The 111,148-nt window shown below is 68.0% G+C and carries 112 protein-coding genes, 1 tRNA gene and 2 pseudogenes (1 of these 115 running past the window's edge); 56 read left to right on the forward strand and 59 right to left on the reverse strand.

All coding sequences use genetic code 11. The annotated features are described in order from the left end of the window. The first annotated feature begins 33 nt into the window (after positions 1–33). Complete coding sequence (locus QM619_RS01655; protein ID WP_415103634.1) at positions 34–690, forward strand: GOLPH3/VPS74 family protein; 657 nt, start codon at positions 34–36, stop codon at positions 688–690. Between the two features lie 168 nt (positions 691–858). Here QM619_RS01655 and argF read toward each other — a convergent pair whose 3' ends face one another. Next, positions 859–1,854, reverse strand: a complete 996-nt coding sequence (gene argF / locus QM619_RS01660) for an ornithine carbamoyltransferase (RefSeq protein ID WP_415103636.1) — start codon at positions 1,852–1,854, stop codon at positions 859–861. Positions 1,855–1,913: 59 nt separating this feature from the next. On the opposite strand from argF, the gene QM619_RS01665 reads away from it, so the two are divergent. The 4 genes from QM619_RS01665 to QM619_RS01680 are packed head-to-tail and all read left to right on the forward strand — an operon-like array spanning position 1,914 to position 4,955. Beyond that, positions 1,914–2,294, forward strand: coding sequence for a phage holin family protein (locus tag QM619_RS01665; protein ID WP_415103638.1), 381 nt, complete (start codon positions 1,914–1,916; stop codon positions 2,292–2,294). A 2-nt stretch (positions 2,295–2,296) separates the two neighbouring features. Next, positions 2,297–2,764, forward strand: coding sequence for a low molecular weight protein-tyrosine-phosphatase (locus QM619_RS01670; RefSeq protein ID WP_415103640.1), 468 nt, complete (start codon positions 2,297–2,299; stop codon positions 2,762–2,764). Between the two features lie 56 nt (positions 2,765–2,820). Continuing rightward, entirely contained in the window at positions 2,821–3,513 is a 693-nt protein-coding gene (locus QM619_RS01675) for a response regulator transcription factor (protein WP_415103642.1), read from the forward strand. Continuing rightward, complete coding sequence (locus tag QM619_RS01680; RefSeq protein ID WP_415103644.1) at positions 3,510–4,955, forward strand: ATP-binding protein; 1,446 nt, start codon at positions 3,510–3,512, stop codon at positions 4,953–4,955. Before QM619_RS01675 ends, QM619_RS01680 begins: the two co-directional genes overlap by 4 nt. 216 nt (positions 4,956–5,171) lie before the next feature. Here QM619_RS01680 and QM619_RS01685 read toward each other — a convergent pair whose 3' ends face one another. The 9 genes from QM619_RS01685 to QM619_RS01725 all read right to left on the reverse strand — a co-directional run bounded on the left by QM619_RS01685 (position 5,172) and on the right by QM619_RS01725 (position 11,518). Further along, positions 5,172–5,402, reverse strand: a complete 231-nt coding sequence (locus tag QM619_RS01685) for a hypothetical protein (protein ID WP_415103646.1) — start codon at positions 5,400–5,402, stop codon at positions 5,172–5,174. A 36-nt stretch (positions 5,403–5,438) separates the two neighbouring features. Next, positions 5,439–5,624, reverse strand: a complete 186-nt coding sequence (locus QM619_RS01690; RefSeq protein ID WP_415103648.1) for a hypothetical protein — start codon at positions 5,622–5,624, stop codon at positions 5,439–5,441. A gap of 85 nt (positions 5,625–5,709) precedes the next feature. Beyond that, complete coding sequence (locus QM619_RS01695; protein WP_415103650.1) at positions 5,710–6,150, reverse strand: TetR/AcrR family transcriptional regulator; 441 nt, start codon at positions 6,148–6,150, stop codon at positions 5,710–5,712. Between the two features lie 455 nt (positions 6,151–6,605). Further along, on the reverse strand, positions 6,606–7,259 hold the full coding sequence (locus QM619_RS01700; RefSeq protein WP_415103652.1) for a class I SAM-dependent methyltransferase: 654 nt from the start codon (positions 7,257–7,259) through the stop codon (positions 6,606–6,608). A 72-nt stretch (positions 7,260–7,331) separates the two neighbouring features. Beyond that, on the reverse strand, positions 7,332–8,507 hold the full coding sequence (locus tag QM619_RS01705) for an ABC transporter permease (protein ID WP_415103654.1): 1,176 nt from the start codon (positions 8,505–8,507) through the stop codon (positions 7,332–7,334). Continuing rightward, the gene (locus QM619_RS01710) at positions 8,504–9,163 is read right to left on the reverse strand and encodes an ABC transporter ATP-binding protein (protein ID WP_415103656.1); all 660 of its coding nucleotides are present in this window, start codon (positions 9,161–9,163) and stop codon (positions 8,504–8,506) included. Before QM619_RS01710 ends, QM619_RS01705 begins: the two co-directional genes overlap by 4 nt. Then, positions 9,163–10,209 carry a hypothetical protein gene (locus QM619_RS01715; RefSeq protein ID WP_415103658.1) on the reverse strand — a complete coding sequence of 349 codons (1,047 nt, stop codon included), beginning with the start codon at positions 10,207–10,209 and terminating at the stop codon, positions 9,163–9,165. The genes QM619_RS01710 and QM619_RS01715 overlap by 1 nt, the downstream gene beginning before the upstream one ends. Beyond that, a complete protein-coding gene (locus tag QM619_RS01720; protein WP_415103660.1) occupies positions 10,206–11,045 on the reverse strand; it encodes a hypothetical protein in 840 nt (279 codons plus the stop codon). The genes QM619_RS01715 and QM619_RS01720 overlap by 4 nt, the downstream gene beginning before the upstream one ends. A gap of 77 nt (positions 11,046–11,122) precedes the next feature. Then, positions 11,123–11,518 (reverse strand): hypothetical protein, encoded by a 396-nt coding sequence (locus tag QM619_RS01725; RefSeq protein WP_415103662.1) that lies wholly within the window; start codon positions 11,516–11,518, stop codon positions 11,123–11,125. Positions 11,519–11,873: 355 nt separating this feature from the next. Between QM619_RS01725 and QM619_RS01730 the strand changes: the two genes are divergently transcribed. Continuing rightward, positions 11,874–12,581, forward strand: coding sequence for a response regulator (locus tag QM619_RS01730; protein ID WP_415103664.1), 708 nt, complete (start codon positions 11,874–11,876; stop codon positions 12,579–12,581). Here the strand turns inward: QM619_RS01730 and QM619_RS01735 are convergent. Then, positions 12,500–13,762, reverse strand: a complete 1,263-nt coding sequence (locus tag QM619_RS01735) for a sensor histidine kinase (RefSeq protein ID WP_415103666.1) — start codon at positions 13,760–13,762, stop codon at positions 12,500–12,502. The two genes, QM619_RS01730 and QM619_RS01735, sit on opposite strands and share 82 nt — an antisense overlap. Positions 13,763–14,112: 350 nt before the next feature. Here QM619_RS01735 and QM619_RS01740 point away from each other — a divergent pair, with 350 nt between their 5' ends. Continuing rightward, positions 14,113–14,508, forward strand: coding sequence for a YchJ family protein (locus QM619_RS01740; RefSeq protein ID WP_415103668.1), 396 nt, complete (start codon positions 14,113–14,115; stop codon positions 14,506–14,508). Here the strand turns inward: QM619_RS01740 and QM619_RS01745 are convergent. Further along, on the reverse strand, positions 14,478–15,155 hold the full coding sequence (locus tag QM619_RS01745; RefSeq protein WP_415103670.1) for a DUF4386 domain-containing protein: 678 nt from the start codon (positions 15,153–15,155) through the stop codon (positions 14,478–14,480). The genes QM619_RS01740 and QM619_RS01745 overlap by 31 nt on opposite strands. A 53-nt stretch (positions 15,156–15,208) precedes the next feature. Here QM619_RS01745 and QM619_RS01750 point away from each other — a divergent pair, with 53 nt between their 5' ends. Beyond that, positions 15,209–15,898: a TetR/AcrR family transcriptional regulator gene (locus tag QM619_RS01750; RefSeq protein ID WP_415103672.1), complete on the forward strand. Its 690-nt coding sequence runs from the start codon at positions 15,209–15,211 to the stop codon at positions 15,896–15,898. Between the two features lie 65 nt (positions 15,899–15,963). Here QM619_RS01750 and QM619_RS01755 read toward each other — a convergent pair whose 3' ends face one another. Then, positions 15,964–16,566, reverse strand: coding sequence for a carbonic anhydrase family protein (locus QM619_RS01755; protein ID WP_415103674.1), 603 nt, complete (start codon positions 16,564–16,566; stop codon positions 15,964–15,966). Between QM619_RS01755 and QM619_RS01760 the strand changes: the two genes are divergently transcribed. The 4 genes from QM619_RS01760 (at position 16,565) to QM619_RS01775 (ending at position 20,050) form a co-directional block, all read left to right on the forward strand. Then, positions 16,565–16,795, forward strand: a complete 231-nt coding sequence (locus tag QM619_RS01760) for a hypothetical protein (RefSeq protein ID WP_415103676.1) — start codon at positions 16,565–16,567, stop codon at positions 16,793–16,795. The two genes, QM619_RS01755 and QM619_RS01760, sit on opposite strands and share 2 nt — an antisense overlap. A 360-nt stretch (positions 16,796–17,155) precedes the next feature. Further along, on the forward strand, positions 17,156–19,069 hold the full coding sequence (locus QM619_RS01765; protein WP_415103678.1) for a hypothetical protein: 1,914 nt from the start codon (positions 17,156–17,158) through the stop codon (positions 19,067–19,069). 134 nt (positions 19,070–19,203) lie between these two features. Further along, positions 19,204–19,614 (forward strand): hypothetical protein, encoded by a 411-nt coding sequence (locus QM619_RS01770; protein WP_415103680.1) that lies wholly within the window; start codon positions 19,204–19,206, stop codon positions 19,612–19,614. 4 nt (positions 19,615–19,618) lie between these two features. Further along, positions 19,619–20,050: a hypothetical protein gene (locus tag QM619_RS01775; protein ID WP_415103682.1), complete on the forward strand. Its 432-nt coding sequence runs from the start codon at positions 19,619–19,621 to the stop codon at positions 20,048–20,050. A 228-nt stretch (positions 20,051–20,278) separates the two neighbouring features. Here the strand turns inward: QM619_RS01775 and QM619_RS01780 are convergent, their stop codons facing one another. After that, complete coding sequence (locus tag QM619_RS01780) at positions 20,279–22,537, reverse strand: 3-hydroxyacyl-CoA dehydrogenase NAD-binding domain-containing protein (protein ID WP_415103684.1); 2,259 nt, start codon at positions 22,535–22,537, stop codon at positions 20,279–20,281. Positions 22,538–22,660: 123 nt separating this feature from the next. Here QM619_RS01780 and QM619_RS01785 point away from each other — a divergent pair, with 123 nt between their 5' ends. The 3 genes from QM619_RS01785 to QM619_RS01795 all read left to right on the forward strand — a co-directional run bounded on the left by QM619_RS01785 (position 22,661) and on the right by QM619_RS01795 (position 24,973). Next, entirely contained in the window at positions 22,661–23,614 is a 954-nt protein-coding gene (locus QM619_RS01785) for a patatin-like phospholipase family protein (protein WP_415103686.1), read from the forward strand. Positions 23,615–23,684: 70 nt separating this feature from the next. Further along, positions 23,685–24,563, forward strand: coding sequence for an HAD family hydrolase (locus QM619_RS01790; protein ID WP_415103688.1), 879 nt, complete (start codon positions 23,685–23,687; stop codon positions 24,561–24,563). Beyond that, positions 24,560–24,973 (forward strand): cupin domain-containing protein, encoded by a 414-nt coding sequence (locus QM619_RS01795; RefSeq protein WP_415103690.1) that lies wholly within the window; start codon positions 24,560–24,562, stop codon positions 24,971–24,973. The genes QM619_RS01790 and QM619_RS01795 overlap by 4 nt, the downstream gene beginning before the upstream one ends. Before the next feature lie 18 nt (positions 24,974–24,991). Here QM619_RS01795 and QM619_RS01800 read toward each other — a convergent pair whose 3' ends face one another. From QM619_RS01800 to rpsF, 7 genes are all read right to left on the reverse strand, one after another. Next, positions 24,992–26,191 carry an MFS transporter gene (locus QM619_RS01800; protein WP_415103692.1) on the reverse strand — a complete coding sequence of 400 codons (1,200 nt, stop codon included), beginning with the start codon at positions 26,189–26,191 and terminating at the stop codon, positions 24,992–24,994. Positions 26,192–26,296: 105 nt separating this feature from the next. After that, positions 26,297–27,079: a DUF3152 domain-containing protein gene (locus QM619_RS01805; protein WP_415103694.1), complete on the reverse strand. Its 783-nt coding sequence runs from the start codon at positions 27,077–27,079 to the stop codon at positions 26,297–26,299. A 60-nt stretch (positions 27,080–27,139) separates the two neighbouring features. Then, entirely contained in the window at positions 27,140–28,336 is a 1,197-nt protein-coding gene (locus QM619_RS01810) for an MFS transporter (protein WP_415103696.1), read from the reverse strand. Between the two features lie 72 nt (positions 28,337–28,408). Continuing rightward, complete coding sequence (rplI, locus tag QM619_RS01815) at positions 28,409–28,855, reverse strand: 50S ribosomal protein L9 (protein ID WP_415103698.1); 447 nt, start codon at positions 28,853–28,855, stop codon at positions 28,409–28,411. Positions 28,856–28,872: 17 nt separating this feature from the next. Continuing rightward, a complete protein-coding gene (rpsR, locus tag QM619_RS01820; RefSeq protein WP_415103700.1) occupies positions 28,873–29,112 on the reverse strand; it encodes a 30S ribosomal protein S18 in 240 nt (79 codons plus the stop codon). A gap of 95 nt (positions 29,113–29,207) precedes the next feature. Continuing rightward, positions 29,208–29,747, reverse strand: coding sequence for a single-stranded DNA-binding protein (locus QM619_RS01825; RefSeq protein ID WP_415103702.1), 540 nt, complete (start codon positions 29,745–29,747; stop codon positions 29,208–29,210). A 64-nt stretch (positions 29,748–29,811) separates the two neighbouring features. After that, positions 29,812–30,102 (reverse strand): 30S ribosomal protein S6, encoded by a 291-nt coding sequence (gene rpsF, locus QM619_RS01830; RefSeq protein ID WP_105186645.1) that lies wholly within the window; start codon positions 30,100–30,102, stop codon positions 29,812–29,814. 235 nt (positions 30,103–30,337) lie between these two features. On the opposite strand from rpsF, the gene QM619_RS01835 reads away from it, so the two are divergent. Then, positions 30,338–31,822 carry a hypothetical protein gene (locus QM619_RS01835; protein WP_415103704.1) on the forward strand — a complete coding sequence of 495 codons (1,485 nt, stop codon included), beginning with the start codon at positions 30,338–30,340 and terminating at the stop codon, positions 31,820–31,822. 52 nt (positions 31,823–31,874) lie between these two features. On the opposite strand, the gene QM619_RS01840 is transcribed toward QM619_RS01835, so the two are convergent. After that, a complete protein-coding gene (locus tag QM619_RS01840) occupies positions 31,875–33,344 on the reverse strand; it encodes a tetratricopeptide repeat protein (RefSeq protein ID WP_415103706.1) in 1,470 nt (489 codons plus the stop codon). 280 nt (positions 33,345–33,624) lie between these two features. Here QM619_RS01840 and QM619_RS01845 point away from each other — a divergent pair, with 280 nt between their 5' ends. Further along, positions 33,625–34,416: a deoxyribonuclease IV gene (locus QM619_RS01845; protein WP_415103708.1), complete on the forward strand. Its 792-nt coding sequence runs from the start codon at positions 33,625–33,627 to the stop codon at positions 34,414–34,416. Between the two features lie 6 nt (positions 34,417–34,422). Here QM619_RS01845 and QM619_RS01850 read toward each other — a convergent pair whose 3' ends face one another. Further along, entirely contained in the window at positions 34,423–35,022 is a 600-nt protein-coding gene (locus QM619_RS01850; RefSeq protein WP_415103710.1) for a TetR/AcrR family transcriptional regulator, read from the reverse strand. 90 nt (positions 35,023–35,112) lie between these two features. Between QM619_RS01850 and QM619_RS01855 the strand changes: the two genes are divergently transcribed. Genes QM619_RS01855 through QM619_RS01865 form a run of 3 tightly spaced genes read left to right on the forward strand, consistent with a single transcriptional unit; the run spans position 35,113 to position 39,438 of the window. Continuing rightward, positions 35,113–36,141, forward strand: a complete 1,029-nt coding sequence (locus QM619_RS01855) for an aldo/keto reductase (protein ID WP_415103712.1) — start codon at positions 35,113–35,115, stop codon at positions 36,139–36,141. Between the two features lie 9 nt (positions 36,142–36,150). After that, positions 36,151–38,217 carry a phosphate acetyltransferase gene (gene pta, locus QM619_RS01860; protein ID WP_415103714.1) on the forward strand — a complete coding sequence of 689 codons (2,067 nt, stop codon included), beginning with the start codon at positions 36,151–36,153 and terminating at the stop codon, positions 38,215–38,217. Positions 38,218–38,250: 33 nt separating this feature from the next. Then, positions 38,251–39,438 carry an acetate/propionate family kinase gene (locus QM619_RS01865; RefSeq protein ID WP_415103716.1) on the forward strand — a complete coding sequence of 396 codons (1,188 nt, stop codon included), beginning with the start codon at positions 38,251–38,253 and terminating at the stop codon, positions 39,436–39,438. Positions 39,439–39,817: 379 nt separating this feature from the next. On the opposite strand, the gene QM619_RS01870 is transcribed toward QM619_RS01865, so the two are convergent. Both QM619_RS01870 and QM619_RS01875 read right to left on the reverse strand, forming a co-directional pair. Further along, positions 39,818–40,852: an endonuclease/exonuclease/phosphatase family protein gene (locus QM619_RS01870; RefSeq protein WP_415103718.1), complete on the reverse strand. Its 1,035-nt coding sequence runs from the start codon at positions 40,850–40,852 to the stop codon at positions 39,818–39,820. A gap of 48 nt (positions 40,853–40,900) precedes the next feature. Further along, a complete protein-coding gene (locus QM619_RS01875) occupies positions 40,901–41,503 on the reverse strand; it encodes a maleylpyruvate isomerase family mycothiol-dependent enzyme (protein ID WP_415103720.1) in 603 nt (200 codons plus the stop codon). Positions 41,504–41,582: 79 nt separating this feature from the next. Between QM619_RS01875 and QM619_RS01880 the strand changes: the two are divergent. Together QM619_RS01880 and QM619_RS01885 are read left to right on the forward strand one after the other, a co-directional pair. Next, positions 41,583–42,382: pseudogene (locus QM619_RS01880) on the forward strand (SDR family NAD(P)-dependent oxidoreductase). Positions 42,383–42,413: 31 nt separating this feature from the next. After that, positions 42,414–43,244 carry a lysophospholipid acyltransferase family protein gene (locus tag QM619_RS01885; protein ID WP_415103722.1) on the forward strand — a complete coding sequence of 277 codons (831 nt, stop codon included), beginning with the start codon at positions 42,414–42,416 and terminating at the stop codon, positions 43,242–43,244. 77 nt (positions 43,245–43,321) lie between these two features. Here the strand turns inward: QM619_RS01885 and QM619_RS01890 are convergent, their stop codons facing one another. Next, complete coding sequence (locus QM619_RS01890; RefSeq protein WP_415103724.1) at positions 43,322–44,053, reverse strand: GntR family transcriptional regulator; 732 nt, start codon at positions 44,051–44,053, stop codon at positions 43,322–43,324. Between the two features lie 165 nt (positions 44,054–44,218). Between QM619_RS01890 and QM619_RS01895 the strand changes: the two genes are divergently transcribed. The 10 genes from QM619_RS01895 (at position 44,219) to QM619_RS01940 (ending at position 54,642) form a co-directional block, all read left to right on the forward strand. Beyond that, complete coding sequence (locus QM619_RS01895; RefSeq protein ID WP_415103726.1) at positions 44,219–46,306, forward strand: glucose PTS transporter subunit IIA; 2,088 nt, start codon at positions 44,219–44,221, stop codon at positions 46,304–46,306. A gap of 33 nt (positions 46,307–46,339) precedes the next feature. Then, the gene (gene nagB / locus QM619_RS01900) at positions 46,340–47,125 is read left to right on the forward strand and encodes a glucosamine-6-phosphate deaminase (protein ID WP_415103728.1); all 786 of its coding nucleotides are present in this window, start codon (positions 46,340–46,342) and stop codon (positions 47,123–47,125) included. Between the two features lie 28 nt (positions 47,126–47,153). Continuing rightward, positions 47,154–48,293: an N-acetylglucosamine-6-phosphate deacetylase gene (nagA, locus tag QM619_RS01905; protein ID WP_415103730.1), complete on the forward strand. Its 1,140-nt coding sequence runs from the start codon at positions 47,154–47,156 to the stop codon at positions 48,291–48,293. Between the two features lie 106 nt (positions 48,294–48,399). Beyond that, on the forward strand, positions 48,400–48,705 hold the full coding sequence (locus QM619_RS01910) for a HigA family addiction module antitoxin (RefSeq protein WP_415103732.1): 306 nt from the start codon (positions 48,400–48,402) through the stop codon (positions 48,703–48,705). Between the two features lie 143 nt (positions 48,706–48,848). Beyond that, positions 48,849–49,109 carry a hypothetical protein gene (locus tag QM619_RS01915; protein WP_415103734.1) on the forward strand — a complete coding sequence of 87 codons (261 nt, stop codon included), beginning with the start codon at positions 48,849–48,851 and terminating at the stop codon, positions 49,107–49,109. Continuing rightward, positions 49,106–49,933 (forward strand): HAD family hydrolase, encoded by an 828-nt coding sequence (locus QM619_RS01920; protein ID WP_415103736.1) that lies wholly within the window; start codon positions 49,106–49,108, stop codon positions 49,931–49,933. The genes QM619_RS01915 and QM619_RS01920 overlap by 4 nt, the downstream gene beginning before the upstream one ends. A gap of 20 nt (positions 49,934–49,953) precedes the next feature. Beyond that, entirely contained in the window at positions 49,954–51,009 is a 1,056-nt protein-coding gene (locus QM619_RS01925) for a LacI family DNA-binding transcriptional regulator (protein ID WP_415103738.1), read from the forward strand. A 205-nt stretch (positions 51,010–51,214) separates the two neighbouring features. After that, positions 51,215–52,771 carry a PTS transporter subunit EIIC gene (locus QM619_RS01930; RefSeq protein ID WP_415103740.1) on the forward strand — a complete coding sequence of 519 codons (1,557 nt, stop codon included), beginning with the start codon at positions 51,215–51,217 and terminating at the stop codon, positions 52,769–52,771. 10 nt (positions 52,772–52,781) lie between these two features. Continuing rightward, positions 52,782–54,137, forward strand: coding sequence for an adenylosuccinate lyase family protein (locus QM619_RS01935; RefSeq protein ID WP_415103742.1), 1,356 nt, complete (start codon positions 52,782–52,784; stop codon positions 54,135–54,137). A 34-nt stretch (positions 54,138–54,171) separates the two neighbouring features. Further along, positions 54,172–54,642 (forward strand): PTS sugar transporter subunit IIA, encoded by a 471-nt coding sequence (locus tag QM619_RS01940; RefSeq protein ID WP_415103744.1) that lies wholly within the window; start codon positions 54,172–54,174, stop codon positions 54,640–54,642. Here QM619_RS01940 and QM619_RS01945 read toward each other — a convergent pair. From QM619_RS01945 to QM619_RS01960, 4 genes are all read right to left on the reverse strand, one after another. Then, on the reverse strand, positions 54,635–54,865 hold the full coding sequence (locus tag QM619_RS01945; RefSeq protein ID WP_415103746.1) for an excisionase family DNA-binding protein: 231 nt from the start codon (positions 54,863–54,865) through the stop codon (positions 54,635–54,637). The genes QM619_RS01940 and QM619_RS01945 overlap by 8 nt on opposite strands. Before the next feature lie 397 nt (positions 54,866–55,262). Further along, the gene (locus QM619_RS01950; protein ID WP_415103748.1) at positions 55,263–55,811 is read right to left on the reverse strand and encodes a hypothetical protein; all 549 of its coding nucleotides are present in this window, start codon (positions 55,809–55,811) and stop codon (positions 55,263–55,265) included. A gap of 353 nt (positions 55,812–56,164) precedes the next feature. Then, positions 56,165–56,560: a TA system VapC family ribonuclease toxin gene (locus QM619_RS01955; protein WP_415103750.1), complete on the reverse strand. Its 396-nt coding sequence runs from the start codon at positions 56,558–56,560 to the stop codon at positions 56,165–56,167. Next, the gene (locus QM619_RS01960; RefSeq protein WP_415103752.1) at positions 56,557–56,787 is read right to left on the reverse strand and encodes a hypothetical protein; all 231 of its coding nucleotides are present in this window, start codon (positions 56,785–56,787) and stop codon (positions 56,557–56,559) included. The genes QM619_RS01955 and QM619_RS01960 overlap by 4 nt, the downstream gene beginning before the upstream one ends. Positions 56,788–56,923: 136 nt before the next feature. Here QM619_RS01960 and QM619_RS01965 point away from each other — a divergent pair, with 136 nt between their 5' ends. Beyond that, positions 56,924–57,589 carry a helix-turn-helix domain-containing protein gene (locus tag QM619_RS01965; RefSeq protein WP_415103754.1) on the forward strand — a complete coding sequence of 222 codons (666 nt, stop codon included), beginning with the start codon at positions 56,924–56,926 and terminating at the stop codon, positions 57,587–57,589. Positions 57,590–57,788: 199 nt separating this feature from the next. Here the strand turns inward: QM619_RS01965 and QM619_RS01970 are convergent, their stop codons facing one another. Both QM619_RS01970 and QM619_RS01975 read right to left on the reverse strand, forming a co-directional pair. Then, a complete protein-coding gene (locus QM619_RS01970; RefSeq protein WP_415103756.1) occupies positions 57,789–59,903 on the reverse strand; it encodes a YhgE/Pip family protein in 2,115 nt (704 codons plus the stop codon). After that, entirely contained in the window at positions 59,896–62,604 is a 2,709-nt protein-coding gene (locus QM619_RS01975) for an MMPL family transporter (protein ID WP_415103758.1), read from the reverse strand. The genes QM619_RS01970 and QM619_RS01975 overlap by 8 nt, the downstream gene beginning before the upstream one ends. Positions 62,605–62,713: 109 nt before the next feature. Here QM619_RS01975 and QM619_RS01980 point away from each other — a divergent pair, with 109 nt between their 5' ends. Together QM619_RS01980 and QM619_RS01985 are read left to right on the forward strand one after the other, a co-directional pair. Beyond that, entirely contained in the window at positions 62,714–63,358 is a 645-nt protein-coding gene (locus QM619_RS01980; protein WP_415103760.1) for a TetR/AcrR family transcriptional regulator, read from the forward strand. Positions 63,359–63,361: 3 nt separating this feature from the next. Beyond that, positions 63,362–64,144 (forward strand): DNA alkylation repair protein, encoded by a 783-nt coding sequence (locus tag QM619_RS01985; protein ID WP_415103762.1) that lies wholly within the window; start codon positions 63,362–63,364, stop codon positions 64,142–64,144. Here QM619_RS01985 and QM619_RS01990 read toward each other — a convergent pair. The 5 genes from QM619_RS01990 to QM619_RS02010 all read right to left on the reverse strand — a co-directional run bounded on the left by QM619_RS01990 (position 64,114) and on the right by QM619_RS02010 (position 70,391). Continuing rightward, positions 64,114–65,028, reverse strand: a complete 915-nt coding sequence (locus QM619_RS01990; RefSeq protein ID WP_415103764.1) for an endonuclease domain-containing protein — start codon at positions 65,026–65,028, stop codon at positions 64,114–64,116. The two genes, QM619_RS01985 and QM619_RS01990, sit on opposite strands and share 31 nt — an antisense overlap. Positions 65,029–65,232: 204 nt before the next feature. Beyond that, complete coding sequence (locus QM619_RS01995; protein WP_415103766.1) at positions 65,233–66,528, reverse strand: mannosyltransferase family protein; 1,296 nt, start codon at positions 66,526–66,528, stop codon at positions 65,233–65,235. Further along, positions 66,516–67,871: a glycosyltransferase family 87 protein gene (locus QM619_RS02000; protein ID WP_415103768.1), complete on the reverse strand. Its 1,356-nt coding sequence runs from the start codon at positions 67,869–67,871 to the stop codon at positions 66,516–66,518. Before QM619_RS02000 ends, QM619_RS01995 begins: the two co-directional genes overlap by 13 nt. Then, positions 67,868–69,982, reverse strand: coding sequence for a transglycosylase domain-containing protein (locus tag QM619_RS02005; protein ID WP_415103770.1), 2,115 nt, complete (start codon positions 69,980–69,982; stop codon positions 67,868–67,870). The genes QM619_RS02000 and QM619_RS02005 overlap by 4 nt, the downstream gene beginning before the upstream one ends. Next, entirely contained in the window at positions 69,975–70,391 is a 417-nt protein-coding gene (locus tag QM619_RS02010; RefSeq protein WP_415103772.1) for a DUF5318 family protein, read from the reverse strand. Before QM619_RS02010 ends, QM619_RS02005 begins: the two co-directional genes overlap by 8 nt. A gap of 321 nt (positions 70,392–70,712) precedes the next feature. Here QM619_RS02010 and QM619_RS02015 point away from each other — a divergent pair. From QM619_RS02015 to QM619_RS02025, 3 genes are all read left to right on the forward strand, one after another. Then, positions 70,713–70,785 (forward strand) — tRNA-Ala (locus tag QM619_RS02015). Between the two features lie 423 nt (positions 70,786–71,208). Continuing rightward, complete coding sequence (locus QM619_RS02020) at positions 71,209–71,634, forward strand: DUF3224 domain-containing protein (RefSeq protein WP_415103774.1); 426 nt, start codon at positions 71,209–71,211, stop codon at positions 71,632–71,634. Between the two features lie 43 nt (positions 71,635–71,677). Next, positions 71,678–72,121, forward strand: coding sequence for a GNAT family acetyltransferase (locus tag QM619_RS02025; protein WP_415103776.1), 444 nt, complete (start codon positions 71,678–71,680; stop codon positions 72,119–72,121). On the opposite strand, the gene QM619_RS02030 is transcribed toward QM619_RS02025, so the two are convergent. After that, the gene (locus tag QM619_RS02030) at positions 72,108–72,368 is read right to left on the reverse strand and encodes a helix-turn-helix domain-containing protein (protein ID WP_415103929.1); all 261 of its coding nucleotides are present in this window, start codon (positions 72,366–72,368) and stop codon (positions 72,108–72,110) included. The two genes, QM619_RS02025 and QM619_RS02030, sit on opposite strands and share 14 nt — an antisense overlap. A 310-nt stretch (positions 72,369–72,678) precedes the next feature. Between QM619_RS02030 and QM619_RS02035 the strand changes: the two are divergent. The 3 genes and pseudogenes from QM619_RS02035 to QM619_RS02045 form a co-directional block, all read left to right on the forward strand. Continuing rightward, a pseudogene (locus tag QM619_RS02035) lies at positions 72,679–72,852 on the forward strand (helix-turn-helix domain-containing protein); the annotation flags it as partial. Positions 72,853–73,117: 265 nt separating this feature from the next. Further along, the gene (locus tag QM619_RS02040) at positions 73,118–73,606 is read left to right on the forward strand and encodes a substrate-binding domain-containing protein (RefSeq protein ID WP_415103778.1); all 489 of its coding nucleotides are present in this window, start codon (positions 73,118–73,120) and stop codon (positions 73,604–73,606) included. Positions 73,607–73,781: 175 nt separating this feature from the next. Continuing rightward, positions 73,782–74,396: a type 1 glutamine amidotransferase domain-containing protein gene (locus QM619_RS02045; RefSeq protein WP_415103931.1), complete on the forward strand. Its 615-nt coding sequence runs from the start codon at positions 73,782–73,784 to the stop codon at positions 74,394–74,396. A gap of 53 nt (positions 74,397–74,449) precedes the next feature. Here the strand turns inward: QM619_RS02045 and QM619_RS02050 are convergent, their stop codons facing one another. Then, positions 74,450–75,127 (reverse strand): HAD family hydrolase, encoded by a 678-nt coding sequence (locus QM619_RS02050; RefSeq protein ID WP_415103780.1) that lies wholly within the window; start codon positions 75,125–75,127, stop codon positions 74,450–74,452. A gap of 61 nt (positions 75,128–75,188) precedes the next feature. After that, positions 75,189–75,629: an SRPBCC family protein gene (locus QM619_RS02055; RefSeq protein WP_415103782.1), complete on the reverse strand. Its 441-nt coding sequence runs from the start codon at positions 75,627–75,629 to the stop codon at positions 75,189–75,191. Between the two features lie 22 nt (positions 75,630–75,651). Between QM619_RS02055 and QM619_RS02060 the strand changes: the two genes are divergently transcribed. Then, entirely contained in the window at positions 75,652–76,089 is a 438-nt protein-coding gene (locus tag QM619_RS02060; RefSeq protein ID WP_415103786.1) for a VOC family protein, read from the forward strand. A 212-nt stretch (positions 76,090–76,301) separates the two neighbouring features. Here QM619_RS02060 and QM619_RS02065 read toward each other — a convergent pair whose 3' ends face one another. The 4 genes from QM619_RS02065 to QM619_RS02080 form a co-directional block, all read right to left on the reverse strand. After that, complete coding sequence (locus QM619_RS02065) at positions 76,302–77,096, reverse strand: hypothetical protein (protein ID WP_415103788.1); 795 nt, start codon at positions 77,094–77,096, stop codon at positions 76,302–76,304. Between the two features lies 1 nt (position 77,097). Beyond that, a complete protein-coding gene (locus QM619_RS02070) occupies positions 77,098–77,805 on the reverse strand; it encodes a hypothetical protein (RefSeq protein WP_415103790.1) in 708 nt (235 codons plus the stop codon). Positions 77,806–78,070: 265 nt separating this feature from the next. Next, positions 78,071–79,129 (reverse strand): carbohydrate kinase family protein, encoded by a 1,059-nt coding sequence (locus QM619_RS02075; RefSeq protein ID WP_415103792.1) that lies wholly within the window; start codon positions 79,127–79,129, stop codon positions 78,071–78,073. Between the two features lie 143 nt (positions 79,130–79,272). Further along, positions 79,273–80,235, reverse strand: coding sequence for an LCP family protein (locus QM619_RS02080; RefSeq protein ID WP_415103794.1), 963 nt, complete (start codon positions 80,233–80,235; stop codon positions 79,273–79,275). Between the two features lie 99 nt (positions 80,236–80,334). Here QM619_RS02080 and QM619_RS02085 point away from each other — a divergent pair, with 99 nt between their 5' ends. The 4 genes from QM619_RS02085 to QM619_RS02100 all read left to right on the forward strand — a co-directional run bounded on the left by QM619_RS02085 (position 80,335) and on the right by QM619_RS02100 (position 85,054). After that, positions 80,335–81,564, forward strand: a complete 1,230-nt coding sequence (locus QM619_RS02085; protein WP_415103795.1) for a sensor histidine kinase — start codon at positions 80,335–80,337, stop codon at positions 81,562–81,564. Next, positions 81,561–82,220, forward strand: a complete 660-nt coding sequence (locus tag QM619_RS02090) for a response regulator (protein WP_415103797.1) — start codon at positions 81,561–81,563, stop codon at positions 82,218–82,220. Before QM619_RS02085 ends, QM619_RS02090 begins: the two co-directional genes overlap by 4 nt. Before the next feature lie 26 nt (positions 82,221–82,246). Further along, the gene (gene thrC, locus QM619_RS02095; RefSeq protein ID WP_415103799.1) at positions 82,247–83,689 is read left to right on the forward strand and encodes a threonine synthase; all 1,443 of its coding nucleotides are present in this window, start codon (positions 82,247–82,249) and stop codon (positions 83,687–83,689) included. 96 nt (positions 83,690–83,785) lie between these two features. Next, positions 83,786–85,054, forward strand: a complete 1,269-nt coding sequence (locus tag QM619_RS02100; protein ID WP_415103801.1) for an ATP-binding protein — start codon at positions 83,786–83,788, stop codon at positions 85,052–85,054. Here the strand turns inward: QM619_RS02100 and QM619_RS02105 are convergent. From QM619_RS02105 to QM619_RS02125, 5 genes are all read right to left on the reverse strand, one after another. Beyond that, positions 85,008–85,454, reverse strand: coding sequence for a PIN domain nuclease (locus QM619_RS02105; protein WP_415103803.1), 447 nt, complete (start codon positions 85,452–85,454; stop codon positions 85,008–85,010). The genes QM619_RS02100 and QM619_RS02105 overlap by 47 nt on opposite strands. After that, positions 85,451–85,675 carry a type II toxin-antitoxin system VapB family antitoxin gene (locus QM619_RS02110; protein ID WP_415103805.1) on the reverse strand — a complete coding sequence of 75 codons (225 nt, stop codon included), beginning with the start codon at positions 85,673–85,675 and terminating at the stop codon, positions 85,451–85,453. Before QM619_RS02110 ends, QM619_RS02105 begins: the two co-directional genes overlap by 4 nt. Positions 85,676–85,791: 116 nt before the next feature. After that, the gene (locus tag QM619_RS02115) at positions 85,792–88,962 is read right to left on the reverse strand and encodes a tyrosinase family protein (protein ID WP_415103807.1); all 3,171 of its coding nucleotides are present in this window, start codon (positions 88,960–88,962) and stop codon (positions 85,792–85,794) included. A gap of 110 nt (positions 88,963–89,072) precedes the next feature. Then, positions 89,073–91,133 carry a M3 family metallopeptidase gene (locus QM619_RS02120; RefSeq protein WP_415103809.1) on the reverse strand — a complete coding sequence of 687 codons (2,061 nt, stop codon included), beginning with the start codon at positions 91,131–91,133 and terminating at the stop codon, positions 89,073–89,075. Positions 91,134–91,175: 42 nt separating this feature from the next. Further along, a complete protein-coding gene (locus tag QM619_RS02125; protein WP_415103811.1) occupies positions 91,176–91,499 on the reverse strand; it encodes a rhodanese-like domain-containing protein in 324 nt (107 codons plus the stop codon). Between the two features lie 110 nt (positions 91,500–91,609). On the opposite strand from QM619_RS02125, the gene QM619_RS02130 reads away from it, so the two are divergent. The 4 genes from QM619_RS02130 (at position 91,610) to QM619_RS02145 (ending at position 94,601) form a co-directional block, all read left to right on the forward strand. Beyond that, the gene (locus tag QM619_RS02130; RefSeq protein ID WP_415103813.1) at positions 91,610–92,944 is read left to right on the forward strand and encodes a dipeptidase; all 1,335 of its coding nucleotides are present in this window, start codon (positions 91,610–91,612) and stop codon (positions 92,942–92,944) included. A 21-nt stretch (positions 92,945–92,965) separates the two neighbouring features. Then, positions 92,966–94,048: an AAA family ATPase gene (locus QM619_RS02135; RefSeq protein ID WP_415103815.1), complete on the forward strand. Its 1,083-nt coding sequence runs from the start codon at positions 92,966–92,968 to the stop codon at positions 94,046–94,048. 64 nt (positions 94,049–94,112) lie between these two features. Continuing rightward, the gene (gene relB / locus QM619_RS02140; protein ID WP_415103817.1) at positions 94,113–94,337 is read left to right on the forward strand and encodes a type II toxin-antitoxin system RelB family antitoxin; all 225 of its coding nucleotides are present in this window, start codon (positions 94,113–94,115) and stop codon (positions 94,335–94,337) included. Then, a complete protein-coding gene (locus tag QM619_RS02145; protein WP_415103819.1) occupies positions 94,338–94,601 on the forward strand; it encodes a type II toxin-antitoxin system RelE family toxin in 264 nt (87 codons plus the stop codon). A gap of 64 nt (positions 94,602–94,665) precedes the next feature. Here the strand turns inward: QM619_RS02145 and QM619_RS02150 are convergent, their stop codons facing one another. Both QM619_RS02150 and QM619_RS02155 read right to left on the reverse strand, forming a co-directional pair. Next, the gene (locus QM619_RS02150; protein ID WP_415103821.1) at positions 94,666–95,694 is read right to left on the reverse strand and encodes a hypothetical protein; all 1,029 of its coding nucleotides are present in this window, start codon (positions 95,692–95,694) and stop codon (positions 94,666–94,668) included. Continuing rightward, positions 95,687–96,406 (reverse strand): hypothetical protein, encoded by a 720-nt coding sequence (locus tag QM619_RS02155; protein ID WP_415103823.1) that lies wholly within the window; start codon positions 96,404–96,406, stop codon positions 95,687–95,689. The genes QM619_RS02150 and QM619_RS02155 overlap by 8 nt, the downstream gene beginning before the upstream one ends. 441 nt (positions 96,407–96,847) lie before the next feature. On the opposite strand from QM619_RS02155, the gene QM619_RS02160 reads away from it, so the two are divergent. The 3 genes from QM619_RS02160 (at position 96,848) to QM619_RS02170 (ending at position 99,360) form a co-directional block, all read left to right on the forward strand. Continuing rightward, positions 96,848–97,489 carry a hypothetical protein gene (locus QM619_RS02160; protein WP_415103825.1) on the forward strand — a complete coding sequence of 214 codons (642 nt, stop codon included), beginning with the start codon at positions 96,848–96,850 and terminating at the stop codon, positions 97,487–97,489. 122 nt (positions 97,490–97,611) lie between these two features. Next, on the forward strand, positions 97,612–98,205 hold the full coding sequence (locus QM619_RS02165; protein WP_415103827.1) for a hypothetical protein: 594 nt from the start codon (positions 97,612–97,614) through the stop codon (positions 98,203–98,205). Between the two features lie 12 nt (positions 98,206–98,217). After that, positions 98,218–99,360: a hypothetical protein gene (locus QM619_RS02170; protein WP_415103829.1), complete on the forward strand. Its 1,143-nt coding sequence runs from the start codon at positions 98,218–98,220 to the stop codon at positions 99,358–99,360. Between the two features lie 66 nt (positions 99,361–99,426). Here QM619_RS02170 and QM619_RS02175 read toward each other — a convergent pair whose 3' ends face one another. Then, positions 99,427–100,878, reverse strand: coding sequence for a serine/threonine-protein kinase (locus QM619_RS02175; RefSeq protein ID WP_415103831.1), 1,452 nt, complete (start codon positions 100,876–100,878; stop codon positions 99,427–99,429). Then, a complete protein-coding gene (locus QM619_RS02180) occupies positions 100,879–101,529 on the reverse strand; it encodes a hypothetical protein (protein WP_415103833.1) in 651 nt (216 codons plus the stop codon). It lies immediately after the preceding gene. 62 nt (positions 101,530–101,591) lie between these two features. On the opposite strand from QM619_RS02180, the gene QM619_RS02185 reads away from it, so the two are divergent. The 3 genes from QM619_RS02185 (at position 101,592) to QM619_RS02195 (ending at position 105,969) form a co-directional block, all read left to right on the forward strand. Then, positions 101,592–103,397, forward strand: a complete 1,806-nt coding sequence (locus QM619_RS02185; RefSeq protein WP_415103835.1) for an alpha-amylase family glycosyl hydrolase — start codon at positions 101,592–101,594, stop codon at positions 103,395–103,397. 212 nt (positions 103,398–103,609) lie between these two features. Continuing rightward, the gene (locus QM619_RS02190) at positions 103,610–105,097 is read left to right on the forward strand and encodes an APC family permease (RefSeq protein ID WP_415103837.1); all 1,488 of its coding nucleotides are present in this window, start codon (positions 103,610–103,612) and stop codon (positions 105,095–105,097) included. Beyond that, positions 105,094–105,969 (forward strand): universal stress protein, encoded by an 876-nt coding sequence (locus QM619_RS02195; RefSeq protein WP_415103839.1) that lies wholly within the window; start codon positions 105,094–105,096, stop codon positions 105,967–105,969. The genes QM619_RS02190 and QM619_RS02195 overlap by 4 nt, the downstream gene beginning before the upstream one ends. Positions 105,970–106,014: 45 nt before the next feature. Here QM619_RS02195 and pdxH read toward each other — a convergent pair whose 3' ends face one another. The 6 genes in view from pdxH to QM619_RS02225 are tightly spaced (at most 44 nt apart) and all read right to left on the reverse strand, a layout consistent with a single transcriptional unit that may run on beyond the window. Then, positions 106,015–106,650 carry a pyridoxamine 5'-phosphate oxidase gene (gene pdxH / locus QM619_RS02200; RefSeq protein WP_415103841.1) on the reverse strand — a complete coding sequence of 212 codons (636 nt, stop codon included), beginning with the start codon at positions 106,648–106,650 and terminating at the stop codon, positions 106,015–106,017. A 44-nt stretch (positions 106,651–106,694) separates the two neighbouring features. Continuing rightward, positions 106,695–109,535 (reverse strand): LysM peptidoglycan-binding domain-containing protein, encoded by a 2,841-nt coding sequence (locus QM619_RS02205; RefSeq protein WP_415103843.1) that lies wholly within the window; start codon positions 109,533–109,535, stop codon positions 106,695–106,697. A 1-nt stretch (position 109,536) separates the two neighbouring features. Next, the gene (locus QM619_RS02210) at positions 109,537–109,965 is read right to left on the reverse strand and encodes a TadE/TadG family type IV pilus assembly protein (RefSeq protein WP_415103845.1); all 429 of its coding nucleotides are present in this window, start codon (positions 109,963–109,965) and stop codon (positions 109,537–109,539) included. Next, positions 109,962–110,321 carry a TadE/TadG family type IV pilus assembly protein gene (locus QM619_RS02215; protein ID WP_415103847.1) on the reverse strand — a complete coding sequence of 120 codons (360 nt, stop codon included), beginning with the start codon at positions 110,319–110,321 and terminating at the stop codon, positions 109,962–109,964. The genes QM619_RS02210 and QM619_RS02215 overlap by 4 nt, the downstream gene beginning before the upstream one ends. Further along, on the reverse strand, positions 110,318–110,503 hold the full coding sequence (locus QM619_RS02220; RefSeq protein ID WP_415103849.1) for a hypothetical protein: 186 nt from the start codon (positions 110,501–110,503) through the stop codon (positions 110,318–110,320). Before QM619_RS02220 ends, QM619_RS02215 begins: the two co-directional genes overlap by 4 nt. A 26-nt stretch (positions 110,504–110,529) precedes the next feature. Beyond that, a protein-coding gene (locus QM619_RS02225) for a hypothetical protein (protein WP_415103851.1) crosses the window boundary here: on the reverse strand, positions 110,530–111,148 show its 3' portion. 266 nt of this gene lie beyond the right edge of the window; 619 of the gene's 885 nt are visible here — the last part of the coding sequence; its start codon lies beyond the right edge, outside the window; it ends in the stop codon at positions 110,530–110,532.

The raw sequence follows: 111,148 nt of genomic DNA on the forward strand, positions 1-111,148 counted from the left end.
ATTGAACCGCACCGCTCGGACGAGGGAGGCACCATGCTGCTGGCCGAGGACATCCTGCTGCTCGCCACCGACGACGACAGCGGACGCAAACTGGCCCGCTATACCGACCTGCTGGTGGCCGGCGGCCTGCTCAGCGATCTGGCCTTGGCCGGCAACATCCGGGTCACCGAGGCGGGCGAGTCGATCCGCAAGAAACGCATGGTGAGCGTCCCGGAGGCCCCGTGGCCGGCCGATCCGTTGCTGGGCGAGGCCCTTACCGTGCTCAGCGGCAAGCCGAACTGGTTCCTGTCGATGGCGGTGGATCGGCTGAGCCGCAAGCTGATCGACCACAAACCGGTCGACGAGGTCTACGAACGACTGGCCCGTGCCGAACTTGTCAGCCGGACGACGCACCGGGTGCTCGGACTGGTGCCGACCACCCGCTGGGTCAGCGTGGACGGACGATACGAGGCCGAGTTGCGTGAGGAATTCGACGCTGTGCTTCTCTTCGGCGCCGCGCCCGACCCGCACATCGCCGCCCTGATCGCGCTGCTGTCCGGCGCCGGCCTGCTGGTGCAGGTGGTCGATCGCGGACGCGGCGTCGACCGGCGCGCATTGAGGCGGCAGGGCAAGCAACTGCTGAAGCAGTACTGGCCGGCCCAGGCGATGGAGCGAGCATTCCAGAGCCGGGACGCCGCAGCAGCCGGCTGAGGTCCGCGCCCGACACGCCTCTATGGGCCACCGGAGCACCAGCGCCACAGGGAAATCCCGAAAATCCCCGGGTCGATGCCGAAAAGGCGCCCGACACGCCGGCAAAGAGCAATCGACTTGGGGATTTTCGGGATCGCCCGCGAAACAACCCCGGCGAGGGGCGAGGGCTCAGTGACCGGCCAACGTCGCCACCAGGATCGCCTTGATGGTGTGCAGCCGGTTCTCGGCCTGATCGAAGACCAGGGACGCCGGCGACTCGAAGACCTCTTCGGTCACCTCGAACACCTCGCGTCCGGTCTCGGCCAGGATCTGCTGCGACACCGTCGTGTCCAAGTCGTGGTAGCTGGGCAGGCAGTGCATGAACTTGACGTCGGGGTTCTCGGTGCGTTCCAGCAACTCAGTGGTCACCCGGTACGGGGTGAGCAGTTCGATCCGGTCGGCCCAGACCTCTTTGGGCTCCCCCATCGACACCCAGATGTCGGTGTGCACGAAGTCGACGCCCTTCACCGCCGCCACATCGTCGGTCACGATCACCCGCGCCCCGGTGGCCGCCCCGATCCGGCGGGCGATCGTCACCAGGCCGGGTTCGGGCTGCAAGGCGACCGGGGCGACGATCCGGACGTCCATGCCCATCATGGCGCCGGCGATCAGCAGCGACCGCCCCTGGTTGAACCGGGCGTCCCCGACGTAGGCGAAGCTGATGTCGCGGTCGTCCAGCCCGGACGACTCGCGCATGGTGAACATGTCGCACAGGCTCTGGGTGGGGTGCCATTCGTCGGTCAGCCCGTTCCACACCGGGACGCTGCTGTGCTCGGCGAGGGTCTCGACGATCTGCTGCCGCGAGCCGCGGTACTGGATGCCGTCGTAGAACCGGGAGAGCACCCGCGCGGTGTCGGCGATCGACTCCTTGTGTCCCATGTGGGCGCCGGTCTCGTCGAAATAGCTGACGTTCGCGCCCTGGTGGTAGGCGGCCACCTCGAACGACGACCGGGTTCGGGTGGACGGCTTCTCGAAGATCAGCGCGAGGGTCAGGCCGTCCAACCGCTTGACCTCGCGTCGCGCCTTCCGTGCCTTCTTCAGGTCGGTGGTGAGGTCGAGCAACGCCCGCCACTCGGCGGGGGTGTAGTCAAGCTCCTTGAGGAAGTGACGCTGGCGCAGGTTCACGGCGAGCCCATCTGTCGGTCGATTCGATAGGAGAACTCTGCCATGACAGAATTGCGGTCATGCTCATGCGCTTCCTGTTCAGCGCGGCCGCGCTTGCGTTCGCCACCTGGGTGTTGCCGGGAGTCCGCATGACGGCCAGCGAACCACAGGATCAGTTTCTCGGCATCCTCGCTGTCGCGATCATCTTCGGTGTGGTGAATGCCCTGGTAAAACCCCTGTTCGCGTTCGCATCGGCGCCGCTGCTGCTGATCACCCTCGGGTTGTTCCTGCTGGTGATCAACGCCCTGATGCTCTGGCTGACCTCGTGGGTCGCCGAGCAGCTTCATCTCGGCTGGCATGTGGACGGGTTCTGGTCGGCGTTCTGGGGTGCCCTGATCGTGTCGATCGTGTCATTCATCCTGAACTCGTCGTTCACCTCGCGCAGTGAGGTCAACCGCTGACCATGGTCGAGGTCGTCTTCGTCTGCTGGGGCAACATCTGCCGCTCCCCGATGGCCGAGCGGGTTGCCCGCGGCTGGGCCGAGCGCGAGGGTCTGACCGGCGTCCGGTTCACCTCGGCCGGCACCTCCAGCGAAGAGCTGGACGAGCCCATCGACAGCCGCGCCCAGGGCGTCCTGGCCCGCGCCGGCTACAGCACCGGCGGCCACCGCGCCCACCAGATCACCGCGTCCGAGATTCGCGAGGCCGACCTGGTGATCGCCATGGAGGAGCTGCACCTGCGGATCATGCGTCGCCTCGTCCCGGACGCCGACAACCTGGCCCTGCTCACCGACTTCGACCCGGACGCCGTGCCCGGCTCGGGCATCCCCGACCCGTGGTACGGCTCGTCGGCTGGCTTCCGCGGAACCTTGGACACCATCGAGGCGGCGATGCCCGGCGTCCTCGACCGGGTGCGGGAACTCCGGGCCTGAACGCCGTCCGGCCGGTCGACCCACCCTGACCCGGCCTGGCATGGCAGGCTGATCCCATGCACATCCTCGTTGTCGATGACGATCAGGCCGTCAGGGATTCACTGGCCCGCTCGCTGCAGTACTCGGGCTACGAGGTGACCGCTGCCGGCGATGGTCTGGAGGCGCTCGCCCGACTTTCGGCGCTTCGCCCCGACGCCGTGATCATGGACGTCATGATGCCCCGGCTCGACGGGCTGGAAACCACCCGCATGCTGCGTTCCACGGGAAACGACGTCCCGATCCTGGTGCTGACCGCGCGCGACGCGGTCAACGACCGGGTCGACGGCCTGGACGCCGGCGCCGACGACTACATGGCGAAGCCGTTCGCCCTGGACGAGCTGCTGGCTCGGCTGCGCGCCCTCACCCGGCGCTCGAAGCCGACCGAGCAGGAGCATCTCGACAGCGAGGTGCTCACCTTCGGCGACCTGTCGCTCGATCCGCAGACTCGTGAGGTGCAGCGCGGCGGACGCCGGATCAGCCTGACCCGCACCGAATTCGCCCTGCTGCAGACCTTCCTGGAGCATCCCCGCAAAGTGCTTGAGCGCGGTTGGCTCCTGAACGAGGTGTGGGGTTTCGACTTCCCGACCACTGCCAACTCGCTGGAGGTCTACATCGGCTACCTGCGGCGCAAGACCGAGGGAGAGGGTGACAGCCGGCTGATCCACACCGTCCGTGGCATCGGGTATGTGCTGCGCGAGACCCCCCCGTGAGCAGTTGGCTGAACCGCGTCCTCGCGCCCCGCGAATGGACGCTACGTGACCGGCTGGCTGTTCTGGTGGCCCTGGCGGTCGCGACCGGCGTCGCGCTGACCGGCGTGGCGGCCTGGCTGATCACGCGTGTGACGGTGTTCAACCAGCTCGACAGCGAACTCGTGGACATCGCCGCGATCACCGCCAACTCGGTGGCCGTCGACATCAGCGGCATGGGTGGCCTGAACACGAACGCGCTCAGAGCCGCCAACGTGGCGGTCACCCTGGTCCGCGCCGACAACCGGATCAGCACCGTTCCCGGCGCCACGGTCAGCCTGAGCCCAGGCTCGGAGGAACTCTCGGTCGCCCGGCGCCAGCAGGGCTCGTCGGCCCGCACTGGGGCTGCCTCCAATGGTCAGCCCTACCGAATCGTGGCCGTCCCGCTGTGGGCAAACCAGCAGAGCTACGCACTGATGCTGGGGCGTCCGCTCGAAGCGACCAACAACATCCTGGGCACCTTGGCCTGGTCGTTGGCGATCTTCGGCTTCCTGGGCGTCGGCGTCTCCAGCGCGATCGGCTTCGTGATCGCCCGCTCGGCGATCCGGCCGATGCAGCGGCTGACCGAGGCGGTCACCCACGTCACCGACACCAGCGAGCTGACCCCGATCGCCATCGAAGGCAGCGGTGAACTGGCCGATCTAGGCCGTTCGTTCAACACCATGCTGAACTCGCTGCACCTCTCCCGCGAACGGCAGCGCCGGCTGATCGCCGACGCCGGTCATGAGCTGCGCACACCGCTCACCTCGCTGCGGACCAACGTGGAACTGCTGGTCGCCGACGAACGCAGCCGGATGCTGCCCGAGGGCGCCCGTGCCGACATCTTGCGCGACATCGCCGCCCAGCTCGGCGAGTTCACCACCCTGGTCGGCGACCTGGTGCAGCTGAGCCGCGAGGACATCGTCGAACCGCACCCCGAGCCGATCGACCTGCGCGACGTGGTGCACAGCGCGATCGCCCGGGCCAAACGTCGCGGCCCGTCGTTGACCTTCGACGTCGAACTCAACCCGCTGTACCTGATCGGCGAGCCCGACACCCTGGAGCGGGCGATCACGAATCTGCTCGACAACGCGGTGAAATTCTCCCCGCAGGGCGGCACCGTCCGCGTGCTGCTGGAAGGCGACCGGCTGCGGATCTCCGATCAGGGCCCCGGCATCTCCGACGAGGACCTGCCGCACGTCTTCGACCGGTTCTGGCGTTCGCCGTCCGCCCGGAACACCCCTGGCTCGGGCCTGGGCCTGTCGATCGTGGCGCAGACCGTCAAGGCGCACGGCGGCTGGGTGAAGGCGGGCCGTTCGGCCGAGGGCGGTGCCGAGTTCATCGTCCGGCTGCCCGGCAACGCCTCCCCGCCCGAGGAAGAGACCGACAACGAGTCCACCGGATCGATCCCGAAGGTCACCTCGTAGCGGTACGCGGGGACGGTTCTTTTCGGTTCACCAGCCGTACCGGTGGTGCACGGGGACAGACGGACTCGGCCCACGAAACTCGCCCCCCGGTGACCGGGAGAACCGTCCCCAGTGACCAAGAGAACCGTCCCCAGTGACCAAGAGAACCGTCCCCGGTGACCAAGAGAACCGTCCCCAGTGGTACGAGGGACCGCCCGCTCGAAGCAGTCCAGTGCTCTACTCGGCGGCCTCGGTCGGGTCGGCAGGATCAGCCGGACGCCGAGTCGCCCCGAAAGTGAAGGTGCGGACGGTGACCGCCGGCGCAGGATTCTCGGGTTCGGACTTCTCGGTCGGGGTCGGGTCGGGCCGACCACCGGGGGCGATCGGACGGACGCTCTCGCCCAGCGCCGCGCGTACCGCATCGCCGACCAGGCTGCTGGACGGTCGGTATTTGCGGGTCTCGGCCATGACCCGGATTCTAGTGCCCCAGCCCCAGCCCCAGGCCTAGGGCTGGAGCGCCCGGCGCATCATGTCGATCACCGCCGCGACCACGCCGGGCAGTTGCGCGTCATCGATGGGCCGGGCGATCAGCCAGGCGTCCAGGGCACGTCCGATGCCGAACGCGACGGCGAACAACAGGTCGTCCGGAAGATCGACGCGGACGGCACCGATGCGCTGCCCCTCAGCCATCGTACCCCGTAGCCAGGGCATGGTTGCCTGCGTCGCCTGGCGTTACGCCTCACTCGTGCCGGGGCTGCCCGCCCCAGCCAGTGAGTCACGCAAGAGCGCGGCCGTGTCCGGATCGCGCGCGAGCAAGGCTCAGCATGCGCTGGGCGTAGTCGGTGAGAGTCGCCCAGAAGTCCTCCGCATCTGACGCCTGAGGAACGGGCAGGGCGCCGGCCGAGGCGGCGAAGCGCTCCAGTTGCCGGCGGATCACGTCGGCGTACAGGTCGCCCTTGCCGTCGAAGTAGTAGTACATGGTGCCTTTGGAGACGCCCGCGGCCTGGATGATCCGGTTCAGCGAGGCTCCGGCGAAACCGTGCGTCGCGAACTCCCGCTGCGCGGCATCGAGCACGGCGTCCTGCTGCTCGGCGGGGAATCTGTCGAACGCGGACGGGCCATGGGGACATTCAACCGGTCGGGACGGCCGCCGCGCCGAATTCCGGCGGCAGCCGGAGTTGTCCGGGTCCGCACCGAACACCGCTGGACTGGCCACCGCGTCAGTCGCGGACAGACAGGTGGTCGCCGATGCGATCCTCGCCAAGGCCAGGTATCCGATCACCGTAGACGTCGACGACTTCGCGGTGGAGGACCTGCGAACGCATGGCATAAGCGCCGTGAATCCCGACTATGCATACTTCATGGCGCTCCGCTTCAGCGAAGCGGCCTACCGGGCAGGTGTCGCCGTGCTGTCATTCGGGACGACGAACCCACCACGAAGCCAAGCAGACGTGCACCGAGTGCTCGGACGCCGTCATCCCAGACTGACAGAGCAATTCGCGGACGCCTTCGAGACGACTCCATTTGACGCGGACCCCGACCAGCCCTCAGTTGCCTTCCGAGGCGTGAGTTGCCTCCGATGCGAGAAGCACTACGGACCGACGATGAACTCCGCCTCGGACTCTGCACCGAGCACCTTGGGTAGAACCTGTCTCAGGTACCCGGACCGAGTCAGGCGTCCAGTTCCAGGTAGGCCATCGAGCCGCGCCGCCGGACCGGGACGCCGAACATGTCGGCCAGCTGATCCGCGGTGCGCGGGGTGGCCATCTCGCCGAGGCGGTGCAGGAATCGGAGGTAGCGCGTCCCGACCGGGGTGGCGGCCACCAGAGAACTGACGAACAGCCGGCCGCCCGGTCGCAGCTGTGCTCGCAGCCCGGCCACGAACTCGGCCGGGTCGTCCACCAGATGCAGGAAGCCGAGGCAGACGACGGTCTCGAAGCCGCGGGGCGGGAACGGCAGGGCGAAGGCGTCCGCCTGCACGAACCGGGTGTCAGGACGCGGGCGTCCGTCGACGGCCAGCCGCTGGGCGGCCAGGGTGAGCATGCCCCGCGAGCGGTCGGTGATCACGATCGGACGCCGGCTGGCCAGGTAGGCGTCCGCGGTCGCCGTGCAGGTGCCGGCCGCGACATCCAGCAGCGGCCCGTCGCCGGAATCGACCGCTCGGCGGGCGAACGCCGCATAGTCGGCCGGGTCGGTGTTCCAGGCCAGCCGGTTGTAGAGCCGCGAGCCGACCATCGCGTCATAGGTCGCCGCGCCCCGGTCGTACACCGATCCGGGAGCGTCCCAGGCCGATTCGATCACCGGCTCCGTGCTCGCTGGACTCATCGGCGCGTCCTTCCCGTGGGCGGTCTCCGGCTGCCAGCCTACGGGTCGCGGCGATCGGCCGACGTCGGGCAGTCAGCTGCGCATCGCGGTGAGCGGCGAGATCGAGGCGGCATGGTGCGCGGGGATCGCCCCGCCGACCCAGGCGGCAAGGGTGCCGGCGACGATGACGATCGGCGGGAGTTCTTTGGCGAGGATCGGTTGCCAGCCTTGGATCAGTGCCCAGACCAGGGCGCCCGCCATTCCGAGTGCGCAGCCGAAGATGGAGGCCGCGACGCCGGCCAGGACGGATTCGACCATGATCAGGGCGCGGACGCGGTTGGGTCGCCAGCCCATGGCGGCGCGCAGGCCGAGTTCGTGGGAGCGTTGGTTGACCGAGGTGCTCATGGTGTTGGCGACGGCGATGATGCCGACGAAACCGACGAAGCCGCCCAGCGCCAGGCCGATCATCCGCAGGTCGGTGGCGACGTTGCCGAGGAGGACTTCGCCGTCCGGTGGGGTGACGTCTCGAAGGCCGAGCTGTTGGGTGGGGTCGAGTGCGGCCAGGGCGTAGCCGGCGACGGCGGCTGCCGAGCCGGGTCGCACGTGGGCGATGATCCGTTCGATGCGGCCGGAGGGTGCCAATCGGGTGGCGGTGGAGCGGCCCATGACGACGCTGGTCTTGAGGTATTCGAAGCCGGTGGTTTCGGTCAGGACGCCGGCCAGCGAGTAGGTGCGTCCGGCGACCATGACGGTGGTGGGGTCGTCCGGTCGGACGCCGAGTTGGTCGGCGAGCGTGGCGCCGAGCCAGACCAGGGGCCGGTCGAGGGCCAGCCCGGTGGACTCCATGCCGGTCACGGTGGCACCGGCTGCCGCCAGGCCGCCGGCGTCCGCGACGACCAAGGGACCGCCGGTGCCTTTCGCATAGCGGTTCGCGGCGACGCTGACGCTGTCCTGCCAGATCGACAGTTCTCCGGCGGCCGACACCGGTTCCAGTCCGGCGAGGGCGGCCATTCCGTGCGCATCGATGCCGGCCTGGAGCGAACCGCTGGCCTGAAGCACGATCGCCGGTGAGCGTTGGAGGTCGAAACGTCTGTCGATCTGGGCTTGTTGGGTGTCGGAGATCATGATCGCGGCGACCGTGCTCGCCGTGGCCAGCAGGATTCCGGCGACCATTCCCACCGTCCGTGCCGGTTTGGCGGTGAGCCCGAGAAGAGCGTCGTGGACGAGGGTCAGGGCCGCGGTGCGGGCCTGACGCCACCCGCGGGTCATGCCAGCGTCCCGTCCACGATGGTGACGACCTGGTCTGCCAGTTCGGCTGCGGCGAGGTCGTGGGTCACCAGCAGCAGGGTGGCGTCCAGGCTGAACAGCAGTTCCAGGACGGCCTTCCCGTTGGTTTGGTCCAGGGCACCGGTGGGTTCGTCGGCGATCACCAGTCGTGGGCCCTTCACCAGTGCGCGGGCGATCGCGACCCGTTGCCGCTCACCTCCGGACAGCAGTGCCGCCTTCCGGTCGGCGACCTCCGCCAGTCCGACCTGCTGCAGCGCGGCCAGGCATCTGCCGGTCACCTCGTCCGCCTCCACCGTCGGGTCGATGATTCCCAGCGCGACGTTCTGCAGCGCGGAGCGCTCATCGATCAGGTGGGCGTTCTGGAATACGAAACCTACGTTGTCCGCCCGGAATCCGGCCCTCGCCTTCGCGTCCAGGAGGTCCACGCGCTCGCCCCGAAACAGGTATTCGCCCTCGCTGGCCGGCTGCAACGCGCCGACGATCGAGGCCAGTGTGGTCTTCCCCGCCCCCGAGGGGCCGACCAACGAGACCCGTGCGCCTTCCGGGATCGTCAGCCAGATCGGATGCAGAATCCGGGTGCGCACGGGACGTTCCACCTCCAGCCCGACGCCGGCGAGTTCCACCAGTCCGGCAGCCATCAGCGGGTCGCACCCAGCTGGACGGCGTCGCCTGCCTTCAATCCGTCGCCGCTCACCTCGGCCCAGCCGCCGGCGACCACCCCCACGGTCACCGGGATCGCCGCGCCATCGGCCCCGGCACGTAGCTGGCTGCCGCCGGACGGGTCAGTGAACAAGGCCCCGACCGGAACGGTCAGCACCTTTCCATGGGACGCTGCCGCGACCACCCGGACCGTCAGGTCATCGTCGGGGTCGACGCCGGGGGCGGTCACCGTCATCGACCCGGCGTCCGCCTCATCGGGGTCGGCGCCGGCGCTCACCTTCTCGACGGTCGCCTTCCCGTCGTGGCCGGACAGCGGCAACTCGTCGCCGGCCGCCACCCGGACTCCCGCCGGCAACTCGCAACTCCACACGCCGCCGCTGGTGTCCGCGGTGGCCAGAACCGTGCTCTTCCCGACCGTGTCGCCGACATGGACCGAAACGCCGGTGATGGTCGATCCGGCCGGAACCGACCAGGCCGAGTCGACCCGGAAGATACCGCTGGAGCCCAGCCCGGCCGCCTGGTTGACCGACGCCATCGCCCGCGCCGTGTCCTCGCCGAAAGAGCGGTCCGCCTTTGTCAGCTTGCCGGCCGCGACCAGGCCCTGCTCCAACGCCTTCACGTCCACGCCTTTGTCGCCGACCGAGAGGTCGCGATAGAAGCTCATCGGTGAGACAAAGGCGATCACCGGCCGTCCGGAGACCGACACCACCGGCGTCCCCGACGACAGCTTCGCACCCGGTTTCACATCGACCGACGTCACCACTCGCGCCCGGTAGCGACCCGCCGAACGCGGGGGCTTCACCTCCAACTGGACGCCCTCATACGAGCACGGCACCGTGGTCTCGTCGCGCAACTCCTGCGATACCAGCTGCACGGTCGGCACCGGCAGCTTCGGCGCGGCGCGGGTAGCCGCCGCCTGCCCCGGATCCATCGTGAACACAAGGGTCGCGCCGATGCCCACCAGGCAACCGGCCACTCCCACACCCGCCATCAGCAGCACGGGCGCCCCGGCACCACGACTCACGGCACGTACCCCGCCGCCGACAATTCTCTGGCGAACTGTTCCAGCAACTCGCGATTGCGCTCCACAGCCTGAACCCGCCGCGGCTCCAATAGCCCTTTGAATTGAGTTGCAAAATCACCCGCACACTGAACGAAAACTTTCGACAGACGCGTCTCGTCTCGCTGCCACTGCGCATCGGTGCCCAGACCACTCAGGTAGTAGTCCACGCTCCTCATCCAACTGCCAGTAGGATCGTCGTCGGAGGCCTTCAGACCACTATTTTCACGTAGGCATTTGGCTGTGGCTCTCTTGACACCCTGCATCTGCGGAGAACTGAGCACTTCCAGCGCCACGTCGGTCCAGATAGAACTCAAATCGGATGATGCCTTTCGCCATGACGGTAGGCTCTTGTAACGGCACGGGACGTCACCAATGAGAACGCCATCCGGTCTCGGAGAAGCCGTCCGCTTCGGGTCAACCGAGCCGAAGTCGGGCTCCTTGCCTCCCGCATCTTCTTCTTCTGTTTCAACCAGGTTATTTTCTGCAATCAACTCCAGATCAGGAAACATCGCCTGATCGTAACGATCGCCAGTATAGTCAAGGTCCTTATAGGGCGCCAGACCACAATCGCGCGCCTCAATAGACACCTTCGCGCGTTGCAGGCGCATCGCGCGTCGCATCGATGGGCCTGGCAGAAAGAAGGCCAGGTCAATCACGTCCGACATAATCTGCGGATCCACCACCGGCGATCCATCGGAGGAGGGCGAAGGGAGTTCACTCGTCGACGATCCGGCGCTCTCAGGCGCCGATGCGCTGGTCAGGATCGTCGATGCACATCCAGCGGTGAAGGTAGCCACACACACCATCAGCAGAAAGGAAGCTGCACCGACAATCGCTAACCGAGCCCGGCCAGCCTCTGAGGAGTGTTCTGCGGTCAATGCATGTACCTGACGTCCTGACTCCACTCATATCCCTCGCCACGTACGGTCACTCCATCCTGGACATCAGACAGCAGCACTGTCTGCCCGCCCGTATACTCGCTGGAACTTGGTACCCTCTCGAACCCGCGGGTGCCCTTCTTCCAGGTTCCATCCTGCTTGTACCAGCCGCGGATCTTGTCGGTCACGACCAGCGTGTACTTGGCGTTGAGATCCTGGCAGGTATTGCCGTTGCCGATCTTGAACGTTTCGGACCACGAAGGGCTGGTGTCCGTGTAGGCGGTCGTATAGTGGCAGGCTGCATGCGCCGGCGACGCGTTGACCGCTGACGCGACGACGAATCCACCGAGCGCAACCGCGAGGGACGACGCGGTTGAGATGATCTTCTTCATGTTGTTCTCCTTGGGAGTGATTGTGGTTTGTCGATTCCTGCGGATGGGTACCTCACGATCGCGAGTTCGCAACCCGCGGGACCCATCCTGATTCTTCGGTTGTGGTCTCGTTCGCGGCCTACCTCCTGTCCTCAGTTGACTCTGATGGCTGCGAGAGCCATCGGATCGGCCGACACCAGCCAACGGGCTCACAGAACTGGCCACAATAGACCTTTGGATAGACGTCACCGACCACACTCGCCTGGCCGGAAGGCCGGGATCACCTCGTACGCCAGAGCCGACTTTGCATTGCTAAGATCCCGCCATGACTGCAGAGACTCAGCCCATCGCGGCGGTCACAGGCCCCTGGCGGGTCGTGGTGGTCGATGACGAACGCCGGACGCTCGAGTTGTTGCAGGACGTGGTGTCCCGTCACCCCGATTTCCAGGTCGTCGGCGTTGCACGCGACGGACGGACGGCGATCACAGCCTGTGCCGAGTTGTGCCCCGATCTGGTGCTGATGGACATCGTGATGCCGGGAAGCTCCGGCCTCGAGGCCATCCGTGCGATCACCGGCAAGGATCCACAGGTGAAGTGCCTGGCACTGACCGCCGTCACACGTCCCGACGTGCTGTTCGAGGCCTTGCAGGCCGGTGCGTGTGGCTATTTGCTGAAGGCAGCTCCTGCAGCCGAGTTGTATCACGCCATGCGGGGCACCCTCACCGGTGAGTCGGTGCACTTCATCTCGTCCGATGTGATCGGCCGTGCGGCCAGTCAGGCGGTATCAGATCCTGACTTGACCAGCCGCCTGACGATTTCCGTCGGCTCGCCAGTCGAGCTGACTGCACGAGAACTCGATGTCGTCCGGCAGCTGGCCAACGGATGCAATAACAAGGAGATCGGCGACCGGCTCTTCCTGTCGGAGGCCACGGTGAAGAGCTATCTGGGCGCATTGTGTCGCAAGCTGGGGGTGCGCGACCGCATGCAGTTGCTCATCCGATGTCAGGAACTCGGACTGGTCTGGCCGAGCCTCAAGGGCTCGGACACCCCCGGTTCTGTACCAGCCAAAGGTATCCGGCTGTAAGGCAACCACACCCCCAGTGTCCATATGCCTGCCGACTGCCCGATCGACACATCACCGCCGGCAGCCTCGACTCGACTCCTGATGCTCCGCAGCCCAATCCGATTGCCCCGTATTCCCGCCGTCGGCCCCTCCGCCACCTCGTTGCTGAGTTCGAGCGCAATGCCGTCATCGTTCTGTCGGATGTCGAGCGTGCAGCGTCCTCCGGGCTGACCGTGCTTCAAGACGTTGGTCACACCTTCCTTCAGCACCTGCTGAAGAACACCCGAGCGCGTCTCCACCAGTGCTGGATCTTCTTCACCTCCATCAGTGTCCGATGCAGGTTCGACGATCATGAAGCCTGCCGCGCGCAGCGTTCCCACAGCCTCGGCGCGCAACGAGGCCAAGCTCGGCGCCGAACCGGGGGGATCGAACTCATCATGGTCATCACCGAGCGCTGGTGCCTTCTCGTCGTCGGACGTCAACACCTCCACCAATACGGACAGCTCATGCAGCGCTTTTAGCGCCGTGGTTCGTATCTCGGCCAGCGCCTCCGCCTGCTCAGTGGCGTCCGTCGAGCCTTCGACGCTGGAAACTCGCAGCGACACCCTCGTCAACTCGCTCGCCACTGAATCGTGAAGCCGCCGCGCGAGCGCCGCGCGTTCGCGTTCTCGTGCCTTCTGAGCATTCGCCGCAACTTCCGCCAGGCGTTGGTGTGACGCTTCCGACCTCAGCAACAGGAACCGCACCAAGAATCCGACGCCCGCCGCCAAGAGAATCCCAGTGGCGACCCCCCAGTACTCTTGCCGCGGATTGACCGCCCACAACCACGCCAGCCAGCTGGCGGCTACGCCCGCGTGGACGACGACAAGGCGCGATCGGCAGAGAGCTGCCGTCTGAACTGTGCTGATCGACACCGCAAAGGAAGCGAACCCGGCGATGCTCGTGAGCAGGCTCATCCCGAGAGCAAGCTCACCTACGACCATCGAGAATCTTGGGCGATAGCCAGCCGTCGCAAGCGATAGCGCGATCAGTACCAGCTGGATCGCGTAAGCAGCATCATTTTCCGGAGTTGCCACGATGTCCGGCCAACGCAACCGTAGATCGTCCAGCGTCGAGAGTGCACAGAAGGTGGCCCACGGAGCAGCGATCCACAGGGGTAGTCGTGAAGCGGGAGCAGCCCGCATGAACACACCAACAGCCATGGCCCCTAGCGTGCCACTACTTCTTGCACAGGTTGGGGAAGATCTGGCACCACCAGGCATCGTCCCCAGTCAGCGGCGTTGCGGACACGCCGGCCAAGGCAAGGACCGCACACATTGCACTCACCAGTATCCCGCGCGACAAGTTGTCTCGCATCTCAACTCCCCCCTAATGTTTCTCAGCCGAACCGTAGGGCGCACAGGTCTGGGTTGACTATCTACTTTCGTAGGTATCTGCCCAGCGTGCCCCACTCCCGGGGCGCGAGGTCGTCGTCGAACCGACGGACCCGAAGGGCCGATTCAGATGGGCGGCCGGCGCAACACTCCGTACGACCATGGCAGCATTGGGCGCGATGACCGACCTGCCTGGCACTGCCGACTGCCCGTGTGGCGGCGGACGCTACGCCGATTGTTGCGCCCCGTTCCTGCGCCGCGAGACCTGGCCGCCCACCGCGGAGGCGTTGATGCGCTCGCGCTATGCCGCCTTCGCGGTGGCGGACGCCGAGTATCTGCTGCGCACCTGGCATCCGCGAACCCGTCCGGAATCCCTGGAGTTGGACGACCGACGGTGGGACGGGCTGGAGATCGTCGAACGCACCGACGGCGCCGAGGACGACCTGATGGGCATCGTCGGGTTCGTTGCGCGCTGGAGCGATCGCGGACGCCGCGGCACGCTGGTCGAACGGTCGGCTTTCGTCCGGCGCGGCGGCCGCTGGGTCTATCTGGCCGCCACTCCCGAGTCGGAGTAGCGGACGCCGTCCGCCCGGTTGGGCGTGACGTCACGCAGACCGCGGAAGGTCAGCCACAAGCCGAGGGCAAGCTCCCATATCGCGATCGGCAGCGCGCCGACCAACCCCCAGAGCGACACCTGATCGAACCAGCCGAGCAGCGTGCCGAGCGCGCTGACCACAAGCAGCGGCGCCCCGATCAACCCGACCAGGGGAATCGCCCGCGGCACCAGCCGGGCACCGAACAGCAGACCGCCCAGCAGCAGCGCGTTGACCGCCGGGAGCAGGCCCGGACCGAGCAGGAATGCCCAGTCGTGCACGGCCACCAGGGCACCGGCCGCGACTTCCGAACGGCCGACGGTGAGCACCGCCAGCATGCCGACCACTCCGAGCACGATCACCGCCGCCTCCACGGTGCGCGAGGCGACGAAACCGAGCGCCAGCGCCGCGCGGTGACGTCGGAGCACCGGGTAGAGCGCGACCGCCGTGCCGACGCAGGCCACCGCGAGCACGATCTCCAACACCGCCGCCCAGCGCACGGCGTCCGGATCGGCGCCCGTAGTGCCGTCGAGGTAGGGCTGTTTGAGTGCCAGCGCGGGCATCGAGGTGACAAAGGTCAGCAGATAGAACACCCCCGCGGACAAGGTCAGTCGTCGATCAGCGGTCATCGCTCAACCTCCAGGTGTACGGCGTACACTCAGGCTAGGTGTACGGTGTACACATGTCAATGTCACAGCCCGATCGGGTTCGGTTGGACCGAGCTCGGGTGCTGACCGCGGCGGTCGCATTGGCCGACGACGAGGGCCTCGACGGCGTCAGCATGCGCACCCTGGCCGCCGGTCTCGCGGTCGTCCCGATGGCGCTGTACAAACATGTCGCCAACAAGCAGGCATTGCTGGCCGGAATGATCGACACGATCGTCACCGGATACCCGAGACCGGAACCCCACCTCGACTGGCGCGACGCGGTGCGATTCCGCGTCCTGGCGGCCAGGGACGCTCTGGTCGCCCACCCCTGGCTGCGCGCGGCGATCGAAACCAGCGGTCAGCGGACGCCGGCCGTGCTCGCCCACATGGACGCCGTCGCCGGCGACCTGCTGGCCGGTGGCCTCTCCGCCGACCTCGCCCACCACGCGATGCACGCCCTCGGACACCGAATCTGGGGATTCAGCCCCGAGGCGTTCGACGACAGCGCGACGGCGTCCACACCGGAAGAGTCCCTGGCCACCGAACAGCTGATCCGAGACCGCTTCCCGCACATCGTCGCGATCACCCTCGACTCACTGGAGCGGACCGGTGGCGCCGGCTGCGACAGCCAGTACGAGTTCGAGTTCACCCTCGACCTGCTGCTCGACGCCTTCGAACGGCTACACGACTCCGGCTGGTCGTCCGGAAGGCACCTGAGACAATAAAAAGCACCTGCGCGAGGCCGCCACTGTTCGAAGGACACTCAACATCTGTTGCGACCACGCTGCCGTCAGGCGCGCTTGACCGTCTCCAACCCTCCGGAGACCGTGCGCGCGCCGATCGGGTTGTCGGGCCGGGCGATCTCGCCGTGCAGCGCGCGGAGCTTCGCGAGTTGCGCTTCCGACAAGGTGACCGGGGTGCTGAGCACAATCCAGGGAACGCTCTCGGTGCAGGGCGGCGTTGTCAGGCTGCCCTCGTAGCTGTAGTAGGCGCTGGAAGCGGGCATGATCGCGGCCAGATCGAGCGTGGCCGGCACGTTCTTTCCCGCGGTGGCGGCGTCGATGAACGCTTGCATGGCCGTGGTCGGGGCACCGTTCTCACCGAAGAGCGCGACGACCAGGTGACGTCCGGCGGCGTCCCCGTACACGAAATGGAACTCCGCAGCGGCGTGCTTGCCGGCAATGGTGTGTTCGGACGGCGTATGGAAATGCATCTGCTGCAACGAATAGTCGCTCCCGCCGTGCGACAGCGTGGCAGGCGGACTTGCCGGGAAGAACTGTCCGGAGTGCCCGGTGTCCTCGGCATGTCCCTCGGCGGCCGCTTGGGTGACGGTGATGGCGGTCTCTTCCGTGGACGCCGGAACGGTCGCGGGCAGATCGATCGGAGATTGCATGGCGCCGACTCCGCATGCCTGGTATGCCGAGGAGAGCTTGCCCCAGTTGACCGGGCCGTCGATGCCCTCGTACGTCCAGTGCGCCGGCGGGGCCGACGACGCGGAAGTATTCGCCGACGACGCGGGTGTGCTCGCGGGCGAGGCGGGCGTGCTCGCGGTGGGCGGCGCCGAGACGCACCCGGTGAGAGCGATCAAGGAAGCGGCTGCGACGGGCATCAAGAAGCGGTAACGAACGGACATGCGCGGTTCTCTCTCGGGGCGGCCGATCGGCCGGGACTCGTCCTGACGTTACGCCCCATCGCCGTCCGACATCCGGAGGATCTCGCAGGAAATCCGCAGACTTTTCGCGAACAGGATCGGTGGGGTTCTCGTCGGACCACCTCTCCCCACCAGGTCGCCGAGCTTTCGGCTCCCGGACGACCGTCACCTGATATTTCCTAGCGTTGGCAAGGTGCCGCTTTGCCCGCCTGCTACGTTGTGCCGGGGCGGCAAGGACTAGTCCGGGGCACGCCGCCTCTTGCTGATGCCGACGCTGCGAACCCGGCCTCCGCCCGACCCATCCCCTCCCGGACAGGACAGGACTGGATCGATGGCTGATCCGACCGCCACCGCGCGCCGCCGTCCGGCGGCGTCCCATAAACCCACATTCCACCACTGGTCGCGCCGCATCGGCGCAGTCCTGCTCGCCGGCGTCCTCGGTATCGGTCTGACGATGTCTGCCTCGCCGGCGCAGGCGGCCGGTCCGGGATTCTGCAGCGACGGCTCGCAGCCTTACGTTCCGGTGAAGGAGGCGCGCGCCTGGCAGGCCGGACACGCCGTGACCGGGAAGACGGTGTGGCAAGGCACCGATCCGGGGGCCTTCACCGGCAGCTACATCGGCTTCGTCGCGGACGCGCTGGGCAAGGGCAAAGACCTGCTCCTGTTCCGATTGAGCAACTCGATCATCGACGGAACCAACGGAATGAGGGGCGCCGGCATCTGGGCCGGCATGTCCGGCTCGCCGGTGTACGACGGCGACGGACGCCTGATCGGCGCGGTCGCCTACCGACTCACCACCGAGAACCTGCCGATCGCGGGTGTCACCCCCGCCGAATACATGAAGGCGATCGGCACCACGGCAGTCACCTCCGCCCGCACTGTGCAGCTGAGCAGGTCCGGTCTGAAGGTCTCGGACGTCGGCAGCCGCGTCGCCGGAACCCAGCTGACGGGCAGCACCCTGAGCCAGGTCGCAACCGTCAACGTCGCCGGTCCGGCCGGCGCCAAGGAGAATGCCTTCACCAACCGGACCCTGGCCCGGACACCGCGGTCCGCCGGCGCCGCGACGCTGCTCCGCAGCGGCACCTTCGCGGCGGCGCCCCGGCAGCTCGCGACGTCCAAGCCGCTGGTCGCCGGCGGCAACGTCATGGTCGGGCTCGCCAGCGGCGACCTGCCGCTCGGCTCGATCGGTACCGTCACGGCCATCTGCGGCCGCACGGTCTGGGCGTTCGGGCATCCGATGACCCAAGAGGGCAAGGTGTCGATGCTGCTTTCGAACGCCTCGGTCGCGCTGGTGGTTCCCGACGGCGCCGGAGCAACCGGCTCGTACAAGCAGGTCTCGGAGATCTTTGCCCCGGTCGGCATGGTCACCGAGGATCGTCGGGTCGGCGTCCGGGGCACGGTCGGCGCCGTCTCCGGTTTCCCGCTCACCGTCGACATCCAGAACCCCAAGGGCAAGCAGATCGACAGCTATGCCGTCCAGATCGCCTATCCGGACGCCGCGGCCACCGCGGTCGCCACGATGGTCGGGCAGGCGGCCCTGGAGCAGCTCGACCAAGTGGGCTCCGGCAGCGGCCAGGTCACCTGGACGATCCGGTATAAGCGCGCGAACGGCAAGAAGGACAAGCTGACCAATTCACAGGTGATCGCCAGTCGCTATTACTTCCCCGACGAGATCGGCACACCGCCCGCGGACGACGTCTGGGCGATCACCGACCAGACCTTCGAAGACGCCACCATCACCGGCGTGGATGTCACTCTCAAGCTGGTCTCGGCGGACGCCATCGGCTACCGGGTGTCGAAGGTGCAGAAGTTCAGCGACGGCAAGTGGGCCACCTTTGCCGGCAGCACGCTCAAGACCGATACCGACTACACGCTGCGGCCGCTTTTCCGGGTGGTCCGCAACCACAAGCCCGCCGGAACTCGCGCCGGCACGAAGTTCACCATCACGTTGCCGAAATCCGCCGGCACCCGCGGCTCGGTGAAGGTGTCGGCCGCGGGAGACTCCGGCTCCTGCGTGACCGACGAGTTCGGCGAGATCTCCTGCGAGGACTGGGAGGACCCCAGTGCCTCGGCCAGCAGCTTCGATGACCTGATCGCGATGCTCGACGCGCAACGGCCCCACAACATCGTCAGCGGCAAACTGACCTATCGGATCGGAAAGACCACCAAGACCAAGTCGTTCCGGTGGACCGGTCCGGGCGTGATGACCGGGGGCACGACGGCAAACTTCACGATCAAGAAGTAGTCCCGACACGACGGGGTCGTCGGCATTTCTGCACGCACACCGTCGGCCCGTTCCCCCGTTGCTGAGTCCGAAAGACCCCATTCCAAGACTCATGTACACGGTGTACACTCGGGTCAGCGCCGGGGAGGGATCCGATGAGCACCGTTCAGTACGAGACCCTGCGCGATGCCCGCGCCCACATGACCGACATCACCAACCGGGCCGCCAGCGGCCGACCCGTGGCCTATGCCCGCGATCACCACGTCATCGCCGCGGTCGATGCCGACCGTCTGCGGGACGCCTTGGCCGCGCTGCACCCCGCCCGTGCGGAGGTGTTCACCGAGGGCCGGGCCGTCGGAATCGCGATCTCCGAACTCGGGCTGGCGGTAGAAGGCGACACCTTCGAGGACGCCGTCGCCGAGATGACGATCGCCCTGCGCGACTATGCAGACGATTGGGCCGACCACCTCCGGCTGGCCGGCAACCACGCCAAGCACTGGGGCGTGGTGCAGATCATCGCCTATTCGTCCGACGAACAACTGGCCGAGTGGGTTAAGGGCGCCTGACAGCATGCCTAGATTTCCCGCCGCCAGCCGCTCGGATCACCGGTCGTTCTGCCGGATCGAGGAATGGTCGGAGGTTCAGCGGGGCACGGGAGGCGGGGTCCGGCATCACCTCACCTTCGAGCTGAACCTGCCGGACGGCCGTATCCTGCGCACCCACATTTCCCGGCCTCCGCCAGCGAGGAAGACCTACGGCGCCGGCCTCTGGAACACCATTCTGCGCAGTCAGTTGGATGTCTCCGAGGAAGAGTTCTGGGACTGCGTGCAACGCAAGGTGAAGCCGAATCGTGGAATCCCTCAGCTGCCGGCCAGAACGATACCCGCCGGCGTGGTGACGCTGCTGATCAACCTGGGCGTGCCGGAGGCGACCATTCTCGCAATGAGTCGCGAGGAAGCGATCGCGACGCTGAACGAGTTGCTGTCGAAGCCAGCTCCCTAGAGCAACGACCCCGAATCACACGGATGTAGTTATCCCCTGCTGTGGACTGGCCTGTGGATAAGTTCGAGCCTCAGCATCGCGGAGGCTGCTGGGAGATCCCGGCATTCGCCGGGATGACGGCGGAACGCTTGCCGGGATGACGGCGGAACGCTTGCCGGGATGACGGGGGACGGCCGGGGCGACGAGCGGTCGGGTTGGGATCTCGACAGGCTCGACCAGGCAGGCGGCTCAGTTCTCCAGGGGGCGGTTGGTGGCCAGCATGTGGCGCATCCGAGCCTGGTTCGGCGGCAGCACCACCAGTTCCAGGGCGACCTCGATCTCGCGACGGAGCAGTTCGGCCTCGGTGACCGGCTCGTCGCCGGTCAGCATGGCCGCGAGGGCGCCGACGATGCGCCGGTCGGTGGGTGAGGCATCCGACCAGGAGGCGTCCAGGGGTTCGAGGCGGGGGCTGTGCAACGCGTACGTCTTCGGCTCCGGACGCTGGGGACGTCCGACGAGTTCCAGCGCGGACGCCTTGGCCCGCTCCAGCACCCGTGCTCCGTTCATCACGATCTCGTCGGACGGCAGCAGCAACCCCTCGGCCTGCGCGTGGAACGCGGAGGAACTGATCGCCGACGAGGACGCCAGGGCGAACGCGCACGCTGCGGAGTCCGGTACACCCCGTAGTGACGACCGGATCAACGTCCGGGTGACGCCACCCCAGGCCGGGATAAGGCCCACCTTGCGCTCCGGGAAACCGGCGTACAGCTCGGCCCCGGCCACCACATGGTGCGCGGCCAGCATCAGTTCACAACCGCCGCCCAGCGCCAGCCCACGGGCAGCCGCCACCACCGGGAAGGACGCCGCCCGCAGCCGAGCGAACGAGTGCTGCCCGAGTTCGGTGAAGCGTCGCAACTCGTCCGGATCGCTGCGGTCCGCCAGGGACGCGAACACGTTCAGGTTCGCGCCGGCCGAGAAGGCTCGCGGATGATCGGTGCCGATCACCAGCGCCGCGAACGCACCCTGCTCGCCCAGCTCCAGCGCGCGAGCGATCATCTCGAACACGCCCGGCTCACAGACGTTCATCTTGGTCCGCAGGGTCAGGCAGGCAACGCCGTCGCCGAGGTCGACCAGGGCCGCCGACGCGTTCTCGGCCAGCACTCCGGACGCCTGCGCCACCGTCAGCGGACCGGCCGGCAGTTCCACCACGGCACCGTCGGCGGCCAGCACGGTTCCCGGCCCCGGCCGGAATCCGCCCGCCTCAGCCGCCTGCCGCAACAGGGTGGGCACCGTTCGTCCCTCGGCCTCGAACCGCTCGACCAGCCAATCCAGCCCGACCGTGTCGGCGAGTTCGAACGGACCGGCCTGCCAGGCGTAACCCAGCTTCATCGCGTCGTCGATCAGCCCGACATGATCGGCGATCGCGGGCGTGGTGACGCAGCAGTAGTCGAGGAACTCGCGCAGCACCGTCCAGGCGTAGCGTCCGGCCGGCGAGTCGGTCTCGCAGACCGCCCGCAGACCGCGCGCCTGCAACGCCGGGTCGGACGCCGTCCGCCGCGGCCGGTACTCGAACGTCGCGGGGTCGATCACCTCGTCGAGGGGACCCTCGGGCGTCTTGCGGCGCCGGGTGAAGCCGCCGGCCGCGCGGCGTCCGACCAGACCGCGCTCCAGCAGCCCCGGGAACACGGCATTGGTGGTGATGTCGTAACGGGAATAGCCGTCGTCGGCTGGCAGCAGCCGCAGGAAACTGGTCCAGATCGACGGCACCAGGTTGATCCCGACCAGGTCGAACAACCCGAACACACCGGTGCGCGGCGTCCCGAATGCCCTGGTCATCACGGCATCGGCGGTCTCGACGTCGACGTCGCAGGCGAGGGCCTCGGCAGAGGCCACGGCCATCCAGAAATTGCCGATCCGGTTGGCCAGGAAGCCTGGGGTGTCCCGGCAGCGCAGCACCGTCTTGCCGAGCTTATGATCGCCGGCGGCGACCAGCCGTTCGGTGACTTCGGCGTTTGTCGACGGCCCGGCCACCACCTCCAGCAGGGGCATCTGCCGGGGCGGGTTGAAGAAGTGGGTGATCGCGAAGTGCGCGACGAATCCGGCGTCCCGCCCCTCGACCAGGCTGGCCAACGGAATCGTCGAGGTGTTCGAGGTGACCATGGTGTCCGGGCCGCGGTGCGCATCGATGGTTGCGTACAGACTGCGTTTGACCGCGAGATCTTCGAAAACAGCCTCGATCACCCAGTCGGCCTCTGCGTAGGCGGCCACGTCGTCGAGCACGTTGCCGGGCGTCACCCGCTCGGCGAACACCGGCAGCATGAAGCCTCCATCCTTCACCTGCCGGGCGATAGCGTCCCGTGCCAGTCTCGACCGGTCCTCGTTCTCGCCCTCGGGGACGACGTCGAGCAGCCGGACCTTCACCCTCGCGTTCGCCAGCTGCGCCGCGATCCCGGACCCCATCGCCCCAGCGCCGACCACCACCGCCTGCCGCACGTCCGTCGCACTCATGGACACCTCCTCGGGCCTGTTCTCGATCGTAGTGCGGCGGCGCCTTTCCGCGGCGACCCTTAGCCTGGCTGCACCACCGGTTGCGCACCCGCGGCAGTCCGCCGAGATGGTTGACTCGTCCCCATGAAGGTCAACCTGGTGCTCGGGGCCGGCGGAGCACGCGGTTTCGCACACGTCGGCGTCATTCAAGAACTTCATGCCCGCGGTCACGACGTGGTCGGGGTGGCCGGGACGTCGATGGGCGCCCTGGTCGGTGGAGTGCTGGCCGCCGGCGGCCTCGACGGCTTCACCGACTGGGTCCGGACGCTGACCCGCGGCGACATCGTCCGGCTCACCGATTTCACTTTCGGCGCTCCCGGCCTGATCCGGCTGCAACGGGTGATGCGCGAACTGCACCGGTTCATCGGCAACGTCCGGATCGAGGAGCTGCCGATTCCCTACACCGCGGTCGCCACCGACATCGACGCCGAACGCGAGGTCTGGTTCCGCAAGGGGCCCTTGGTGGCCGCGATCCGGGCCTCGATCGCCATTCCGGCGGTGTTCACCCCGGTTCGGATCGGCGATCGGCTGCTGGTCGATGGCGGGCTGCTGAACCCGCTGCCGCTGGCGCCGACCATGGACATGCCGGGCGAGGTGAACGTCGGGGTGTCCCTGTTCGGCAAGCGCTCCGGCCTGCACGTCCAGCTGCCCAGCAAGGAGTCGTCGGACGCCGCCCGCGCCGACAACGCCATGATCGCCGCGGACGCCGGGCAACCGTCGTGGACGGCCCGGCTAGGCCAATCGGTGGCCGAGTCGTGGCCGGCCCGCAACCTGGGCAAGCTGCTCGCGGCGCAGCCGCCGGCGGCGAAGGACTTCGAGGACTGGCCCACCGACGTGAACCTGGTCGACCTGTTGGGCCGCACTCTGGACGTCATGCAGGGCCGCATCGAGATCGCCCGTACCGTGCTGAACGTCCCCGACGTGCTGGTCTGGGTGCCGATGGACTCGTGCGCGATCCTCGACTTCCATCGCGCCGAAGAGATGATCGAACTGGGCCGTCGGCGGGCCGTGAAAGAGTTCGACCGGATGGGCCTGTGACACCGGCCTGATCGGCGAACGCCAAGGCGCTGTGAACGACAACGGCTCTGTGAACGAAAGGGAACGCCCGATGGATGAGGTGCGGTTGATCGCCTCCGACATGGACCACACGCTGCTCGACGAGCAGGGCGAACTGCCGCCCGGAATGGACGACTACCTGGACCGGTTGACCGCCGCCGGCATCACCTTCGTCGCGGCCAGCGGGCGTCCGCTCAATCGGCTCCAGCAGATGTTCCCGTCCCGCGCCGGCATCGCCTACATCGGCAACAACGGCGGCACGGTCAGCTACGGCGACACCGTCCTGTTCCAGAGCCTGCTCAGCCCGGACAGCTACCGGGCGATGGCGGAGCTCACCCTGCGGGTGACGCCCGGCGTGCCGGTCGCCTGCGCCCCGGAGGCCGCCTACGTGCTGGCTGCCGATGCCGAACACGAGGCGTACCTGGGCAGGTTCAATCCACGGATCGTGTACATCGATAATTTCGACGAATTGGACGCCGACGTCGACAAATTCAGCGTCTACCTGCCGCAGGGCGACAGCATTCGCTATTTCGAGGACGTCTTCCACCCGGCTTACGCAGCCGAGTTCTCGGTGACCACGGGCAGCCCGGTCTGGGTGGACCTGATGAATCCGGGTGTCCACAAGGGGCACGGGCTGCGGGTGCTGGCCGACCATCTGGGGCTGGGCCGGCATCAGCTGATGGCCTTCGGCGACGCCCACAACGATCTGGAGATGCTCGACGAGGCCGAGCACAGCTACGCGGTGCGCAACGCACACGAGACGGTGCGGCAGCGGGCCCGGTTCATCGCAGAGTCGAACGCCGACCACGGTGTGCTGCAGGTGATCCGGCAGTTGCTGGACGCCCGCGACGGCGTTCTTTCCGAGTCGGTCGAAACTGTCGGCGGCATCGGCAAGGATGGAATCCGACCGACACAGGAGGTAGTCCAGTGAGCACTGACCATGGCAAGAAGCCGTACGTCCTCGACATCGAGGCCACCACCGTCGTCAACGACAACTTCCGCACCACGCTGTGGACCGGCGAGCATCTGCAGCTCACCGTGATGTCGATTCCGGTCGGCGGCGACATCGGCCTCGAAGTGCACCCGAAGAACGACCAGTTCCTGCGGCTCGAACAGGGCCGGGGATTGGTGCAGATGGGTCCCGCCGAAGACGACCTCAGCTTCCGTGCCGAGGTCGAGGACGACTGGGCGATCCTGGTGCCGGCCGGCACCTGGCACAACGTGACCAACATCGGCGACGAGCCGATGAAGCTCTACGCGCTGTACGGTCCGCCCGATCATCTGCCCGGCACCGTGCACCCAACCCAGGCCGACGCCGAGGCCGACCCGAACGAAGACTGAGATCGAGCCGGGGTTGGGTCAGCACCCGGCCGGTCGCGATTCCAACGGTGCATCGGGCTCGGCGGGCAGGTCCGGCGTCCGGACGCCGCGGCGCAACCCCCAGCCGAGGACGGCCGCGGACCCGCCGGCCAACCCGAGCAGCAGGCCGACCGGTCCGAGGGCGGCGAGCAGCCACGGTGCGACCAGTGCGCCGGCCATCGCGGCCGCGACGACCGCCGAATCCGCCACGCCGAGAGCGACCGCGGTGTAGTCGGCGGGCGCCCCGAGTTGCATCATCCGGGTCGTCCGGCACTCGACCATGGTCAGCCCGGAGCCCAGCAGCGCCATCGGGACGGCGGCTGCCACCCACCCGGAACTGAGGGTCACCACCGCCAGCGGCAGCACCACCACCAGCTGCGCGGCCAGGCCGGGCGACAGGCGTCCGACCGCACGGGCCAGCAGCGGCGCGGTCAGCGACGCCAACCCCTGCGCCGCGGTCAGCCAGCCGAACGCGGCGACGCCGGCGTCCCAACGCGTCTCGGCGATCGCCAGCAGCGCGACCCCCAGGGCACCGATCACCACGTTGACCGCCATCACAGTGACGATCGCGCGGCGCACCACCGGCACCGCCAGCACCTCGTGCAGGCCGTCCCGAAGTCGCGGCCGTCGCACCGACGGCGGCCGTTCGGTCACCCGGCGCGGCAGCACGACCGCGGCGGCCACGATCAGCGGCACGCTCGCGGCCACCGACCAGCTCGGTGTCGCCGCCAGCAGCAAGCCGCCGAGCGCGGGACCCACCACGAACGCGCTGATCTCCCAGGTGACCAGGGCATTCGTGTCCTCTTCCGGACGCGTCGAGACCTGCGGCAACAGCGCGGCCAGACTCGGAAACGCCGGCACGCCGACCGCGACGCTCAGGGTCGCGGCCGCCAGCGCCGGCCACGGCAACCCCTGAAGAAGCAGCACCGCGACGGCCACCACCAGCACCACCCGTGCCGAGACCGAGAGCCGGACCGCGCGGAGTCGTCCGATCCGGTCGCCGAGCCCGCCGAGAAGGGCCGACAGCAGCACACACGGGGCGAACCTGGCGGCTCCGGCCAGCCCGACCAGCGCCGAATCGTCGGCGATCCGCCAGATCGCGGCGAGCAGGGCCGGCCAGGGCAACGCGACGGCGATCGCGGCCAAGGCATGGGCGGCCACCAGCCGGCGCGGGTCCACGGATGCGTCGATGCAAGTCATGGCCGTCCTCTCGATCGAGAGGAGGAGTCGACCGACGGCCAGGTGATGCGGCCTGTGTTCCGGTCAGCGGGACGCGCTCACCGGCTCACCACCATGCGCCGACCGTCACGGCCAGGGATTGGCGACGCAACCGCGCAGATCGCCGCTCTGCTCCATCGTCACCGGGGCCTTCTTGCCCTTGCCGGGGCAGGAAGCGGCCTTCTCGCCGAGCAGCTGGCCGACCGCATGGTTGATCAGGTAGGCGCGGTAGCCGGCGGTGTTCCCGGCATAGCCGGCGGCCGTCGACTTCCAGCGTTCGGCGTTGATCACCACGGTGTCGCCGTCGGTGCAGGCGTCGGCCGCGCCGTCGTCCGAACCGCACAGGGTGGCGGCGGTCTTCGCGCTGGCCAGATACAGGTTGACGGTGGCCTTCGAGCGGGCCACCAGGGCGAACCGGACGTCGCCGGCGCCGGTCCAGCTGCGCGGGTCGTTGAGCACGCCCGAGATCGTCGTCGCGACACTGTCGGCCTTGAGCGCGGCGCTGGTCTCCACGGCCACCGCATACCGGTACAGCTTCCCCTGGGAGCCGGCGGCGGACGCCGTGACGCTGGCCCAGTTGAAGGCTCCGGACGACTTCATCGTGCTGCGCGGCGAGCTGGACGCCGTGCCGGTCGGGCTGGCCGAGCCGGACGTAGTGGGGGTCGTGCTGGAACTGGGGCTGGGCGACGGACTCGTGAACCGCGTCCCGGTGGGTGCGGGGACCGGCATGGTCGGCGTCCCGGCCCGTTCGACCGGTGCCGACAGCGCCTGGACGCCGGCCACGATGCCCACCAGCGCGGCCACCGCCACCACGATCAGACCGAGTCGTCCCCAGTGTGGTCCTCGCCGCCTGACTTCCGGTCCGCTCACCGGTTCACCCTAATGGACTGCGTCCGGACGTCTGGGTTGCGACCCTCAGCCAACGCCAGGTCACCGAGTCCGCCGGCGCGGGATGGCCAGCCCGGCGAGGCCGGCCAGCAGACCGCCGACGGTCGCGATCCAGGCGGCGTCCTGCGCGGAATGGCCGTCCGTCACCTGGCCGGCCAGCGCCGCACCGGCGGCGACCCCGATCACACCGACCGTGCTGAGCGTAGTCATCACGGTGGAGAGCCGGTCGGGCGGGGAAATCCGTTCCGCGTAGGCATAGCCGGTGACCAGCGTCGGGCCGACCGCGAGACCGATCAGCAGGCAGGCGACCGCCATGGTGGGCGCGTCCCAGGCCACGATCAGCAGCGGGGACAGCACCGCGCAGCCGAACCCGAACATCGTGATCCGGGACGCCATCGACAACCGCGCCGGCAGCCGGTTGCTGAGCAGACCCATGGTCGCGCTGCCGACCGCCATCGCCCCGTAGACGGCACCGGCCACCGCCGCCTCACCACGCATCGTGAAGAACGCCGCGATGCTGGTCTGCGAGCCGCCGAACAACACGCCCACGCCGCCTAAGGCGACCGCCAGCGGAACCAGCACCCGGAAGTCGACCCGGTCAGCGGATTCGGCGTGCCGGTGGCGTCCGTGATGGGCCGGCGGCAACGCCGAGGCGTGCAGCGCGAAACCGACCTGGCCGATCCAGGCCAGCACCAGGGCGGTCAGCAACGGTGCCGGGGCCGCCACCGCGGCCAGGGTGGTGGCCAGCACCGGGCCGACCACGAAGCCCACCTCGTCGATCGCACCCTCCCAGGCCATCGCGGACGCCGTGAACGGCACCCGGTCGTGTCTGGACGCCGCCAGCTGCGACCAGCGGGCCCGTGCCATCGCACCCAGCTGGGGGTTAGCGAAGCCGATCACGGCGGCCAGCGCGAGCACGACGGCGAGCGGGACGTCCGGCGAGCACCAGAGCAGGAACCCGCCGATCGCCGCGGTCTGCACGACGGTCGCCGCGATGCCGACCACCCGATGCCCCCACTGGTCGGACAGATGCCCGACCAGCATGGCGCCCGCCGCACCGCCCAGGCTGAGCGCAGCAGCAGCCAGACCGGCCAGCCCGAACGATCCCAGCCGGTGATGCGCATGGAGCAGCAGGGCCAGCGGCAGCACCGAGATCGGCAGCCGCCCGAGAAAGCCCAGCACGGCGAACGACCAGCCCATGCTGCGCAACAGCACCCGGTAGGGCAGATGGTGCGGCATGAGATTCCCTTGAAGGCGGACAGACGAACGGCGAGGCGGGGAAAGCTCCCCGCCTCGCCGTGGTGCTGGGTGTCAGGCGGCGACGACGTCCACGTTGATGTGGGCGACCACGCCGCTGGTCAGCTTCAGACCGACGGTGTGCGAACCGACGGATTTGATCGGCTTGGCGATCTCGACGGCACGCTTGTCGACGGCCGGGCCGCCGGCCTTCTTCACCGCGAGCACGATGTCGGCCGGGGTGACGGCGCCGAACAGCTTGCCGTTCTCTCCGGCGTTGGCCGGCAGCGAGACAGCGAGCTCTTCGAGCTGGGTGCGGATCTGGACGGCGTGCTCGACGTTGCGGATCTCGCGGGCGTCACGGGCCCGCTTGATGCCCTCGATCTGCTTCTCGGCGCCCTTGCTCCACTTGATCGCGAAACCGCGGGGCAGCAGGTAGTTGCGGCCGTAGCCGTCCTTGACCTCGACGATCTCACCGGGGATGCCGAGGTGATCGACGGCAGCGGTCAGAATGAGCTTCATGCTGGCGTTCCTCCTTCTCAGCGGGCGGTCGAGGCGTACGGCAGCAGGGCCAGCTCACGCGCGTTCTTGACGGCGATCGCAACCTTGCGCTGCTCTTGGACGGAAAGGCCGGTCACCCGGCGAGCGCGGATCTTGCCCCGCTCGGAGATGAACTTCCGCAGAGTCGCGGTGTCCTTGTAGTCGATGTGGCCGATGCGCACGGACTTGGCCGGCGCGATCTTCTTCTTGTTCACAGGCTTGCGCTGCGATGGGGCCATTGTGGTGCTCCCTTTCAGTGAGCCCGGCCGAGGCCGGAATGACGTGGATGAATGGGGACGAGCCGCCGATCAGACGATCGATCAGGCTGGGCCGATCAGAAGGGGGGCTCGTCGCTCTGGGCCTGCGCCCAGGGATCGTTGCCGGCCGAACGGCTGTTGTTGCCACCGCCGCCGCCGGACGACCACGAGTCGGAACCGCCCGAGTTGCCGCCACCCGAGTGGCCGCCGCCGGAATAGCCGCCGCCACCGGAGTAGTTGCCGCCTCCTCCGCCGGTGTTGCGGGTGACCTTCGCCGAGGCGTACCGCAGCGACGGGCCGACCTCGTCGACGTCGACCTCGAACACGGTGCGCCGCTCGCCCTCACGGGTCTCGTAGGAACGCGACTTCAGCCGGCCCTGGACGACGACCCGCATGCCCTTGGTGAGCGATTCGGCGACGTTCTCGGCCGCCTGCCGCCACACCGAGCAGTTCAGGAACATCGCGTCGCCGTCGCGCCACTCGCTGGTCTGACGGTCGAACGTCCGCGGGGTGGAGGCAACCGTGAAGTTGGCCACCGCCGCACCCGACGGGGTGAAGCGCAACTCGGGATCGGCCGTCAGGTTCCCGACGAGGGTGATTTGGGTTTCGCCTGCCATGAGTGTGTCTTTCGATCGAGGTACTGGTCACTCAGAGCCTGTCAGCTGGCACTGACAGAAATCTCTAGCGGGTGTCGGGCCGGATGACCTTGGTGCGCATGATCTGCTCGTTCAGGGTGAACTGGCGGTCCAGCTCCTTCACGTCGGCAGGCTCAGCGGTGATGTTGATGACGGCATAGATGCCTTCTGACTTCTTGCGGATGTCGTAGGCGAGCCGACGACGGCCCCAGATGTCCAGGTTGTCGACGGTGCCACCGGCCTTGGTCAGGCCCGCGAGCGGCTTCTCCAACAGGCCATTCACCTGACGATCGTCCACGTCGGGATCGATGATCACCATGACTTCGTATTGACGCATACGCGAACTCCACCTCCTCTGGTCTCGAGCGGCCATGAGCATCTCTCATGGCAGGAGGGCGTGTGCAAACGGTGCCGGAAGGCACCGAGGGTCAACTTTAGCTGTCGCCCCCGGCCGACGGCCAATCGAGCACCCGGACACCGCGGGGTCCCGCGAGACGCCGGCGGGCGTCCGGCCGATCCGCCCTACCCTGCTCGCCATCCGCTCCCCGCCACCTGGAAGTTTCGAGGACGCCATGCGCATCCGTGCCCTGATCGCCGCCTGCTGCGCCCTGATCATCCTGCTAGCCCCCGTCGCGGCGGCGCGGGGCGCCGGCAATCCGCCGCCACCGGCCAGCCTGGAGACGCCCGGCATCGACGCCCACCTGGGCTACAAGCCGCAGAAGACCTGCACACCCGCCGCGAAGCCCGGCACCACCGCCCTGCTCAAGGCCCTGATCAGAATGTGGGGCGGCAAGTCCTGGGGCATCTCGCGGTTCTGCAGCAGCGGCGGAACGTCCGAACACAAGGAGGGACGCGCCCTCGACTGGCACATGGACTCGCGCAAGGCCGGCGACCGCGCGAAGGTCGCCCAGGCGGTCAAGTGGATCACCGCCAACAACGGCGAGGTCGCCTACCGGCTCGGCATCATGTACATCATCTGGAACCAGAAGATCTGGTCGATCTACTACCAGGAGCTCGGCTGGCGGAAGATGGCCAGCCGCGGCTCGTGGACGGCCAACCACAAGGACCACGTGCACATCTCGCTGTCCTGGGACGGCGCCATGGCGCAAACCTCGTGGTGGACCGGCAAGGTGCTGCAGGTTCCCAAGCCCGGCCCCTGCGGGACCGACGCGAACGGCACCTGCCTGCCGATGGTCGCGCGCTCGGCGTCCGCCAGCTGGTCGAAGACCGAGGTCGGCCCGTTCCGGCCCTACCCGTCCGACATTCCGGCGATCGGCGGCAGCGCCCGGGTCGGCCTGACCCTGACCGCGGTCGCCGGAACCTGGACGCCGCCGGACGCGACGCTGTCCTACCAGTGGCTGCGGGGCGACAAGCCGATCCCGGACGCCACCGGCGAGCGCTACCAGGTCGACCCGGCCGACCTCGGCAAGCCGATCGCGGTCCGGGTCAGCGCCACCGTGGCCGGCACGACGGTGAGCAAGACCTCGGACAGCACCAACGACGCCGTCGCCGGGGTTCTGCCCACGCCGCGTCCGACGGTGACCGGCGAGCACGAGTTCGGCGCCACCCTGACCGGCGCTCCCGGGGCCGGCTTCCCCGAGGGCACCACGTTCGCCTATCGGTGGCAGCGCGACTCCAAGAACATCGCCAAGGCCACCGCGGCGCAGTACATGCTGACCAGCAAGGACGTCGGCCACGACATCCGGCTGCGGGTGCGGGCGACCAAGGCCGGCTACACCACCGACGACACCTACTCGGTGGCCCGCGAGGTCGAGCCCCGGCAGTTCACGGTCACGCCGAAGCCGACCATCACCGGCATTCTCCGGGTGGGCGGCGTGCTCCAGGCCGTCCCCGGCGAGTGGCAGCCGGCGGCCACCCTCAGCTACCGGTGGTATCGCTCCGGCAAGGGGATCAGCGGGCAGACCAAGTCCAGCTACCGGCTGACCAAGGCCGATCTGGGCAAGCAGATCCACGTCCGGGTGCTGGGGACGTTGCCGGGCCACCAACCCACCCGCACCTACTCGAAGTCGACGACGCCCGTGGCTGCGGCGATCTGACTCCCCCGGAGCAATCCGACTCCCCGGACGGTGGCAACACCCGGCAGCCGGATCAGGTCGAAGACCGCCGGAAGAGACCCGAAAACCACTTCCGGACCCGCATCGCGTCGCGGCGCGCGGCGTAGTCCCTGGTGATGGGGTGGCGCGTACCCAGCTCCTCCGCGGCGATTGCCGCTGCCTGGGTCAGGACCTGCTCGACCCGCGCACGGTCGCCGCGCTGCCATAGCGCGGCAGCGAGGTTCCGGGGGTACAGCAGGATCTCGGGGTGGTCCGACACCTGGGTGCTGTCGACTTCGGCCAGATTCTGCTCGAGCAGCCGGATGGTCTGGTCGAGATCTCCAGCCAAGTAGTAGGCGGTGGCCAGCATGCCGCGCACGGCGAGGGTCTGGGGGTTTCCGGCCCCGCGGACACGCTCGACGATGACGAGGTTCTGCTCGTACAGAGGAATGGCTTGAGCGATGTTCCCGGTCGACATGTGGAGCTCCGCAAGACTTCCTCGGTAGATGATGGTGTCGACATGGTGGGCACCGAGGATGCGTTCGCCGTCGGCCAGGTTCGGCTCGAGCAGGGTGGCGGCTCGGTCGAATTTCCCGGCCGCCAGATAGGCGTTGGCGAGGCTATTTCGGAACACCAGAACATCGATGTGGCGCGGCCCCTGAATACGTTGGATGTCGACCAGGCAACGCTCCAGAAGCAAGGTGGCCTGACCCAGATTCCCCACCGACTCATAGGCATCGGCAAGGTTCTTCCGATAGCGGAGGACGTCGGTGCTCTCAGGGTCGAGGACACGTTCGTGATCAGCCAGGTTCTGCTCAAGCATGGCGATGGCTCGGCCGACCTCTCCGACCGCGAAATAGGTGGCGGCGAGGTTGTTGCAGGCTCGCAGGGTGTCAGGGTGGTAGGGTCCGAGGACTCGCGCGTAGTCGGCCAGGTTCCGCTCGTCGATTCCGACGGCCTTGGCCGCGTCTCCGACCCCGGTGTAGCCGAGGGCGAGGTAGCCGCGCGATCGGAGGGTGTCGAGGTGATCGGTCCCCAGGACACGCTCGCGATCAGCCACATTCTGCTTGAGCGTCTGGATGGCTCGAGTGGGGTCCCCGGCTGAGAAGTAGCCGGTGGCGAGGGCGCAGTGGTGCTGGAGGGTATCGGCGTGGTCAGCCCCGAGGATGCGGCTGCTGTCGGCCAGGTTCCGCTCGAACATGGGGACGGCCCGGCCGTGGTCTCCGATCGACACGTAGGCGTAGGCGAGGTTCCCACGGGCTCGGAGGGTGCCGGGGTGGTCGGGCCCGAGGACGCGCTCGGAATCGATCAGGTTCCGCTCGAGCCTGGGGATGGCCTGCACCACGGGCCTCCTGGCCAATTGACAGGCGTAGGCATGGTTGTTGCGGGCGCCGAGCGTGTCCGGGTGGTCGGGCCCGAGGATTCGTTCGCAGTCGGCGACGTTCTGCTCGAACAAGAGGATCGCCCGCTCGAGGAGTCCAGCCGACTGGCAATCGAGCGCGGCCTGGTTGCGGGTCTCGATCATTTCGGGAGTGGGTTGCGGGGCTGTGTTCCCGGACGGTGACGATGGCATGGGTGAGACCTCCAGATGATTCTTGAGACTTGCTGGGGTCGTTACGGGATGAGGAGTACCCAGGTGGTCAGCGGGCGAAGGAGGCACCCGCATCGCGGGTCCACACCCCGGCTCTTCAATGTGTTCTGGGTGAGCGTTGCCCGGATCCTAATGGTCGTCGGGTTCACGGTTGGACCGACGTTCGGTGCTGGTGTGACGGATGTGCTGGCGTCGGAGGCTTAGGCTCGGGGGCATGATCGCGATGGGTGCACACGTCGACGCCACCGACCCGATCGCCGAGGCGAAGGCGCGCGGGGCACAGCTCAGCCAGTTCTTCCTCGGCGACCCGCAGGGCTGGAAGGGTCCGCGGGTGGACTATGCGGGTGGCGCGGCCGCGTTGAAGGCGGACGCCGAGGCCGCCGGCATCGCGCTCTACGTGCACGCTCCGTACGTGCTGAACGTGGCCAGCGTCAACAACCGGATCCGCATCCCGTCCCGGCAGCACTTGCAGAAGCAGCTCACCGCGGCCGCCGAGATCGGCGCCTCCGGGGTGATCGTGCACGGCGGCCACCTCACCGCCAAGGACGATCCCGAGGCCGGCTTCGTCAACTGGTTCAAGGCGGTCGACGGGCTCGACATCGCCGTCCCGCTGCTGATCGAGAACACCGCCGGCGGCACCAAGGCGATGGCCCGGCACCTGGAGAGCATCGACCGGCTGTGGAACGCCATCGGCGCCTCCGGCAACGCCGACCAGGTGGGCTTCTGCCTCGACACCTGCCACGCCCACGCCGGCGGCAACGAACTGCTCGGCCTGGTCGACCGGGTCCGCGCCATCACCGGGCGGATCGACCTGATTCACGCCAACGACTCCCGCGACGCCTTCGACTCCGGCGCCGACCGGCACGCCAACTGGGGTACCGGGCAGTGCGACCCCGACGGGGTCCGTGACGTGATCCGCTCGGCGGGCGCCCCGATCGTGGTCGAGACCCCCGGAGGCCCGGACGAGCATCGCGCCGATCTGGCCTGGCTGGCCGAGGGGCTCTGACCCGGCTCAGCCGGCAGCGCGTTCCTTGGTGGCCAAGTAGGCGACCACCGCACGGGTGACCTCGCGCCGCACCACCGGGTCGGCGGCCATCTCCGCCATCGAGCCGTGTACCAGCAGGTGCGCGATCCGGGCCGCCTCCTCGGCCTGGGCGCGGTCCAGGTGCGGCATCCGGCGTCCGAGCAGGTCGGCGATGCGCTCGTGCAGAGCTGCCTTCGCGGCGGTGACCGGCGCCAGTGCGGCGTCCGGCAACGCCGCGTGCGCGAACAACTCGGGGAAGGCGGGCCGCTCGACCGCGAAGCGCACCAGCGGATCGAGCACCCGCTCCGCCAACTCCGACAACGACACCCGGGTGGGATCGAGATCTGCCAGCGCGGCGTCCTGGGCCTGTTCCAACTCCGTCGCGAGCCGTTCGCCGAGAGCCGCCGCGATGGCCGCCTTGTCGGCATAGAACTGGTACAGCGAGCCGGGCGAGATGCCGGCCTCGGCGGCGATCGCGTTGGTGGTGGCACGGTCGTAGCCGACCCGCGCGAAGACTGCGGAAGCGGCGTCCAGGATCTGCGCCATCCGGGCCACCCCGCGCGCCGTCCGCGCCACCTCACGAGTCATGACCGGCATGCTAGATCAGCTCTTGTCTTTTGCGAGTATTCACTCGTATCGTGGTTTACGAGCAAACACTCGCAAACCAGAGGAGGCGTGATGAACCACGGCACACGATGGCTCGGTCCGCTCCAGGTGAGCCCGCTGGGCCTGGGCTGCATGGGGATGAGCACCGCCTACGGACGTCCGGACGAGGCGTCGTCGAAGGCGACACTGGAGCGGGCCCTGGAACGCGGCGTCACCCTGTTCGACACCGCCGACATGTACGGGCACGGCGCCAACGAAGAACTCCTCGGCCGGCACCTGAGCGGCGTCCGGGAGCAGATCGTGCTGGCCACCAAGACCGGCATTCTCAGCCTGCCCGGCCTCGGGCTGCCGATCGGCCTGGACGCCTCCCCGGCCCGGATCGCCCGCGCGGCGGACGCCTCGCTGCGCCGGCTGCGCACCGAGGTGATCGACCTCTACTACCTGCACCGGGTCGATCCGCGGGTGCCGATCGAGGAGAGCATCGGCGCGATGGCCGAGCTGGTCCGGGCCGGCAAGGTCCGCGCCCTCGGCGTCTCCGAGGTGACCGCCGACGAGCTGCGCCGCGCCCACGCCGTGCACCCGATCGCCGCGGCGCAGCTGGAGTGGTCGCTGTTCTCCCGCGATCCCGAGCACTCCGTCGTCCCCACCGCGCACGAACTCGGCATCGGCGTGGTCGCCTATTCGCCGCTGGGCCGCGGCATGCTCACCGGCTCACCCGCTGCCACCACCCGGCTCAGCCTGCTCGACTACCGGCGGCTGCTGCCCCGGTGGAACCGCAGCAACCTCGCTGAGAACCTCCGCCAGGCCGATCTCGTCCGCCAGATCGCGGACGAGGTTGGCGCCCGGCCCGCCCAGGTCGCGCTGGCCTGGCTGCTCGGCCACGACCCGGACGCCGTTCCGATCCCCGGTACCAAGCACCCCGGCTACCTGGACGAGAACCTGGCTGCGCTCGACCTCACCCTCACCGCCGAGCAGCGCGGACGGCTGGACCGGCTGCGGGCCGCCGGCGACCGCTACCGCTCGGGTCCGGGGGCACCATCGCGTCCGCAATCCGCCCAGCGGGCGGGCCAGCCGCAGACAGGCACACGCTCACGGCATTAGCCTGAGCCCGTGACTCGAAGCATCTACGTTGCGGCCCCCGAGGGCCAGACCGGAAAATCCGTCATCGCCCTTGGCCTGCTCGACACCCTGCTTCGCGAGGTGCAGTCGGTCGGCGTGTTCCGTCCGCTGGTGCCCGCCGGTGAGCGCGACGACATCCTGGAGATGTTGCTGGACCTGCCGGGCATCGACCTCTCCTACGAGGACGCCATTGGCATCACCTACGACGAGATGCGCACCGATCCGGAGAGCGCGCTGACCACCATCGTGGAGAAGTTCGGCCGGATCAGCCCTCGCTTCGACGCGATCGTGGTGCTCGGCTCCGACTACGCCGACGTGACCAGCCCCACCGAGCTGGCCTTCAACGCCGACATCGCGGCCAACCTGAACGCCGCCCTGCTGCTGGTGGTAAGCGGTTTCGGACGCGACGTCCGGGAGATCCGGGACGCCGCCGAGGCCACCCTCAGCGAGTTCACCGCGCACCACGTCCAGACCATCGGCGTGATCGCCAACCGGGTCGACCCGGCCATCCTGGACGAGACGTCCGCGGCGCTGCGCGGCCTGACCAACCTGGTCGTCGCCGCGTTGCCGGCCGAGCCGCTGCTGGTCGCACCCACCCTGCGCGCCCAGTTCGAGGCGGTCGACGCCAAGCAGGTGCTGGGCAACCCCGACCTGCTCGAGCGCGAGTCCCAGGACGTCCTGATCGCCGCGATGACGCTGCCGAACGTGCTCTCCCGGCTGGTCACCGAGGCGACCGTCCTGATGCCCGGCGACCGCTCCGGCGACCTGCTGCCGGGCTTGATCCTGGCGCATCATTCCGGCTCGTTCCCGCAGTTGACCGGGGTGATCCTGACCGGCGGCTACCCGATCCCCGAGAACGTGGTGAAGCTGTTCGACGGCATGCACCTCGACCTGCCGATCGGGATGACCGACCAGGGCACCTACACCACAGCCCGCGACGTCTTCCAGACCCGCGGCCATTTCACCTCGTCGCCGCGCAAGGTGGAGACGGCCCGGCGGATCTTCGCCGAACAGGTCGATTCCGCGGAGCTGATCAAGGCCCTCGAGGTGCCCGCCTCGGACGTGATCACCCCGCTGATGTTCGGCTACCAGCTCAACGAGCTGGCCCGCCGCGACCGGCGACGGATCGTGATGCCGGAGTCGTCCGACGACCGCATCCTGGAGTCGGCCGCCATCCTGATGCAGCGCGGCGTCGCCGACCTGACCCTGCTCGGCGACCCGGTGGAGATCAAGACCCGTGCCTCGGCGATGGGCTGGGTGCTCGACGGCGTCGACATCGTCAACCCGAACGACGCCGAGCTGGTCGAGCGGTTCGCGGCAGAGTACGCCACACTGCGCGCCCACAAGGGCGTCACCGTCGAGCAGGCCCGCGAGAAGATGAAGGACCTGTCCTACTTCGGCACCATGATGGTGCACCTGGGCATGGCCGACGGCATGGTGTCGGGGGCCGTCAACACCACCGCCAACACCATTCGTCCGTCGCTGGAGTTCATCAAGACCAAGCCGGGCGTGAAGGTGGTGTCCGGTTCGTTCCTGATGTGCATGACCGACCGGGTGCACGTCTACGCCGACTGCGCGGTGAACCCCGACCCGACCGCCGAACAGCTGGCCGACATCGCGATCAGCTCGGCCGAGACCGCGGTGGCCTTCGGCATCGAGCCGCGGGTCGCGATGCTGTCCTACTCCACCGGCAGTTCCGGCTCCGGCGCCGACGTCGACAAAGTCCGGCAGGCGACGGAGATCGTGCGCGAACGGCGTCCGGACATCGCGCTGGAGGGCCCGATCCAGTTCGACGCGGCCGTCGACCCGGACGTGGCGAAGACCAAGCTGCCGAACTCGCCGGTCGCCGGCAAGGCGACGGTGTTCATCTTCCCCGACCTGAACACCGGCAACAACACCTACAAGGCCGTGCAGCGCTCCTCCGGAGCGGTCGCGATCGGCCCGATCCTGCAGGGCCTGAAGAAGGCGGTCAACGACCTTTCCCGCGGGGCGCTGGTCGAGGACATCGTGAACACCGTGGTGATCACCGCCATCCAGGCCCAGGCCGAAGCCAACTGACGACCCGACCGCACGAACCCCTAGGAGCCTTCTATGAGCACGCCCATTCTGCTGCTGAACGCCGGATCGTCCTCGATCAAGTACCAGGTGATCGACGCCGACGACGAGAGCGTGCTGGCCTCGGGCCTGGTCCAGCGGATCGGAGACGAGACCGGCACCATCGATCACACCGTCGGCGGTGAGACCTTCCATCAGGAGCGCGGCTTCCCCGATCACGGACGGGCGCTGACGGTGATGGTGCAGCTGTTCGAAGAGCACGGGCCGCAGCTGTCGGACGTGGTCGCGGTCGGTCATCGAACGGTGCACGGCGGGGCCGCGTTCCGCGAGACCACCCTGGTCACCGACGAGATGCTGGACGCGCTGCGCGAGCTGTCGCCGCTGGCGCCGCTGCACAACCCGCCGGCCATCGCCGGCATCGACGCCGCCCGCAAGGCGCTGCCGGACGTGCCGCACGTCGCGATCTTCGACACCGCGTTCTTCTCCACCTTGCCCGCCGAGGCCTACACCTACGCGCTGGCCCGCGACGTCGCCGCCGAGCACGGCATCCGCCGCTATGGCTTCCACGGCACCTCGCACAGCTACGTGTCGAAGAAGGTCGCCGAGGTGCTCGGCCGTCCGTATGAGGAGCTGAACCAGATCGTCTGCCACCTCGGCAACGGCGCCTCGATCTCGGCGATCCGCGGCGGCGTCGCGGTGGACACCTCGATGGGCCTGACCCCGCTGGAGGGCCTGGTGATGGGCACCCGCAGCGGTGACGTCGACCCCGGGCTGCACGCCTTCCTGGCCCGCCAGGTCGGGATGAGCATCGACGACATCGACACCCTGCTGAACAAGAAGTCCGGCATGCTCGGGCTCTGCGGAGTCACCGACTTCCGCGACATCAACGACCTGATCGCCGAGGGCAACGAGGACGCGAAGCTGGCCTTCGACGTCTACGTGCACCGGCTGCTGCACTACATCGGCGCCTACCTGGCCGTGCTGGGCAGCGTCGACGCGATCACCTTCACCGCCGGTGTCGGCGAGAACAACCCGGGGCTGCGCAAGGCGATCATCGACCGTTTGGCCGGGTTCGGCTTCAGCCTGGACGACGACGCGAACGCCGTCCGCTCGAAGGAGCCGCGGGTGGTCTCCACCCCCGACTCGAAGGTGACCATCCTGGTGGTTCCGACCAACGAAGAGCTGGCCATGGCCCGCGAGACCAAGGCGACCGTCGGCGCCTGAGCCCGAATCCCGACCTCCGCCCCGGACGTCCGCGTCCGGGGCGGAGGTCCGTCCGGTGCGAGGAGGCGGTTCTTTCCGGTCCGCTCCGCCACGAGCGCGCAGGTGTCGTCCGGGCTCTCAACCGCCGTGAAACAGCGACCGATTTGGGGGACGTCCCGCCTCGCCAGCCTCAGACCGGTGCTGAATCGGTCGCTGATTGACGAGCCCACACCGGGCTGAAGGGCGACATCCCGCGAGATCGTCTTCGATGCCGGCCTTGATCTCACGCCAGCCCGGCGCCGGATCGGCCGGTTCGGTGGTCAGCTCGAGCCACGCGCGCAGATTCGCGCTGCGGTCGTCTGCCCTCGGACCGCGGTGGTCGGACATGTGCCTACGTCCATCAGGTGGCGACCCTGGCAATCTCCGTCCGGATGCCGAGGTGATCGGTGCCCGGCACGTCGAAGGTGTCGAACCCGGTGGCGGTCAGCCCTGGGGTCAGCAGCACATGGTCGATGGCGATCACCGGCGGGAATCGCCGATCGGCCGGCCAGGTGCGGACGAAGCCGGCGCCGGCCAGGTCCGCGGCACTGCGGTAGCCATCTGCGTACAGCCCCTGCATGGTGAGGTGGTCGTCCACCGCGTTGAAGTCGCCGGCGATGATCATCTGCATCGCCTTCTGATGGTCCGCCAGCCAGGCCCGCAGCCGTCCCGCCTCGTCAACCCACAGTCCTTGTCTGCAGTACGGGTTGCACGGATGGACACCCACCACCCGCACCGGACCGAGTTGCGGCGTCCGGACGACGGCCGACCACTGCTGGAAGCTGCTCTTCGGCAGCGGCTCGGAGGTAGCGATCGGGTGCCGGGAGAAGATCACCACATCGGCGTTCATGCGGTCGCTGGTGGCCGCGTCGACCGGCGCGCGGTAGGGGAACTCGGCACGGAAACTCGCCGGCAGCGACGACGCCCAGGTGACATATGCCTCGACGAGGACCACCACATCAGCACCATGGGCGGCGCGGGCCACGGCCTCCGGCTTGGCCGTCCGCGCCACGTTCAGGCTGACGATGGTGAGCGGCTTGGTGGCGGCTCGTCCCGAGTCGGCGACGAAGGCGGGCGCGTGCCAGACCATGGTCGCGGCCAGCCCGGCGATGCTGAGCAGGCTCAGCGCGGCTAGCGAGGGACGCCCCGGCGTCCGGTGCCGCAGCGCACGTAGCGTCGCTACTCCGAGCAGAAGGGTCGCCGGCACCCAGAACAGCAGCCCGTAGGGAATGAAGGACGCCGCCTTGGCCAGTCGTTCCGACCCCGGCGGCAGAACGCGCAGCCCGGTGGCGACGAGTGCCGGCAACGCCGCCATCAGGCCGGGGACGACCAACCAGCCCTGCCCGCGAATCCGGCGCGGCGTGGGCGACACGGCTGGCGGGGGTGTCACGGTCACGGGTCAAGGGTGCCGGATGCAATCAAGCGCCGCACCCCACGCACCGGTCTAGAGCAGTCCGAACGCCGAGCCGTCCCGCGCGCTCAGCTGCCGGATCGCGGCCAGCCCGCGTCCGTTCAGCATCGCGGCGTCGCAGATGATGTGCAGCACCCGCCCGACGGCGCGGGCGGGCAATCGCGGCTCGCGTCCGATCGCCAGGGCGATGTCGGAGGTGTGCACGACGAGTTCGACCATGCGCGTCTCCAGATAGTCCGAGTACCGCATCGTGCCTAGCAGGGTGGTGATCACCGGGTCGCCGTCGAGGCCCGCGATGGCGGCGCGCAGGCGTCCGATCATGGTTTCGACGACCTCGGCCGGCTCGTCGCCCAGATCGTGCCCGGCGGCGACACCGCGCTCGGCCACCGCCTCGTGAATCGACCGGTCCACCAGGTATCCGGCGGCCAGATACTCCGCGGCCGACCGCAACTCGACCATGGCGGCGGGTTTGTTCAGGTAGTCCAGAGCCGTCAGAACGGCCCGCGCGGTGTGCCCGACCAGAGAGCGGACGTCCCACACGCCGAGCGCCGGACGATCCCAGGCGTCGTGCGGAACCTCACTCACCAGGGCGACGAACGCCTCGGCAGCCTTCAGCATGTCTTCGGCGGTATCCATGTCTGACCCTACTGCCCCGGGCTCTGCGACACGCAGGCAGTCGACGCAACTCCTCGCGCCCGGCCGATAACGTTTCGCCATGGCAACGGCACTGGTCACCGGCGGAACCTCGGGCATCGGGGCCGCCTTCGCCCGCGAATTGGCCGGACGCGGACACGACCTCGTCCTGGTCGCCAGGGACGCCGAGCGGCTGGCCTCCCGCGCCGCCGAGCAGAGCGAACGCTATGGCGTCCGCGCCGACATGCTGCCCGCCGACCTGTCGGTCCGCGCCGACGTGCTGCCCGCCGACCTGTCGGTCCGCGCCGACGTCCTGGCCGTCGCGGACCGGCTCGCCGACGACGAGCGTCCGATCGAGATCCTGGTCAACAACGCCGGGTACGGGTTGCACATGAAACTGCTGGACGACGACCTGGCCACCACGAGCGGGCCATCGACGTGATGTGCCTGGCCGTGCTGGTCCTCGGCGGCGGCGCCGGGGCGGGCGATGAAGGCGCGGGGAAACGGCCTGATCGTCAACGTCGCCTCACTGCCGCCTACATCAGCCAGGGCCCCTACTCGCCGATCAAGGCCTGGGCACTCGCCTACTCCGAGGGCCTGGCCAACGAGTTGCACGGCACCGGCGTCGGGGTCACCGCGGTCAACCCGGGCTGGGTGCGCACCGAGTTCCATCAGCGGGCCGGAATCCGGACTTCGTCGATCCCCTACTTCGTCTGGGTGGAACCCGACAGAGTCGCCAGGGAGGCTTTGGCGGATGCCAACAAGAAACGGGTCGTCTCAGTACCCACAAAGCGTTGGAAGCTACAGAAACTCCTAGCCAGGCACGCGCCTCGTTCCAGAGTCCGATGGGCCTCACGTATGTTGAGCAGGAGCCGTCAGTGAGCCCGGTCTTTCAGGGGCTCGGCTGCGACGAATGCATAATCCGATGATCCGATCCGGCGGAAGGGACGTGGTGGCCGACGACAACACCAACCGGTACTCGTCCGCCTCCGGAGCGGCCGGCCGCTTCATGGCGCAGCAGCTGGTGATGAAGCCCTACATCTGGTCCACGGTGCACGTCCATGAGCACGGGCGCCGCAACCTGGACACCCTCAAACCGCCGTTCATCGCGGTGGCGAACCACTCCAGCCATCTGGACGCGCCGCTGGTGATGGGCTCACTGCCCCGCCGGCTGAGCCGCAACCTGGCCGCCGGCGCCGCCGCCGACTACTTCTTCGACAAGTGGTACACCGCCGCCGCGACCCGACTGTTCTTCAACGCCTTCCCGGTCGACCGCAAAGGTCTGCGCAACCGGAAGGGAATGGCCGGCGTGCTGCTCGGCGAGGGCGTCCCGCTGCTGCTGTTCCCCGAGGGCACCCGGTCGCGCACCGGCGCGATGAAGAACTTCACCCCGGGCCATGCGGCGCTGTCGATCAGCCGCAACGTCCCGGTGCTGCCGATCGCCCTGGTCGGCGCGTTCGCCGCGATGCCGTACGGGGCGACCCGGCCGCCGTCCGGGCGTCCGCATGTGCACGTGGTGTTCGGGCGTCCGCTGAAGGCGGCGCCGGGCGAGATCGCCCACCAGTTCGCCGAACGCATCTATCGCTACGTGGTCGAACTGCACGATTCGACCGCCCGTGCCTACGGCATGCCCACCCAGGCCGACTTCCATCGCGCCGTCGCCCTGCGCAAGGCGGCCACCGAGCAGGCCCGGCTGGCTCAGGCCGAGGCCGCCAAGAACGCCGAACCGCCGACCGACAGCTAGTAACACTCGCGCCAACCGTTGATCGAGCTTGTCGAGATCCCTGTGAGTGGTCTCGACGAGCTCGACCAACGGTGCGGTCAGGACGCCCGACCGGGTACGGCGTCGACGTCGTCCAGCCGCTGACGGGACATGAAGCGGAACCGGTCGCCGCGGAACCTCGACTCGGTCCACTCCACCAGGTTGCCTGCGGCGTCCCACCCGGTGCGCCGGACCAGCAGCATCGGCAGGCCGGTGTCCGCCCTGAGCAGGTCGGCAGTGACCGGGTCGGCCAGCACGGTCTCGACGATGTCCTCGGCGGTGGCGACGACCGCGCCGTACTCTTCGCGCAGCGTCCGGTACAGCGAACCGTGCTCGGCCAACTGCTCGGCGAGCTTCGGCATCGGACGCGGCAGGTACGCGACCTCGTGCGCGATCGGCTCGTCGAAGGCCGTCCGCAGCCGCTCCACGCGCTGCACCCGCGCTCCGGGCTCGACCCCCAGTCGACCGGCCAGTTCGGCGTCCGCGGTCACCTCGGAGATGTCCAGCACCACGCTGCCGGGGCGCCAGCCGTCCATCGCCAGATCCTGCGAGAACGAGCTGAGCGGACGCACCCGCATCATCTTCGGCTGGGCGACAAAGGTGCCGCTGCCCTGGGTGCGGACGAGTCTGCCGTCCACCACCAGTTCGGCGATCGCCTGCCGCACCGTCGTCCGCGAGGTGCCGAAGTCGGACGCCAATTCGCGCTCTGTGGGCACCGCGGAGCCCGGCGGCAGGTCGGCGATCAACGCCAGGATCTGCTCCTTGATCAGGTAGTACTTCGGAACCTTCACAACCGCCCCTCTCCGGGTGTGGACTGCCCATGGACCCCCCAGACTATTGGACTAGACCAAATCGCCGCGAGGGCTTGACCCGGCAGATTGGTCTATGCCAATCTTCCTTATTGGTCTACACCAATCCGTCGACGAGTCCCGCCGCTCAGCCACACGAGGAGACAGATGAGCACCACCACCGCCGGAACCCCGGCCAAGAAGTCCGGGGGCGGCTTCCCCGGATTCGCCCAACTCCAACGGCTCGGCAAGAGCCTGATGCTCCCCATCGCCCTGCTGCCGGCCGCCGGCATCCTGCTGCGGCTGGGCCAGCCCGACCTGCTCGGCCAGATCAAGACGCCGGTGATCGGCCCGTTCTTCGAGGCGATGAGCGCCGCCGGTGGCGCCATCTTCGCCAACCTGCCGCTGTTGTTCGCCGTCGGTGTCGCGATCGGCTTCGCCAAGAAGGCGGACGGCTCGACCGCGCTGTCGGCGGTGGCCGGCTACCTGGTGATCGACGCCGTGTTCACGAACATGTCGCCGGTCGTGCTGGCCGGCGTCACCGACGCCAAGGGCGAGCAGGCGATGATCAACTACAGCGTCTTCGCCGGCATCATCGTCGGCCTGGTCACCGCCTGGCTGTTCGACAAGTACCACAACATCCAACTGCCCGCGTATCTGGGCTTCTTCGGCGGCCGCCGCTTCGTCCCGATCGTCGTCTCGCTGGCCAGCCTGATCCTGGGCTTCGGACTCAGCTACTTCTACCCGATCTTCGAGTCCGGCCTGACCGGCGTGGCCACCTTCATCGCGGGCTCCGGGGCGTTCGGCGCCTTCCTCTACGGCTTCGCGAACCGCATGCTGATCCCGATCGGCCTGCACCACATCTTGAACACCTACATCTGGTTCCTCTACGGCTCGTACACCACCCCCGCCGGCGACATGGTCACCGGTGAACTGACCCGGTTCGCCAACGGCGACATGAGCGCGGGCCTGCTTACCGCGGGCTTCTACCCGATCCTGATGTTCGGCCTGCCAGCCGCGGCGCTGGCGATGATCCACGTCGCGAAGCCGAAGCAGAAGAAGGTCGCCATCGGCATCCTGTCGGCCGCCGGCCTGACCGCCTTCCTCACCGGCGTCACCGAGCCGCTCGAGTTCGCCTTCATGTTCGTCGCCTTCCCGCTGTACATCATCCATGCGGTGCTCACCGGCCTGTCGCTGGCCGTCGCCTACCTGCTCGACGTTCACCTCGGCTTCTCGTTCTCGGCCGGTCTGATCGACCTGGTGCTCTACGGCACCGCGCCCGCCGCCCAGAACATTCCGCTGCTGATCGGCATGGGTGTCGCCTTCTTCGCGCTCTACTACTTCATGTTCCGGTTCGCGATCGTCAAGTGGAACATGCGTACCCCGGGTCGCGAGCCCGATGACGAGTTCGAGGCCGAGCAGGCCGCCAACCTGACCGACGAGAGCGGTGCCGCTGCCGGAGGCGGTGCCGGTGGTGCGGCGCTGGCCAAGGCCGAGCAGCTGATCGCCGCCTTCGGTGGTCGAGCGAACCTGATCAACACCGACGCCTGCATCACTCGCCTCCGGATGGAGGTCGCCGACAAGGCCAAGGTCGACCAGGCCCGGCTGAAGGCGCTCGGTGCCGCCGGCGTGATCGAGGTCGGCGATAACGTCCAGGCCATCTTCGGCACCCAGGCCGAGGCGTTGAAGAACGACATCCTCAACGCGCTGGCCGCCAACCCCTCCGGCCCGGCCGTCGCGGTGGACGTCGCCGCTCCGGTCGCCGTCGAGGCTGCCCCGGTCGCCGCGGCCACGGTCGCTCCGACCACCATCCTGGCTCCGGTGCCGGGTCGTCCGGTCGCCCTGAAGGACGTCCCGGACGCCACCTTCGCCCAGGGCATCGTCGGCTACGGCCTGGCCATCGACCCGCCGCGCGGCGTGGTCGAGGCGGTCGCCCCGATCGCCGGCACGGTGCTCACGCTGTGGCCGCACGCCTACGTGATCGTCTCGCCCGAGGGCGTCGGCGTCCTGGTCCACCTCGGCCTGGACACCGTCCAGCTCAACGGCCAGGGCTTCACCGCCCACGTCGCCCAGGGCGATGTCGTCGAGGCCGGACAGTCGATGATCACCTTCGATGTCCCGGCCGTCGAAGCCACCGGCCGCAACCCGATCATCCCGGTCGTGGTGATGGACTCCAAGCAGGGTGACATCGCCTTCACCGACGCCGTCATCGGCGCCGAGGTCAACGCCCTCGACGCCATCATCGCCACCCGCTGAACCACCCCACGACAAGGAGAGAGACAACCAATCATGGAGATCGTGATCCGCCCGGACGCCACCACCGCCGGCAAACTCGGCGCCGAGGCCATCGTCGCCCTGCTGCAGCGCAAGCCGGAGGCCGTGCTCGGCCTGGCCACCGGGTCGTCCCCGCTGGCCATCTACGACGAGCTGGCCGCCCGGCACGACGCCGGCGAGGTCTCGTTCGCACAGGCCCGTGGGTTCACCCTGGACGAGTACGTCGGCCTGCCGGCCGAGCATCCGGAGACCTACCACAACGTGATCCGCCGGGATTTCGTGAACCGGGTCGACTTCGCCCCGGACGCCGTGCACGGCCCGGACGGCCTGGCCGACGACATTCCCGCGTTCTGCGCCTCGTACGAGGCGGCGATCGCCGCCGCTGGAGGGGTCGACCTGCAGATCCTCGGGATCGGCACCGACGGACACATCGGGTTCAACGAGCCCGGCTCGTCGCTGGCTTCTCGAACCCGGATCAAGACGCTGACCAAGCAGACCCGAGTGGACAACGCCCGGTTCTTCGGTGGCGACATCGACCAGGTGCCGACGCACTGCATCACCCAGGGGCTGGGCACCATCATGTCGGCCCGGCACATCGTGTTGGTGGCCAGCGGCACGGCCAAGGCCGAAGCCGTCCATCACCTGGCCGAGGGCTCGGTCAGCGCGCTCTGGCCGGCGACCATCCTGCAGCACCACCCGCACGTCACGGTGCTGCTGGACGAGGCGGCGGCGAGCAGGCTGCAATTGGGCTCGTACTACCGCGAGACCTACGCCGCCAAACCGGCCTGGCAAGGCCTGTGAGACTCGATCGAACAGAAAGGTCGGGCAGATGCTGATCACCGCTGAGCGTATCGTCACCGGCACGGGGATCCTCGCCCCGGGCTGGCTGAAGGTTTCCGGCACCGTGGTCACCGCCCTCGACGTGGGGGTGCCTGCGGGCACCCCCACGCACGCGCTGGGCGCCGTCACCGTGATTCCCGGATTCGTCGACATGCACACCCATGGCGGCGGCTCCGGAGCCTTCCCGGAGGCGACCGCGAAGAGCTCGCTGGCCAGCCGCGATCTGCACCGTCGCCACGGCACCACCTCGATGATCGCCTCGTTGGTGGCGGCGCATCCGGACGAGCTGCTGCGGCAGACCTCGGTGCTGGCCGAGCAGGTCCAGGACGGGCTGCTGGCCGGCATCCATCTGGAGGGGCCGTGGCTGTCGGCGCAGCGCTGCGGGGCGCACGAGCCGAGCGCGCTGCGCGACCCGGACCGGGCGGAGATCGACCGGGTCTTCGCCGCCGGCAAGGGCACCATCCGGATGGTCACCATCGCCCCCGAGCTGCACCGCGCGGTGCCCGCCATCCGGCAGATCACCGACTCCGGCGCGGTCGCCGCGATCGGCCACACCAACGCCTCCTATGCCGAGACCCGGGCCGGCGTCGAGGCGGGGGCGCGGGCGGCCACCCACCTGTTCAACGCGATGCGTCCGCTGCATCACCGCGAGCCGGGGCCGATCACCGCGCTGCTCGAGGACCCCCGGGTCACCGTCGAGTTGATCAACGACGGCGTCCACCTGCACCCGGCGCTGTATCGCAACGTGACCAACTGGGTCGGCCCCGACCGGGTGGCGCTGATCACCGACGCGATGGCGGCGGCCGGCATGTCCGACGGCGCCTACACCCTCGGCGCCCTGGATGTCGACGTCACCGACGGTGTCGCCCGGGTGGCTGGCACCAACACCATCGCCGGCAGCACCGCCACCATGGACCTGGTCTTCCGCAACGCCGTCCTGGGCTCCGGGCTGGAACGGGACGCCGCACTGCAGTTGGCCGTGAAGCAGGCGAGCGTCAACCCGGCCCGGGCGATGGGACTGGACGCCGGCGACCTGGTCGTCGGCGGCCCGGCCGATCTGGTCGTCCTGGGCGACGACCTGCGGGTGGACGCCGTGCTGCACCGCGGCATCTGGGTGGACATGGACTGAAGGAAGCGGTGACAGCCGGACACCAGCTGCCAATCGGATCCTGGTACTTACGTTTGCCGATACTAACGTCGACACCGAGCATTGAAACTGAGAAAGGGAGACGATCATGGCCACCACCACGAAGGCACACGACCCGATCACCCCGGGCGAGATCCTGCTGACCGAGTTCCTGGAGCCGCTGGGCATCACCCAGTACCGCCTCGCCCAGGCCACCGGACTCCCCCAGACCCGGATCAGCGAGATCGTTCGCGGCAAGCGCTCCATCACCACCGACACCGCGCTGCGGCTCTCGAAGGCCCTCGGGGTCGACGACCGCTTCTGGATCAACATCCAGACCGACTACGACCTTGAAGTCGAGCGTGACCTGCACGGTGCCGAACTGGCCAAGGTGACCGTGCTGGTAGCGAGCTGAAAGTCGGCCTCCAGCTGCGGCAGCAACGCCACCATGGACCTGGTCTTCCGCAACGCCGTCCCGGGCTCCGGGCTGGACGGGGAGGCACCTGGGTGGGCGGCGTCCCGGTAGCACCCCGGAACGTCCCGGCTACACTCGCCGTCATGAAACGGCTCGTCGATCTACTGACTGGTGGATCGACACACCACCAGGCGCTCGTCACGGCACTCGGGTTCCTCTGCGGCCTGTTCACCACCCAGGCCCGCCCGATGGCCGGGCTGACGGTCGGCATTGCCGCGGCGGTCGTCGCGGCCGTCCTGTTCCCGCTCAAGAAGGCGCCCCGGCTGGCCTGGCTGATGACGGGCGCGGTGATCGGCGTGGCCGTGTCGTTCCTGCTCACGTTGTTCGGCAGCCTTGGTTCATGACCCCGACCCGTGACACCGTCCGGCTGATCGCCACCGACATGGACCGGACGCTGCTGAGCGGCGAGCCGCGCTCGATCAGCGTCCGCACCCGGAAAGCCCTGGACGCCGCGGCGGCCGCCGGCATCCGGGTACTGGCGGTGTCCGGACGACAGCCCTACTCGCAGGCCACCTTCGTGCAGGGCACGCCGCTGGCCGGCCTGGGCATCGGCTGCAACGGAGCGGTCGTCGCCAACCTCGGCACCGGCGAGATCCTGAGCGAGCAGCTCATCGAGCCGGACGCTCAAGCGGCACTGACCTACGGGCTGCAGACCGTGTTCCCGGACGTCAAGGTCGCCACCTTCCGCAACGGCGGCAACACCGTCCGGGCGCAGGCCGGCTACCTCGAGGCGGTCGCGGGCATGCAGGCACCCTGGCCGCCGGACCAGGCAACCGCACCGCTGGCGGAGGTGCTCGGCGTCGGCGCGGTCAAGCTGGTGGCCAAGGTGCCGCGCGTACCCGTCGAGGAGGTCTACGCCGCCGCCCTGGAGCTGGACGTCACGGGGTGCCACCCGACGATGTCGGGGGCGTCCTGGATCGAGGTGGCCCGCGCGGGCGTGACCAAGGCGTCCGCGCTGGCTGAGGTTGCCGCCGGGTTGGGCATCGACGCCACCGGTGTCGTCGCGGTCGGCGACAACGTCAACGACGTGGAGATGCTGCGCTGGGCCGGGTGCGGCGTCGCGGTCGCCAACGCCACCCCGGAGGCGCTGGCAGCCGCCGATCTGGTCACCGTCTCCAACGAGCAGGACGCCGTGGCGCGGCTGATCGAGGACATCCTGGCCGCGTAGCGGGCTGCTAGGTTCTGGCCATGCGGCACGAGATCACCCTGAAGGACGTCGCCGCACGCGCCGGGGTGTCCCGGACCACGGCGTCCAATGTGATGTCCGGCGGTGGCCGCTTCTCCGAGGACACCCGCGAGCGGGTGCATCGCGCGATGCGCGAGCTGGGCTACGTCTACAACCGCAGCGCCGCCTCGCTGCGCACCCAGCGGACCCGGACGGTGGGGGTGATGGTCACCCACATCGCCAGCCCGTTCCACGCCGAGTTGCTGGTGGGGCTGGAGGCGGCGCTGACCGCCGCCGGTTTCCTCTCGCTGGTGGCCACCACGGCCGACGATCCGGCCCGGCAGGACACCCTGGTCGCCGAGCTTCGCGAGCAACGCATCGCGGCCCTCGCCATCGTGCCGGCGACCGGCACGTCTCCCGGACTCCTGGAACAACTCGCCCAGGCCCGGCTTCCGCACGTGCTGATGACCCGCTACCTGCCCGGCGTCCCGGCCCCCTACGTCGGTCCCGACGATGTGCTCGGCGGGCGGCTGGCGGCCGAACATCTGCTCCAGCACGGCAGCCGGTCGTTCGCCTACGTCGGCGGCTCGGCCGGGATGGTGTCGCGGCACGACCGGCGCCGGGGCATCCAGCTCGGGCTGGCGGCCGGAGGCATGGACCCCGTGCAGCTGCAGGACATTCCGGGCAGCTCGACCGGCCCGGGCGGTCTGCTGATCGGCAAGCAGCTGCTGGCCGGCGGCCCGTTGCCCGACGCCATCGTCTGCCACAGCGACAGCGTGGCATTCGGCGTCTACCGCGCCCTGCGATCCAGCGGCCGAGCCCAGGGCATCCGCATCATCGGCTACGACAACGTCCACAACGCCGCACTCTGGGAACCGCCGCTGACCAGCGTCGCCACCAACCCGATCACCCTCGGCAGGGCCGCCGCCCAACTCATCCTGGAACAGATCGGCGACGACCCGGAGTCGGTTGCGGACGACTCCACCGGCAGCTTCCGGGTGTTGCCGGACGGCCTGTCCCGGGTCTTCGAACCCCAGCTGATGGTCAGGGAGTCGTGCGGCTGCGCCGCGACCTGGTGATCCTTGACTCCCCCTCGGCGGGCCTGACATCCTGACCCGTGGTGAATCGATCCCTCACGCCTCGACCGGGATCGGCCCAGCGGCGACGCAGGCCGAATGATGAATCGATCCATCACTGCTGTTCTTCACCGCGCGACAACGGTTGCCGCGCCCAGCGCAACCCCGAACTCGTCTTTCGACTCGATGAATAGAAGGAGTGATAACGATGGCCGACTTCAAGAAGGGCATTCAGACCTTCGGTAGATCGCTGCTGTTACCCATCGCCGTCCTCGCCCCGGTCGGCATGATCATGGGCATCGCGAACGCCCTCACCCAGAAGTACCTGACCGAGAAGGCCCCCTGGCTGGGCAACGACATCGTCCAAGAGGTGCTGACCAGCCTCGGCACCATCGCCCAGGTGGTGTTCGACAACATCCCGCTGCTCTTCGCCATGGGTGTGGCCTACGGCATGTGCAAGCGCGACAAGGGCATCGCGGTGTTCTCCTCCGTGGTCGGCTACCTGACCATGCAGATGGTGATGAACATCTACCTGATCGTCACCGGCTCGCTGGTCAAGGATCCCGATCTGATGCGCGCCGCCGGCCAGGGACTGGTGCTCGGCGTCCAGACCGTGCGCCTGGAGGCGGCCGGCGGCATCATCGCCGGACTGCTGGCGGCCTATTGCTGCGACAAATGGGGAGCCATCGAGCTGCCGCTGGCCTTCGCCTTCTTCGGCGGCAAGAAGTTCGTGGCCATCGCCACCTTCCTGCTGATGATTCCACTGGGGTTCGTGCTGCCGATCGTCTGGGGCCTGTTCACCAAGGTGCTGATCTTCATCTCGCCGATCTTCATGAACGACACCTTCGGCGTCGGCCTGTACTGGATGGCGCACCGACTATGCATTCCCTTCGGCCTGCATCACGTGCTGGCGTCGGTGGTGCGGTTCACCGAGGCCGGCGGCACCTACATGATCAACGGCCAGCCCTTCGTGGGCATCCTGCCGGCCGCCAACGAGGTGCTCTTCAACCAGGGCCCGGGCAGCCAGGCCTGGACCGACTACGGCCCCAAGCTGTTCGGCTACCTCGGCACCGGCCAGATGCTGACCACGCTGTTCCGCATTCCGGCGATCGGCCTGGCGATGTATCACACCGCGTTCAAGGAGAACAAGCAGATCGCCAAGGCGGCCATCCTGACGGTGGTGCTGACCGCGTTCCTGGGCAACATCACCGAACCGATCGAGTTCTCCTTCCTGTTCATCGCCCCGGGCCTGTTCATCCTGTACGCCGGCCTGTGCGGCCTGCTGGCCATACCGCTGCAGTTCCTGCACATCAGCATCGGCTACATTCGCGGCACCATCTTCGACTTCGGCATCTTCGGGCTGCTCTACGACGACACCAACTGGATCAACCTGGTGCTGCTCGGGCTGGTCAACTCGGTCGTCTTCTACTTCGTCTTCCGCTTCGTCATCACCAAATGGCAGCTCGAGACACTGGGCCGTGAGAAGGCGATGGGCGACCGGACGCTGCTGATGGAGAAGCGCTACGACGACATCGCCGAGCTGGTGATCATCGCGCTGGGCGGCAAGGAGAACATCAAGAACGTCGACAACTGCGTCTCGCGGTTGCGCGTCGACCTGGTGGACAACGACAAGGTGAACCAGGACCTGCTCAAGGACACCGGAACCAGCGGCATCTTCTTCCCGCAAGCGGGCCACATCCACGTCGTGTTCGGGCCGTACGTCGAGTTCGTCCGAAACGCCGTCGACACCCACATGAAGAAATAGGGAGACACCCGTGGCTCTGACAGATTCGAGCAGCAAGACCCTCGACGATCACGGCATCAGCCGGCTGCTGTCGCGGGAGGTCAAGCTCCAGACCTGGCTGGACGTCGAGGCGGCGCTCGCAGTGGCGCAGGCCGAGCACGGCGTCATCCCGCGCGAAGCCGCCGAGAACATCAAGGCCAACGCCAAGTACGAGAACTTGGATCTGGAACTGATGGACGAGATCTACCGCACGGTGGGCCACGGCTTCGTGCCCTTCGTCAAGGTGTTCGTCAAGGCCTGCGATCCCGAGGCCGGCAAGTACATCCACTTCGGCAGCACGACGCAGAACATCCAGCAGAGTTCGCAGAGCATCATCCTGAAGCAGGTGAACCGGAAGTTCCTGGAGCTCACCCGGCAGATCCTGCTCAATCTCGCCGATCTCGCCGAGGCGCAGGCCGACAGCGTGATGGCGGGCCGCACCCACGGCAAGCATGCGATCCCGATCACCTTCGGCTACAAGGTCGCCACCTGGATGTCGGAGATCCTGATGAGCGTGCAGCGGCTGGAGCAGCTGGAGCCGCGGGTGTTCACCGTCATGATGGGCGGCGCGGTGGGGGCGTTCAACTCCACCGGAGCGGTCGGTCTCGACGTGCAGCGACGGGTCGGCGAGCTTCTCGGCATGGACGTGATGCAGATTCCGTCGCGGGCGATCAACTCGCCGAAGGTGGAGTACATCAACGCCCTGGCGTTGCTGGCCAACAACTTCCACACGATCGCCGAGGAGGTCTTCCAGACGTCCATCGAAGAGTTCGGGGAAGTCTCCGAGGGCTTCAAGAAGGGCACCATCGGAAGCTCGACGATGCCGCACAAGATCAACCCCAAGCTGGCCAAGGGAATCATCGCCAACGCGCAGAAGCTGTACTCGCTGACCTCGGTCGGCTACTTCTCCAGCGCCCGTCCGTTCGAGGCCGACAGCACGTCCAACATGCTGTTCGACAGCATCCTGGACGAGGCCGTGGGCCTGATGCGCGAGGCGATCGTGCGCATGGTGGAACTCTCCGCGACCCTCCACGTGAACGCCGAGCGGCTGTACGCCAATGCCAATCTGAACCACGGCATCGACAACAGCGAATACATCATGATGAAGCTGGCCGAACGCCTCGGCAAGGATCAGGCCCACGAGCTGGTGTACGACTTGGCGATCGACGCCACCGTCAACCACCGCAAGTACTCCGACGTGCTGCTCGAGAACGAAGTGGTCAACTCCGCCTTCACCCGCGACGAGATCGCCGAACTGCTGAAGCCGGAGAACTACGTCGGCCTGTCCCCCCGCATCGCACGCGAAACCGCGCAGCTGGTGCGGGCCTCCTACGCCCCCAACGACTGACCACAACAACGCACCCGAAGGAAGTGACATTCAGATGGTTTTCGGATTCAAGAAGAAGCCGGCCCCGACCCTGTTGAGCGTGGCCGACGGCGACGTGATCGCCATGGACGCGGTGTCCGACCCGGTCTTCGCCAGCAAGACGATGGGCGACGGCTTCGCGGTTCGGCCCACGTCCGACGGGGTGGTGTCACCGTTCAACGGAGAGATCGTCAGCATCTTCCCGACCAAGCACGCGATCATCATGCACAGCGACGACGGCCTGGACGTGCTCATCCACATGGGCATCGACACCGTCGCGCTGAAGGGCGAGGGCTTCGACATCAAGGTCACCAAGGGCGACAAGGTCAGCGCCGGCCAGCCGCTGGCCGCGATGGATCTCGGCTACGTCGTCGAGCAGGGCAAGGAGACCACCATCATCGTGGTCATCACCAACCTGGACGGCAAGCGCCTGAAGCTGACCACCGGCAACGCCTCCGCCGGCACCCCGGTGCTCGAAGTCAAGTAGCCGCTGCCGCAACCAAACGGGGACGGTTCTTTCGGTCCACTCGTGGACCGAAAGAACCGTCCCTTTGGCCCATCTTAGGGTCGCGGAATCGCTGGAACTCCGAGTATGGGACGCGATGGCGGTTTCCCACTCTGGCCGCCCGGGTCTCACCCGCCAGAATCTTGCGGACGACGGTCGAGCGGTGAACGTCGAGCCGACGCCCCACTTGCTCCAGGGTGAGCATCCCCTCCTGGGCCGTCACCGTTCACGAGGACCCGTCAGTCTTACCGCCCGTCGTGACAGCCGCCGGGCACCGCCACCGAATTGCGCCGTTGACGACGATCGGATTCATCGGATGCAGATGTCCCTGACATGGGGGCCATGCCATTCCGCCACCATTCTCGAGGAGGATATCCTGCAACTGATCGACAAACTCGGACTGCGCCCTATCGTCCGGCGTAGAACCCGTCAACGTCGCATAACCGGCCACAGCGTCAGAGGTGCGGACCAGCTTCAGCACGACGAACTCCGCGCCTACACCGGTCCACTCATGCTCGGGTTCATCACGCAAGAGCCTTGGCGACCAAGGCTCCGCCAGCGGAGCACTTCGCAAGAACTGCTCCGCGAGCGATAGCGCCAACTCACGGACCGACGCCAAATGTCCCTCCCGTACTAATACTCCCGTCACCTCCGCCATTAACGTTGTGGCGGAAAGTGTAGAGATCCTTATAGGCGACCGTATCGCCGTTCCACACCTTCTTCATAGTGCCGTGAAAGATGTAGTCCTTCGCTTCGAGATGTGGAGCGTTCTTCGGCTGTGACACGTTGTTACGCCACCACTTCAAGCCGTGCTCCTTGACGAGGCCGACGATGATACCTCTTACACTCTTGGAAATTCGGAAGCCCCATGGAAGCGTGGCGTAAGTTGGAAAGCACTTGTAGTCCGTCTCCCAAGTACCCTCATTCGTTGTTCTCGCGAAAGTCTGATTGCAGTCTATTCTGATCATAGCCATCGGACTCACTTGTCCGTCGGCTGCCCCTGATTTCAAGTCTTTAATGACCTGCCGCCTTTGTGTCGCGGTGATCGGCTTCGACAGTGCGAGTTTCAAGGTGGTCGTGAAGCCGCCTGAACCACTCGTGATAACGATGTCGCTGCGGCTAACCTCCTCTGCTTTTGCTGTCGAAACCACTGGCCCTAGAAACAGAGCAAACCCGACAAGACAAATAGATGGCATCCTCCACCCCGTCATCGTCGGTGACAAGAGGGTTCCGTTGGTAGTAGGCGCGGCGGACGAGAAGTAACATACATCTTGCACGGAGTACTCCCGTGGTAGGTTGAGCTTTGCAGGCTACCCCTCGCCAAGTGGAACGTCAATAGCGATCGGAGGGTGTGCCCCCTTGAGAACGAAAAGGAATCTCCCCGCCGGTCGGGTCGCCTTCAACCTATCGCCACGATCGGTCATCCGACACGGCCGCGTGGGTCGCCCGTCCGTGGTCCGAGTAGGAGGGCTATCGCGCCTCCGCGAGCTCCTCGGCGGCAACACTACGCGGGTAGTAGTCGCGCAACGTCCGGATGCTCTTGAGCCAGGCCGGCGTCGATGGTGGCCAGCAGAACGCCATGGCGCCGGGCCGAGGCGGAGAGGTAGGCGTCCGTGACTTGGCGGTGGCCGCGCAGGTTCGGCAAGTCGGCATCGAGATACGAGGAGTCGTCCGGCAGGAACCGGCACCGCGAGTGTTGCCGGACGCCACTCAGAATGGCGTGAGCCGTGGCGCCGGACTCACCGGTGCGAAGCAGGAACCGGACGAGCGCGCCTTCCACCACCGGCGAGACCGCGAACTCCTCCACCCTCGCCAACCACTCGCTCGCGCGGTCATGGTGCTCGTGTTCGCGAATGGTGAGCGCGATCAGGACATTGGCGTCCAGCAGGTACGTCGTCATTCGTCATCGAGCACTTCGGCGACATCTGCGGACGTCACGGCACGACCCAGCGAGAGCACCGGCAGCCCGGTCCTCGAGTCCGTCTGCAACGTCACCGGATCGTCGAGTTGGGCCAACCCGCGCACGGTCAGGTCAGCGATCACCGACGACAGGGACTGCCCTCTTCGGGCAGCCAACTCCCGAGCGCGCCGGTGAACCGCCGACGGCAGGTCGACCGTGGTTCGCATGGTTGCATCATAGCTGCATCAGAGTCGATGTGGCAGCCCTCGACCTGCCGGTGTCGGGCAAGGCAGATGCGGCCTCGCTGACCGCGACGCTCACCCGCGCTTTACAGATTAGGTCCGGTATGGGACATTATCTGTTATGGCAGGTGAGTTCCTCACGATCAAGGAGGCAGCGAGCGCCCTCGGGGTATCAACTCGTCATGCCCGGCGACTTGCGGACGCCGGTTCACTCAGCCGGGTGGCGCGGGGGCTCATCGACCGCACCTCAGTCGACCGCTACATCCAGTCTCAGCGCCAGGGTCGCACCCGGACCTGGGCCGAGCACACCGCGTGGGGTGCCGTGGCACTCCTGTCCGGCCTCGACGCCGACTGGCTCGGTGTCGTGCAAGCCTCGCGACTCCGGTCGACGTTGCGCGTCATCACCGACGTCGATGACCTGCTGACCCGGATGCGGGACCGCGCCCGGGTCCGCACCTATGACGCCCACCGCGCGGCACTCCCGCGGCTACGCGACCAGATCGCCTCCACCAACCTGCGACTACTCGGAATCACCGACGCGGTCGACGAGAGTGTGGACGGCTACCTCGCCGCGACCGACCTCGATGACACCGCCCGCTCACTCGGGCTGCGGGCTGACGCAGGTGGGTCCGTGTTCCTGCGCACAACCGGCTTCGCCTTCGACCGCGTTCGTGACCTCGTCGCGACCACGCCGGCTGCGGCGTTGGACGCCGCGACCAGCACCGATCCTCGGCTGCGGGGCGTCGGCCGCCGGACACTCGCCGAGTTGCTGGAGGCGTACCGATGAACGTCGAACGCCCCACGATCGAGGGCGGCACGCAAGCCTTGCGGCGCACCGTCAACGCCCGCTTGGCGATCGTGCCCGGCACCACGGCGACAATCTCTGTGCCGCGCCCTTCGGCGCGCTGCCCGAGGACCACCGGACCCAGGCGCAGCTGACCCTCAACCTGCTCGCCGGCTCCTAGCCGGGATGGCGAGGACGCCGATCAGGCCAGGGCGGGCACCTCGCGGAGCCGGACGGTGCGGCGCCGGACGACGGCCATGATGCTGGCGCCGAGGGCGAGCACCGCCCAGCCCAGCAGGGTGAACACCGCGGCGGAGGTCCCGGTGGCGTTGGTGACGATGGCCCGCACGCCGTCCAGAGCCGGGGAGACCGGCGAGACCGGACGCGCACTGTCGAAGAACTCCGGCGCCGCGCCGGTCACCGCACCGACCGTGGTGAGCACCGCGAAAGCGATCGCCAGCAGCCGTCCGGCGTTGCCGAACCAGGCCGCCACAGCGTGGTTGACCAGCACGAACGCCACTCCGGCGAGCAGCAGGAAGCCAGCCAGAGCGGACGCCGCCGGCAACGCCAGGCCCAGCACGCCGGCGCCGATCGCGGTCAGCACGATCGCCTGCGCGACGGCCACGATCAGCCCCGGACGCAGCGCCCGCCAGACCAGGGTCGTGGTGGACGCCGTGGACAGCGCCAGGCGTCCGTCCAGCGGCTTCACCATCGCGAAGGTGGCCAGCGCGCCGATCCAGAGCGCCAGAGCCAGCAGCAGGCTGACCCAGGACGCGGTCGGCGCCACCACACTGCTGGTGGCGTCCGAACTGACCGGCGCGGCGACCACTGCCGAGAGGTTCTCCCGGTCGGCCTTGCTGTAGCTGGGCACCTTGTCGGCACCCTCGGCCAGTCCGTCGGCCAGCTTGCGCGACCCGTCGGCGAGGCTGCCGGAGCCGTCCGCCGCCTTGCCCAGGCCGGTGCTCAGCGACGCGACCCCGGTCGCCAGCTGACCGGAGCCGTCAGCGAGCTTGCCGATTCCGTCGGTCAACGCGGGCATGCCGTCTGCCAGCTGCTTGGTGCCGGATGCGAGCTGCTTGCCGCCCGCGATGAGCTGCTTCAGCTGCTTGGTGGTCTTGTCGACGTCCGGCAACCCGTTCGTCAGCTGATCGCTGACCGTTCTCATGCCGGCGGCGACCGCCTCGGCCGCGCTGGTCAGACTCTCTCCGGACTCCTCGTCCTCGGTGTCCAGGCCCTGCGCCGCTAGGGTCAGGGCCTGGGCCGCTCCCTTCAGCGAGCCGACACAGCCGGCGCCGGCCACGGCCAGCTGGTCGGCGTCGGTTTCGACGCCGCAAGCCTGCTTGATCGCGGCGATCGCAGCGGGCAGGTACGTCGCCGGATCGCTCTGCACCCCGGCCAGCAGCTGCTCGATCTGCTCCGCGCCCTGGGTCGCCTGCTTGGCGTTGCTGGTGAGGGCGCTCTGGTAGGCGGTCAGGCCGTCGGCGATCCCGCTCGAACCGGTGGCGAGCTGCCGCAGTCCGCCGGCCAGTTTCACCTGGCCCGACAGCGAATCGATGGTGCTCTGGGCCAGATCGTTGACGCCCTCGACATATTGCGACACCCCGTCGGACAGTTTCGTGGTCTGCGCAGGCAGCGACGACGTCTTCGACGACAGCGTGCCGAGTCCGTCGGCCAGCTGGCGGGCGCCGGTGGAAAGCTGCTCGGCGCCATCGGCGGCGGTGCGGATGCCGTCGCCGAGCTCGTCGGTGCCGTCGGCCAGCTTGCCGGCGGCGTCCGCGACGGTCTGGAACTGCTTGCCGGTGTCGTTGAAGCCGATGTAGATGCGGTCCAGGTAGGCCTTGGTCAGCGTCTCGTTCAGGGTCCGGGACGCCGCCCCGGCCAGCACGTTGCCGAGCCAGCCGTCCGCCACCCCGGCCACCGGGGAGGTGTGCACCGCGATGGTGGCCTGCTCGGCGGTGGCCGGATCCTCGTTGCCGTACGAGGTGGCCACCTCGGAGAAGTTCTTCGGGATCACGACCACCGCCGCGTAGCGTCCGGACGACAGCCCGGGCCAGGCGTGCGCCTCGTCGGCCAGCACCCAGGTGAAGTTCTGCTGCTTCTCGGTGTCGACCAGGTCGGCCGACAGCTGCCGCCCGAGCGGGACGAACTGGCCCTCCAGGGTGACCCCCTCGTCGAGGTTCACCACGGCGGCCTCGACCCGGTGCAGACGCTCCCCCGCGTTCCAGGTGCCCCACAGGAATCCGCCGGCGACCAGCACCGGCACCAGCACCAGGGCGAGCAGGGTGCGCCACGAGAAGGAACGAGTGGCTTCAGACATGACTGGGTTCTCCTTGCAGGGTCACGGTCCGGTGCGCGGACGGCAACAGGTCCGACAGGTCGGCGCCCGGGGCATGGGCCAGGACGGCGCAGCCGCCGGCCTCGGTGATGGTGCGCAGCCTCTCCGCGAGCGCGGCACGCTGGCGTCCGTTGAACAGGTCGGCCTCTTCGACCAGCAGCACGGGTCCGTCGAAGTCGCGGATCGGGGATCGATGGGACGGCGCGGCGACGGCGGCGATCCGGCGCACCTCGGACGCCTGCTCGGGCAGAGCGCGTCCGGCGACCACGACATCGCCGCTGGTCAGCGGCAGGCGTCCGGCCAGGGCGAGCAGCAGGGCGCGGCGGGCGGTCACCTCGCCCTCCACGACCAGCACCTCGCCGGGTCTGACCGCGATGTCGACACCGTCGAACGCGCCGCGCACGGCCAGGCGGCGGCCGTAGACGACGTGTCCGCCGGCCTCGGGCCAGGACTGCAGCTTCAGCTGGTGGGCCAGCGCCTCGCCCTCGATGTCGACCACCGGCATCCGGCGGTCGAGCCAGCGCGGCAGCCACCAGGCCTGCCGTCCGAACAGCTTCATCACCGCCGGAACCAGGGTCATCCGGACCACGAATGCGTCGATCGCCACCCCGATGGCAAGGGCGAACGCGATCGGTTTGATGGTTCCCTCACCGGAGGGGACGAAGAACGCGAAGACCGCGAACATGATCAGCGCGGCGGCCACCACCACCCGCGAAGAGTGGATGAAGCCGTCCTCGACGAAGCGGTCGGTGTTGCCGTGCACGTATTCCTCGCGCATCCGGGAGACCAGGAAGACCTCGTAGTCCATGGCCAGGCCGAACAGAACGCCCATCAGGATGATCGGCAGGAAGCTGATCACCGGAGCCGGTTCGCCCAGGTTGACCACCTCTTTGAACCAGCCCTGGTTGAACACCAGCGCGGTCGCGCCGAATGCCGCACCGACGCTGAGCAGGAAGCCGAGCGCGGCCTTGATCGGCACCCAGATCGATCGGAACACCAGCGTCAGCAGCACCAGCGACAGCCCGACCACGAAGATGCCGAACGGCAGCAGGGCGCCGGCGAGCCGCTGGGTGACGTCGATCTGGACGGCGGTCGCGCCGGTCACCGAGGTGTCGATTTCGTACTCGCTCAGCCATCGGTCGTGCTGGGCGCGCAAGGTCTGGACCAGTTCGGCGGTTGCCGGGTCGTCCGGGCCGGTGGTCGGGATCACCTGGATCAGCGCGGTGTCGGCGTTCTCGTTGGGGGTGGCCAGCGGCACCAGTTGGACGCCCGGCAGCTTCTCGATGTCGGCCTTCAGGTCGTCGACGATCTGCAGCGGGTCGTCCGATTCGACGATGGTGCCGGTGATCACCAGCGGCCCGTTGTAGCCGATGCCGAACTCGCGGCTGATCACGTCGAAGGTGACCCGGTCGGCGTAGCTGATCGGGTTGCGCCCCGAGTTGGGCAGGGCGAGCTGCAGGTCCTTGGCCGGGAAGGCCAGTGCGCCGAGCGCGGCCACCACCAGCGCGACGGTGAGCAGCGGGACGGCGGTCACCGTCCGGACCCAGGCGCTGCGGAGATCGAACCTCTTCCGGACGGACGCCGGCGCGGCGTCCGCAGCCTCGACGCGCTGGGCACCCGAGGCAGCGGCCGCCTTGGCGGCCCGTACGGCGCGGCGATCCTTGGGCCGCAGCCGCTCGCCGGCGAAACCGAGGAAGGCGGGCAGCAGAGTCAGCGCCAGCAGCACCTCGAAGAACACGCCGACGGCGGAGAAGATGCCCATCACGCCCAGGAACGGCACGCCCGAGATGGTCAGGCCGGCCAGCGCGATGATCACGGTGAGGCCGGCGAACACCACCGCCGAGCCGGCGGTGGCCACGGCGCGCGCGGTCGACTCCTCGGCGTCCAGGCCCTGGCTGAGCTGGTCGCGATGCCGGGAGACGATGAACAGCGCGTAGTCGATGCCGACGGCGAGCGAGATCATCACGGCGAGCATCAGGCTGGTCGAGTTCACCTCGATCACCTGCGAGGCCAGCATGGTGACCTCGACCGCGATGCCGACGCCGATCAGGGCGGTGCCGACCGGCATCGCGGCGGCGGTGACCGAGCCGAGCACCACCAGCAGCACGATGACCGCGACCACCACGCCCAGACCCTCGATGATGCTCAGGTGCGGGATATGGGTGGAGAACACCTCGCCGCCGAGATGCACCTCGGAGCCAGGCAGCAGGCCGGCGACCTTGGCGGCCTGATCTTCCAGTTGCTGCTTCTGGTCGGCGGTGATCTCGGTGACCGACACGTTGAGCTGCACGTTGGCCAGCCCGGCGCGTCCGTTGTCGGAGATCAGGCCGTCGACGTGCTCGTTGTAGGGGCTGACCACGTCGTCGACGATGGCGAGCTCCTTGAAGGTGTCGAGCGCATCGATCACCTCCGTCTTGGTCGCCTTGGCGTTCAGCGATTCGCCCTCGGGCAGCAGCAGCACCACCTGAGCGGTGGTGGCCGCGCCGGACGGGAAGGTCATCTTCAACTGGTCGAGGGCGACCTGCGAGGACGCGCCGGGGATCCGGAAGCTGTCGTTGAACTGCGCCCCGCCGAGCAGTCCGACCGCCCCGCCGAGCCCGGCGAGCAGGAGCAGCCAGACGGCCAGGACCCGGACGCCGTGCCGGTAACAGGCACGTCCGATCCGATACAGCATCGACGACATCGGCTGTCCCCTCCCCAGAGCCTTCGATACAGAACTATCGATACAGTTGTGTATCCGATGCAGCAGTGTATTCAATACAAGCGCGTATGCAAACAGCTAGGATGCCGCGATGAACACCACCCCGGAGACCGTGCGGCGCAGCCCCCGCCGCGAGGCGACGCGGCAGCGGCTGCTGGACGCCGCCGTGGAGTTGTTCGGCGAGCGCGGTGTGCTCGGTTCCTCGGTGGAGGAGATCTGCGAGCGGGCCGGCTTCACCCGCGGCGCGTTCTACTCCAACTTCGAATCCAAGGACGAGCTGTGCCTCGACGTGCTGCGCCGCAAGGGTGAGCAGTATCTGTCGGCGATGCAGGCCGCGATCGCGGTGATTCCGGACGTGCCCGGACCTGCCGGCGGCGGCACCGAGGGGCTGATCCGGGACGCCGTCGGCGTGTTCCTGGAGGCGCAGCCGAAGAAGCCTGCCGAACTGGTCAGCATGATGGAGCTGCGGTTGCACGCGCTGCGCACGCCGGAGTTGCGCGAGGGCTGGCTGGCGGTGCACGAGGGCATCTCGAAGTCGACCTCCGGCCTGCTGGACGTCGCGCTCGACCGGGTCGGCGCCCGGCTGTCCGTCCCGAGCTCCCAGGTGATCGAACTGCTCGGCGCGGTCTACGAGAACACGGTCAGCCTCAGCCTGCTGCGCGGCGAGAGCCGTCCGGCCGATCTGGCCGAACAGCTCGCCGCCCTGCTGGACGCCTTCATCGTCGGCGACTGCTGAGGCATGGACGGCGTGCCCAAGGCGTCCGCCCGGCTGGTCGAGGCGATCCGGACGGCGCTGGCCGAGGGCGGCGACCCCGAGCGCGCCGTCGGTCAGCAGCGTTACATGAAGTCAGCGCTGCCCTTCTACGGGCTGACCGTTCCCCAGGTGCGGGTGCTCGTCCGTAGTGTCGTCACCGCGCATCCGGTGCCGGATCGTGTCTCCTGGCTCGCGGCCGTGGCGGCGCTCTGGGACGAGGCCACCCATCGCGAGGAGCGGTATGCGGCGATCGGCGTCCTGCGGCATCGGCGCTACCGGGACTGGCTGCTCCCGGACGAGGACCTGCTGGGGCTGCTGCGGCACCTGGTCACGTCCGGCGCCTGGTGGGACCTGGTCGATGAACTCTCGCACGTTGCCGGTGACCTGTTGGCGTCCGATCGTCCGGCGATGACTACCGTGTTGCGAGCCTGGTCGCGGGAGCCCGATCTGTGGCTGCGCAGGGTCTCGATCATCGCCCAGCTCGGCGCCCGCGACCGCACCGACATCGACCTGCTGACCTACGCGATCGAGGGCAGCATCGACGACCCGGACTTCTTCGCTCGCAAGGCGATCGGCTGGGCGCTGCGGGACTACTCCAAGACGGGCGCCGACTGGGTCCGCGGGTATGTCGCCGCCCAGGCGTCCCAACTCTCGCCGCTGTCGCGCCGGGAAGCCGTGAAGTGGTTGGAGGCTCGCGGATCCGCGACCGATTTGGCAGGCATCTCGCCTCCGCTGCCTCAGGTAGGTGCCAAATCGGTCGCTGATTGACGGGCGAGGAAGGCCCGCACCTGACCGATCATCACCGACGGCTCGTCGTTGAGCTGTTTCCAGGTGTATCTCAGGACGCGGTAGTCGGCTCCCACCAGGGCGTTCTGGCGTCGCCGATCGGATTCGAAGACCTCCGGCTTGCTGTGCACCTCGTAGCCGTCGAACTCGACCACGAGTCCGGCCTCCTCGAACAGGACGTCGGGGAAGTAGCGACCGCCGTCGATCACCAGTTCGGCGTTCGCCACCCAGCCTGCTATTCGATGGCGTCGCAGCACCGTGTGCAACAGCCGCTCTCCACCCGACCAGGGGTTGTCGATGCTGGTCCGGACGACGCGACGCCGGGTCGCCTGCCCGACACTTCCGTCGAAGACCGATACCGTGTCGGCCAACTCGGACGGCTTGACCAGGCCGGTGCGCAGGAATCGTTCCAGCAGGACGCCGGAATCGCGCGCCGCACTTTCGACGGCGAGATAGCGGGCAGAGGGACAGCGCAAGCCTTCCACCCGGACGCGATGCTCCGGCGGCACGCGGCGCCGGACCCAGCGGACGGCAGCCGTCGAGGCGTGCCCTCGTGGATGAGCCAGCTGGACGCGATCCTTGGCGTTGAACGGACGTCCGTCCAGGGTCCCAGTCAGTGCGGCGATCGCGTCCGTGCCCCAGAGCACCGCACCGGGCGATGTCGCCAAGGCTGCCGCGAACCGCGTCCGGCGGCTGGTCACCAGGGTGGCGTCGACGTAGGTGCCGGGGAGAACGCGCACCAGTGCCCCCGAACGTTCCAGCGCGTCGAAGGTAGCCCGTGAGCGCGGATGGTCGCGACGGCGCAGCACCCCGTTGTTCACCTTCATCACGTTCGTGAGCAGCATCAGGTCGTCGAGATCGTCCACCTGACCAGCGCATCACGTTCGGCCTCGGCTTGGGTGCCCGAAAGCGGGTTATCCACAGAACTCGTCCAAGAATTCCGTCCGGCGCCCGCGAATCGGCGACCGATTCCGGGAGCATCTCGCCTCAGTAGGCGTACCGACCCCGCGAATCGGTCGCTATTTGACGATGGACCCTGGCGCTCCGACCAGCCGCCGGCCCGGACGCTGTCAGCTCGACCAGCGTCCGGTGAAAAATAGCCAGCCCCAGAAACAGAGGACGCCGGCGGCGGCCAGCACGCCGAAGAAGGTCAGCAGGATCCGGAGCCCTCGGCGTCCGCGACTGGCATTCCGGCGGCCGGAGAACAGCTCGCCGATCAGGATGAACAGCGGGAACCACAGCAGCACCGCCCGGTTCACGCTGAGGAACCAGTACGAGCACGAGAACGCCAGCACCTGCACGCCGACCCAGGACGCCTCCGCCCACCGCCGCCGGACCAGGCAGATGATGGTGACCGCCAGTCCGATCGTCATCGAGATGATCTCGCCCCGGAACACCCAGGACCACTCCGGGAAGGCCGGGTAGGCGTTCGAGGCAGCCGCCTCCAGGGTGTGCTGCAGCGACACCCACGGCCAGGTGAATCCGCGTGGCCAACCGGTCGATTGCGCCCGGTACCAGGCGTTCCAGTCGCCGGTCAGCTGGTACAGGTAGGCGGCGTAGGCGAACAGAGTCAGCGCCGGGATCAGCAACCAGGCCAGGGCGCGGACTCGCTGACGCCAGGTCAGCACCGGCGGGGCGGGGGTGACCGCAGCCGACCAACCGGGCGTCGGAACTGGCGCGCCGGCTGGCCGAATTGGCCAACCAATGGGCGGAACCGACCAACCAGGGATCGGAGCCGGCGGCGAGTCGCCGTGCGTCGTCCGGACGCCGCCGCGGCGTCCACGTCCACCGTGAGTGAGCGCCAGGATCACCAGCGCCCCGACCAGGAACAAGCCCGAGACCCGCAGCGTGCAGGCGACCGCGGCCAGGCCGGCCGCAGCCCCCCACCGTCCGCGGGCGGCCCGCTCCCAGGCCCAGAACGCGGCCGCGCAGAACGGCGCCTCGGTGTAGGGCACGAGAGTGAACACCGTAGTCGGCGCCAACAACCAGGCCACCGCGGCGATCGGACCGCCGAGTCGGTGCAGCGCCGCGGCAGCCAGCGCCGAACAGATCACCGCGATCCCGACCCCGGCCCACAGCATCGGGACGCCCAACGTCGCGAACACGCGCAGCACCAGCGGCCAACCGGGGAAGAAGGCGATGTCGGTGGCGTCGGCGTAGCCATGGGTGGCGATCGCGAAGTAGTGCTGGACGTCCCAGTTGGCCAGCATGCCGGCCGCCGAGCGTCCGGTGCTGGCGCCGAGCCACAGCACGACGCCGACCAGCAGCAGTCGGCTGAACAGCCAGGTCTGGACGACCAGGCGTCCCCCGTCGCGCACCGGCGGCGGCACAGATTGCACCGCCGGCCGGAAGGTCACCGCAGCCATCGCACCATCCGCATCCAGCGCGCGACCGGCGCGCCGTCCAATACCCCGCCGTCCGGATCGTCGACCTGCGCTGCCGGCAGCGCATGCCGATTCGTCCATTGCGGATTGCGCACCGGGTCGAATCCGGGCAACAGAATGTCGCGGATCACCAGGCCGGCGATCCACAGCTGGACGCCGACCCGCACCAGTACCGCGGCCAGATACGGCCCCTGGCCACCGGAGCCGGATTCCAGGGTGCCGTCCAGGTGTGCCCAGATCGCCATGAAATACAGCAGTTCGCCGGCGCTCCAGACCAGCCAGTCGCGCCACCGCGGACGCGCCAGCACCACGAACGGCAGCAGCCACAGCACGTACTGCGGCGAGTACACCTTGTTGACCACCAGGAACAGCACCATCAACAGCAACATCCCCTGGGCGAGCCGGGGACGCCGCGGCGCCAGCAGCAGCAATAGGCAGATCGCCGCCGTGCCGACCACCATCGACCAGGTCTGGGCGGCGGACGCGTCCGGCACCGGATGCCCGGCCAAGCTCAGCACATACCAGATCGAGCCCAGGTCGGCGCCCCGGTCGACGTTGAAGGTCCAGAAATAGAGCCAGCCGGACGGGCTGAGCACGTAGACCGGCAGATTCACCGCAACCCAACTGCCGGCCGCGCCGGCCACCGCCAACCAGAACGCCTTCAGCCGCGCGGAACGGAAGCAGAGCACCGCCAACGGCACGAACAGCAGCAACGGGTACAGCTTGGCGGCGACCCCGAGCCCCCACCACACGCCTGCCCAGCCGGCATGTTTCCGGGACCAGGCCAGGACGCCGAGCGCGGTGAACGCCAGCACCAGGAAGTCCCAGTTGATCAGTCCGGTGGTGATCACCGCCGGGGCGACCGCGATCATCATCGCGTCCCAGGACCGGGCCAGCCGCAGATGCGCCCACAGCACCAGCAGGAAGAAGACGAACAACAGCAGCGCGTTCACCCCGACGAAAAGGGCAGCGGCCTGCGCGGTCGCCGTGTCGGAGACGTCGGGGCCGACCTGGCCGCCGAGCAAGGTGGTGAGCCGCCGGGCGGCGTCCATCAAGGCGCCGGTGAGCACCGGATACTCGACATCGGCGGTAATGAACGGGATTTTCCCGTCGGCCAGCCCGCGATAGTAGAACAACGGCAGGATGTCGCTGTAGCACATCGCCTGGTACACCGGCGCGCCCAGCTGGCAGGGCAGTTGGCGCAGCATCAGCACCAGATAGGACGCCGTCCCGGCCAGCAGCACCCACGGTTGCGGGTTGAACCACACCCCGGATCGTTCGGCCCGCTGGCCGACCCTGCCACCCAAGAGCCGGGACGTGGTCATCGAGGGGTCGACGGCCTGGGGCTCGGCCGCCCGCTCGGCTCGCCGGTCGGGTCATCGCTCGGCTCGGCGCTGGCCGAGGCGGACGGCTTCGCACTCGCACTGGCCGTGGCGGTCGCGGTCGCGGTCCGGGTAGGGGTGGACGTCCGGGCTGGCAGCGTCGGTTTCTGAGTGGACGTCCGCTGCGTCGGCGGGTCGAACGGGATGTCCTTCAGACCCTTCTGCGCCTGCTGCATGTACGCCATCCAGGTGCTCAGCGGCGGCCCGCCGCCGTAGAAGCTCGGGTAGATCTCGTCGAGGTCGTCGGTACCGTCCTTGCCTGCCACGAACATCACGGCGGTGGAGATCTGCTTGCTCATTCCGACGAACCAGCAGGCCTGGGTGGCCGCTCCGCCGTCCGCGCCCCGGTTGTAGTAGGTGCCGGTCTTGCCGGCGATCGGGAAGCCCATGCCGCCGGCGCGCGAGGCGGTGCCGTCCTGCACCACATGAGTGAGGGCGTAGGCGACATCGTTGGCGACGTCGGGGTCGATGACCTGCTTGGCCGTGGTGTCCGCCCGGTAGAGGATCGCGCCAGAACCGTCCTCCACCTGCGCGACCACGTGGGTCTGGGCGTGCTTGCCGCCGTTGGCGAAGGTCGCGTAGCCGGACGCCTGGCTGAGCGGGCTGACCTCTGGGATGCCCAGCGGCAGGACGCTCACCGGATCCCAGCCGCCGGCCTTCGGCAGCCCGACACTCTGGGCGAACTCCAAGGTCTTCGCCGGGCCGTCCTTCATCTGGGTCTCGAGGTCGACATAGGCGGTGTTGATCGAGTTGGTGGTGGCCTGCTGCAGGGTGACCCTGCCGTAGTTGCGGTTGCCGGCGTTCTGCACCGGACGGGTGCCGCCGGGCGGGACGAAGCTGCTGCCGTTGAAGACGTCGTTGAGGGTGAAGCCCTGACTCAGCGCGGTGCCCAGCGCGTACGGCTTGAACGTGGAGCCGGTGGGACGCGGCGTGGTGGCCCAGTTGCGTCCCTTGAGGAAGTCGGGTCCGCCGTACAGTGCCAGCACACCCCCGGTCTGGACGTCGATCGACGCCAGCCCGGCGTGCAGTTCGCGGATCTTCTTGGCCTTGCCACCGGCGGTCTGCGAAGTGATCGTCTGGGCGGCTTCGACGGCGGCCTCTTGGGCATCGGCGTCGAAGGTGGTGACGATGGTCAGCCCACCCCCTTCGATCTGCTGCTCGGTGAAGCCCTTGGCGCGCAATTCGTCCTGCACCATGGTGAGCAGATAGCCCTTCGGACCGCCGAACTGGGAATCGCGCTCGACCTTGGGGAATGTGGGCAGCTCGTAGTAGATCGTGGCCTTCTCGGCGTCCGTCATCGTGCCCATCTCCACCAGCGCATTGATCGTGTACTGGTAGCGCTCGAGCAGATCGGCGGCCTGCTTCTCGCCCTGGCGCGGGTCCAGGTTGCCGGGATCGTTGATCATCGCGGTCAGCGCGATCGCCTCGGCGTCGTCGAGCTTCGCGGCCGACTTGCCGAAGAAGGCCTGGGACGCCGCCTCGATGCCGTAGGCGCCGCGGCCGAAGTACACGGTGTTGAGATAGCCCTCGAGAATCTGTTCCTTGGACATCTCCTGGCCCATCTTGGCGGCCAGCAGCAATTCGCGGAATTTCCGGGTGAAACTCTTGTCCTGGGTCAGGTAGAGCACCTTGATGTACTGCTGGGTGATCGTGGAGCCGCCGACGACGTCCTCGCCGCTCACCACCGAGATCGCGGCCCGGATCAGGCCGGACACCGAGATGCCGGGATCGGTCCAGAACGTCCGGTTCTCGCCGGCGACGATGGCGTCCTTCACATTCTGCGGTATGTCGGCATAGGCCAGGGTCTGCCGGTTCTGGATCTGATAATTGCCGATCTTCTCCTTGCCGTCGCGGTAATAGACGAAGGAAGTGTTGGTCTGGAAGTCGGCATTCGGGTTGGGCAGCTGCACGGTGGCGTAAGCGACTCCGAGCACGGTGCCTCCGGCGACGACCAAGGCAAGCACGGTGATACCCAACCAGGTGAAGAACCGGCGCCAGCCGCTCTTCCGCTTGCGGCCAGGCGTGCCGGAGGTGCGCGTGGAGGGGTCAGCCATAGATGTCCTCGACGGTTCGTTGGCGGCGGGGCGGACGGCGGGTGACTCCGTCGCCGAGCAGGAATGAGGTGATCATGTGGTTCCAGCCGCAGTCGGTGCACACCTCGACGACGCACACCTTGAACTCGCCGAACTCGTTCTGCATCTCATCGAGCTCGGCGGTCGACTTGATCCGCCCGGAGTACTGCCCGAGCTGGTCGCCGAAGACGTAGTGCAGGTGCACCATCCGCGACTCGCAGATCGGGCACCGGCCGGACGCGTCCTCGCCATGGTGCAGGGCGGCACGGATCAGCATCGGGTCGGCGTCGCAGGCGTCCGCGCGCGACAGAGTGCGTGGCGAGCGCCGCAACGCCTGCAGGGTGTTCCTGCGTTGCAGCGCGTAATCGATCACCTCGCGCTTGGACCACATGGGCTCCAGGGTAGTTGCCGCTCAACCGGCCGGTCGATCTCGCCTGCTCCAGGACGCCGGACGCCGCTCGCACCCGCCCACCGCTCGACTGGGCGTCCGAGCACGGCGCGGGCTAGCCCCGAGCCGCCGATGGGCGCCGTAGCGAGCGGCGCCAGATGGGTGCAATGGCAAGCCAGGCACGCGATGGCGTACCTGGTCGTACGTCGAGCGGGGGCCGGCGAAGCCAGTGCGCCCAGCTGAGGTCGCGCAGTAGGCGCAGATCGACGGATTGGGGCTAAGATCACTGGGGTTCCGGGCGCATCGACGCCCGTGGGCACGACCGGGGACGTGGCGCAATTGGCAGCGCAAGACCTTTGCAAGGTCGAGGTTGAGGGTTCGAGTCCCTTCGTCTCCACTGCATGTCACGATCGGAATCCAGGCCGTCGGGAAGCCCGAGCCTGCGTGCTACTCTCGTTGGCGACGCCCCGGTGGAGCGCTGGTTCGGGAGACCGAACTACATCTCGCCGGGGCTTTGACATACCGCTCGTACGCTGAAAGCGGCCGCATGACCCAATCCACGCCCGGTCACAAGGTGGCCGCCGAGTGGGTCGAGACCTGGCTCTCCACTCCGCGGTTCGCTCGCTACCTGCATGAAAGCCGGTGGTGACACTCAGCGGGCGTTGGATCTGTACCGGGGCACCGTCGCCGATGCGATCCACCGCTGCGGCGGAGCCACCGCCAAACCAGGAGAAGTGATTGCCGAACTCTCCTTCGGCTTCTGGCGGCATTGCACCGATGCCGCGCACGGAAAAGACGCTGTGGGTGCCCTACCTACACCGTGCCTGGCCGAAGAAGACCAGCCGCATCGCGCTCGAACGCTCTCTCACAACGATCAACAACGCCCGCAACCGCGCCTCGCACCACGAACCGCTGTTCGGCACCCGTGGCGATGATGCGGAAGGTTTTCACCGCCACGGTGAACGGCCAGTCGTCGACGATCTTCACCGCGGCCTTCGACCAGGCCACGGGTACCGGCACCTATCTGGCACTGGAATCCTTCCAAGCCGAGATCGACGGCAAGTCCGGCTGCTTCGTCTTCGGGCACAGCGCGACCACCACCGGGACGGATCGGCTGTCTCCGATCTTCGTGATCGTGCCGACCAGCGGCACTGGCGAACTGACCGGAATCGCCGGCACTGGTGAACTGGTCGTCGACCCGGACGGCACCCACCGATTGGAACTGGACTACCAACTGCCAGGCTGATCCGGGTCGCCTTCCGCCGACGTCCCTGCTCTATCTTCTCTTCATGCCTACCGACGACGTGGACCTACGTATACGCGAGTTCAGCGCGGCGGACACCGAGGAGACCGTTAGCCTCTGGGAGACCTGTCGCCTTACCCGTCCGTGGAACGATCCGCGCGCCGACATCGCTCGCAAGCTCGCGGTGCAACCCGAACTATTTCTCGTCGCGGAGGAGCGCGGAAACGCGAGAATCGTGGGCAGCGTGATGGCTGGCTATGACGGTCACCGTGGCTGGATGTACTACCTGGCGGTCGCACCATCCCACCGCGGTCGGGGCCTCGGCCGCACGCTCGTGTCCGAGGTCGAGGGGCGCCTCGAAGCACTGGGCTGCCCCAAGACCCAGCTGATGGTGCGGGCAGACAACCGGCAGGCATGTGGCTTCTACACCGCACTTGGCTACGAGATCGGTGAGGTGCTCATGCTCGGCAAGCGGCTCATTGAGGACTGAGACTTGGAGGTGACGGCCACATGCTGACCCCCAGGATGATGCGTCCGCCACGAGTGTTCGCGAAGCACACAACGGCATTGACCAACTCCTCGACGAGTCGGGCCTGGGGGTTCCCAGACGCGCCCCGTCCGGTCACCGTGTGGGGGTCGCGCTTGAAATCGAGGGTCTCGGTCTCAAGCGAAGCAGCCGTAGCTCCCTCGGCAACGTGCCGCAGAGCGTCGCCGATGGGATCGAGTTTTATAGACAGTTTCTGTCATGAGCGTGCACACCATAAAGACAGAAACTCTGAAGAAGCTCGGGCCTCCTCTCGGCTGCCTGGACCTGGGTCGCGCCCGCATCGGCGTTGTTCGCTCCCAAGGGCCAGCCGAGCGTCGTAGCGTGGCGGGCGGCGAGATCCCCCGGAAGAAGCTCGGTGCAGGCCCTCGCCAGCATCACCGGGGGCACAGGATGCGATGACCTGAGCGCTTCCGCTCGATCTGGCCCTGCTCGCCACGGCCGCACTCATCGCCGGCCGAAGGTGAGAGGTTCCACAGGCAGGGCGGTCGGCGTCCGCGACAATGGTCGCCCGAGAGGTCGAGCAGAGGAGTGATGTGGCTGGATCCACGATCTCGTGGGACGCGTTGCGGGTGTTCGTGGCGGTGTTCCGGGCAGGCTCGTTCTCGGCGGCCGCGGACGAGTTCGGCATGGCCCAGTCGTCGGTGTCCGAACAGATCGCCCGGCTGGAACGCAACCTTGGCTATCCGCTGCTGGACCGCAGCCCGGCGGGCGTCCGGACCACCGAGCGGGGCCGGGAGTTGGCTGCCCGGATCGCCGGGCCGGTCGATGCCCTCGCGGCAGCGGTCGGGCTGAGCGAGGGAGCTGGGGACGCGGAACGGATCGTGTTCGTCGGCGGCCCGGCCGAGTTCCTGTCGGAGGTGATTCTGCCCGGGCTCGCCGAGCGTCTGCCGTCCGGACTTCGGGTGACGGCGCGGTTCGGGTTGGCCGACGAGCTGATCGATGAATTGCGTGGTGGGTGCGATCGACGTGCTGGTCAGCGCGCTTCCGGCCCGCGGTGCCGATCTGTCGTCCGAACCGATCTACGACGAGGAATTCGCGCTGGTCGCCCATCCGCGCTGGGCCGGGCCGTCCGCCAGTGACCTCGATGCCATCCCGATCCTGTCGTACGGCCCGGAGCTGCCGATCATCCGCCGCTACTGGCGCAGTGTGTTCGGTCGCCGTCCGGACGGCCTGCGCACCACCCTCATCGCCCCGGACCTCCGCACGTTGCTGCGGCTGGCCCTGGACGGTGCCGGCATGACGGTGCTTCCGGACTACCTCGTCCGCCCGCGTCTGGCGTCGGGTGCCCTGGTCGCGTTGCACTCCCCCGAGGTTGCTCCGTTGAACACATTGTTCGTCGCGACCCGAAAGCCCAGCGGCATGCCGGACGCCGCGGTGAGGGCGGTGCGGGACGCGATCGTCGCGATAGCGGATGAGGCGTCCGACTAATAAGTCACCGGGATACCGATACCCCTCATCGGATTTCCGGTTACGGCCGGAGCACCACTGATTCCTACCGTGGGACGCGACCCGTCCGGGTCGTCTCCGCTCCAGAGAAGGCACTCCGACGACTGACGCCTCTCGTGCCCTTCTTGTCCTGACCAGCCACAACGACCTTGGCGGCATTCGCCCGACCGGCTACTACATCGGCGAAGCCGCCGAACCCTGGCGGGTGTTCACCGACGCCGGCTACGCCGTCGATGTGGCGTCCGTCGCCGGCGGAACACCGCCCGAGGACGGCCGCAATGAGGACGACGCCACGCAGCGCGCCTTTCTCAACGATCCGCATATCGCCGCGCAGTTGCGGAATACGCCGAGCCTGGCTGAGGTGAGCCCGGACGACTATGACGTGGTGTTCTTCGTCGGCGGCCACGGCACCATGTGGGACTTCCCGACCTCACCCGACGTCGCCCGTGTGGGCCGCGCCGTGTACGAGGCCGGCGGCGTCGTTGCGGCGGTCTGCCATGGCCCGGCCGCACTGGTCACCATCACCCTCGCCAACGGGCAGCCGCTGGTGGCCGGCAAGCGGGTGACGAGCTTCACCAACAGCGAGGAAGCCGCCGTCGGCCTGACCCATGTCGTGCCGTTTCTGCTCGCGGACGCATTGACCGACAAAGGTGCCACCCACATTCCCGGCCCGGACTTCACCGAGAACGTCGTCGCGGACGGCCGGCTCGTCACTGGTCAGAATCCACAATCCGCTACTGGCGTCGCGAGGGCTGCGCTGAGCGCCCGCTGAGCTATCGGCCCACCCCCCGTGACGGGGTGCCGGTAGCTGGCTTCGGGCGCGTTCTACTCCGGGCAAACGGTCGGGAGAACCTCGACAAGCGAATCGATCTGATGTCGCGGCGGCGGCACTCCTTCCGGCCAAGGATGTATGCCGCGCAACCACACCGGTGCGAACCCTGCCGCTGCGGCACCGAGAATGTCGTTACGCGGATGGTCACCCACGAACCAGATGCGGTCACTCGCGCAGTCGAAGTGACCGCGCGCCACCTCGAAGATCCGCGGATGCGGCTTGTGGACGCCTACCGCGCCCGACACCACGATCGCATTCATCAGCTTCGCGATGCCGAGGCAGGAGATTTTCCTTTCCTGCATCGCCACAGGCCCGTTCGTCACGATGCCCAGCGCAAAGCCGTTCTCGCGCAATAATTCCAGCGTGGCGATAGCACCCTCGCGCGGTGCCGTGTCGAGCGGAAAGAACAAGGCCCAGTGTTCCGCGAGGTCCGCGATCTCCGGCCGTTCTCTCCACGCAATCCGGCTCAGCAGCGTCGAGAACACCTGCTCGCGAGGCGCGTAACCGCGTTCGTCCACGGACGTGATCACGTCCACGATCTCCGCAACGCCCACATCCCCGATGCGGCCCGCGAAGTCTCGGCGCAGCCGCGACGCATAGCGCAGGACGGATTCCGGCCGGTCAGTGAGAGTGTCATCGAGATCGAACAGCACGACTTTGCACGAAGTCACACGGCGATCCTATGCAGCCCAAGGGTGGTGGCCGGGTCGTACTGGAACTACCCGAACAGGTTCACCGCTCCGGTTCGACGCCAGCGAGACCGTCGGCTTCCATCCGGACGTACCGGGCGATCCGGCGGCCGGCGAGCAGCCGTCCGAGCCAGGCCAGCGGCCCGAGGAGTTCCAGCGTGAGCAGAATGTGCGTGCCGGTCGGCGTCGGACGCAGGATATGCCGGGCGACCACCGTGACCCCTGGTTGCCGGCTCTGCCAGGTGAACTCGCGCCCGGCGTCCAGCACGGTCACTTCCCAGATGGCCGGGCGGCCGGCCGGTTGCGTGACCCTGGCCTTGGCACCCACCCGGAGCGGGCCCTCGTCCAGCCGCTCGATCCGCTCCATCGACGCGCTCCACGAGGGCCAGCTTTCGACGTCGACCAGCCGCGACCAGACCTCGTCCGGCGCCATGGACGTCTCGCGTGTCTCCGATATCACCGGCGCTCCCTCCGACCGCGTCATCCGACGAGCATAGGATCGCCGGATGGCGATCAGAATGGACAATGTCGGCATCGTCGTCGAGGACCTCACCGCCGCGATCGCATTCTTCGGTGCGCTCGGCCTGGAACTCGAGGGACGCGCCATGGTCGAGGGCGAATGGGCCGGCAGTGTCACCGGACTGGGCGATCAGAGCGTCGAGATCGCGATGATGCGCACCCCGGACGGCCACGGCAAGCTCGAACTCTCCCGCTTCCTGGCACCACCGGTGATCGCCGATCACCGCGACGCGCCGGTGAACGCCCTCGGCTACCTCCGGGTCATGTTCGAGGTGGACGACATCGACGACACGCTGCGTCGGCTCTACGCACACGGTGCACAGCTGGTCAGCAGGGAGGTCGTCCAGTACGAGGACGTCTATCGGCTCTGCTACATCCGCGGTCCCGAAGGCCTGCTGATCGGTCTCGCCGAATCGATCGGTTGACGCTCTCGCCGAAAACGTCAGTGGCCGCCGCTACCGTCACATCCCATCGGAGATTCGCACGACCTAGTTCCGAGCGACGCGGGCGGCGAACACCGAAGTCATCCGGGGCTGGTCGCCCGACGAACCGGAAGCACATGCGGATGTTCGCGGCCGCCTGGCCCAGGCTCGACGCGATTGGTCCACAAGCTGCGGACCAATCGCCGTGGGCCCCATCACCGTCCTGCTCGACCTGACTCCGCACTGTCGATGTCGTCCGCCGTCATGGTGAGGGATGCCGCGACAGCGTGTTGGATACGGCTCAACGGGATCGCGGCACCTGGTCTGAAGCTCGCCGAGTCGAAGAAGGCGCATAGGACTGGAAACCTGCTCAGCGGCAGCCCGGTCGAGGCGTCACGCACCGACCTCCAGCTGGCGGCGTACTCATCGAGCACCTCGTTGAGAAAGCGTTCAGCGGTCGCGAACTCGTCGGCGAGCGTGGACGGGCGCCCATCAGGCCGACTGGCCGACACAACCACTTGTTGATAGGCGGGCAGTGATTTGGTGAAGCGTTTCCACTGCTCCAACTCCAACTGCACATCCATGAGGACGCTCATGCACTCGTCGTACGACGCAATATCCAGGACGCCTCGATCGACCGGACCGGTCTTGGCACGTAGCGTCCGGCGGGCTCGCTTGACGCGATGATAGTTATCGATCGCCTCGGTGAGCAGCGTGCGGAGTGCCTCCTCGGTATGTCGCCGCGCCTCGCGGCGCAACTCATCCTCCGCTGCGAGCTCGGCGTGACGGTTCTGAAACTGAGTGGTCAGCAGCGATGCGCACGCGCCGAGGAATGCCACGCCGACGACCTGCAGCAGCGTCTTTGTCAGGTCGGACACTGCGGCCGGAATGGCCGGGTTGAAGGCAGCCACGACCCCAAAGACGATGCACCCGGCCATCGCGATCGCCGTCGCGATGCCGACCGCAACGAGGGCCGACGCACCACGACGACTGTGCACTCGAGCGGACACCTCACTGCTCCAGGCCGAAGTGGGCTTTCGCCGCCTTCTTGGCGATGGACCAGGCGATGCCAGGGAGTTCTGCCTTGAGCTGCTGCCACCAGGACTTGCTGTCGGGCCAGCCGATGTCGCCGCCAACAGTGCGGTTGAAGTAGATGAGGAAGTTCCCATCCGAGTCGTCGGATCCGGCCCGCTCGTTGTAGATCGCGACTCGATCTCCATCCTTGATCGGCGTGCCGGGCACACCCCCGAGCAGGCGCCACTGATAGGCCGCCGTCTCCGACCACTCCAGGTTGATGCCGCTGCGGCGCCGCGCATAGCGGATGAAGGACGGATCCCCGCCGTTCCCGAGCGCGACGCGCTCACCGTATGTGACCGGGATGTCGCCCTCTGCGGCACTATCGACGAACCACCTTGTGACCTTGGTCCGCGTGGATACGGTGGCGTCGTCCGTCCATCCCAGGTTGATGCCGAAGGTCTGGTGCTCGTTCTGGAGGTATCGATCCAGAACCGTGCCGTGGAGCGCGAAGTTGCGGTCACTGTGCACGCCGAACTCAGGCTTCTGCCGGAGAACCCGTCCCGTCCCGGGAAGCAGAATCCGCCATTGCCGGAGGCGGCTCGCTACCTCCGTGACCTCGCCGGACGCCATCACCGCTGCTACCTGGCGCTGCGTCGGCGTGGTGGCGCCGCCTGCATCGGCCGTCTGCGCTGTACCTGTCATGTGATTGCCCTTCCTTACCGCTCGACTCCTTCGAGGGTAGGAACGCGCGCTGGCTCGCACATGACTGGAAATGATCATCCTGAATCAGTTCAACGCGCAACGTGACAACGGCGACGATCCCGCGGCTCAGCCCCACTATCCGGCCACCGGCTGCCGGGCCAGTACGGCCGCACCAGGGAGCGGAGTCTGAGCAGGAATCGCACGGCGAGCGCCGCCCACACCTCGGGGAAGTCCGGGCCCCGTGGCGGCAAAGACATCGTGGAACTCAACTTCCGGACGTCGGCAGGTGCGCGAATTTCGCGATCGTGGCCTCGGCACGACGCACCCGCGCCGGGGTCCCGGCCGGCATGATGTCGGGCAGAAAGGCGTAGTCATCGCGGAGTTTGCGGGCCACCGGGTCACCGGACTCCGCCGCTCGGTGCTGCTCTGCCCACCAATCGGCGACGTCGCCCCAGCCGGGCGTCGCCAGCGCCCCGCCGAACTGCTGCACCGCCAGACCTGCGGTCAGCGCGGCGAACTTCAGCCGGACGTCCAACGGCCAGCCGGCCAAAGTGCCGGCCACCAACGCCGCGCCGAAGCAGTCCCCTGCCCCGGTCGGGTCGATCGCGATCACCGGGAGCGCCGGCACCCGTGCCCAGGTCCCACTACCGGATTCGTGCGCGATCACGCCGTCCGCGCCCAGGGTGACCACGGCCAGCGGGACCCGGTCGCCGAGCAGTTCCAGCGCCTCCTCGGGGGTGTGCGTCCGGGTGTAGGCCATCGCCTCACGATCGTTGGGCATGAAGCAGTGGCAGCCGCCGAGCCGGTCCAGCACACACGGATCCCAGGCCCCGGTGCCGTCCCAACCAACATCGGCGAAGACCAGCGCGCCGGCGGCCCGCAGCTCCTGCCACCAGGGGTCGCCGTCCAGTTCCGCGATCACCGCGCGGGCCGTCGTCCTCCGCTCGATCAGCCGCGACGACGGCACCGGCGCCTCATGACCATGGGTCACCATGGCTCGGTCCCCGGCATACGCCATCGAGACGGTGACCGGGGTGTGCCAGCCCTCGAAGGTCGGCGACATCGAGGTGTCGACACCCTCTTGGTCGGTCAGCACCTGCCGGCACCACTGCCCGTAACCGTCGTCGCCGAACCCGGCGATCAGTCCCGTCCGCAGCCCCAGCCTGCTCAGCGCCACGGCCAGGTTCGCGATGCCGCCGGGCGAGGTGCCCATGCCGCCGGCCCAGACCTCGGTTCCGGGCGCCGGCGGCATCGGCAGGTCGGTGAACACCACGTCGGCGAACACCATGCCGGCCACCAGCACGTCGAACGCGTCCTGGGTCACGTCCGGTCCGTCTCCGCCGCCCAGGTGGCCGCCACCCGGTCGCGTCTACGCCGCCGCGGTTCGAGGACGCCGACCAGCACAGCCACGACGACCGCGAGCCCGAGCAGAGTCTTCACGCCGGAAGTCTAGGGAGTTGCGGAGCGTCAGCGGGGTGGCAACGTCGGCAGGCTGCGCCACGGATCGGTCTGCCGGCCGGCCCAGATGTCCACCTCGTCGGTGGCGATGGCGCCCGCCAACTCGGCGAGCCGGGTCTGGTCGGCGACGGTCACCGGTGCGCCGTTGAGTTGGCTGACCCCCTCCATCGGCAGTGGGATTCCGACGATGCTCTCTGCCGCCAGATGGACGTCGATCGCGGTTCGGCGGATCTCGCCCGGAGTCAGCCCGGCGTCCACGGTCACGCAGCCGCGCAGAATGGTGCCGATCTTCTCCACCTTGGCCGGGGAGGTGAGCGCGTCACCGCTGACGACACCGCGGAGAATCTCGACGAACACCTCTTCGGTGCGCCTCAACTCGGTCATCGGCTGCCGATTGGAGGTCAGATAGACCACTGCCTCCCGTGCCGACAGCGGCAGTTCGCCGGACGGGAAGTTCCACCCCCCCGCCGACCGCTCGGCCTCGTTCTGCACCCGGACCTCACCGATCACGTCGATGACCTGGAGGAACGTGTCCAACCGGAGTTGCACCAGGTGGTCGATCCGCGTCCCCAGCAACGCCTCGACCGACCGCAAGACGCCGGCGCCCCCGTTGGCGGCGAACAGGCTGGTCAGCGTCGTCTCGGCGCCGGCGGCGTCCGGCACCAGGAGATTGGACGGCAGCCCCAGCAGCTGCAGGCGGTCACGCCCCGCGGACAGCTGCGCCAGTTGGACGCTGGCCAGGCCGTCATTGTCGGTAGCCAGCACCAGGTAGCGCAGCGGGGCCGCGGCGTCCGCCACGACCGACGGACTCGGCCGGCCCGGATAGTCCGGCAGCGGGGAACTGCGCGGTACCTCGGAGAGCGCCTGGGTCACCGCGCCGAGGTAGAGCGAGACCAGGCCCAGCACACCGGTGACGACGACGAATGCGCCCAGGGTGGCCACCGCCACCAGGCGATCGCTCCGGCTACGCATGGGACCAGGCTAGGTTCCCTGCGCAACCTATGGCACTGCGCAACCGGTGGCGCAGCGCACCCCGCGGGACTCGGTGGTCGTACGCCTACTCTTGGGGCGATGAACGCGCGCGAACTCGTCTTCCCACCCGGTGCCACCAGGCACGACTGGGTGATGGACGGCCTGCTCACGCTCGCCATGATGACGGTCACCGTGCTGCCGTTCGCCATCTTCTCGAACTGGAACTCGATTCCGCGTCTGGTGCTGGTGCCGACTCTCACCTTGATGGTGCTGCCGCTGCTGCTGCGCCGGCACTCGCCGCTGTTGATGCTGGCCGGGTGCACCGTGGCCGGGATCGTCCAAGTGATCGTGGTGAACACCTTCACCGCGACGCTGGTGGTGCTGCCGATCGTCGCCTACTCGGTGGCCCGCTGGGTATCAGGACGGTGGGCCCGTTCCGTGGTGGTGATCGGCGCCCTCGGGGCGGTCATCGGCCCCCTGCGCTGGTCGAGCGCCACGGAAGGTTTCGGAATCAGCGCGCGGGCGATCGTGCTGTTCGTGTTGTCGGCGTTCGTCTGCCTCGGCCTGATCGTCACTCCCTACGCGATCGGACGCCGGGTGCGCGAGTCAACGGTGGCCCACGCCGACCGGATCGCGGCCGCCGAGGAGCGGTACCACCTGCTGCTGGCCGAACGCGAACAGCAGGCCCGGCTCGCCGAATCTCGCGCCCGCGCCACCATCGCCCGCGAACTGCATGACATCGTCGCGCACTCGCTGTCGGTGATGATCGTCCAGGCCGAGGGCGGCCGAGCATTGGCCACCAAACGTCCGGACGCCGCCGTCGCAGCCCTCGACACCATCGCCGACACCGGACGCGAGGCGCTCAGCGAGATGCGCCGGATCGTCGGCGTGCTGCGGTCCGAGCCCGAGCGACGGGGCGCCGACTGGGAGCCCGCACCCTCGCTGGCCGACATTCCCGAACTGGTGCACCGGGCGTCCGACCGGGCCACCCTCGTCGTCCATGGCGAACCGCCACGGGTGTCGCCCGCTCTGGAACTGACCATCTACCGCGTGGTGCAAGAGGCCTTGACCAACTTCCTCAAGCACGCCGGACCGACCGCGACCGCCGTCGTCACGCTCGCCTACGGCGCCACCGAGATCATGGTGGAGATCGTCGACAACGGACCCGGCCCCGAGCAGGTGACGACCACCCCCGGCCACGGCCTGCGCGGCATGGCCGAGCGGGTCACCTCGATGGACGGCCGGCTGGAGGCGCATCCGCTGGCCCTGGGCGGGTTCGTGGTCCGCGCCGTCCTGCCTGTTCACAACCGACAAGGAGCACATCGATGAGCCCCCCCATCCGGGTCTTCCTGGCCGACGATCAGGCGCTGGTGCGCAGCGGTTTCCGGATGCTGATCGAGGCCGAAGACGATCTCGACGTGGTCGGCGAGGCCCCGGACGGCGCCGCAGCCGTGCGGACGCTGACCGCGCAGCCGGCCGACGTGGTGCTGATGGACATCCGGATGCCGGTGATGGACGGCGTGGAGGCCACCCGGCAGATCGTCCAGGCCGGACTGGGCACGAAGGTGCTGGTGCTGACCACCTTCGACGTCGACGAATACGTGTTCGCGGCGCTCAAGGCGGGGGCGTCCGGGTTCCTGCTGAAGGACGCCCGGCCGACCGATCTGCTCAGCGCGATCCGCAATGTGGCGGCCGGCGATGCGGTGATGGCGCCGTCCGCGACCCGCCGGCTGCTCGACCAGGTGGTGCCCACCCTGCCGACCTCACCGGGCGCCGATCGGAGGCTCGACGTCCTCACCGACCGGGAGCGCGAGGTGCTGATCGAGATCGCCGCCGGCGCCACCAACTCCGAGATCGCCGCCCGGCTGTACATGGCCGAGGGCACCGTGAAGACCCACATCGGACGCCTGCTCGCCAAGCTGCACTGCCGCGACCGGGTCGGCCTGGTGCTGCTCGCCTACGAGTCCGGTCTGGTCCGCCGCTAGCTCAGACCGCCCGATAGGCTCGGCGGGTGCGTTATGTCTCCACCCGCGGCACCGAACCCGACTCCGGACTGCCGTTCTGCGACATCCTGCTCGACGGCCTCGCCCCGGACGGCGGCCTCTACCTGCCTGAGCACTACCCCAGCCTGACTGCCGAGACGCTCCGGCGCTGGCGGTCACTGCTGCAGTCGGACGGCTACCCGGCGGTCGCCTTCGAGGTGCTCAGCCTGTTCGTCGACGACATTCCGGACGCCGACCTGCGGGCGATCTGCGAACGCGCCTATTCCACCGACGTGTTCGGCGATCCGGTGGTGCCGGTGCTGCCGCTGTCGGACGACATCTGGTTGGCGAAGCTCTCCGAGGGGCCGACGGCTGCGTTCAAGGACATGGCGATGCAGCTGCTCGGCCAGTTCTTCGAATATGAACTGGCCCGCCGCGGCCAGACCCTGACCATCCTCGGCGCCACGTCGGGCGACACCGGTTCGGCGGCCGAGTATGCGATGCGCGGACGCCACGGCGTCACCGTGTTCATGCTGTCGCCACAAGGCCGGATGAGTCCTTTCCAGCAAGCCCAGATGTTCAGCCTGGACGACCCGCGCATCGTCAACCTGGCCGTCGAGGGCGTCTTCGACGACTGCCAGGATCTGGTCAAGGCGGTGATGGGCGATGCCGCGTTCAAGGCTGCGCACCACCTGGGCGCGGTGAACTCGATCAACTGGGCACGGGTGGTCGCCCAGGTCGTCTACTACGTCGTCTCCTATCTGCGGGTGACGACTGCCCTGGACGCCTCCGGCGAGGCCGCGTCCAGGGTGTCGTTCGCCGTCCCGACCGGCAACTTCGGCAACATCTGCGCCGCCCACGTGGCCCGCGAGATGGGGCTGCCGATCGACACGCTGATTCTGGCCACCAACGAGAACAACGTGCTGGACGAGTTCTTCCGCACCGGCGTCTACCGGGTCCGGGCCGGTGCAGAGGAGACCTCCAGCCCGTCGATGGACATCTCCAAGGCCAGCAACTTCGAGCGGTTCGTCTACGACCTGCTCGGACGCGACGGCGCCCGCGTCGCCGACCTGTTCACCCGGCAACTACCCGAGCAAGGCCTCATCGACCTCTCCGGAACACCTGAGTTCGCGACGATCCGGGAGCGGTACGGCTTCGTCTCCGGAACGTCCACCCACGCCGACCGGCTGGCCACCATCCGAAAGGTCGAGGCGTCCGATGGCGTGGTGATCGATCCGCATAGCGCGGACGCCGTCAAGGTCGCCGGTGACCTGCGCGACTCGATCGCCGGCCCGATCATCGTCACCGAGACCGCGCTGCCGGTGAAATTCTCGGCCACCATCGTCGAGGCGCTGGGCCACGAGCCGGAGCGTCCGGACGCCTTCGTCGGCATCGAGGACCTCCCCCGCCAGGTCACCGAGATCCCCGCGGACGCCGAACTGCTGAAGCGGATCATCGAAGAACATCGGTAGCACGTCGACGAGACCCGCCTGGGAAAGTGACGACCGCCAGATGGGGAAATGACGAGTACTCGGTGGGAAAATGACGAGTTACGGTATCATCGGGCGATGACGGCTGGTGGTGGAGTCATCGAACGACTGCTTCTCCCGCGAGTGGAGGACGCTCTGAGCGACACTCGGGTCGTTGTGTTGCAGGGTGCCCGGCAAGTGGGGAAGTCAACGCTGGCCGAGCACATCGCCGGGCGGCGCACGAGCTACCTCACGACTCTCGACGACTCAGACGTGCGACGCTTCGCGTCCGCAGACCCGGTGGGTTTCGTCGCCCAGTTTCCGGAAGGGTTGCTGGTGATCGACGAGGTACAGCGCGTTCCGGAGTTGATCGTCGCACTCAAGGCCGCCGTCGATCGCGACAAGCGGCCTGGACGGTATCTGATCACTGGCTCCGCCAACCTCCTCGACCTTTCCGCCACGCATGAATCGCTCGCCGGACGCGCACAGCCGCTCACGCTCCACTCGCTGAGCCAGGCAGAGCTTGAGGAACAGCCGGGCTCCTTCATCGATGCCGCGTTCAGCGGACGACGACTCCTCGGGCATCGGAGCAGCCTCACTCGGCACGAGTATCTGGAACGCGCGTGTCGGGGCGGCTATCCGGAGGCGCTGGCGCGGTCGAGCGCGACCCGTCGCGGAGATTGGTACGACACCTATGTGACGCAGATCGTGAACCGCGATGCGATGGACATCTCCGGCCTGCAGCGTCTTGCCGACCTCCCCCGACTGCTGCGCTTCATTGCGGCGCGCAGCGGGAGCGGCATGGTCTGGAGTTCTCTTGCGAGCGACTCGGGAATCCCTCGGACGACCCTCGATCCTTACGTCCGGCTGCTCGAGACCCTGTTCCTGATCCACGTGTTGCCGGCCTGGGCGGTGAACTTCACAACCCGCGAAGTCAAGCAGCCAAAGGTGTTCCTTCTCGACACCGGCCTCGCAGCCAGCCTGCTGGGGGTCGTGCCGGATGCACTGGGGCCCACCGTGACCAACAGCCCTGCGGGTGGTCTGCTCGAGGGACTTGCCGTGGGTGAGTTGCGCCGTCAACTCGGCTGGAGCTCTCAGCGGGCGAACATGTACCACTACCGCGATCAGCGCGGGGTCGAAGTGGATGTGGTGCTGGAGACTCCCGACGGCCGGGTCGTCGGCATCGAGGTCAAGGCTGCCGCCACTGTGCATCCGAAGGACCTCACCGGCCTGGCGCTGCTTCGCGACAAACTGGGGAATCGGTTTGTGGGCGGGTACGTGCTCCACACCGGCGAGACCTCCCGCCTGGTCGCCGACCGGATCATGGCGCTCCCGCTTGATGCACTGTGGCGACGGGAGGCTCCCTGAACCACAGCCGGAGCGGAATCACCCGCGCGGCATGGGCGAAGTCGGCGTCGGTGCTGAGCAGCGTGCAGTCATGGGCGATGGCGAGTTGCGCGATCAGCGCATCCACCGATCCGATCTGGACGCCTGAACGCCGACATGTCGTGGCCAGGTCGGCAGCTGCCGCGTAGTCGTCGCGGGTCGGCTCGAGAAGTTGGACGTGAGCCAGATCGGCGACGATCCGCTGGCGTGCGGCGTCCGGGACGAAGCCGCGCAGCAACTCGAGCAGGATCATGCCGGTCACGGCGACCTCTTCCCCGCCGAGGAGCGCCGACCGCAGCGCCTCGACCTCCGGCGCACCCGGCGGCACATCGCGTCGGTAGGCGAGCGACCAGACGCTGGTGTCGACCAGCAGTCCACTCACTCGACGGCACTCGACCGGGCGTCACGCGTGCGGCGATCGGCCTTGTGGTCGTAGGAGACGTCCCAGTCGAGGGTGCCGAACGAATCGACGATCGTGGCCCGTTCCCGACGAGCGATGAACTCTTGCAGGGCGATCGTGACCGCCTCCTTCTTGGTCCGCGCCCCGCTGACCGCGACCGCGTGATTCAGCAGCTCCGGATCGATGGCGAGATTGGTGGCCATGTGCACCTCCTTACACATGAGCCTACACACCCATCTGTGCGGGATTTCGAGGCGCCGTTGGGTCTCCAATTTCGACGGGCTCGACCAGCTGCTGGTCGAGCCCGTCGATATCTGGGTCAGTGTTCGTGGCCACCGCCGTCGTGGTCATGCGGTGCCGGGCGGACGCCGTCCGTGCCGACGCCGGGATCGCGTCCGTCGACGAAGCGGCTGGTGTCGCGCTTCAGGTCCTCCAACGGCACCTCGTGCACCTCGCCGTCGGCACCCAGCCGCCAGGGCTGGAAGAACATCGCGTCGTGGTCGTGATGCATGTGCTCGTCGTGCCCGTGGTCGTGCGGCTGGGCCGCCGCCTCGACCTCGGGCCGGGTCAGCAGCTCGGCGTCCGGCACGGGTGTCGCCGCGGCTGCCCGGGTCACGCCGGCACCGCGCTCCTTGCGTTCGCTCATCTTCTCGGCCTCCTTCTGGCCCTGTTCCTCCGTGCGCCGTTCGTCGCGCTCCTTGTCCCGATCGTCCCCCACCGGAACATCGCGGCTGGGACGCTTGTCGTCCTCGGGCCGGCCCTCCCCCTTGGGAATCTCGGCCCGATAGGCCACGGCCGTCCGCAACTCCTCGCGCTGGAAGACGGCCGCCCGCCGGTCGCCGCCGGTGGCCACGAACCGCACCGAGTAGACGCCCGGCTTCCCGGTGGCGAGGGCGCCGCCGAAGGTGCCGTCGCCGGCTGCGCGCAACGCGATCAGCGTCTCGGCACCGGACGGATCGGTGACACGTGCCAGCACCCGTGCCCGGCCAGTGAACGGGCGTCCGAACATGGTAAGGGTGGCCCGGAGCTCCAGCTTGTCGCCGGCGATCACCAGGGACGGTGCCAGTTCGGCGTCCAGCTGGACGTCGGAGTAGCTCTGCACGATCAGGCTGTACGGGACGGTGCCAGTCTGCCTCAACTGCGCCATCCGGGCACGCAGGTCGTCGCGTCCGCGGAGCTTCTCCACGACGTCCTTCGGCAGCCTGAGCACGGCCTTCCACTCCCCGGACGCCGCGATCCGCGGGTCGACCGGCAGCGTCAGCCGGTAGAAGACGTCGTCGGCGTTCTGCTGGTACTCCACCGTCGGCAGACCGGACGAGCCGTCGATCGTGGTGCCGTCTGGCGCCACCAGGGTGAGGTCGAGCAGCTGCGCCAACGGCGACAGCACGATCACGTCGACCTGGTGGTCCAGCTCGCCCAGCGTGAATGCCACGGTGTGCTCGCTGCCGATCGCCAGATCGCCCTGCGGGTCGACGACGATCGCGGTGCGGGTCACCCCGGCCAGGATCTGGATGAAGTACTTGGTCAGCCGGAACCGGCGCTCGGCGGCCGTCATGTCACCGGTGATCAGCATGTAGCGCGAGATCGAGGTGAGCACGGCGTCGCTGACACCACCCGGATCGCCCAGACCGATCGCGTACACCTGATCGGCGTACGGCGCGATCGCGGCCGTCACCGGCGGATCGGTCACCCCCGGCGACTGGTTCTGGTTGCCGTCGGTGAGCACGCACAGCGCGAACTGCTGGTAGAGCGTGGCCGGGTTGCCGCGTTCGGCGTCCAGTACGCCGGCGCCGTCGATCATGCCCTGGCCGATGCCGGTCATGCCGCGCGGCTCCAACTCGGGTGAGGCGACCGCCGATTCGAGCACCTCGCGTCCCGAGCCGGGCGCGGTGGGCGCCGGACCCATCTCGGTGATCCCGTCCAGAACGGCGGTGACGTCGTCGAAGGTGACCACACCGACCCCGTCGATCGGACGCATCACGTCGCGCAGCACGGTCAGCGACTCCTTCAGCAGGTCGTAGCGCGATCCGGCGGCACCCGCCGAGGACCACATCGACCCGGAGCGGTCCAGCACCAGCGAGACCGCGGCCCGCGGCCTGGTCACCGGCGTGGCGGACAGGTCCACCACCCAGCTGCCCAGGTCGTACTCGTCGCCCGGATTGGCGGCGTCGTAGCCGTCGTCGTCCACGATGAAGGCCCGGACGGTCGCCGTCCCCGCTTGTGGGACGCCGATCGGACCGGACGCCTGGAACTGGACGAAGACGCTGGCGGTCACCGTCTCGGCATGGTCGTCGTGCTCCACGGTGACGATGCCCTGTCCGGCCGGCGCGCTGAAGCCGGCACCGGTGACCGCGGTCAGTTCGAAGCGGACCTGCCGGCAGGTGCGGACGGTGAACTGCACCGGATGGAAGGTGGTGAGCAGTTCGGGCACCGAGCCGAACGCCACAGACGGGGTGTCCAGGCTCACCTCGGGCAGGTCGCTGTGGAACCAGTAGCCGACGGCGTGGTGGTCCTCGTTGGCGTTCGGCGTGGAGAACATCGGCGCGGCGAACCAGGCGGCGGTGCCGAGATTGACCATCGTGTCGTCGCCGTTGTGGCCGAGATTGGCGGTGCCGGCGGCCTGCGGCTGGAACTCCGAAGCGACACCCAGCTTGCGCTGCCAGATCGACCACAGCCGGTCCACGTTGCAGTGGTGCAACCAGAAGGCCGGATCGTTGACCGACACCGACGGGAAGGTCATGTGGCCGCCGTCACCGGGCTGACCCAAGGCGTTGATCTCCCAGGCGCCGCCGATCCAGACGTGGACGCCGTCGTGCAGCACCCGCTCCAGATACTTGCGGAAGGACGCCAACACCTGCGCGTTGGTCGGTGGGGAGATGTCGTTCCAGGGCGCGCTGTCGTAGACGTTCGGCCAGGTCTGGCCGGACGGTACGGCGATGCCGAAGGCACGCAGCGCCTCGGCACGGGTGGGCAGATCGCCGGCCAGCGGCGCGCCGTTGGAGCGCTTCAGGGTCAGGTCGGCATCGCCGGAGCGGCGGATGTTCATCCGCCAGGTGGTCGGGTCGGCGAACGGCCCGGAGGTGACGAAACCGGTGGTCGGGCCGGGTCCGGCGTTGCCGAAGCCACCGAGCAGGTCGTTGGTGAAGGGCCAGCCGGCATCGCTGGAGGTACGGGCGGTGATCCAGTCCCAGTACGGGATGGTCAGGTGATGGTTGCCGCTGACCACTTGCAGGTCGTACTCGATCTGATGCAGGAACTCGCGGTGCCACGGCCCGAAGGCAGGCCCGCGGTGGGCGCCGGCGCTGACCGTGTTGTGCAGCCAGACGTAATCGTCGTAGCGGTTCGGCGTCCCCCCGCCGGCGCTGACCGCGGCGGCCGCCGCGGGTATCCGGCTGGGCGATTTGATCGGATCCTTCAGGTCCAGGAAGGCCTGGACGAGTTCCGCCTTCTCGGCGGCGGTGAGTTCGGCGACGTTCTTGCGGCACAGCATGGGGATAGCTCCTCCACTCGGGACAGTGTGTTCGTACCGATAAGTGCCACTAGCAACGGCCTTCGGAGGTGGCACAACTACGTAGCGGGTGCCGGCGCCGAAGCCCAGGTTCAGTCGGCGAGCCCGCGCCGCACCACCAGATGGGTGATCTCGGGGTCGGCGCCGCGGAAGTCGCGGTAGGCGTCCATGGCGTCGACCGATCCACCACGAGCCAACAGCCGCTCCCGATAACGCTGACCGTTCTCCCTGGTCAGGCCGCCATTGGCGAGGAACCAGGCGCCGGTGTCGGCGTCCAGCACCTCCGACCACAGGTAGCTGTAGTAGCCGGCCGCATAGCCGCCCTCGAAGATGTGCTTGAAGTAGGTGGACCGGTACCGGGTGGGGGCCAGCGGATAGTCCACGCCGGCGGCGGCGAGCGCCCTGGCCTCGAAATCGGCGACGCCGTCGGGGCCGTCCGGTAGCTCGTCGATCGGCGACGAGTGCCAGGCCTGGTCGAGCAGCGAGGCGGCCAGTATCTCGGTGGTGGCCCACCCCTGGTTGAACAGCTGAGCCCGCTTCAGCGCGTCGATCCAGGCCGCCGGAATCGGCTCGCCAGTCTCGTGATGAACGGCGTAGCGACGCAGCAGTCCGGCGTCCAAGGCCCACATCTCGTTCACCTGGGACGGGAACTCGACGAAATCGCGCGGCGTCTCGGTACCCGACTGGGAGGGGTAGCGGACGTCGGAGAGCAGGCCGTGCAGGGCGTGTCCGAACTCGTGGAACATCGTGTTCACCTCGTCCCAGTTGAGCAGCGTGGGCTGTCCGGCCGGCGGCTTGACAATGTTGAGGTTGTTCACCACCACGGGTGCCTGCCCGAGCAGGTGGTTCTGGTCGACGATGTTGTTCATCCAGGCGCCGCCCTGCTTGCCGGCGCGGGTGTAGTAGTCGGCCAGGAACAGTCCCAGCCCAGTACCGTCGGGCCGGGTGCCGTCGGCGTCCAGAACCTCGAACACGCGGACCTCGTCGTTGTAGCCGATCAGATCGTCGCGCTCGGCGAAGGTGACACCGAACAGGGCGGTGGCGGCGGCGAACACGCCTTCGTGCAGCACCCGCTCCAACTCCAGATACGGCCGCAGCAGCGCGGAGTCGAAGCTGTAGCGCTCGGCCTTCAGCTTCTCGGCCAGGAACTCCCAGTCCCACGGCTGCAGCGGCTCGTCCTGCAGCTGCTGCAGATCGGACGCCTCAGCGTGCGCGTTGCGCACCGCCGCCGGCACGAGTCGTCCGAGCATCTCGCGCACCGCCTCGGACGTCTTGGCGCAGGCGTCCGCGGCCACGTACTCGGCGTGGTGCGGGAAGCCGAGCAGGGTGGCCCGCTCGGCACGCAACCGGGCGATCTCGACCACCAGCGCGCGGGTGTCGTGCTCGCCCGACCAGCCGCGGCCCACGGAAGCCTGATGGATGCGGCGGCGCAGCCCGGCGTCCGACACCTCGCACAGGATTCCCTGCGGGGTGCACGAATCCAGTTCCAGCAGCCATCCCTCCAGGCCGCGGCCCTCGGCGGCGGCGCGGGCGCCCGCCTTGGACGCCTCGGAGACTCCGGCCAGCTCGGCCTCGTCGGTGACATGCACCGCGGCCGCGTTCGAGCCGGCCAGCGCCGTCCGACCGAACGCGGAGGTCAACTCGGCCAGCTTCGCGTTCAGTTCCCGAAGCCGTGCCTGGTCGTCGTCGGCCAGCGCGACCCCGCCGCGGACGAAGTCGCGCAGGTGGGTCTCCAGCCAGTAGCGGGCCTGCTGATCGGCCTCCACCGCACCGCAGCTGACTCGCTCGTCGAGCGTCCGGACCCGCTCGTAGAGGGCCCGGTTGAGGTAGATGGCGTCGCTGTAGCGGGCCAGCATCGGCGAGATCGCGGCGTCGATGGCGTCCAGTTCCTCGTTGGTGTCGGCCGGCTGGACCGTCCAGAACGCCCCGAGGGTCCGACTCAGCAGCTGCCCGGACGCCTCCCAGGCATCGATCACGTTCGCCACCGTGGCCGGTTGCGGGTCATCCGCGATCGCCTGCAACGCGGCCAGCCGCTCGGCAATGCCCGCCTCGACCGCCGGCAGATAGTGCTCGGCCCGGACGTCGCGCCACGGGGTCAGCTGGTAGGGCAGCGTGGACGGCTGGGCAAACGGGTTGGCTGCATCGAGACTCATGCCGCCATCTTGCCGAGCCGTCACGGCACACCCAAACCAGGCTCAGATCACGTACGGATCACCGCTGTCCGCGACCAGCGGCTTGCCCGCCTGCGCCCAGGCCAGGGTGCCGCCGGCCACGTTGACCGCGTCGACGCCGTTGGCCAGCAGGTAGGCCGCGACCCGCTCCGAGCGGGCGCCGGAGCGGCAGATCACCGGCAGCGGGCCGTCGGTCTCGGGCAACTCGGACAGGCGTCCGACAACCTCACCGAGCGGAATATGCACCGCGCCGGGGACGTGACCGGCCGCCCATTCCGCCGGCTCCCGGACGTCCAGGACGACGGCGTCGTCGGGCAACTCGCTGACAGTGATCTCGGCAATCTCCACGACTCCCATCCAAGCACGCCGGGTCGCCGGCCGGGCATGGCGCGACCTGAGCCGGACGCCGGTTCTCCGGGACGGCCGACGGTGTCCGACCCGCCGAGTAGGGTGCCGGCATGACCCTCACCGATGCTGTCGACGCCGTTCTTCCCGGTGCCCTGGACGACCTGGCAACGCTGGTCGCCATCCGGTCCGTGAGCGCTCTGCCGGGTCATGCGTCGGACGTCCGGGCCAGCGCGGAATGGATCGTCGAGCAGGTCCGCGGGCTCGGCTGCGACGACGTCCGGATCGTCGCCGAAGGCGGCCAGCCCGCGGTGATCGCCAGGTTCCCCGGCCCCGAAGGTGCCCCGACGGTGTGCCTGTACGCCCATCACGACGTCCAGCCGACCGGTGACCTGGCGCTGTGGACGTCCGACCCGTTCCGGGTGCGGCGCAACGGCGAGCGGCTGTTCGCCCGTGGTGTGGTCGACGACAAGGCCGGCGTGATCATGCATCTGGCCGTGCTGCGGGCCTTCGGCGGCACCCCGCCGGTCGGCGTCACGCTGTTCATCGAGGGCGAGGAAGAGGTCGGTTCGCCGTCCCTGGCCACGATCATGGAGCGGCACCGCGATCTGCTGGCCGCGGACGCCTACGTGATCGCCGATTCGGCCAACTGGAACGTCGGCGAGCCGGCGTTCACCACGACGCTGCGGGGCCTGGTCGACTGCGTGGTCGAGGTCTCCACCCTCGATCACGCCCTGCATTCCGGGCAGTACGGGGGTGCGGTGCCGGACGCCTTGACCACGCTGTGCCGGCTGCTGGCCAGCTTGCACGACGCCGACGGCAATGTCGCGATCGAGGGCCTGAGCGCCATGCCCGACCCCGGACTGGACTACCCCGAAGACCGGTTGCGGGCCGAGAGCGGGGTGCTCGACGGCGTCCGGCTGCTGGGCGAGGGGCCGATCGCCGGACGGCTGTGGACCAAGCCGACCGCGACCGTGATCGGCATCGACGCCACCAGCGTGGCGGACGCCTCGAACACTCTGGCACCGTCGGCGCGGGCCAAGATCAGCGTCCGGATCGCGCCGGACGCCGACCCGGACGCCGCGATGGCCGCGCTGGCCCGGCACCTGGAGACACACGCCCCGTGGGGTGCGCGGGTGCGGGTCACGGACGGCTCGCAGGGCGCCGGCACCACGGTGCCGGCGGACGGCCCGATCGCCGCCGCGGCCCACGACGCGTTCGTCGAAGCCTGGGGCATCGAGCCAGTGCAGATGGGACAGGGCGGCTCGATCCCGATGGTGGCCGACTTCCAGAAGGCATTCCCCGCGGCGGAGGTCGTGGTCACCGCGGTCTGCGACCCGGATTCCCGAATGCACGGCATCGACGAGTCGCTGCATCTGGACGACTTCGCCAAGGCCTGCCTGGCCGAGGCGCTGCTGCTGGAGAAGCTCGGCAGCGATCGGGTGTGAGCCCGCCCGTAGGCTGGGGGCGTGGAGATTCTGCGGCTCGCTGGGCCGCCCGGTGTCGGGAAGTCGACCGTCGCGTGGGAGATCGCTCGGCGGGTTGCTGAAACCGGCGGGCCTGTCGCGTATCTCGACATCGACCAACTCGGCATGTGCTATCCCGCTCCAGCTGACGACCCGGACCGTTGGCGGCTCAAAGAGCGCGCACTCCGACGGTTGGCAAGGTCATTCGCGGCTGCTGGCGTCGGACGCCTGATCGTGTCCGGGGTCGCATCTGCCGACACTCCGCCGCCTGCCTGCGACTTTCCCACGCGATCTCTCTGGCTGGACGCACCCGAGGCCGTTCTGGGCGAGCGTCTGGCGACGCGTGGCTGGGCGAGCGAGCGCGTAGCCGAGGTGGCGTCCATCGGCGCATCCGAGTCGAATCGTGCGGACCCGAGCTGGGCTCGGCTCGAGACGGGTGATCGAGCGCCGCATCAGACGGCGTCCGATGTGCTCGGAGCCCTGGCTGAGGTCCCATCGCTTCGTTCAGCCGCCCCCTTCGCTGAGGAGTTCGGTCGGGAGCGTCGGAGTGACGGCGGAACATCGCGTGTGCTGTGGCTGTGCGGGCCGCGCGGAGCCGGGACGTCGAGTGTCGGCTGGGCCGTCGCATCCCAGGCGTGGAGCCAGGGGCGCCGCACAGGTTTCCTCGACGTCGCGCAGCTGAGCTTCACATGGAACAGCGGCAACGATGTCGGTGCACGCAACGCGGCAGAACTCGCGCTCGTCTTTCGAGACGTCGGTGCCGAAGAGGTGGTGATCGTCGCGCCCTTGCCGGTCGACCCCGGTGCCGTGCGTCGGACGCTGGGCTCAGCTGGTCTTGCCTGGGTTCGGATACTCGCCGACGAAGGAGCCCGGCGCGAGCGCATCCGGAATCGCAGTGAAGGGAGTGGCGTGGTTCTGGCCGGGGACGATCTCGTTGCCGCGCCCGAATTCGTCCTCGATTCGGTGCTCGCACAGGGGAATGCGCAGGCCGGGATGGCGCTCCGGGACGGCGAGGCCCTGCTTGACGCCAGTGGCCTGACGGTGGCCGAGGCGGCTTGCTCTGTCCGCGCGATCGCCGGGCCCTGATCGTTTGGGTGGCGGACGGCTCGAGCCTCGGGCGTGGTGTTACGCTGTAACACAGGAGGTAGACATGGCGACGACCACGGTCACATTGCGGCTTGCCGAGGCGGAGAAAGCGCTCCTCGCCGACTACGCGAGGGCGTTCGGAATGTCCGTTTCCGAGTTCGTCCGCACCGCGGCGCTGGAGCGGGTCGAGGACGAACTCGACCTCAGGGCGTGGGACGAAGCGAAGCGCGAGTTCGATGCGAACCCGCAGACGCTGACCGCCGACGAGATCGCGGCGAAGTACCTCTAGATGTGGCGGCTGCTCTACTCTCGCCGGGCGGACAAACAGCTGGGCAAGCTCGACCCGGGGGTTCGGCGCATCATCGTGGCGTGGCTGAACAAGAACATCGACGGATGTGACGATCCACGTACGACCGGCAAAGGTCTCACCGCGGGGTTGACGGGCAAGTGGCGCTACCGCGTGGGTGACTACCGCGTGCTCTGCGAGATTCGAGACGCTGAACTCGTGGTACTCACGATCGAGGTCGGACATCGACGGGACATCTATCGATGAAGGGCTGGCTGCGGTTCCGATTCCCTGCCGGTCCGGGGCACTGCTGCTAGACAAGCTAGGTGACCTAGTTGACGGCTAGGATACTTCGCTCAAGGAACGCAATCGCACCGGTTGTCCTCGGGGCATCTGCTCCATGGTTTCGCTCAAGTATCTCCCGCACCGTATCCATCCACGTCTTGGCAGATTCAAGATCACCCGCAAGGGCGAAAGCACGACTGAGCGCCAGAGGTAGACTTTCTGGCATTCCGGTAGTAACCCGGCCTTCGTGTTCATTCCCAACAACGCTGAGCAACTGCCAGCGAGCGTCGTTATGGCCGAGTTCGGAACGGACAGAATGGAGCGTGACAAAAAGATTCTGCGTCTGTTCGTGTTCACGTCCGAGAAGTCTCAGTCTCTGCTCATACACATTCAAAGCCTGATCTTGCAGCTTTCGATTGTCCATAAGTGGCTTTCCATATTGTAGCGCCCTCAGGGCCGCGCTGAGCGCGTTGGCGGCGGCAACATAGGGGAAGGGACTATCTGGACCATAGGTATCAAGACGCCATTGCCACTCGCGTACTGCGATTCGATATGCTTCTTCACGATCCGCCTCCGACTGACCCCACTCATTCAGCGCTACCGAGAGATTGCTGCGTTTTATGCTGGCGAGCCTAGAATCAACTCCATATCTAACCTCTGCCTCAACAATGAGGCGCTCATAGTCTTGTCGCCACATAGTGTTTCCCGCGTACCGGGAGAATCTGACCGCCTCAGCGGACGCCGCTCGCGTGATCGGCTCATCCTCGCCCAGTACGGCTGAACACCTGCTGGCGAGGTCGGCCAGTCGACGGGCAGTAAGCGCCGACCCGTCCTTGTTCCGCTGCTCCAAGATCAATCCTTTCTCCGCTCCCAAGGAGATTGCATGATCGGGACCCAACTCAGCGACCGCATCCCGATAGAGCCGACTGAACTCGGCGAGGACACGCTGCCCGCGCACTCGGATACGTTCGACGGTCTCCAGCCGGGCAGATAGTTCGATCTCCCTGGCCTGGCGCATGGCCAGTTCCTCGAGAGCCTGCTTGTTGCTCGGCAATTGGCTGGCTGCTTCATGCATTGACATCGTCTTCCTGGAGAGTGAGTGCACGAAGGGCCGATACTGCGCCTTCCAGTGCGGCAAGGACAACTCGATCGGAGGTCGAACTCGCCGTGGCGTTCGCAGCCAACGACATGAACCGGCCAATCGCGGCAAGCAGTTTCTGAGCCTCATCAGCTAGCCCATCAGAAAATCTGACAGTGGCCAAATCACCGCGGATCGCATTGAGCATTGGCGCCACCTCCTTATCGATCGAAGAATCGAGCGTGAGGACGATGAGACGCTCTCCGCAATCCAACAGAATGCGCTCGTTGTCGGCGATATCGCGGGTCTCAGCACGGGTGGCGAGTTTTCGTAACGTATCGCGAGCCCGCTCGGGGAGGCGGGGACCGACTCCAAGCATCGCTAGAGCCGGGTGAGCCAAGGCCCATTGGGCGCAGATGGCAAGGTAGGTTTCCGCCTGCGTCTGCGGCCGGAGCCGCAGCGCCTTCTGCTCGCGAACCCATCCGTCATGATGCGGCTCGAACGTCCAGCACTTCGCCTCCCACACCAGCCTGGCTACCCCGCTCCGTCCATCCGCAGCGATGGTCGGCTGCCGCGATGCCTCGAACGCGTCCCTCAACTGCTGCGGCTTGAGCGGACCATGGTCGGCGAGCCAGAGTTCCCTTGGCAAGCGCCCGGAGGCGTCGAGCGCGTCGAGCCCACATTGGTCCAGAAGTGCATAGAGCGCCAACCTAGAGCGAACTGACTGCACCTGAAGGCTCAGGACCCTCTGACGGAATGGCAGCACTTTCCTAGTCTGTGCCGACGGTGGGGTACTTCTCACGTCCATGGGCAAGTTGTACAGGATCTCGCATGGAAACTGGGGGAGGTTTCCATGCGAGATGCGCTCCACCTCGTGTGACGCGTTCTCGACGGTGTCTCTGAACGGGAACGCAAGTCACCTTCCGCGTCGGATCTTGCTTCCCCCGCCCTTTGGAACCTCGGCACGAACCCCTGATCAGCTCGCCTACCAGCACCATTGACTGGTTGCATCTAGCTATGGAGAACGAGCAGTTCCCGCGAGAGACGCGGAAGACCCGCAACAGGGGTCGGTACACCACCAAGGACAGGGTGTCGTGCCGCCCGGGGCCAAGAACGGGCAGCTCGGCCGCCCAGCATGGTGGGCCGTGCCGTGCTTAACTCGACTCTGTCCTGGTGGGATCCAACTACAGATCCCGGGCTGGCTGAGGTCTGGGCGAGCACCATCACGCTCGCCCGGCGCGATCAACCGGACGTCTTGGTCGGTCCAGCAGCGCCACCCCCCGGCTTCGCCCGCATCGCCACTCTGTTCGTCCAGCGAGTGCGAGGCCTTCAGGCTGATGCCATCCGCCGCGCGGCCACCGATGTCGAGTTCATCGTAGGGAGCGTTCACATCCTTGACCACAGCTTGATGGATGGACCGACAACGACCATTCCTGAGCTTCAGGCCAGCAGCATCTCGCGCGGCCGCGCTCGGCAGATCGAGTTGGCGCGCGAGATCCTCAAAGCTCGCGAACGAGTGATCACTGTACATGAAAGCCACCTCATAGCAATTGCGAGTACGACCGCCTACGCGCTGGATGCTATCGCGGACCTCAATCGTCTGGTTATACGAGAGCACCGTTTCGGGCATCTACTCAGCTACCGCGTACCGACCACCCTTTCCCTACCAGACGACGTAAACGAAATCGGCCTTGCCCGCGTGGCAGCCATAATTCCGAGTTCAGAGGCCACCTCGGAAGGTTCGACCCCTCCCACTGACAACAACGACAAGACAGAAAGAAGTGCCGCGTAATGACGACCTTTAGATCCTTCTCATTCCTTTCCGCGATCGCCATCGTGTCCTTGCCGCTAGCCGTCGGCTGCAGCAACGCTCCAGTCGCAGAGGATGGGCCTACTCGCGAGATCACCAAGCTAGTGATCATCGACACCTCGGGTTCGATCAACGAAACAGATCTTCTCGCAGCCGCGCAGAACAAGTCGCTCGACCTCGTCCGAAACATGTCTGTGGGCAGCACGATAGCGGTTCGTGCCATGAATTCTGATGTCACCGCCGTGTGCACTGACGTCATATTCAGGCTGCCTGTGCAGGAGAATCTCGCGCTGGAGAAGAAGGCCCGCGAAACAAATCAGCAAGCTGTGGGAGTGAAGATACCGGAGTTGATCGCGTGCTCTCAAAAACACGGCTCCGCCACCGAACTGTTCGGCGGCCTGGCTGACGCCTTCAGATCCTATCCCACTTCGTCTGAAGCTTGGGTCTTTTCCGACCTCTGCGATACGACCCTTAGCGTAGGAGGAACCTGCAAGGCAGCGGTCCTCTCTGATCCCCAGCATGTCGCTGACTCGATTCCCGACAGCCTTACTCCGGACCTCTCGTCACGTCCCAACATAATCTATATCGGTGCTGGCCGCGGGTCGCGGCTCGACGCTGGATCCCTGGAAAATCTTCGCACGGTGGTGGGTCTATGGACTAAACGGGCCGGAGCCACCTACGAGTTTCGTACCGTCTGAAAGGCTATCCCGATGCCTCAGAAATTCAGGTTCCGATCGAACAATCCCTTCCCAGTTCTTTCTGCGGAGGCACGTCTCATCGCTGCCGAAGACATCGTTGACACCGAATGGTCGGTAACTGATCCTCCGACCGTCAACGCGAACCCCCGAGCAATCGAGTCCTATCGAGAACTCGGCGAAATTGATGCCAGCAGGCCCGCCGCAGATTTACACACGGGACCTCATCGTCCCACCCATCCGTCGGGGCCCCTCGTTGCACACGCGGCTCGATCTCCGCTCGCCATGATTGGCACCCGATTCGCGATGATGCGCGCTTCTTATGCCGACGGGACCTTTGGTATAGCCATGCCATTGAAAGTGGGAGCCAAACAGATCGTCCCCAGGATGATATGGCTGGTCTTCGTGCTGATTACCCTGGCGATAGCAGCGATCGTCACCGAGGTCGTCTACGGACAGGCCGCCACAGCACTCTTGACTAGTGCTGACGACCGAACGGCACTCCTCGCGGCAATCACCCTGTCACTGTCGGTCAACGGCGCTTCGTTAGTGGCCGGCGGCTGGCTGCACAAGACGCACCCCTCGATCGTTCGCCGGCAAGGTGGAAAAGTGGCGTCGACCGCCGCCATCATGATCGCGGTGGTCGCGGTTACTCTCGGGCTAGTGGTCGGTGGGTTTGACAACCTCGTGATCGCGACGGCGACGGGTGGTGGCGCTACGACCGTAGAAGTCGGCACGGTGCCAGGCCGGCCGCTGCTTACGTTGACCTATACTGCGATTCTCATTCTCGTGGCCCTCGCCATGGCTGCAGGACACTTACTCATCGGCGACGCGTATGAGACCAACCGGGTCGAACTGACCGCACAGGCGCGTGCCGACGCGCAGGCGGCCAGCCTAGGACCTGAGGAGGCAAAATCCCTGCTCATGAACCTAGGAAGGGCCTACCTCAGCGTCATCCCTGAGGCGCACCGTCATGGCCGGCAACGGGTCGACACTTTCAATGCAGCGTTCAGGCGCGCCGCCGGTGCCGAGCTTGCCGAGCTTTTCGCTGATGTTGTCTACGACGAAAGTGAACCAGCTTGGGCCGAGGATGTACGAGACATGCTTGATGAACTCGACCGCCACCATGGACCAAGTGTTATCACTCGAATCGCATGACCATAAATCGTCCAGTGAGACGCGTCTGGTTGACAGACGCGTCTCACTTTGATCCGGTTGCAGACGCTACAGCAGTGCCCGGACGGCGCTGGTCGCGGTCAGCACCACCTGCTTCTCCCAGCCTTCCAGCTCTGAGGCGTCAATTGCCTTGTCGAACGCGGTCAGTGTGTTCTTGGGCGTCTGGCTCGCGGCGATCCGGGCGCTGGCGGTTTCCCACTGATTCAACAGTTCGGTCTTGGCGTCGCTGTCGGGCAGTGTGCTCAGGGCTGCCTCCACACCCTTCAGAGCCACCGCGAGCCCGAGGGATCGGGCCGGGTCAGGGGTGTTGGTGCTGGTGCGCGGCTTCGCGGTCGGAGTCTTGCTCGGCGTCGTCTTCGGCGTGGGAGATTTGGTCGACGGCGAGGGCGACTTCGACGGCTGGCCGGTGCCGCTGAACAGCTGTTTGCTGACCAGGCCGGTCAGGTTGGCGGCGATGCCGCCGGCCAAAATAGCCGCCATCAGACTGACCAGGACGCCGGCGATCCACCACGAGCCGGCCGGCTGCAGATGGCGCAGCGACTGCGCGGCGGACGCCGGCACCGACGGACCCGGCACCGGCCCACCCACTTGGGTGTAGGCCCGGGTCTGCGGCATCGGCGTGGTCCCGGGTTGCGGCATCGGCGGCGCTGCCGGTTGCGGCAGGGCCACGGTGGGCGCTTGCGGGTCGGCCTGGATCTGCTCCAGCGCCCGCAGGGTGGCGGCGGTGTCCGGCCGTTCCAGCGGGTTCTTCGACAGCAGCCGGGCCACCAGGGCGTCCAGTGCCGCAGGGGCGTCCGGACGCCGGCTGAGCAGCCGCGGCGGTGGCGTGTTGATCTGATTGGACGCCACCACGACGGCCTGATCGCCCTCGAAGGGCGGACGCCCGGTCAGCATCGTCATGATCAGGCAACCCAGCGCGTACAGGTCGGTGGCGGCGTCCACCCGATGCCCGGAGGCCTGCTCCGGCGACATGTAGGCGGCCGTCCCGATGGTCATCGCCGGCGCGGTCAGGTGCGTGTCGGCCTGACCGATGAGCTGGGCGATGCCGAAGTCGAGCAGTTTCACCCGGCCGTCGCTGAGCATCACATTGGCGGGCTTGATGTCGCGGTGCACCAGGCCGACCGCATGAGCGGCGGACAGCCCGAGAACCACCTGGCGAGCGACGTCCAGGGTCTGGGTGAGACTCAGCGGACCGCGCCGAGAGATCGCGTCGGCCAGCGACTCGCCGCGCAGCAGCTCCATCACCAGGTAGGCGGTGCTGCCGTCGACACCGCCGTCGAAGACGGTCACGGTGTGCGGGTTGGTCAGCTTCGCGGTCAGGATGATCTCGCGTTGGAACCGGCCGGCGACGGACGGGTCGCTGACCCGGCCCAGGTCGACCGTCTTGACCGCGACCTCGCGATCGAGCCGGACGTCGCGAGCCCGCCAGACCCGGCCCATGCCGCCGGCTCCGATCTCGTTTTCCAGGCGGTAACGGCCCGCCAGCAGTTTCTCGGACATCTATTCGCAAGCACCCATCGCACCCGACCCCACATCGGACGGCCGCTTGTCGTCATCGCCGCGGTACCAGATTCCCGACGGCGTCCTGAACACGTGAACCATTGATTCGCCGAGTGTGATCGTTGTCATCTTTCCCTTCGGGAAGGCGGTCTTCAGCGTCGCGAAGGTGACCTCCGCCGGATATCCGTCGGCGAGTTTCATCGTCGGCTGAAGTTTCTGGTCGAGGTTGATCACCCAGCTGGTGAAGGTGCGCGGCGACGTCGCGGTGCCCTTGGCCTTGCTCTGGAACAGGAACGCGGCACCGCCGTAGGAAAGCTGGCGGCCGTACGGGCTGGCATCGTCGAAGTCGCAGACCCGACCCGCGTAGGTGTCGTCGGGTTGACCCGCGTTCGCGGTCAACAGCGCCTCGACGCGGCTCTCGGCGCTGCCGAAGTCGGCACCGGAAAGCCCTCCGGCTTCGAGCACCACGGCGGTCGAAGCGCCGGGAGCATCGGACGGCGGGGCCGACGTGTGGCTCGGCGCCGGCGAAGCCGACGGCCGCACCGAGCCGACCGAAGGGCTGCTGCTCCCACCAGGGGACGCCATGCTGGCGCACCCGGTCAGCGCCAGCGCCGCACCGGCCGCGCCCAGCGCGCGCAAGGAGATGACCATGAACCAAAGATAGGTGGACGACGGCCTCGGGCCGTTCGGGGCCCGCCGGTAGGCTGTGCGCCATGCCTGCCTCGCCGCACCCCGGTCTGCCCACCAGAGCGCTGGACGGGATGGGCGCGATCGTCGCGGACGGCGGCGTCGGCTTCCGGGTCTGGGCACCGCACGCCGACTCGGTCACCGTGACCGGCAGCTTCAACGACTGGTCGGACGCCGGCGATCCGCTGACGTCCGAGGGCAACGGCTACTGGTACGGCTTCGTCGCCGGTGCGCGTCCGGGCGACGAGTACCGGTACCTGATCCGCAACGGCGACCAGTCGCTCAGCCGGATCGACCCGTACGCCTTCCAGGTGACCAACTCGGTCGGCAACGGCGTCATCTACGACCATGCCGCCTTCGACTGGCAGGGCGACGCGTTCGTCTGCCCGCCACACAACGACCTGGTGATCTACGAACTGCACGTCGGCTCGTTCGCACCGGCCGGCGACGGCCGGGTCGGCACCTTCGAGGCGGTGCAGGCCAATCTGCAGCACTTCCAGCGGCTGGGGGTCAGCGCCGTCCAGCTGATGCCATCCGCGGAGTTCGCCGGCGACTTCTCCTGGGGCTACAACCCGGCACACATCTTCGCGGCCGAAAGCGGCTACGGCGGCCCGGACGCCCTGAAGACGCTGGTCCGCGAGGCCCACAAGGCCGGCATCGCGGTGATCATGGACGTGGTCTACAACCACTTCGGCCCTTCCGACCTCGACCTGTGGCGCTTCGACGGCTGGTCGGAGAACGGCAAGGGCGGCATCTACTTCTACAACGACTGGCGCTCGACCACGCCCTGGGGCGACACCCGTCCCGACTACGGACGCGGCGAGGTGCGCCAGTTCATCCGGGACAACGCCTTCATGTGGCTGCGCGACTACCACGTCGACGGCCTGCGCTTCGACATGACCCCGTACATGCGTTCGGTGGACGCCGACGCCGACTTCGACCTGCCCGACGGCTGGAGCCTGCAGAGCTGGCTGAACCGCAGCATCCGCCAGGAATTCCCCGACGCCATAACCATCGCCGAGGACCTCCACGGCAACCCTGCGGTGACCAGCACCGGTCCCGAGGGCGCCGGCTATCACGCCCAGTGGGAGGCGAAATTCGTGCACCCGGTGCGGCAGGCGATCATCGTCGCCGACGACGCCTACCGGTCGGTTCCCGCGGTGGTCGAGGCGATCGCGAACAACTACGGCGACAGCTACGCGCGGGTGATCTACACCGAATCCCACGACGAGGTGGCCAACGGCAAGGCCCGGGTGCCGCAGGAGATCGACCCGGGCGACCCGGACGGCTACTGGGCGCAGAAGCGGTCCACCGTCGGCGCCGCTCTGGTGTTCACCTCGCCGGGCATCCCGATGCTCTTCCAGGGCCAGGAGTTCCTGCAGGGCGGCTGGTTCCGCGACGACGTCGGGCTGGACTGGCACCTCGACCAGGAGTACCACGGCATCGTCCGGATGTACCGGGACCTGATCGCGCTGCGCCGCAACCTGGCCGGGCTGACCAAGGGCCTGATGGGTTCGGGGCTGCGGATCATCCACGCCCACGACGACAACAACCTGATCGCGTTCCAGCGCTGGTGGGATCACGGCCCCCGCGACGACGTGGTCGTCGTGGTCAATCTGGACGCCGAGGCGCGCCACGACTACACCATCGGCATGCCGGTCGACGGGCTGTGGAAGCTGCGGTTCAACAGCGACGCGACGATCTACTCCGACGAGTTCGGCGACTTCGACTCCTTCGACCTGACCGCCTGGCCGGGCGAGCGGGACGGCATGGCGGCGCACACCGACGTCGACATCGCGCCGTACAGCGTGCTGGTCTACAGCCGGGACTGAGCGACTGTGGCCGTTCGACGGCGCATCGGCCCTCAACCCGTGGTTGAGCGTGCGAACACCGGATTCAGCCGTCATTTTGACCGGCAAACCGCCTGATCACAGGAAATCGTAACAAGTCAGTCATGAGAGAACCCGGCCAGGTTGTTCCCACGACGCCGACCAGCCGCTAGCTTGTCTCCGAGTCCCAGTCGGACAACGTATCGGGAGACGAGATGAGTGTGTCGATAGGCGAGCAACTGCGGCGGCGGAAGCCGATCGTGTTCCAGCACATGCACCACAAGGGCGAGGAGCTCGCCCGGAACATGGGCACCTTCCAGCTGATGATGTTCGGCGTAGGAGCCACGGTCGGCACCGGCATCTTCTTCGTGCTCAGCGAGGCGATCCCGAAGGCCGGCGCCGCCGTCCTCATCTCGTTCGTCATCGCCGCCGCGGCCGCGGGCCTGTCGGCACTGTGCTACGCCGAGATGGCCTCCGCGATCCCGGTCAGCGGATCGACCTACTCCTACACCTACCACGCCCTCGGCGAGGGCGCGGCGGTGCTGATCGCCGGCTGCGTGCTGCTGGAGTACGGCGTCGCCGTGTCCGCCGTCGCGGTCGGCTGGAGCGGCTACTTCAACGAACTGCTGCACAACATCTTCGGCTTCACGATCCCGAAGTTCCTGTCGCTGTCGTTCGTCCCCATCCCCGATGGCGAGGGCGGCTTCGAGGCGACCGGTGGCGGCATCAACCTGCCGGCCATGATCCTGATCCTGCTCTGCATGGTGCTGCTGCTCCGCGGCGCGTCCGAGTCGGCCACCGTCAACGCGATCATGGTGATGATCAAGCTCGGCGTCCTAGTGCTGTTCACCGCGATCGGGTTCAGCGCCTTCCAGGCCGACCACTTCAACAACTTCTTCGCCCAGGCCGCTGGAATCAGTGGCGCGGCCGGCACCATCTTTTTCTCGTTCATCGGCCTGGACGCGGTAGCGACCGCCGGTGAAGAGGTCAAGAACCCGCAGAAAGCACTGCCGCGGGCCATCATCGGGGCACTGATCATCGTCACCGCCATCTACATTCTGGTGGCCAGTGCCGGCATCGCCGCCAAGCCGGTCGAGTTCTTCTCCACCGAGGCCGCCGGCGAGGCCGGGTTGGCCAAGATCCTGGCCGACGTGACCGGCAACCAGATCTGGTCCACGGTGCTGGCCGCCGGCGCGGTGATCTCGATCTTCTCGGTGACCCTGGTCACGTTGTATGGCCAGACCCGCATCCTGTTCGCGGTCGGCCGCGACGGCCTCATCCCGAAGAAATTCCTCGCGGTCAACCCCAAGACGATGACCCCGACCTACAACACCGTCTTCGTGTCGGTGCTGGTCGCGATCGTCTCCGGTTTCGTGCCGGCCGAGTACCTGTGGGACACCGTCTCGATCGGCACGCTGATGGCGTTCACCGTGGTGGCCGTCTCGATCATGGTGCTGCGGCGGACCCACCCCGACCTGGAGCGTCCGTTCAAGGTGCCGTTCTACCCGGTCGTCCCGATCCTCACCATCGTCGCCTGCCTGTACGTGCTGTCGGGCCTTTCTGCCCTCACCTGGGCGATCTTCGGGTGCTGGATGATCGTCGTGTGGGCGTACTACTGGTTCTACGGCCGTCAGCACGCGACGCTCAACACCTACAAGTCACTGGAAGAGATCGCTGAACCCAAGGGCAAGGACGACGAATGACATACCTGGTCAGCTATCGACCGCAGACCGACGACTCGGGCGTGCTCGCCCTGGCATGCCAGTTCGCCCGCTCGGAGCCGGACACGGTGCACGCGTTGACCGTGGTGCCGCGCGGTTGGGAGACCTCCGCCGGCGCCGCGACGGACGGTGAGTTCGAGACCTGGGCCGCCGAAGAGGGCGAGGCCAGCGCCAAGGCCGCCCTGGAGATCTTGGCCAGGGAACCCGGCATCACCGCCGAGGCCACCTGGGTGACCGGGCGCTCGGTGCCGGCGGCCATCATGGAACAGGCTACGAAGCTGAACGCGAGGCTGATCGTGGTCGGTTCCGGCACCGACGGACCCGAGGGACGGATCACGGTCAGCTCGAAGACCGACCGACTGCTGCACTCGTCCAATGTGCCGGTGGTGCTCGCTCCCCGCGGCTACGACCCGGCGCCGGGTTCGAAGATCAACCGGGTCACCCTGGCGTTCCGCGACGACGACGCCACCTGGAAGCTGCTCGACGAAGTCGCTGAGATCTGCAAACGCGCCGGTGCCGAGTTGCGGCTGCTGACGGTCGCCCTGAAGCACCGGACGATGGTGACCTCACCGGTCCGGGGCGACGAGGAAGTCGTGTACGCCAAGCTGCTCGATCAGGTGAAGGGCGCCCAGCAGGAGGCCTTGGCGCACCTCGCCTCGCGTGGTGTCGAGGCCACCGTCGACGTGGCCCGCGGCTCGTCGTGGGCCTACGCCCTGGGTGGGGTGACCTGGACCGACGGCGACGTGCTGATCGTCGGGTCGTCGCGCACCCACCAGTTGGCCAACGTGTTCCTGGGTTCCGGCGGCGCCAAGATCGTCCGGAACTCGCCGGTCCCGGTGATCGTGGTCCCCTGACGGACCGTCGTTGGTCGAGCTTGTCGAGACCTCACCTCACCTGGGTCAGGGAGCCAACCGCTCCCTGACCCAGCTGCCGTCCGGAAGCAGCCGGTAGCGCAGCCGGTCGTGCAGCCGGGACGTCCGTCCCTGCCAGAACTCCCAGGTGTCCGGCACCACGCGGAATCCACCCCAGTGCTCGGGTCGCGGCGGATCGTCCCCGTAGCGTTCGGACGCCGCCTGGGCATTCGCCAGCAGCACCTCGCGATTCCCGATCACCTCGCTCTGCGGGGACGCCCAGGCGCCGATCCGGGAGCCGACCGGGCGGCTGGCGAAGTAGGCGTCCGATTCGGCGGCGGTGGTGCGCTGCACCGAACCCTCGATGCGTACCACCCGCTCCAGCTCGGCCCAGTGGAACTGCAGCGCGGCGACCGGGTTGGCGGCCAGTTCGCGGCCCTTGCGGGAGCGGTAGTTGGTGTAGAAGACGACCCCGGCCTCGTCGAAACCCTTCATCAGCACAATCCTGGTGGACGGACGGCCGTCGGCTCCGACGGTGGCCACCGTCATCGCGTTCGGCTCCCCCACGCCGGCCGCGACCGCCTCGTCGAACCACGTCTCGAACTGCCGCAGGGGCACCGTGGCGACGTGTGCCTCGTCCAGGCTGTCCCGTTCGTAGCTGACCCGCATCTCGGAAGGATCCATGCAGCGAGCCTACGACGGATCGCCGACCTGGGGTCATGCCGTACTCAGCGGGCTGCGCGCGGCCGCGTCCGGCCCTCCATGGCTCGCTGACAAGCTTCGATGGTCTCCGGCGCGAGATCGACGCCGAGCACCCGTGCTTGACCGGTGACCCAGCGCACCAGGCGCTGAACCTCGTCGGGGTTGCCGGCGAGAGCCTCGGTGTTGATCCGCTCGACGAGCAGCAGCTCATCCTCGGGTGCCGCCAACAGCGCGCGGGCGGCGGCCCAGCGGGCGACGTCCAGGTCGTGATGATGCAACGCCCACCGGGTCAGCACCACGCCGGCGTCCCGGACCAGCGACGACATGTCGGTCCGCAACTCCTCCGCCCAGCGCCATTGTCCGGGCGCTGCGTCCGCCAGCGGGGCACCTCGGACGTACTCCAGCAGGGCGACCAGCGTCTCGGGTGTTAGTCGGTTGACACCGGGCGCGGCCAGCGTCTGCACCCGTTGCCAGTCGGATTCGACGGCCGGGTGGAGCTCGATCCGGCCCGAGTAGGCCTCCGGCAGATAGGGCTTGCCGGTGGCGTCCGAACCGAGCCACGAGCGCAGCCGCGACATATTCGAACGCCGGGTGGTCTCAGCCACCACCAGTTCGGCGGCCATCCGGGTGGCCATGCTCTGCGGATTCTCCAGCAGCCAGGCGCAGTACTCCTCGCATTGCCGACGGGACCGGGCGGGCGTCGGGCCGGCGGCGCCGAGCAGCTCGATCGGGCCGAGCAGCCGCAGATAGGGGTGGTGCACGACCTCGGGCTCGGGTTCACCGATCCGGACCGACTCGCGTCGCGGCGTCAGCGTCCGGACGTTGTCGGCCTCCGACCACCAGGGGGCCTGGTCGTCGGGTAGCTCGTCGGTCGCCACGAAGATCGTCCCGATCGCGGCTCGTGTGTGTGCCGGGACGAGGTGCGGACGGAGCTCCTGCCGATCGGGGTCGAGGCGGGCGTGCGGGTCGTCCTCGGTGCCCGACAGCACCAATGCCGATTCGCCGCGGCCGGCGATCACCCCGCCGACGCCGAGATCGCGGTCGTCCAACAACTCCAGGAAGCGGACGCGGTCCGCCTCGTCCAGCTCGTCGGCGACGAGGACGATCTGGGCGGCACCGGCCTCGGCCCGGTCGGGATCGGTCCGCAGCAAGGCGGTGGGTGCGTCGGCGTCCGCTCGTTGCCGTACCACCGCAGCCAGCGCATCGAGCGCACCGGCAGGTTCGGCGTGGAACCGGACCAGCTCGGGGCAGGCGGCGCGGACGAACACCTCGTCGCCGCCCACCACCGTCAGGGTCAGCTCGGAGGCCCACGGCGAGCAGGAGAGTTCGACCGCCATCGCCGCGGCCGCGGCGTGCCGCAGGAGGCGCGGACCGTCCAGGGCCAGTGGTGAGCGGGCCTCGAGATCGACCATGATCCAGCCGCCCTCGGCTTCCCGGCCCACGGTCACGAGCGCCGGGAACGGCACCGGGTGGGACGACTGCGGCAGCTTGTCGGCCGTCGCGCGGGTCAGCCGCCACGATGTCGCCGTCACGCGCCGGAAACCCTCCGGCAGGGTGAGCGCCGGCACCTCCGACCACACGAAAGTGACCCCCGAGCCGTCGAGTCGCACCAGACTCAGCCGCGGCAACGGACGGCCGACGCCATGGGCGTGCGCGCCCAAGGCACGCAGCGCGGTCTCCAGCAGCGCCGTCACATCGGGTCGCTCACGCCGGCCCAACGCGGTCTCGTAGCGGCGGACGTCCACCGGCGGGTGGGTGATCCGATGACCCAACGGACGCGCCCGCAGCTGGTCGAGCCGGGCCAGGCTCACCCCGGCGATAATCATCGCGGCGGCGGCCGCCGAGAGCCCGCCGAGCAACGGCCAGGCCGGGTCGGAGGCCGGAGCGGCCGACATCTCGGGCAGTTGGCCGGTCTGCGGCTCCTGGCTCGACGGGGACGCCTCGCCCGAGGGCCGGGCTGTTGCCGGCGTGGGGGCCGGTTGCTCGATCTGCGGGCGGTGCACCTCGGGGGCCGGCACCGGTTTGCGCACCGGACGGTGGTGCGCCGGTTTCGGAGTGCCTGCGGTGGTCCGCGCAGGGATCAGCAGCCTCCAGCCGATGTCGATGAGGTCGGGGTCCTTGATCCGGTCGCGGTTGGCCTGGTGGATGCGCGGCCAGGCGGACGCCGACCCTAGGTGTTCCTCGGCGAGCCCGCTCAGGGTGTCGCCGCGCTCGACCACGACGGTCAGCGGGGTGGCGCCCGGCCGCTTCCTCTCCGGCTTGGCCGGCGCCCGATGGGTGGAATCGGGGACCTCGGGAACCGTCAGCCGGACGCCGGGGCGAAGATCCACCGTCGGGTTCACGAGAATGTCCGGGTTCGCCTCAGCGAGCAGCCGCCACTGACCGCCCTCCCCCAGAAGCTGCTCCGCGATGCTCCACAGATCGTCGCCGGGACGGACCAGGTAACCGGCCGACTCGTCGTGAGCCACGTTCGTACGGGCGTCGGCGCCGGGTTCGACAGCGGTCGCCACCCGAGCAGGGGCAGCAGCTGCCGGCGGCGCGACCGTGGCGGGCACGACAACGCTCGAGAGCGCAGTGGCCACCAGCGCGCCGGCCAAGGCCTGCAGCCCGCCCAGCATCGGCAGCTGCAGCGGAACCGTCCGGTGGCCGATCACGTTGACGGCCTCGATCACCACCGACACCGTGAATGCCAGCCAGGCGACCCAGCCGACCAGGGTCAGCGCGGCGAGAATGCCCGAGCCGTCGTCCGGACGAAGCAGGGCGGCCAGGCCGGCGGGCGACACCCCCCACCACCACAGCCCCACCGGGACCGCGCCAACAATCGCCAGCAGCACCAGCGCTGCGGCGAGAGCACGCAATCGAGCCATCTCAGCCTCTCCTTCGATAGCGGTCCAGCACCGAGCTGGCCTCGGCGTCCAGGTCCCAGTGCCCCGGCCAACCGGGCACCAGCAGGTCGGCCAACGGCACGCTGCAGGACACCCTGGTGCGCACCTGAGCCGGCTGCCCGACCGGCAGCCGGAAGCCGGAGACATCCACGTCGACGCTAAGCGCCGAACAATTCAGTCCGCGGGTCGAAGCCTGGTCGCGGGCGATCCGCTCGGCGTCCGCCCTAGCCTGTCCGGGTGTGGTGGCCAGCGACGCGGCCCGTGCCGCGGTGCCGGCGATCTGCTCCACGACGGTGTGACCGTGCCAGACCCGTGCCGCGCCGATGGTCATCGCGATCAGCAGCACCAGTGCCGGCACGATAACCACGAACTCCAGCGCGGCCGCTCCCCGTTCGGAGCCTGCCCGGTTCATCGCCCCGTCCTTTCCAACGGCATCACGGCATGTTCGGTCACCGCGCCCAAACCGAGGTCGACGATCAGTGGCGCCTGCCCGGTCACCACGACCCGGACGGTGCCGGCCCGCCGTTCGATTCGGACGTCGGCACCGACCAGGCCGCCGGCGTCGGCGATTCGCCAGCCCATGGCTGTGGCATCCGAATCAGAGCCCCGGTCCCATGCGATGTGCTCGGCGGCCGCGGTCGCCGCCTGCGCCGCGACATCGCGGCCATGCAGCCAGACTCCGGCTTGGATGGTGCCGAGCACGGTCAGCAGCAACGCGGGGACCAGCAACGCCCATTGGGTGGACTCAGCGGCCCCGCGTTCGCTCACTGGTTCCGCAGGACGTCCATCTTGGTATCCACCAAAGTGGTGACCACACCGACGATGATCAGCGCCACCGCCACCGCTCCGGCGAGCAGCAGGGCATTCTCGGTGGACTGGGAGAGTCCCTTCTCGCTCCGCTTCGGCGGGCTGAGCAGGAACCCGATCAGGGTGTGCAGCATGGTGGTCATGGCGGTACTCCTTACAGATGAGGACGTCAGGTGCTCAGCAGTCTGAGCAGGGGTGGGACTAGGAAAAGCAGCCCGAAGATCAGGCTGGGGATGACCATCAGGAAGGTCATCCGTTCGGAGACGGCGGCGGCCTCGACCTTCGCCCTGGTCAGGTGCGCGTCGCGCAACTCCTTGACCCGCGCACGCAGCGCGTCGGACAGTGAGGCCCCCGAGTCGTCCAGTTTCATCACGTCGGCGACGTCGCACAGGGCCGGCAACTCCAGCGTCTCGCCCAGCTTCTTCAGCTCGGCGAACGGCGCGCGCTGTTCGAGCCGGGAGCGTTGCAGCGAATCCCGGATGGCCACGAACACCGCCTGCTCGGAGACCGCGGCGGCGGTATGCAGCGACTGGGTAGCGCTCGAGTTGGCCAGCCGTTCCAGCGTGACCAGGTCCATGAAGGTCAGCAGCGCCTCGGTCGCGTCGGCAGAGACGCTGCGGGCCCGGCGTCCGATCACGATGTCGGGCACGAAGAAGCCGACCAGCCCGAACAGAACGGCGACGAGCAGCGGCATCGCCATCGACTGGCCGGCGAGCAGCAGCAGGGCAGCGCCGACCACCGTCGGCAGGACGAACCCGGCCAGCGCCGCGAGCGCCTTGTAGGTGTAG

Source organism: Micropruina sp., from assembly GCF_047606665.1.
Classification (GTDB): domain Bacteria; phylum Actinomycetota; class Actinomycetes; order Propionibacteriales; family Propionibacteriaceae; genus Micropruina.

What these genes read in the sequence shown, in the direction of transcription:
- QM619_RS01750 (WP_415103672.1), top strand. Translation starts at nt 15,209, where the DNA reads ATGTCAATGTCACAGCCCGATCGGGTTCGGTTGGACCGAGCTCGGGTG.
- QM619_RS01925 (WP_415103738.1), top strand. Translation starts at nt 49,954, where the DNA reads ATGCGGCACGAGATCACCCTGAAGGACGTCGCCGCACGCGCCGGGGTG.
- QM619_RS02220 (WP_415103849.1), bottom strand. Translation starts at nt 110,503, where the DNA reads ATGACCACCATGCTGCACACCCTGATCGGGTTCCTGCTCAGCCCGCCG.
- QM619_RS02150 (WP_415103821.1), bottom strand. Translation starts at nt 95,694, where the DNA reads ATGCATGAAGCAGCCAGCCAATTGCCGAGCAACAAGCAGGCTCTCGAG.
- QM619_RS01930 (WP_415103740.1), top strand. Translation starts at nt 51,215, where the DNA reads ATGGCCGACTTCAAGAAGGGCATTCAGACCTTCGGTAGATCGCTGCTG.
- QM619_RS01780 (WP_415103684.1), bottom strand. Translation starts at nt 22,537, where the DNA reads ATGAGTGCGACGGACGTGCGGCAGGCGGTGGTGGTCGGCGCTGGGGCG.
- QM619_RS01840 (WP_415103706.1), bottom strand. Translation starts at nt 33,344, where the DNA reads ATGATCGAGACCCGCAACCAGGCCGCGCTCGATTGCCAGTCGGCTGGA.
- QM619_RS01855 (WP_415103712.1), top strand. Translation starts at nt 35,113, where the DNA reads ATGAACCACGGCACACGATGGCTCGGTCCGCTCCAGGTGAGCCCGCTG.
- QM619_RS02110 (WP_415103805.1), bottom strand. Translation starts at nt 85,675, where the DNA reads ATGGCCACCAATCTCGCCATCGATCCGGAGCTGCTGAATCACGCGGTC.
- QM619_RS02000 (WP_415103768.1), bottom strand. Translation starts at nt 67,871, where the DNA reads ATGACCACGTCCCGGCTCTTGGGTGGCAGGGTCGGCCAGCGGGCCGAA.
- QM619_RS01970 (WP_415103756.1), bottom strand. Translation starts at nt 59,903, where the DNA reads ATGTCTGAAGCCACTCGTTCCTTCTCGTGGCGCACCCTGCTCGCCCTG.
- QM619_RS02195 (WP_415103839.1), top strand. Translation starts at nt 105,094, where the DNA reads ATGACATACCTGGTCAGCTATCGACCGCAGACCGACGACTCGGGCGTG.
- QM619_RS02070 (WP_415103790.1), bottom strand. Translation starts at nt 77,805, where the DNA reads ATGACAGGTACAGCGCAGACGGCCGATGCAGGCGGCGCCACCACGCCG.
- QM619_RS01960 (WP_415103752.1), bottom strand. Translation starts at nt 56,787, where the DNA reads ATGCGAACCACGGTCGACCTGCCGTCGGCGGTTCACCGGCGCGCTCGG.
- QM619_RS01785 (WP_415103686.1), top strand. Translation starts at nt 22,661, where the DNA reads ATGAAGGTCAACCTGGTGCTCGGGGCCGGCGGAGCACGCGGTTTCGCA.
- QM619_RS01810 (WP_415103696.1), bottom strand. Translation starts at nt 28,336, where the DNA reads ATGCCGCACCATCTGCCCTACCGGGTGCTGTTGCGCAGCATGGGCTGG.
- QM619_RS01700 (WP_415103652.1), bottom strand. Translation starts at nt 7,259, where the DNA reads ATGAGTCCAGCGAGCACGGAGCCGGTGATCGAATCGGCCTGGGACGCT.
- QM619_RS01940 (WP_415103744.1), top strand. Translation starts at nt 54,172, where the DNA reads ATGGTTTTCGGATTCAAGAAGAAGCCGGCCCCGACCCTGTTGAGCGTG.
- QM619_RS01915 (WP_415103734.1), top strand. Translation starts at nt 48,849, where the DNA reads ATGAAACGGCTCGTCGATCTACTGACTGGTGGATCGACACACCACCAG.
- relB (WP_415103817.1), top strand. Translation starts at nt 94,113, where the DNA reads ATGGCGACGACCACGGTCACATTGCGGCTTGCCGAGGCGGAGAAAGCG.
- QM619_RS01955 (WP_415103750.1), bottom strand. Translation starts at nt 56,560, where the DNA reads ATGACGACGTACCTGCTGGACGCCAATGTCCTGATCGCGCTCACCATT.
- QM619_RS02120 (WP_415103809.1), bottom strand. Translation starts at nt 91,133, where the DNA reads ATGAGTCTCGATGCAGCCAACCCGTTTGCCCAGCCGTCCACGCTGCCC.
- QM619_RS01790 (WP_415103688.1), top strand. Translation starts at nt 23,685, where the DNA reads ATGGATGAGGTGCGGTTGATCGCCTCCGACATGGACCACACGCTGCTC.
- pdxH (WP_415103841.1), bottom strand. Translation starts at nt 106,650, where the DNA reads ATGGATCCTTCCGAGATGCGGGTCAGCTACGAACGGGACAGCCTGGAC.
- QM619_RS01995 (WP_415103766.1), bottom strand. Translation starts at nt 66,528, where the DNA reads ATGGCTGCGGTGACCTTCCGGCCGGCGGTGCAATCTGTGCCGCCGCCG.
- QM619_RS02090 (WP_415103797.1), top strand. Translation starts at nt 81,561, where the DNA reads ATGAGCCCCCCCATCCGGGTCTTCCTGGCCGACGATCAGGCGCTGGTG.
- QM619_RS01710 (WP_415103656.1), bottom strand. Translation starts at nt 9,163, where the DNA reads ATGGCTGCCGGACTGGTGGAACTCGCCGGCGTCGGGCTGGAGGTGGAA.
- QM619_RS01885 (WP_415103722.1), top strand. Translation starts at nt 42,414, where the DNA reads ATGCATAATCCGATGATCCGATCCGGCGGAAGGGACGTGGTGGCCGAC.
- QM619_RS02100 (WP_415103801.1), top strand. Translation starts at nt 83,786, where the DNA reads ATGACGGCTGGTGGTGGAGTCATCGAACGACTGCTTCTCCCGCGAGTG.
- QM619_RS01725 (WP_415103662.1), bottom strand. Translation starts at nt 11,518, where the DNA reads ATGAAGAAGATCATCTCAACCGCGTCGTCCCTCGCGGTTGCGCTCGGT.
- rpsF (WP_105186645.1), bottom strand. Translation starts at nt 30,102, where the DNA reads ATGCGTCAATACGAAGTCATGGTGATCATCGATCCCGACGTGGACGAT.
- QM619_RS02170 (WP_415103829.1), top strand. Translation starts at nt 98,218, where the DNA reads ATGCCTCAGAAATTCAGGTTCCGATCGAACAATCCCTTCCCAGTTCTT.
- QM619_RS01845 (WP_415103708.1), top strand. Translation starts at nt 33,625, where the DNA reads ATGATCGCGATGGGTGCACACGTCGACGCCACCGACCCGATCGCCGAG.
- QM619_RS01965 (WP_415103754.1), top strand. Translation starts at nt 56,924, where the DNA reads ATGGCAGGTGAGTTCCTCACGATCAAGGAGGCAGCGAGCGCCCTCGGG.
- QM619_RS01655 (WP_415103634.1), top strand. Translation starts at nt 34, where the DNA reads ATGCTGCTGGCCGAGGACATCCTGCTGCTCGCCACCGACGACGACAGC.
- QM619_RS01850 (WP_415103710.1), bottom strand. Translation starts at nt 35,022, where the DNA reads ATGACTCGTGAGGTGGCGCGGACGGCGCGCGGGGTGGCCCGGATGGCG.
- QM619_RS01670 (WP_415103640.1), top strand. Translation starts at nt 2,297, where the DNA reads ATGGTCGAGGTCGTCTTCGTCTGCTGGGGCAACATCTGCCGCTCCCCG.
- QM619_RS02040 (WP_415103778.1), top strand. Translation starts at nt 73,118, where the DNA reads ATGAATTGCGTGGTGGGTGCGATCGACGTGCTGGTCAGCGCGCTTCCG.
- QM619_RS02180 (WP_415103833.1), bottom strand. Translation starts at nt 101,529, where the DNA reads ATGGTCATCTCCTTGCGCGCGCTGGGCGCGGCCGGTGCGGCGCTGGCG.
- QM619_RS01765 (WP_415103678.1), top strand. Translation starts at nt 17,156, where the DNA reads ATGGCTGATCCGACCGCCACCGCGCGCCGCCGTCCGGCGGCGTCCCAT.
- QM619_RS02175 (WP_415103831.1), bottom strand. Translation starts at nt 100,878, where the DNA reads ATGTCCGAGAAACTGCTGGCGGGCCGTTACCGCCTGGAAAACGAGATC.
- QM619_RS02205 (WP_415103843.1), bottom strand. Translation starts at nt 109,535, where the DNA reads ATGGCTCGATTGCGTGCTCTCGCCGCAGCGCTGGTGCTGCTGGCGATT.
- QM619_RS02005 (WP_415103770.1), bottom strand. Translation starts at nt 69,982, where the DNA reads ATGGCTGACCCCTCCACGCGCACCTCCGGCACGCCTGGCCGCAAGCGG.
- QM619_RS01825 (WP_415103702.1), bottom strand. Translation starts at nt 29,747, where the DNA reads ATGGCAGGCGAAACCCAAATCACCCTCGTCGGGAACCTGACGGCCGAT.
- QM619_RS02080 (WP_415103794.1), bottom strand. Translation starts at nt 80,235, where the DNA reads ATGCGTAGCCGGAGCGATCGCCTGGTGGCGGTGGCCACCCTGGGCGCA.
- QM619_RS02085 (WP_415103795.1), top strand. Translation starts at nt 80,335, where the DNA reads ATGAACGCGCGCGAACTCGTCTTCCCACCCGGTGCCACCAGGCACGAC.
- QM619_RS01685 (WP_415103646.1), bottom strand. Translation starts at nt 5,402, where the DNA reads ATGGCCGAGACCCGCAAATACCGACCGTCCAGCAGCCTGGTCGGCGAT.
- QM619_RS01675 (WP_415103642.1), top strand. Translation starts at nt 2,821, where the DNA reads ATGCACATCCTCGTTGTCGATGACGATCAGGCCGTCAGGGATTCACTG.
- QM619_RS01865 (WP_415103716.1), top strand. Translation starts at nt 38,251, where the DNA reads ATGAGCACGCCCATTCTGCTGCTGAACGCCGGATCGTCCTCGATCAAG.
- QM619_RS01975 (WP_415103758.1), bottom strand. Translation starts at nt 62,604, where the DNA reads ATGTCGTCGATGCTGTATCGGATCGGACGTGCCTGTTACCGGCACGGC.
- QM619_RS01775 (WP_415103682.1), top strand. Translation starts at nt 19,619, where the DNA reads ATGCCTAGATTTCCCGCCGCCAGCCGCTCGGATCACCGGTCGTTCTGC.
- QM619_RS01800 (WP_415103692.1), bottom strand. Translation starts at nt 26,191, where the DNA reads ATGACTTGCATCGACGCATCCGTGGACCCGCGCCGGCTGGTGGCCGCC.
- QM619_RS01980 (WP_415103760.1), top strand. Translation starts at nt 62,714, where the DNA reads ATGAACACCACCCCGGAGACCGTGCGGCGCAGCCCCCGCCGCGAGGCG.
- QM619_RS01985 (WP_415103762.1), top strand. Translation starts at nt 63,362, where the DNA reads ATGGACGGCGTGCCCAAGGCGTCCGCCCGGCTGGTCGAGGCGATCCGG.
- QM619_RS01760 (WP_415103676.1), top strand. Translation starts at nt 16,565, where the DNA reads ATGGCGCCGACTCCGCATGCCTGGTATGCCGAGGAGAGCTTGCCCCAG.
- QM619_RS02190 (WP_415103837.1), top strand. Translation starts at nt 103,610, where the DNA reads ATGAGTGTGTCGATAGGCGAGCAACTGCGGCGGCGGAAGCCGATCGTG.
- QM619_RS02060 (WP_415103786.1), top strand. Translation starts at nt 75,652, where the DNA reads ATGGCGATCAGAATGGACAATGTCGGCATCGTCGTCGAGGACCTCACC.
- QM619_RS01920 (WP_415103736.1), top strand. Translation starts at nt 49,106, where the DNA reads ATGACCCCGACCCGTGACACCGTCCGGCTGATCGCCACCGACATGGAC.
- QM619_RS02010 (WP_415103772.1), bottom strand. Translation starts at nt 70,391, where the DNA reads ATGTGGTCCAAGCGCGAGGTGATCGATTACGCGCTGCAACGCAGGAAC.
- QM619_RS02185 (WP_415103835.1), top strand. Translation starts at nt 101,592, where the DNA reads ATGCCTGCCTCGCCGCACCCCGGTCTGCCCACCAGAGCGCTGGACGGG.
- QM619_RS01690 (WP_415103648.1), bottom strand. Translation starts at nt 5,624, where the DNA reads ATGGCTGAGGGGCAGCGCATCGGTGCCGTCCGCGTCGATCTTCCGGAC.
- QM619_RS01910 (WP_415103732.1), top strand. Translation starts at nt 48,400, where the DNA reads ATGGCCACCACCACGAAGGCACACGACCCGATCACCCCGGGCGAGATC.
- QM619_RS02025 (WP_415103776.1), top strand. Translation starts at nt 71,678, where the DNA reads ATGCCTACCGACGACGTGGACCTACGTATACGCGAGTTCAGCGCGGCG.
- nagB (WP_415103728.1), top strand. Translation starts at nt 46,340, where the DNA reads ATGGAGATCGTGATCCGCCCGGACGCCACCACCGCCGGCAAACTCGGC.
- QM619_RS01740 (WP_415103668.1), top strand. Translation starts at nt 14,113, where the DNA reads ATGACCGACCTGCCTGGCACTGCCGACTGCCCGTGTGGCGGCGGACGC.
- QM619_RS01835 (WP_415103704.1), top strand. Translation starts at nt 30,338, where the DNA reads ATGCGCATCCGTGCCCTGATCGCCGCCTGCTGCGCCCTGATCATCCTG.
- QM619_RS01755 (WP_415103674.1), bottom strand. Translation starts at nt 16,566, where the DNA reads ATGCAATCTCCGATCGATCTGCCCGCGACCGTTCCGGCGTCCACGGAA.
- nagA (WP_415103730.1), top strand. Translation starts at nt 47,154, where the DNA reads ATGCTGATCACCGCTGAGCGTATCGTCACCGGCACGGGGATCCTCGCC.
- QM619_RS01770 (WP_415103680.1), top strand. Translation starts at nt 19,204, where the DNA reads ATGAGCACCGTTCAGTACGAGACCCTGCGCGATGCCCGCGCCCACATG.
- QM619_RS01745 (WP_415103670.1), bottom strand. Translation starts at nt 15,155, where the DNA reads ATGACCGCTGATCGACGACTGACCTTGTCCGCGGGGGTGTTCTATCTG.
- rpsR (WP_415103700.1), bottom strand. Translation starts at nt 29,112, where the DNA reads ATGGCCCCATCGCAGCGCAAGCCTGTGAACAAGAAGAAGATCGCGCCG.
- rplI (WP_415103698.1), bottom strand. Translation starts at nt 28,855, where the DNA reads ATGAAGCTCATTCTGACCGCTGCCGTCGATCACCTCGGCATCCCCGGT.
- QM619_RS01705 (WP_415103654.1), bottom strand. Translation starts at nt 8,507, where the DNA reads ATGACCCGCGGGTGGCGTCAGGCCCGCACCGCGGCCCTGACCCTCGTC.
- QM619_RS01665 (WP_415103638.1), top strand. Translation starts at nt 1,914, where the DNA reads ATGCTCATGCGCTTCCTGTTCAGCGCGGCCGCGCTTGCGTTCGCCACC.
- QM619_RS02055 (WP_415103782.1), bottom strand. Translation starts at nt 75,629, where the DNA reads ATGACGCGGTCGGAGGGAGCGCCGGTGATATCGGAGACACGCGAGACG.
- QM619_RS01735 (WP_415103666.1), bottom strand. Translation starts at nt 13,762, where the DNA reads ATGGCTGTTGGTGTGTTCATGCGGGCTGCTCCCGCTTCACGACTACCC.
- QM619_RS02145 (WP_415103819.1), top strand. Translation starts at nt 94,338, where the DNA reads ATGTGGCGGCTGCTCTACTCTCGCCGGGCGGACAAACAGCTGGGCAAG.
- QM619_RS02115 (WP_415103807.1), bottom strand. Translation starts at nt 88,962, where the DNA reads ATGCTGTGCCGCAAGAACGTCGCCGAACTCACCGCCGCCGAGAAGGCG.
- QM619_RS01945 (WP_415103746.1), bottom strand. Translation starts at nt 54,865, where the DNA reads ATGCTCACCCTGGAGCAAGTGGGGCGTCGGCTCGACGTTCACCGCTCG.
- QM619_RS01875 (WP_415103720.1), bottom strand. Translation starts at nt 41,503, where the DNA reads ATGGATACCGCCGAAGACATGCTGAAGGCTGCCGAGGCGTTCGTCGCC.
- QM619_RS02130 (WP_415103813.1), top strand. Translation starts at nt 91,610, where the DNA reads ATGACCCTCACCGATGCTGTCGACGCCGTTCTTCCCGGTGCCCTGGAC.
- QM619_RS02210 (WP_415103845.1), bottom strand. Translation starts at nt 109,965, where the DNA reads ATGAACCGGGCAGGCTCCGAACGGGGAGCGGCCGCGCTGGAGTTCGTG.
- QM619_RS01895 (WP_415103726.1), top strand. Translation starts at nt 44,219, where the DNA reads ATGAGCACCACCACCGCCGGAACCCCGGCCAAGAAGTCCGGGGGCGGC.